The following is an 86,805-nucleotide window of genomic DNA, read 5'->3' as shown; positions in this document are numbered from 1 at the left end:
CAGCCCGTCAGCCCGTCAGCCCGTCAGCCCGTCAGCCCGTCAGCCCGTCAGCCCGTCAGCCCGTCAGCCCGTCAGCCCGTCAGCCCGTCAGCCCGTCAGCCCGCTGGCCTGTGGGCACGGGGCCGGCGAGCGAGGGCGATTGCCACCGGAGCCTGGTCTCGCCGCTGCCGGGAGGGGAGCGGCGAGACCAGGCCGGGCGGTCAGTTGTCGATCCGGGTGATGTTGCGGATCTTGTTGGACGCGTCCAACGCCGCCACCTTGTACGCCTCGGCCAGCGTCGGGTAGTTGAACACCGTGTCGACCAGGTAGTCGACCGTGCCGCCGCAGCCCATCACCGCCTGTCCGATGTGGACGATCTCGGTCGCCCCGGTGCCGAAGACGTGGACGCCCAGCAGCCGACCGTCGTCCGGTGAGACGAGCAGCTTCAGCATGCCGTACGAGTCGCCGACGATCTGGCCGCGCGCCAGCTCGCGGTAGCGGGCGACGCCCACCTCGAACGGCGTGGCGCTCTCGGTCAGCTCGTCCTCGGTCTTCCCGACGAAGCTGATCTCCGGGATGGTGTAGATGCCGATCGGCTGCAACTCGTGCATCGGGCGTTCCGGCTCGCCGCAGGCGTGCTGGGCGGCCAACCGGCCCTGCTCCATTGAGGTGGAGGCCAGCGCCGGGAAACCGATCACGTCACCGACGGCGTAGATGTTCTCCACCGTGGTCCGGTAGTTCGCGTCGACCTCGATCCGGCCGCGCCGGTCGGCGGTCAGCCCGGCCGCCTCCAGGTCCAGTCCGTCGGTCTGGCCCTGCCGTCCGGCCGAGTACATCACCGTGTCGGCGACGATCCGCTTGCCGCTCTTGAGTACGCACAGTGCTGCGTTCTGGTGCTTCTCCACCGCGGCGACCTCCTCGCCGAAGCGGAACGTCACCGACAGGTCGCGCAGGTGGTACTTGAGTGACTCGATGATCTCCTCGTCGCAGAAGTCGAGCATCCGTTCGCGGCGTTCCACCACGGTCACCTTGGTGCCCAGCGCGGCGAACATGGAGGCGTACTCCATGCCGATCACGCCCGCGCCGACCACGACCATGCTGCGCGGCACGGCCTGGAGGTTGATGACGCCGTCGGAGTCGACGATGGTCCGGTCGTCGAAGTCGACGCTGTCCGGCCGGGCCGGGCGGGTGCCGGCGGCGATGATGGCCTTGTCGAACGTGATCTTCGAGTCCCGTCCGGAGCCGCCGTCGACCCAGACCGAGTGTGGGTCGGCGAAGCGGCCGGTGCCGGTGATCAGGGTGACCCGGTTGCGGGTCAACTGGTTGCGGATGACGTCGGTCTGTCGGTTGATCACGTGTTGGGTGCGGGCCGCCAGGTCGCTGACGGTGATCTCGTCCTTGACGCGGTAGCTGCTGCCGTACAGGTCTCGTTGGCTCAGTCCGGTCAGATAGAGGACGGCTTCGCGCAGGGTCTTCGAGGGGACGGTGCCGGTGTTGATGCAGACTCCGCCGAGCATGTCGCGCCGATCCACGACGCCCACCCGCCTGCCGAGTTTGGCGGCGGCGATGGCGGCCTTCTGACCGCTCGGCCCTGAGCCCAGTACCAACAGGTCGTAGTCATACACGATCACTAGCGTCGCAAGATGTCGTGGACCGCGCCAGGCCAGCCGACCAAGCGGTACAAGGGTTTACCTTCCTGGAATGTTGACCTGGTGCCCTCTCCCCACCGGGTTGTGATCATGATAGGTTAGGCTTACCTAACAGGAGGTGTTCATGGGGTTCGCCGCACAGGTGCGCGAGTTGACCAGGGCGGACCACCGGGCCGCGCAGAACGTGACGTATTTCGACGCCCTGCTGTCGGGGCAGCTCGACCGGACCGGGTACGCGGCTCTGTTGGAGCAGCTCCACGTCGTCTACCAGACGTTGGAGGAGGCCGCCGAGGCGATGCGGGACGACCCGGTGGCCGGGCCGTTCGTCGTCGAGGAACTGCACCGCCTGCCCCGCATCGTCGACGACCTGCGGTTCCTGCACGGCCCCGACTGGGCCAGCCGGATCGCGCCGAGCCCCGCCACCCGGCAGTACCACGAACGCCTGCGCGAGGTCGCGTTCACCTGGCCGGCGGGTTTCGTCGCCCACCACTACACGCGGTACATGGGCGACCTCTCCGGCGGGCAGGTGATGGTGCGGGCGGTACGCCGCACGTTCGGGCTCGACACCGACGGCGTCCGGTTCTTCCTCTTCCCGGACCTGGACGCGAAGGACTTCAAGCAGCACTACCGCGAGTTGCTCGACACGGCACCGTGGGACGAGGTCGAGCGGCAACGCTTCCTCGACGAGGTGTCGTGGGCGTACCGGCTGAACACCGAGATGATCGCCGAGCTGGGCCGGGACGTGGTGCGGGGGAGTGCCGCGTGAGCGCGCCGAACCCGTTCCCGCCCGAGGTCGTGTCTGCCGTGATGCGGCACATGAACACCGACCACGCCGACGACTGCCGGCTGATCTGCCAGGGGCTGGGCGGTGCACCGGCCGCCACCGCGGCCACCATGTCCGGGATGGACGCCGAGGCGATGTACTTCGCGGCCACCGTGGAGGGGGCTCCGGTCGCGGTGCGGGTGCCCTTCAGCGCCCCGCTCACCGAGCGGCGGCAGATCCGGGCCGAGGCCGCCCGGATGTACCGGGAGGCGTGCGCGGCGCTGGGCGTGACCCCGCGTCCCGACGCGAGCTGATCCCGTGCGACGTACGACGGCCCGCCGGTCACCACCAGCGGGCCGTCACTCGTCGGTGCGGACCGGCACCACCAGCGGCACCCCCGTACGCGGATGCGGCAGCACCTCGATCTCGTGCTGATAGACGTCGCTGAGCCGGTCGGCGGTCAGCACCTCGACCGGTGGCCCGTCGGCGACCAACCGTCCACCGGCCAGCAAGGCGATCCGGTCCGCGTACGCGGCGGCCAGCGCCAGGTCGTGCAGGACGACCACCACCGCGCCGCCCTGGCGGGCCCGCTCGCGTGCGAGCCGGAGCACCAACTCCTGGTGGTGCAGGTCGAGCGCGGCGGTCGGCTCGTCCAGCAGGAGCATCGGGGTCCGTTGGGCGAGCACCCGGGCCAACGCCACCCGCGCCTGCTCACCGCCGGAGAGCGCGGAGAAGACCCGGTCGGTGAAGGACTCGGTGCCGGTCAGCCGCAGGGCCTCACGGACCGCGTCGTCGTCCTCGGCGGCGTACCCGGTCCCGGCCCACGGGGCACGGCCCATCGCGACCACCTCGCCGACGGTGAACGGGAACGTCATGGTGGCGCGTTGCGGCAGCATGGCGCGGAGCCGGGCCAGCTCGACCGGAGCCCACCGGTGCAGCGGCCGACCGGCGAACGCGATGTCACCGGAAGCCGGGGCCAGGTCACCGCAGATGGCGCCGAGCAGGGTGCTCTTGCCGGCGCCGTTCGGCCCGACCAGCGCCAGCAGCTCCCCGCCCCGGACGTCGAGGGTGACGTCGGTCAGGATCGGTCGGCCGCCGCGCCGGACACCCAACCGGTCCACCCGCAGACCGATCGGTTCGCGACCGACCTCCGGCACCGTCCGTCTCATCCCCATCCTCCCGCCCGGGCCCGGGTCCGGCGCAGCAGCCAGAAGAAGCACGGGCCACCCACCACGGCGGTCAGCACGCCGAGCGGCAGTTCCTGGTAGTCGACCAGGGTGCGGGCGGCTAGGTCCCCGGCGACGACCACGATGGCCCCGCCCAGCGCGCTGGCCGGCAGGAGCAGCCGGTGACCCGGCCCGGCGACCATCCGGACGAGGTGCGGCACGACCAGCCCGACGAAGGAGATCACGCCGGTGAAGGCCACCGCGGCGGCGCCGAGCAGCGCGGTCACCCCGATCATGGCGAGTCGCAACCGTTCCACGTGGACGCCCAGGTGCCGGGCCGACCGGTCACCGAGGGCGAGCAGGTCCAAGCGGCGGGCGGTGGCGACGGCGATCGCGATGCCGACGGCCGCGCACGGCAGGGTCACTCCCACGGCCGCCCAGTTGGCCTGGGCCAGGCTGCCGAGCTGCCAGAACGCGATGGCGCGTACGGCGTCGGCGTCGCCGAAGAACATCAGCAGGCCGATCAGCGCGCCGGCCACCGCGTTGACCGCGATGCCGGTCAGTACCAGCGTGACCACCTCGGTGCGTCCGCCGGTGCGGGACATCGAATAGACCAGGGCGGTGGCGGCGAGGCCGCCGAGGAAGGCCCCGACCGCGACGGTCCAGCCGCCGAGGGTGGCGACACCGGTGATGATGACCGTGGCGGCACCGACCGCAGCACCCGAGGAGACGCCGATGACGCCCGGTTCGGCCAGCGGGTTGCCGAAGACGCCCTGCATCAGCGCGCCCGCGCAGCCGAGCGCGGCACCGACGACGACGGCGAGCACGACCCGGGGGAAGCGCACCACCCAGAGTGCGCTCTCTCCGTGCGGGGCGCTCGGCAATGGCCCGACGTCGAGCCCAATGCGGTGCAGCAGCGAGCCGAGCACCTCGGCGGGCGGCACCTGGACCTGCCCGGTGCCGGCCGCGACCAGGCAGAGCAGGACCAGGGCGACGCTCAGCCCGACCAGCAGCAGGGGCCGTCTCATGTGCACGGTCGGTGGACCGCCTCGGCGAGGGCCTGGATGGTGCGGCCGGTCCGCGCCCCGAAGCTCAGCAGCATCCCGTCGTCCATGTCGACGATCCGGCGGTGCTGACCGGCCGGGGTCTGGCCGACGCCGGGCAGGGCGAGCAGGCCGTCCACGCCCTTGACCGACTCCAGCCCGTCGGTCATCACCAGGATGACGTCCGGTGCCGCGTTGATCAGGCCCTCGCTGGTCAGCGGCCGGAACCGGGACAGTCCGATCTCGGTGCCGGCGTCGGTCGCGCCGATCGCCCGGATCATCTCGTCGGAGCCGGCGCCCTTGCCGCCGATCAGGTACACCCCGGCGGTGCCCCGGACATAGAGGAACGCGATGCGCAGCGGCGGGCCGTCCGCCGGGGCGCTGCGGCGGGCCTCGGCGATCTCTCCCTCCACCCGGGACACCAGGAGTTCCCCGGCCGCCGGTACGCCGAGGGCGGCGGCGATGGACCGGATGTTGCGGGGGATCGCGGCGAGGCTCTGCTCGTCGTCGATCAGGACCACCGGGATACCGGCCCGACGGAGTTGGGTGAGCACCTCGGGCGGGCCGATGCTGGTGTCGGCGAGTACCACCGTCGGGTTCAGCCGCAGCACCGCCTCGGCGGCCAGGTCGTGGCCGGCCGGCGTGACCACCGGCAGGTGCGCGGCGGCGGCGAAGGTGGTGGAGGTGTCCCGCCCGATCACCCGACCGCCGAGGCCGAGGCTGAAGACGATCTCGGCGATGGAGCCGTACAGGTTCACCGCGAGGACGCGGCTGGCGTCGGTGACGGTGACCGTCGTCCCGTCGGCCGAGTCCACGGTGGCCGGCAGACTGCTGCCGGGATCGCCGCCGACCGGGACCACGTCTGTGTCGGTCACCACGGCGGTGGCGGGCCCGCAGCCGGTCGCCGGGGTGGCGCCCGGCGTGCCGGCGACGGCGTCGCAGGCGACGAGACCGAGCAGCGCGGGCAGTGCCAGCAGGGCGGGCAGTACGCGCCTCACCGCTGCGCCTGCCGACGTCGGCGGATCCGCAGGACCACCAGCAGGACCAGCAGTACGGCGAGTCCGGCGACGGTGACCGTGAACCAGCGCCCGGCCGGTCCACTGTCGCTGACCTGGGTGGTGAGCAGTTGCTGGTCGCCGCTGACCGGGTCGGTGCCGGTGCCGCCCGCACCGGTGGGCGTACCCGCCTCGGCCGGGGCCGAGCCCTCGACGGCGCCGGTCGAAGGAGTGGTGCCGGCGGGCGCGCCGGAGACGGCCGGTGCCGGGGCGGCGGAGGTCCGAGTGGTGCCGCCGGGGGCTGACGACGCGGGGGCGGCGGCCCGGGTGGTCGGGCTGGCCGCCGGTGCGGCGAAGGTGACCGGGACCTTGACGTCCTGCGAGCGGTCCGAGCTGCGGGTGTGGTCGTTGCGGCTGGCCACCACGCAGCGCCGGACGGTGCAGTCCACGTCGCCGATCGTCGCGGTCAGCCGGAGCCGGACGCTGAACGAGCCGCCGGAGCCGTACGGGACGGCCAGCCCCTCGCCGTACGCGGGCGGGTTCGAGGAGATCCAGTGCGAGGCGCCGCTGGCACCGCTGGTGTCGATGCCGCCGCCACAGGGCGAGGGTGGCGCACCGGCGCCGTTGTCGACGCAGAACGCGACGTAGACGCCCTTGGCCGTGTCGTAACCGGAGCCGGAGACGGTGACCGTGGCACCGGCGAGGGGGATCGCGTTCGTCCGGGTGACGGAGAGCCGCTGACCGTCGGGGCCCCTGCCGACCGTGTCCGCGTACGCGGGGCCGGCCGCGAGGGCGCCGATGACCAGCAGCACCACGCTGACCAGGGCGGCGGCGAGGCGGGCAGGCATGAGTGACCTCCGAAGATTGGTTAGGCTAACCTAAGTAGATCTTGCAGGTTCCGCAAGAGGGTGTTCGGAGGATTTCGCAAAAGATTAGGTGAGCCTAACCTAATCGGGCCCTGCCCCCTCCGAGAGGAAGACTCATGTCCGTACCCAGACCCGGCGGTATCCGCCGACGGTCGTACCGGTGGGCGTCGGCAGCCGTGCTCGGCGCCGCCGCGTCACTGGCCGTGGTGGCCCCGGCGACGGCGGCACCGGCCGACGTCACCGCGGGAAGCCTCGACTGGGGCTTCAAGAGCTCGTTCCGGGCGTACGTCTCGACCGGTAACGGCAACCCGCCGATCGGGGTCGCCGACGGTGCCACCCGCAACGCGGACGGCACCTTCAAGTTCCCGGTCACCGGCGGCACGTACGACAGCGCCACCGGCGCGACCACCGTCAACTACGGCGGCACGGTCGTGTTCTCGTACCCGTCGCACTTCTTCAAGATCACCCTGGCCAACCCCACCGTGGTGGTGGACGGCGCCGGCGGTTCGTTGCTCGCCGACGTCGACCTGGAGGTCAGCGGCGGCGGGTTCGAGCCGGTGCAGATCGAGCAGGCCGCCATCGCCACCCTCGGCACCGGCGGCACCAGCCCGACCGTCTCGGGTGACTCGGTGAGCTGGAGCAACCTGACCACCACGCTGACCGAGACCGGGGCCACCGCCTTCGCCGGCTTCTTCACCGCCGGTACGGCGCTGGACCCGACGTCGTTCACCTTCACCACCGGCACGGGCGGCGGCGGCCCCGCCACCCCGTCGGTGACCGTGGACCCGTCCGCCGCCCTCGACCCCGAGGGGACGTCGGTCACCGTCACCGGCTCCGGGTTCGACCCGGACGCCAACGGTGGCGTCGGCGTCTACGTGGCGTTCGGCCCGAAGGTCGACAACCACTGGACGAACTCCCGCCCGTACAAGCCGGTGAAGTGGGTGCACAAGAACGCCTCGTCGTCCGCGGCGCAGGTCAGGCTCGCCGCCGACGGCACCTTCTCCACCACGTTGGACCTGGTGCCGAGCTACACCGACGGCAACGGCGACACGGTCGACTGCACGGTTACCCAGTGCTACGTGCTGACGTTCGCGGCACACGCCTCCAGCGACCGCAGCCAGGACACCTTCACCCCGATCACCTTCCGGGGTGCCACCGGTGGCCCGAGCGGTGCCGAGCAGGAGATCACCGCCACGGTGCTCCAGTCCGGTCCGCTGACGCTGACCTCGTCCGGCAGTGCCGTGGCGCTGTCGGCCGTGTACCCCGGCGGGGTCGCCGACGGTGCGCTCAACGCGGTGACCGTCAGCGACCTGCGCGGCACCAACGCCGGCTGGAACGTGGTCGGTCAGGTGGAGGACTTCACCAGCGCGCTCGGTGGCACCATCGCCGCCGACAACCTCGGCTGGACGCCGAACGCGTCCGTGCTCGCCGACAAGCTGGTGGGCTCGTCCGGGGTCGTCACCCCGGGCGGGCGGGCCAACCCGGGTGACGGCACGGGTCTGGGCAGCGCCCGTACCCTGTGCGGCTCCGCCGCCGGCGCCAGCGCCGGCAGCTTCCGGTGCGGTGCCGACCTGGGCCTCGGGGTCCCGGCCGCCACCGGTCCGGGTGACTACACCGCCACCCTGACCCTCACCCTGTCCTGACGCGTGGAAGGGCATCTTGTTGTGCGCAGATCGATGACGAGGTGCCCTTCCCCGCACCTGGTCGCCGCGACCCTGGTCCTCACCGTCCTCGCCAGCGTGCTGGCCGGCGGACCGGCCGTCGCCCTCGCCGCGCCGGCTCCCGCGCCGTCACCGTCGCCGAGCGACGCCGGGTTCACCTGGGCGGTGCAGCCGTCCGGACCGTCCGGCCCCACCGGCCGCAGCTACTTCGTCCACGACGCCGAACCCGGTCAGGTGATCGAGGACCGGGTGGCGCTGACCAACCTGAGCACGACCGCGATGACCTTCGCGGTGTACGGCGCCGACGCCTTCACCACCGACGACGGCGGCTTCGCGCTGCAACCGGCCAGCCGTCCGGCGGTGGACGTGGGCGCCTGGACGCAGTTCGCCGAGCGCACCTACCGGGTGCCGGCGGGCGAGCAGGTGATCCTGCCGTTCCGGATCGGCGTACCGGCCAACGCCGGCCCCGGTGACCACGCCGGTGGTGTGGTCGCCTCGATCGCCCAGGTGGCGGAGGGCGGCGGGCAGGTCAGGCTCGACCGTCGCGTGGCCGCCCGGATCTATCTGCGGGTCGCCGGACCGGTGCGTCCCGGCCTCCAGGTGGAGGCGATGCGGATCGGCTACGACAACCCGGTCAACCCGTTCGGCACCGGGCCGGTCGTGGTCAGCTACCGGCTGCGCAACACCGGCAACACCCGGCTGACCGGCACCACCCAGGTCCGCCTGACCGCGCCGTTCGGCATCGGACTGGCCCGCACCGAGCCGGTCACCGTGCCCGAGTTGCTGCCCGGCGCGGCGATCACCGTCACCGAACAGATCAACGGCGTGGTGCCGGCCGGACGGCTGGCCGCCGACGTGGCCGTCGACCCGGCCACCCCGGACCGGATGCTGCCCACCGTGCACCGCACCGCCGCGACCTGGGCCGTGCCCTGGGTCTGGACGGCGGTGCTGCTCGCCGCCCTCGGCGCGCTGCTGGTCAGCCGGGTGCGGGCGATCCGGCGTCGCCGGTCGACGCCGGCATGAGGTGGCTCGCGTACGGTGCCGTCGCCCTGCTCGCCGGCCTCGCCCTGACCGGCGCCCCGACGCCGGACCCCCGGGTGACGCTGGACCGGGCCGAGGCGAGACCGGGGGAGCAGGTGCTGGTCCGGCTCACCGGTTGGCCTGCCGGCACCGTCGTGATCGAGCTGTGCGACGCGGGTACGCCGCCCCGCTGCGCGGTGGACACCTCCGCCCAGATCCACCTGCCCGGCACCGGTGCCGGTGGGACGCCGCTGACCGTCGCCGCGCCGCCCGACGGCTGCCCCTGCCAGGTGCGGGTGCGCACGATGGAGGGTCGGCTCGCGGCGACCGCGCCGCTGCGCGTGACCGGCGCGACCCGGCGATCCGGCGGCCCCGTCCGGCAGACCGGAACCCGCCCCCCGGTCGTCGTCGGGGCACACGTCGAACGCGACGGCGGCTGGCCCGCCCTGTTCGGTGCCGCCGCGCAGCGGACCGTGGTGCTGCGGCTGCGCAACGACGAGCCGGTGCCGGTGGCGGTGGCGCTGTCGTTCACCGTCGGTCGAGGACCGGACCCGACCGGCTTCGTCGCGTCCCCGGACACGCCGGATCTCGCCGCCGGGGAGGAACGCGTCGTGCGGGTCCCGATGACGCTGCCCGCCCCGGCCGTCGGTGACTACCGGATCCACGGCGAGCTGGTCACCTCCGGCGCGGCCCGCCGGGTCGAGGCGACCACCGACCACCAGCCGTGGGGGCTGGCCGGGCTGTTCGGCGTCGCGCTGCTCGTGCCGGTCGCGGCCGAGCTACGCCGCCGCCGCTCCTCCTGACGGTAAACCGCCCACCGCCCGCCCGCTGCCCGCCCCCCGCCCCCCGCCCACCCCCCGCTCCGGCGCGTCGATCAAGGAGTTCTGGTCACGACACCTCGGTGCGCAGGGCCAAAACCTCTTGATCAACCGGCTGTCGGCCTGGAGCCGGGGGTGGTCGGGCGTGGTGGGCGGGTGGCACGATCGGGGTGGGGCGATGCCCGGGTCGCGGTGGGGGCGATCGGGAGAGCGGGGTGCTGCACATGCGACGGCGTGACCGACTCATCCACTACTGGGACGACCGGGCCACCGGGTACGACCGGCGGACCGCCTCGGCGGAACGTCGGCTGCTCGGGACCAGTCGCCGGTGGGTGTGCCGGCGCGCCACCGGGCAGACCCTGGAGGTGGCCGTCGGCACCGGCCTCAACCTGCCGCACTACCCGGCCGACGTGCGGCTGAGCGGCGTCGACTGGAGTCCCCGGATGGTGCGCGCGGCCGGGCGGCGTGCCGCCGACCTCGGTCGTACGGTCGCGCTGGCTGCCGCCAACGCCACCGCGCTGCCCTTTCCCGACGCGCGGTTCGACACGGTGGTCTGCACCTTCGCGCTGTGCTGCGTTCCCGACGAGCGGGCCGCCCTCGCCGAAGCGGTCCGGGTGCTGCGGCCCGGCGGTGACCTGCTGCTCGCCGACCACATCGCCGCCTCCCACCCGCTGCTGCGCGCCGCGCAGCACGTGGTCAACCTGGTCAGCGTGCCGTTGCAGGGCGAGCACTACACCCGCCGCCCGCTGCACACCCTGCGACAGCTCGACGTCGAGGTCGTCGCCACCGAACGACTCATCCACGGCGCCATCGAACGCGTGCACGCCCGCCGGACCTAGCCGCGCACCGAGGGACGGGCCTCACCAGACTCATACCGTTCGCCCTGTTTTGCCGACTCCGGCCAGGGTACCGCGATGCCATCCGGTCCTAATGTTCCAGGAGGTAGTCGCCGAGATGGATGCCCGCAATCCCGCAAAGGTGGTCAAGGAAGCGGTGGAGTCCGCTGCGGAGAAGGTCACCGACGCCCGGACGCCGGAGGTGCCCGGCAAACCCGGTAGCGCCGAGCCGACGGTGCCGGAGCCGACCACGCCGCAGGACCCGCTGCCGCCCAAGCCGGAGCAGGGCAGCCCGCAGACCCGTACGCCGACCGGCGCGCGCACCGGCGCTCCGGCCACTGCGAACGGTCAGCAGGGCGCCTACCTGACCACCGCGCAGGGGGCACGGCTGCGCGACACGGACCACTCGCTCAAGGCCGGTCCCCGAGGACCGGTGCTGCTCCAGGACCACCACCTGCGCGAGAAGCTCACGCACTTCGACCACGAGCGCATCCCGGAGCGGGTCGTGCACGCCCGGGGCGCGGGCGCGCACGGCGTGTTCACCGCGTACGGCGGGGCCGAGGCGGTCACCCGGGCGGGATTCCTCCGCAAGGGCCGCACCACCGACGTGTTCGTCAGGTTCTCCACCGTCCTCGGGTCACGCGGCTCGGCCGACACCGTGCGCGACACCCGGGGTTTCGCCACGAAGTTCTACACCGACGAGGGCACCTTCGACCTCGTCGCCAACAACATGCCGGTCTTCTTCATCCAGGACGCCATCAAGTTCCCCGACATCGTGCACGCCGGCAAGCCGCACCCGGACCGCGAGATCCCGCAGGCCCAGGCCGCACACGACACGTTCTGGGACTTCGTCTCGCTGCACACCGAGGCGCAGCACCACGTCATCTGGAACATGTCCGACCGGGGCATCCCGCGCTCGTACCGGACCATGGAGGGCTTCGGCGTACACACCTTCCGCCTGGTCAACGAGGCGGGAGAGACGGTGCTGGCCAAGTTCCACTGGAAGCCGAAGCTGGGCGTGCACTCGCTGGTGTGGGAGGAGGCCCAGATGCTCGCCGGCATCGACCCGGACTTCCACCGACGCGACCTGTACGACGCGATCGAGGCGGGCGCCTTCCCGGAATGGGAACTCGGTCTCCAGATCCTCCCGGACACCCCCGAGGAGACGTTCGCCGACATCGACCTGCTCGACCCGACGAAGATCGTGCCGGAGGAACTCGCCCCGGTGCAGGTGGTCGGCAGCCTGACGCTGAACCGTACGCCGACGAACTTCTTCGCCGAGTCCGAGCAGGTCGCCTTCCACCTCGGTCACCTGCCGCCCGGCATCGACGTCACCAACGATCCGCTGTTGCAGGGCCGACTCTTCTCGTACGTCGACACCCAGCTCACCCGCCTGGGCGGCCCGAACTTCTCGCAGATCCCGATCAACCGGCCGCACGCGGCCGTCAACGACATGCTGCGCGACGGCCTCCACCAGCACGCGGTGCACGCCGGGGTGGCGCCGTACCGGCCGAACTCGCTCGACGGCGGCAACCCGTTCCCGGCCGGCGACGCCGAGAACGCCTTCGTGGACGTGCCGGTGCGGGTGGCCGAGGCGCCGAAGGTCCGGGCCAACCCGGCGTCCTTCGACGACCACTACAGCCAGACGCGACTATTCTGGCTGAGCATGTCCCCGGTGGAGCAGGAGCACATCGTCGCCGCCTACACCTTCGAGCTCGGCAGGTGCTACCACCGGGAGATCAGGGAACGGCAGCTCCAGTGCCTGGCCAACATCGACCCGGTGCTCTGTGCCCGGGTCGCCGCCGGTCTCGGGCTGCCCGCTCCGGAGCCGACCGTGCCGTTGGCCGACGTCACGCCCAGCCCCGCGCTGTCCCAGGTGGGGCGGCAGTGGCCGGCCGACGGGCGGGTGGTCGGCATCGTCGTCGACCCAGAGGCCGATCTCGACACGGTCCGCGACGTGCGCCAGGCGGTCCTCGCCGCCGACATGGTGCCGCTGCTGATCGCCCCGCACGGCGGCCTGATCGGTGACCTGCCGGCGCAGCGCAGCTTCGCCACCGGCCGGTCGGTCGAACTCGACGCGCTGCTGGTCGCCGCCGCACCGGCCCCGGCACCGGACGCGCCGCCGGCCCCCGCCGCGCCGGCCGGCGCGGCCCCGGTGGACCCCCGGGTGCTGCTGATGGTCGAGGAGTGCTGGCGGCACGCCAAGGCGATCGGTGCCTGGGGCCCCGGCGTCTCCGTGCTGGAGCAGGCGGGAGTCGCCGGCACCTCCGGCGTCGTCAGCGCCGACTCCGGCGGGGACGTCTTCACCGGAGTGCACCGGCTGATGGCCGACCACCGGGTCTGGGAACGGTTCCCCGCCTCGGCCGGCTGACCCACCGACCGGTCCGTGGGGGCGGTCCGTCGCACGGCGATGGGCCGCCCCCGCATCCGTGCACTGTCGGTCGCGCCCGTGCACTCACAGCCCTCCCCGCCCCGTCGGGCCAGCGTTAGGTTTCGATCCGACGGAGGGAGGGAGCATGCTCGTGCTGGACACCGGGAACCTGCCGGTCGGCGAGCGCGCCGAGGCGTTCCAGGCCACGGTCAGCGCCAACTGCTCGTCGAGCATGGCGTCGTTCGAGGACCCGGACGCGATCCACGCCCGGATGACCGTCTTCGACTTCGGGCCCGCGAAGGTCTTCAACATCGAGGCGTCCGGCACCACGCTGCGGCGTACCCCTCGGATGTCCCGGGCGGAGACCGAGACCTCGATCGTGCTGGCGGTGCCGCTGCGCACTGACAACCACCTGAGTTGGGCGCGCGAGGACCGCCGGTTCGGGCCGCGTGACCTGATGCTGGTCGATCTGTCGCTGCCGTACGTCTACGGCTGGCAGGGCGGCGGGGCGTCGTACGCGCTGCACGTCGACGTGGACCGGCTCGGCGTACCCCGCGACCTGATCCACGAGGCGGCCCGGACGCTACCGGGCAGCCCGATGTACGACCTGGTGCGGGACCACGTCATCCGGATGACCACGCAGGCCGACCCGCTCGCCGCCACCGCTGCCGCCGCCGAACTCGGTGCCGCGTCGGTCGAGCTGATGCGGGCGCTGGTGGTCTCCGCCGCCGCCGCCAACGCCATCTCGCTGCGCGCCCTCTACAAGCTGTACGAGGAGATGGGCCAGAGCCTGGAACAGTCGATCATCGAGCAGCGCCTCCTGGGTGCCCGCGCCGACCTGACCGCCTCGCACCGGCGGTACACCTCCATCGCCGCGCTGGCCCGCGCATGGGGTTTCTCCAGCCCGAGCTTCTTCTCCCACCGCTTCCGGGCGGCCTTCGGGCTGACCCCGCGCCAACTGGCCGCGACGCGGCCGACCACCCGTGTTCCGGAACCGGCCCGCTCGCGCTGAACCGGTGTGCCGCCAGGCGCAAGAACCGTGCGCCGACACGAAACCCGGGCCGCGCGATCGGTGCGACATTTCTCGCCCAGGCAGCGAAAGGACGGCAGGATGCCCTTCGTCACGACCGCGGACGGCGCGGAGATCTTCTACAAGGACTGGGGTACGGGACGACCGGTCGTGCTCAGCCACGGCTGGCCGCTCAACTCCGACAGTTGGGAGGCGCAGGCGCTGTTCCTCGCCTCGCACGGCTACCGGGTGATCGCGCACGACCGACGCGGGCACGGGCGCTCCACCCAGACCTGGCACGGCAACGAGATGGACACGTACGCCGACGACCTGGCCACCCTGGTCGACACGCTCGACCTGCGTGACGCGACGGTCGTCGGGTTCTCCACCGGTGGGGGAGAGATCACCCGGTACATCGGCCGGCACGGCACCTCGCGGGTGGCACAGGCGGTGCTGGTCTCCGCCGTACCCCCGCTGATGTTGCGCACCGACGACAACCCGGACGGCGTACCCGGGGAGGTCTTCGACGGCCTGCGGGCCGGGTCGCTGGCGGACCGGTCGCAGCTCTACCGGGATCTCGCCGACGGTCCGTTCTTCGGCAACAACCGGCCCGGGGTGGAGATTTCGGCCGGGATCCGGGACGCGTTCTGGCGGCAGAGCGTGCAGGCCGGGCACCGCAACGCGTACGAGAGCATCGCGGCCTTCTCGGCCACCGACTTCCGGGCCGACCTCGCCCGGTTCGACGTGCCGACGCTGGTCATCCACGGCGACGACGACCAGGTCGTGCCCTTCGACGTCGGCGGCAAGGCGTCCGCCGCGCTGATCAAGGACGCGACTCTGGTCGTTTACCCGGGCGCGCCGCACGGCATCACCGACACTCACAAGGAGCAGCTCGGCCAGGACCTGCTGGCCTTTCTGAAGGAGTACGACGCATGAGCACGATCGTCCTGGTGCACGGCCTCTGGGTCACCTCGCGCAGTTGGGAACACTGGGTGCCGTACTTCGAGGCGCAGGGGCACACGGTGCTGACGCCGACGTACCCGGGCTTCGAGGTGGAGGTGGAGGCGCTGCGCGCCGACCCGACGCCGATCGCGACGGTGACCGTCCCGGAGACCGTGGCGCATCTCGAGAAGGTCATCACCGCGCTGCCGGAGAAGCCGATCATCATGGGTCACTCCTTCGGCGGCACCCTGACCCAGCTCCTGCTCGACCGGGGACACGGCGCGGCCGGCGTAGTGATCAACTCGGCGCCGCCCGAGGGCATCCGGGTGAACCCGCCCTCGCAGATCAAGTCGCTCTTCCCGATCCTCAACAACCCGGCCAAGCGTCACCGCGCGGCCGGGTTCACCCCGGAGCAGTTCCACTACGCGTTCACCAACACCCTGCCGGAGGACGAGGCCCGGGCCGCCTACGACCGGTACGCGATCGCCGCGCCGGGAAGCTGGGTCTGGTCCTACGGCCTGCTCGCCAACTTCACCCCCGGCAAGCAGGAGACCTGGGTCGACTTCCGGAACGAGGGGCGCGCCCCGCTGCTGTTCATCGCCGGGGGCAAGGACCACATCATGCCGGCCTCGGTGAACCGCTCCAACGCCCACCACTACAAGGCGCCCGGCACCGTCACCGACTTCCACGAGTTCCCCGAGCGCTCACACTGGACGTGCGCGGAGCCCGGCTGGGAGCAGGTCGCCGACTACGCCCTCGACTGGGCCCAGCGCCACGCCGTCTGAGCCGGTGGGCTCCCGCCGGTACGCCGTCGGGAGCCCACGCCGACTCACCCGGCGACCAGCATGCCGACGTCCACCCCCAGTTCCGGTGCGCAGTGCAGCAGGAACGCGGGCCACACGCTGCCGGTACGCGCCCAGATCCACCCCAGCGCCAATCCCATCACGGTCGCGAAGAGGCCACCGGCGACGTTGAAGCCCCAGACGCCGTCGAGGTCGACGAGGATGCCGTGGCCGGCGCCGAAGACCACGCTGGTCAACACGATGCCCCAGCCGACGGGCGCGCCGAGGACGACCCAGGGCGTACCGAAGGCCCGGTCGAGCACCGCGATCATCGCGGCTCGCCAGATCAACTCCTCGGTCAGGTTCGGGATCGTGGCGTTGAAGGCCACCTGCTCGGCGCCCACCGCCGTGGCGGCCGACGGATCCAGCGCGACCGCCAGCGCGGTGAGCCCGACGAAGACCCCGAACACGACGGCGATGGTGAGCAGCGCCGGCCGGGCCGAGCCGGGCGTGATCCTCAGCCGCAGGCCCGCCTCGGCGCGTGCCCACCGGTGCAACATGCCGAACAGGACGGCCAGCCAGACCAGGTCGAGCACCTTGCCCTGCCAGTGCCGATCGAGCGCGTCGAACACCGGCAGCGGCGCCATCCGTCCGGAGACGGAGGTGAGCAGCACGAGGTAGCCGACCACGGCGACCGCGAGCCAGGTGCCGGGTGCGGCCACGATCCGCCGTACCGCTGCGGTGCCACGCCGGGCCGCCGTGACCGCGAGAAGGACCAGCAGCGTCACGAGCAGCGTGCCGACCAGGGCCGCACCCCAGGCCGTCGCCACCGCGACACTGCGGGCGGCCTCACCCAGCCCGTCGGGAACGATCCACGCGTACGCGACGAAGACCACCACGAGCGGCACCAGCACGGGTACCACCCACCGACCCGTCTCCGCAGGTCGCACCAGTCGCCCGGCGTCCTTCGTGTCCCTGCCCAAGATCCCCATGCGAGCCGACGCTACCCCGCGCCCGCCAGTCGACCCGGCCTGTGCTCAGCGCAGGGTGAGCGGCGCGCCAGTGGTGACCTCCATGACCTCGGCCCCTATCGAGCTGACAGCACAGACGGATCAGCCTGCCCCTCGCGCCAGTCGCGCCGAAACGTGGGTCGCCACCGGTCCCAGACCACACCTTCATGGATGTTGCTGCCTCCGCCGGCAGCGAGACAGCAACATCCATGAAGGTGCTCGGGACGGCGCTGGCGTTGGTCATCGGACTCCCGCTCGGCATGCGTGACGTCCACAGTGGTGTGGGGATCGAGCTATCGCCTTTGTCCGGTCTGGGCTGGTCGGACATGTCTCCAGGAGGTTCCGTGCCGCCGATGCTGAACCTCGTCGCCGGCTGGCTCTGTCTCATCTCCGGTGTGCTGTTCACGGCGCGTGCGGTGAACCTCCTGCGCACCGAGGGCCGGCAGAGTCGGCCGACGTCCCGGACGGGGCACCTGACCGTGTACGAATTGCTGTGGCAGGGCGTGGCAGTGACCCTGCTCGGGATCGGTAACCTGCTCGGCGGCCGGTGGGCGTACCTGGCCGTGGCAACGGTCCGCGTCTCATCGTGGCAGTGTGGCTGTTCGCACGTCGGCGTGTCGGCCAGCCACACTGCCACGATCAGGGAATCCTGTCGCGCTCCTGGCGCAGAGGGAACGCGGACGGGGTCCACAGGCGGGCTCGGCACCGGGCAGGATCAGGTTGTGGATGAGAAGACCGACGGGCAGTTACGCGTCATTCGCGAGGTCGTGGCGGTCCTGCGGGCAGCCGATGTCGCAGCATGGTTGTTCGGGGGCTGGGGACTCGACGCGCGGATCGGTCGTATCACCCGCGAGCACGGCGACGTGGAGTTCTGGGTGGAGCGTATCCACGCCGACCGGTCGAAGGCGCTGCTCGTGGGAGCCGGCGCCACGGCGCTGGCGACCCAGCCGCCAGTGGAGTCGTGCGAGTTCACCTGGGACGGTGTCTCCTTCAGCACCGCCTACTTCGACCGGCGTCCAGACGGGTGGTTCCACCAGCCGTTGGGACGGTTCTCGGACTGGATGTTCCCGCCAGGATCGTTCGACGACGAGCTGGTGACGCTCGACGGTACGCCGGTGCTGGCCATGAGTGTCCCGGGCATGCTGGCCATGAAGGAGCAGTACCCGCACCTGCGCAACGGTCGGCCATGGCGGCAGAAGGACGTCGCCGACATCGGGGTACTCCGGCGGCTGCTGGCTTCCTCGGAGCCGGCCGGCGGTCCTCTCTGAGCGGGTCCGAGCAGCACATCGACCGTCCTTTGAGGATGTGTGCCGGCTGTCCGTTCAGAGCACGAGCAACAGGACGGGCGGCGCCACCAGCAGAGCGATGATGCCGACCCGGACCGGTCGGAGCACACGGGGTAGGCAGGCCAGCGCGACGGCTGCGTAGCACGTGCCCCAGATCGATGCGTAGACCGCGACTGGCGGCAATCCGGACGGGTCGATGGTCTGCTGGTAGAGGCCGAGAGCGAAGCCTCCGGCGGCCAGTCCGCCGATCGTGACCGTCGGAGCCACCCAGGCCGGTCCGGTCAGCGCCAGCAGCACCCAGCTCACCACTACTATCGTCGGCAGCCCGACGACAAGGGCGAGAATAAGCAGACCGATCGTGTCCTCGGCGGGCCGGTCCTGCTCACTCAATGCTCGCCAGGTCGCGCCGATCGTGGTGCCGAACACCGCGCCGAGGAACGCTGCGATCGCGACCCGCCAGGCCGAAGAGGTGGGCATGGGAGAACCTGCCAGGGGAGAACGCCGCTGCTGAGGTCGGACCGGCTGATCCTGACGGCGGCTCGGACGTCGTTCCCGCTCATCGTAGGGTGCGGACCGGGAGGTGGGTTGTCCCCGCATGCGTCAGGATGCCGACCGCGCTGCCGACCAGCAGGCCGGCCACCGTCGCCCACTCCGCGCCGATGACCGTCTCCAGCAGGGCGTCGAGACCGAGACCGGTCGCGACGCCTGTCGACAGGCCGGCGGCAAGGGCCCACCAGCGATGGCGCACCCCCTCCGCGTGCTGGTGGAGGACGGGCGACAGCGTGGCCAGGAGGATGAGCGTCGGCGGGTGGTAGGGGATCAGCAGCACCAGGGCGACACCGACGATCGCCCCGACGGCCAGGGCCGACAGGCCGACGGCGAGCGCCTGGTGCAGGTCGACCGGCTCGGGGTCGACGTCCGGAGAGCGCCGCCAGAACCGCCGCCAGTTGTCGGCGGGAGACCGCCCGGGTGCGGCCCGGGCGGTCTGCGTCGTCGGTGGCGGTTCGTGCACGCGGTCTGTCATCGGTGGCGGTTCGTTCACGGGTTCTGTAGCGCCTGGTGCAGGCGGCGGGCCTCGGTGACCAGTCGGCTGGATCCACCTCGGGCGGCCACCTCGGCGAGGCCGGGCACGTCGAGGCGTACCCCGGTGGTGGTGGCGGTCTCGGTGGCCAGGGTCAGCATGTCGATGGTGCCGCGTGGCGCGGTCCGCGCGGTGAGCAGTGCGGGCAGCGTGGCGGCCAGCAGCCGCCACACGGTCAGCGGTGCGCCGGCCTGGGCGGCGTCGCGGAGGGGCTCGACGACCCGCGACAGTTTGACCCGTTCCCCGGTGGCCAGGGTGCCGAGCGCCGTGCCGGTGCCTCCTGCGTCGAGCTGGTCGGCGGCGGCGAGCGTGAGCAGGGCGTCCAGGGTGGCGACGCGGTCGGGGGCGTGTCGGGCCCCGAGGCCGTACGCCATCGCCAGGTCGAGTGCGATCCCGCCGGGTCCGGTGGCCTCGGCGAGCAGCGGCAGCACCGCCGTGCCGTCGCGTTGGTCCAGGTCGGCGGTGTTGGCGACGAGGGGGAGTACGGAGGCGGCGACGACGCCCCGGTGGCCGGGCAGCAGTGTGGGCCACAGATTCACCCAGCCGGTGTGCTCCACGCCGATCGAGGTCGGGTGCAGGGTGAGCAGCCCGTCGGGGTCGGCGTGGCCGTCGGGCGGGCTCAGCTCGACCAGCAGCCGCTCCGGCGGCATGTACGGGTGGTCCCAGTTGTACTGGCCCTTGCGCTTGCGGTGCAGGGTGCTCTGCCGCATCACCGGTTGCGGCAGTCCACCGTCGCGCAACCAGGCGGCGAGGCGGTCACCGGCCGGGGTGCCCAGCGCCGCCGCCTTGCCGGCGACCGCCTTGCCGGCGACCGCCTCGTCGGCGTCGGTCGGCAACCGCAGCAACGCCTGGGTCAGATCCCAGTGCCCGGGCGTACGCGCACCGAGCGCGGCGAGCCGTTCCACCAGGACCAACGGGTCGAGGGCGCCGTTGGCGGACGTGGGCAGTGCCAGCAGTCCGGTGTCGCCGCGGTCGGTGACGTGTGCGCCGATCTCGACGAGCCGGGCGCGCAGCAGCCGGTGCACCGGGGGCACCCGGGGATTCGTGCCGACCAGCTCCGGTGCTGACGGCTCGCTGCGGCGCAACGCCGCGAGCAGCGCCTGCCATCGGGAGCGGGGCTGGGCGGGCTGCTCCACTCCGGCGCTGGTGAACACGTCGACGAGCACCTGGCAGAGGCAGAGCGGATCGTACCGGTGCTCGTTCGCCCACGACCAGTGTCGACGTTCGAGCACCGGGTCGAGGGCGGCGCGTACCCGAACGGCGTCGGTGGCGGTGAGCCGGACCAGTCCGTCCAGGATCCGTTCCAGCGACGCGCCTTCGTACCGGGTGCCGAGCAGCGCGGCGACCTCCTCGGCCAGCTCGTCGACGTCGGTGATCGGCTCGGGGGCCGGGGCGGGTGGCGTTGGGGCGGGCAGGTCGTCGCCGCGCGGGCCGGTGACCGCCGGGCCGAGGTCGGGTGGGACCGGCGCGACGCCGTGGCGGGCAGCCAGGGTGGTGGCGCGGTCGCGCAGCTCGACGGCGGGATGGTCAGCGCCGAGCGCGATCACCTCGGCGATCTCGGTGGCCCGGTCGGGGTGCTGGCGGGCCAGCTTGTCGAGCCAGGTGAGCTGGGTGCGGACCAGCGCCTTGTCGGGGCGGGTGAGCACCTGACGGGAGGCGTCGAGGATCGACTCCAGCCCCAGGTCGGGCACCTGACGCAGCGCCTTCTGCGCCATGGTGGCCACCGGCGCGGGCGCGTCGGTGAGCAGCCGCAGGTGGTCGGTGGCGTGGGCGGCGATCTCGGCGGTGCTCAGCGCGAGCAGGCCGAGCAGGGTGGTGAAAGCGCGCAGCGCGGTGGGCCGGTCGCCCCGTAGCAGGCGGCCGAGCGCGCCGTCGACGAGTGCCGCCCGGTCGACCACCCCTTCGGCGGCGAGCTGGGTCAGCGCGGTCAGCAGGGCGTGCCGCTTCGGCTCGTCCCAGCTCTTCCAGTGCACGTCGAACATCATCTGGGTGCCGATGCCGTCCACCTCGAACAGCCGGGTCAGCATGGCCGGCAGGAACGGGTCGTCGCGGATCCGGTCCGCCACCGGGGTCGGGGCACCTCGGCGGCCCCGGTCCGGGAACTGCACGGCGCTCAGCCAAAGCTGCACCGAGCGGTCGTCGGTGGGCGGCGGTGACCCCTCGGCCTGCAACAACGCGGCGACGAACAGCCAGCCGTCGACCCAGGTTCGTTGGCCGAACCGCGCTGCCACCCGGTATGCCAGGTCACCGAGCCAGGTGACGCCGCGTTCCTCGGCGACGGCGAGGACGAGCCTTGCGGCCCGGGTGCCGTCCACCGGCACCGAGGCGCGCCCGATGATCGCGGCGGCCTGGGCGGCGGTCGGCAGGCAACCGACGACGGCGACCGCGAGCGCGGTGCCCGGCCCGGCGGTCCACCAGGTCTCCCGGTCCCGCTTCTTGAACCAGGCGGTCAGCTCCACACCGATCTCGCGGCGGAGCGGCTCGGGCAGCCCGACCAGCGCCTCCGCGACCTGCTCGGCGGAGCCGTTGCCGACCAGGTCGAACAGGTCACTGGTGCCGCCTTCGGCCAACTCCCGCCGCCGTCGCGGCATGCTCTTGATGATGTCGACCTGCGTAGGACGCCTCACACCCGCTCCTCGACCCGGTTGGTGACCATCATGCGGGTGGCCAGGGCGTGCCGGCACGGCCCCCGTTGTCCCCGGTGCTTGGCCCACCAGGGACAGGTGCAGGTGAGCGCGCCGTCGGGCAGCAGCCGGACCCGGTAGACCTGGTCGCCGCTGCGGATGGTGGCCGACGCGCCGTCCACCTGCACCGCCCCGGCGTCGAGCAACGCCCGCGCGCCGACCAACCGGGGGTTGTCGCGTTCGGCCCGGCCCGCGTCGTAGGGCATGACCCGGTGGAAGTACGCCGCCTCGGAGACGTCGTACCCGACGCGGCCGGCGGTGCCGAGCTGGGCCAGCGCGCCCCGGACCCGGTCGGCGTCGATGCCCGCCTCACCGGCCAACCGGTCCACGTCGACGGTCGGGTCCCAGGAGAGCAGCGCGGAGACCAGCTCGGCGTCGTCGACCACGTCGTCACCGGCCAGCGCGGTCAGCGCCGCGCCCTCGCCGGAGAAGCCACGGTAGGGCTCGGGGGAGAGGGTCAGCGAGAGCCGTAGCGCCCCGGTGTCCAGCTCCCAGACGCTGGGCAGCGGCGCGGAACCGGCCTGGACCGTCGGGCCGTACACGCGGAGGGTCTTCGCGAAGCGCAGCATCGGGTGCAGCGCGACCAACCGGCTCGGCCCGGCCAGGCAGACCGCCCCGGGGACCGGACGCGAGGTCAACCGCAGCGACCGGCCGGCGGGCACCACCCACAGCACCGAGCGGCTGCCGCCCTTCGGCAGTCGCCGCAGGAACGTGGTGGCCTCGGCCGCCGACAGCTCCGCGCGGGGCTCGAAGCGGGCGGCGAGCACCTGGACCTCGGCGAAGCCGCGCAGCCAACGCTTCGGCAGCGGGACCTTCTTCTCGACCACCTCGCCGTCCATCGTCGACACGGTCAGGTCGTCGGGGCCGACCGACAGGTGCAACGGGTCCAGCCCGCCGACCCGGGACAGTGCCTCCCGCAGCGGCGTGTTGACGTCGACGTTGGTGGTGCCGTGCTCGACCACGTCACCGTCGAGGCCCTCGGGAAGCGCGTCGAGGCGCGCGTACACGCCGCAGCAGCCGGAGAAGGACTCGAAGCGCAGCCGGTCGCGGCTGCCGGTGACCACCGGGTCGAGGCTGGCCGGGTCGACCGGCCGGTGGTAGCGGGTGCGGGCCACCTCGGCTACCGCCAGCAGGCCGACCGCCGCCGCCTGCGGCGTGGTCAGGAAACCACGGAAGAAACGGGGATTCGGGGTGGGCCCGCCGCTGGTCTGGAGGGCGAGCGCGCCGCCGCCGAGCGCGGAGGGGGCGAGATACCGGTACGTCTGCACTGCGTTCACGCCGTCGGACGGTAGAGCACGCCTGCGACACGGATCGGTGCGCGCCGGTTTCGTCACCGGTGACCGGTACCGTCCGCCCATGTACACGACCGAGATCACCGTGCACGTGCGGGCACCCCGCCCGGCGGTCTACCGGGCCCTGCTCGACCCCGACGCGGTCGCGGTGTGGCGGGCGCCGGAGGGCATGACCGGCCAGGTGCACCACTTCGAGGCCCGCGAGGGCGGTGCGTTCCGGGTGTCGTTGACCTACGACGCGCCCGACGCCACGGGCAAGACGGCGGCGCACACCGACACCTACCACGGCCACTTCCGCCGGTTGGTGCCGGACGAGCTGGTGGTGGAGGTGCTGGAGTTCGAGACCGACGATCCCGCCCTGCGCGGTGTCATGACGATGACCACCACGCTCACCGACGCCGACGGCGGCACCGACGTGCACGTCGTGCACGAGGGCGTGCCGGACGCCGTCCCCGCCGCCGACAACGAGACCGGCACCCGGATGTCGCTGGCGAACCTCGCCCGCCTCGTCGAGACGGGCGAGGCGCACCGATAGCCGCAGCCCACTCCGGGCCGCCGACGGGCACGGCCCTCGACCGGCACGGCCCTCGACCGGCACGGCCCTCGACCGGCACGGCCCTCGACCGGCACGGCCGCCGACCGGACCGGCGGTCAGTGGACCGCGACAGCCAGCGGCTTCGCGTCGGGCTCCGGAGCGTCGAGCTGTGACGGTCGCACCACGAGGTGCAGCACGACCAGCGCCGACGCCATGCCACCGGCCACCACCACGGCCATCGCCAGCGCACCGTTGCCGAGCACCCCGACCATCGGCGCGGCCACCGCACCGACGCCGAACTGCACCGCGCCGAGCAGCGCGGAGGCGGTGCCGGCGGCCTCGCCGTGCCGGGTCAACGCCACGGCCGGGGCGTTCGGCAGTGCCAGGCCGGCGGCGGCGAGCACCACCCACAGCGCCGCGAGCAGCGCCGGCAGGCCACCGAGCCCGGTCGCGGCGAGGCCGAGCAGCACCAGACCGGCGACGGTGCCGACCAGCAGGGCGCCGGCCAGGATCCGTTGCGGCGAGTAGCGCCGCAGCAGGCGTACGTTGGCCTGGGTGGCCGCGATCAGACCGATGGCGCCCGCGCCGAAGGCGAAACCGAACTGCTGCTCGTCGAGGCCGTACTGCTCCTGGAGGACGAACGAGGAGCCGCTGACGTAGGCGAAGATCGACGACATCGCCAGCCCGGCCACGAGCACCAGCCCGACGTAGGGCCGGTCGCGCAGCAGCGAGCGGTAGAGACGCGCGGTGGGGATGACGCCGCCGCGCTGACGGCGGGCCGGCGGCAGCGTCTCCCGCAGACCGAAGACGGCGACCAGCATCAGCAGGACGCCGAAGACGGCGAGCGCGGCGAACACGCCCTGCCACCGGGTCCAGCGCAGCAGTTCGCTGCCGAGCGTCGGCGCGAGCACCGGCGCGGCCCCCATCACCAGCAGCAGGCGGGACAGCACCTGCGCGAAGGCCCTACCGCTGAACAGGTCGCGGACCACGGCCATGGCGATCACGGCGGCGGCTGCGGCGCCCAGGCCCTGGACGACCCGCAGCGCGCCGAGCACGGCGACGTTCGGGGCGAGCGCGCAGAGCACCGAGGCGACGATGTGCAGCGCGGTGCCGGCGATCAGCGGCTTGCGCCGACCGACGGCGTCGGAGAGCGGGCCGATCAGCAGTTGGCCCAGGGCGAGCCCGACCAGCGTGCCGGTGAGGGTCAACTGGACCGCCGCCGAGCTGGTGGCGAGGTCCTCGGCGATGGCCGGCAGCGCCGGAAGGTACATGTCGATGGTGAGCGGCCCCACCGCGATCAGGGAGCCGAGGACGAGGATGAGCCGTACGCGTTGCCGGGGGCTCATCAGGTCGCCCGGCATCAGCGCGCCCGGCGGCGGGGCGCTCATCGGAGGATCTCCGGCCGGTCCGGACGTTGAGCAGGCAGTGGTGCGACGGTCATATCTGGCTCCAACCCGCAACCGGCGAGCTGATTCCCGGTCGACGTATTGGTAACGCAGCTCACAGCCGGTCGGGCGCGGGTGACCACCCGGTCGTCGGAGGGCGGGCGGACCGTCGGGTCGACGGCCCGCCCGACCGTCAGGACGACCCGATCAGCGACCGGTGGACCTGCTGCTGGGAACCCTGCACGAAGAGGTGCACCTGACCGCCGTACAGGGTGGTGCCGGGCGCCGAGACCAGGTCGACCGGGCCGGTCGCCGTCGACCATCCCGACCAGGTGCCGGTGGTCAGGGTGTAGGCGACGGTGCGGACCGTGCCGCTGTCGGCGTCGCTGACGTACAGGCGCAGGTCACCGCCGTACACCTGGGCGGCCGGGCCCGACGGAGCACCCGCCGAGCCGGGCACCGTGGACCAGCTCGTCCAGGTGTCGGTGGACAGGTCGTACCGGACGGTGCGGAGGTTGCCGGCCGGGCCACGGACGAACACCCACAGCCAACCCCCGTAGACCGCGGTGGCCGGCGCGGAGGTCGCGCCCTGCAGCCCCGGCGGCGTCGACCAGGCCGACCAGGTGTCGGTGGAGAGGTCGTACCGGGTGGTGCGCAGGACGCCCACCGACCCCCGGACGAACAGGTGCAGGTAGCCGCCGTACACCGCGACGGCCGGCTCCGACGTGACGGCGCCCGACCCGGGCACCGTCGACCAGGCCGACCAGCTCGCGGTCGTCAGCGAGTACCGGGAGGTCTGGACGGTGCCCGCCGGTCCCCGGACGAACAGGTGCAGGTCACCTCCGTAGAGGATGACCGCCGGTGCGGAGGCCGCCCGGGCCGGGCCCGGCACGGTCCGCCAGCCCGACCAGGCCTCGGTCTCCAGGGAGTACCGGTTGTGCACCACGCTGTCGCCGGGGCCCTCGGCGACCAGGTGCACCTCCCCGCCGTAGGCGGTGGCCGCCGGCCGGGACAGCACCGGGGTGGTGCCGGGCACGGTCGTCCAGCCCGGGGGTGACGACGGCTGTGCCGGGGCGGCGCCGGCCGGTGCGGCGGACAGCACCGTGCCGACGAGTGTGAGGGCGAGCAGGCGGCTGACCAGCCGCACGCGGCGCATCGATGACATGGCGGACTCCAAGGTGGACGGTGGCGGAAGCATACCGCCTCAGGCGGCGCGGATGAGGTCCGCGGCGCGCCACGCCAGTGCCATCACCGGCGCGTTGAGATAGCCGCTGACCAGGGTCGGCAGCACCGAGGCGTCCACCACGCGCAGACCCGTCAGGCCCCGGACCCGCAGCTGCGGGTCCACCACGAAGTCGTCGCCGGGACCCATCGCGCAGGTGCCGACCGCGTGGTACCCGCAGTACCCGAGCGCCAGCCCCGCCTGGATGATCTCGTCGTCGTCGCGGACGGCCGGGCCGGGCAGCGTCTCCACCGAGATCCGCTTGGCGATCGGGCCGGTGGCGAAGAGTTCCCGGGCCCGCCGGAAGGCGTCGACCGCCACCCGCCGGTCGTGCGCCGCGTCGAAGTAGCCGGCGACGATCCGGGGCGGTGCCTCCGGGTCGGCGGAGGTGATGGCGAGGCTGCCCTCGCTCTCCGGCCGGGTCACCGTGATCTGCGCCATCAGCCCCGACTCGGCCTCCAGCTCCAACGCGCGTCCGGGCCGCCGGGGCGCCGCCGAGAAGGGCGCGACGAGCAACTGTGCGTCCGGGTGCCGGGCGGTGGGGGTGGAGCGGAGGTACGCGCCGACGTCGTACACCGGCAGGGCCAGCGGACCTCGCCGGGTCAGCAGGTAGCGCAGCAGTTCCCGGCCCTGCCCGAGCGGCCCGCTCAGGCGGGGGTTGTAGCCGACCCGGCCGGTCAGCCGGAACTGGATCGGGGTGGTCCGGTGCTCGCGCATCCCGGCGCCGACCCGGGGCCGGTCGAGCAGCACGTCGACCCCGGCCCGGCGCAGCGTGTCGGCCGGGCCGATCCCGGAGACCTGCAACAGGTGGGGGGTGGCGATCGCCCCGGCGGCGAGGACCACCTCCGCCCGGGCCCGGAAGTCGACCGGCTGCCCGCCCCGGTGCGCGCGCACCCCGACCGCGCGACCGTTCTCCACGAGGACGCGACGGACCACCGTGTTCACCGCGACGTGCAGGTTGGGCCGGTGCCGGACCGGGTGCAGGAAGGCGTCGGCGGCACTGCTGCGGCGACCGTCGCGGATGGTGGCCATCAGGTAGCCGATCCGCTCGTCGTCACCGGCGTTCAGGTCGTCCGTCCGGCGCCAGCCGAGTTCCTCCCCGGCCGCGATGGTCTCCTCGCAGACCTCGTCGGTGCCGGTGGCGGTGGACAGTCGCAGCGGCCCGCCGACACCACGGACGTCCGAGGCGCCCAGCGGGTTGTCCTCCAGCCGCTTGAAGATCGGCAGCATGGTGTCCCAGCCCCAGCCGGGGTTGCCGAGGCGCTCCAACTCGTCGTAGTCGAGCCGGTCGCCCCGGGCGTACACCATGCCGTTGATCGAGCTGGAGCCGCCGACGAGGCGTCCGCGCTGCCAGACCTCCCGCCCGCCGGAGGGCACCTCGGCGGGGTAGTGCCACGCGGTGCGCCGGTCGTCCATCAGCTTGCTGAAGCCCTTGGGGATGCGGACCCACGGGCTGCCGTCCCAGCCGCCGGCCTCGATCACCAGCACCCGGACGCCGGGGTCCTCGGTCAGGCGGTTGGCCAGCACGCAGCCGGCCGAACCCGCGCCGACCACCACATAGTCGTACTCCGTCATGGGAATCCTCCGGTTCGGCGGCCCGGCAGCGGACTTACCGTATTGCCTCGGTCACGCAAAGGGAAGAAGTCGCCGATACGTACGCGATTTCCGTACGCAGAGTGATCACGCGTCGTGGTGAAACCACCGCCGTACGCCAGGCGTCATGAGGCTGTACGGACCGACACCCGGACCGGTCGGACGGGCTCGGGGCGGTAGCCGGAAGGTGGGAGGCCATGATGGTGACGGGTAGGTGGCTCGCCGGTACGGGCCTGGTGGCGCTGGTCGCCGCCGCAGTGGGGGTGTACGGGGTGGCGTCGGCGTCCGAGAAGGCGCCACCGGCGGTCGCGCCGTTGTCGACGGCCGCTCCGGTCGTCGCGGCGACGCCCCAGCCGACGCCGAAGCCGACGGTGGAGCCGGTACTCTCCGGCACGCGCCGGGTCACGATCGTCCGGGTCGGCGCGTTCGAGTCCGGGCTGTCGTTGCTCGACGGCGGGCGGCTGGCCGAGGTGGACGACGACCAGGGGCGGCAGGTGTTCGTGCCGACCCCGCTGGGCGGGCAGGAGTTCCTGATCAAGTCGTACTACGGCGGCGGCACCGGGCGGCCGGTCTGCTGGCAGGCGCACAACCCGGGCAACACCCGACCGTTGGTGGTGCGGGGCGCCACCTGCCGGGCCGGTGACCCGCTCCAGCGGTTCGTCGTCACCAGGGCGCAGGGCGGCGGCGCCCGCGAGTTCGTCATCAGCAACAGTTGGGCCTACCTGCGGACCACCGCGCGCAACGGGCTGATCCTGGAGGAACTGGGCGACGCGTCGCCGTTCGACAGCTTCCGGTTCAACGACACCGGGCCCGCGCCTCGGCAGGGCTGACGTTCGGCGGGGATGTGGCATGACCAGGAGCGACCGGATCGGCTGGAGACCGTGATCGATGCGCGACGCTGACGAGTTCGACGCCTTCTACGCCGCGTCGGCCCAGCGGGTGCTGGGCCACCTCTACGCCATGATCGGCCGTCGGGCCGAGGCGGAGGACGCGGTGGCGGAGGCGTACGCCCGGGCCTGGGACCGGTGGGCGACCGTCCGCGAGTGCGACAGCCCGGAGGCGTGGGTGCGCAGCGTCGCGTACCGGGTGGCGGTGAGCGCCTGGCGTAAGGCGGTCAACCGGCTCACCGCCCACCGGCGGCAGGCCGCCGAGGAACACGTCGAGGGCAGCTCGGTCGACCACGTCGCGATCGTGGCCGCGCTGCGCCGCATCCCCGCAGAGCAGCGCCGGGTGGTGGTCCTGCACCATCTGGTGGGCCTCAGCGTGGCGGAGATCGCCACCGAGGCGGGCACCAACGTGAACACCGTCAAGACGCGGCTCGCCCGGGGGCGACGCGCCCTCGCCGCCCATCTCGGCGACGACGAGCATCAGGTGACCAGCGGAGGGAGGGGACATGAGCGCTGACCGCGAGCTGGACGACGCCCTGCGCGGGTTGGCCCGGCACGGCGGGCAGGGCCGGGTCCACGCCGCCGCCGAGATCCGGCGTCGGGGGGACACCCGCCGTCGCCGTCGACACGTCGCGACCGTCACGGTCGGAGTCCTCCTGGTCGCCGCGCTCGGTGCCGGCACCGCCGCCATCCGCCTCGCCGGGCCGCCGCACACCATCCCGGTCGGGCCGGCCGGACCGACCCCGGTCCCGGCCACCGACCCGCCCGAGGTCACCCCGGGTCCCCACACCGTCGCTCCCCCCACCGGCTCGTCGAGTCCGTCCACCGCGTCGTCCCGCCCCGGCCCGGACGGCACCCGGCCGTCCGTCACGGACCCGTCCAGCCCCGCCTCGGGCACCTCCGGGTCGCCCTCGGCGGGCGCCGGTGGGGTGCTGTCCGGGCAGCGTCAGGCCACCGTCGTCCGGGTCGACGGGATCGGCGGGGTGTCGCTGCGCGACGAGGGTGGTCTCGGCGAGGTCGACGGGGACGAGGGCCACCAACTGTTCGTCTTCGTGCCGCAGGGCGGCGACACCTATCTGGTCCGGGTCGCCGGGGCGGGCGACACCTGCTGGGAGTCGCGCTCCTCGGGCAGTGCCGCGCTGCGGGTGGTGGGCGCCGCCTGTGACCCGGACGCGCCGAGGCAGCGGTTCTCGATCGTGCGGGACGGCGAGCGGGGCGGCGCGCCCGCGTACGCGATCAGCAACCTGTCCGCGTTCCTCCAGCACTCGCCGACCCGGGGGCTGATCCTCGAGGAGATCGGCGACGCGACGCTGACCACCTATTTCCGGTTGGTCGACAACGGGGCCGCGCCGAGCTGACGAGGCGACGCCCGACCGGGCGCGCCGGGTGCTGATCGGGCAAGCCGGGGCGTCAAACGGGCGATTGTTCTGCGCGGTAAAGGGCTGATGTCCGCTATGCGCTGCCCGTTCGGGCTGGCTTACGGGCAACAAACCCACCAGAATCACCCGCATGTGACCGGAGTCACCTCACCGTCCACGGTGGTACAAAAAGACACACACACCGACGGGAGGTGCACAGTGGACGCGAACCAGCGCCGCCACCACATCCTCGCCGTCGCGCGCCGGCAGGGCGACGTGGACGTCCGCCACCTCGCCGCCGAGCTGAGCGTCGCGCCGGAGACCATCCGTCGCGACCTGAGCCTGCTGGCGCAGCAGGGTCTGGTCCGCCGGACACACGGCGGCGCCTACCCGATGGAGACCGCCCGCTTCGAGACGACCCTGGAGACCCGGGCCACCCGGATGGTCGTGGAGAAGCGGCGGATCGCCACCGCAGCCGTGGAACATCTCGGCGACGCCGAGTCGATCTTCATCGACGAGGGTTACACCCCACAGCTCATCGCCGAGGCGCTGCCCACCCACCGGCAACTGACCGTGGTCACCGCCTCGCTGCACACCGCGGCGACACTGGCCGCGTACCCGTCGGTCACGGTGCTGTTGCTCGGCGGCCGGGTACGCGGACGCACGCTGGCCACCGTCGACCACTGGGCCACCCGGATGCTCGCCGGCTTCGTCATCGACCTGGCCTACGTCGGGGCCAACGGCATCTCCCGCAAGCACGGGCTGACCACACCGGACCCGGCCGTGGCCGCCGTGAAGGCCCAGGTCATGTCGGTGGCCCGGCGGGTGGTCTTCGCCGGGGTGCACACCAAGTTCGGCGGGCACAGCTTCTGCCGGTTCGCCGACGTGGCGGACCTCGACACCGTCGTCACGGACACCGCGCTGCCGGCCTCCGAGGCGCACCGCTACTCGCTGCTCGGCCCGGTGGTGCTGCGCGTCTGAGCGCCCCGGCCGATCGTCCCCTCACCCTCACCTCACCACCACTTCCGGAGGTTCGCTGTGCCCAGAACACGAACTGCGCGCCGATGGCGCGGCACGCTCGCCGTCGGCCTCGCCGTCGCGCTGGTCTCGACCGCCTGCTCCGGAGCCGGCGGCGGATCGTCCGACGACGGCACGGCCATCACCGTGCTGATGGTCGGCAACCCGCAGATGGAGGACCTGGCCAAGGTTACCGCCGAGAACTTCACCAAGGACACCGGGATCACCGTCCGGTTCACCATCCTGCCCGAGAACGAGCTGCGCGACCGGGTCACCCAGGACGTCGCCACCCAGGGCGGCCAGTACGACGTGGCCACCATCGGCGCCTACGAGGCGCCCATCTGGGCGCAGAACGACTGGCTGCACGAACTCAGCTCGTACGCCGACGGCGACACCGGCTACGACAAGGGCGACCTGCTCGAACCGATGGTCGCCTCGCTCTCCGGCCAGGACGGCAAGCTCTACGCCGCGCCGTTCTACGGCGAGTCGTCGTTCCTGATGTACAACAAGGAACTCTTCGCGGCCAAGAACATCACCATGCCGGAGCGCCCGACCTGGCAGCAGGTCGCCGGGTTCGCCGCCCAGCTCGACGACTCCGACGCCGGGATCTCCGGCATCTGCCTGCGCGGGCTGCCCGGCTGGGGTGAGCTGTTCGCGCCGCTGACCACCGTGGTGAACACGTTCGGCGGCACCTGGTTCGAGAAGGACTGGACGCCGAAGGTCAACGCGCCGGAGTTCACCGAGGCGACCAAATTCTACGTCGACCTGCTCCGCGCGCACGGCCAACCGGGCGCCCCGCAGTCCGGGTTCACCGAGTGCCTGAACACGTTCGGCCAGGGCAAGGCGGCCATGTGGTACGACGCCACCTCCGCCGCCGGCACCCTGGAGGACCCCAACTCCAGCACGGTGGCCGGCAAGGTCGGCTACGTGTACGCGCCGGTCGAGAAGACCGACTCGTCCGGCTGGCTGTGGGCGTGGGCGCTGGCCATGCCGAAGACCACCAAGAACGCCGACGCCGCCTGGAAGTTCATCTCCTGGGCGACCGGCAAGGAGTACGAGCGGCTGATCGGCGGCTCGCTCGGCTGGTCCCGGGTACCGGCCGGCAAGCGCCAGTCCACCTACGAGATCGCCGAGTACCGCGAGTCCGCGAGCGCCTTCGCCGACATCACGCTGAAGTCCATCCAGGAGGCCGACCCGGTCGACCCGGGCGTGCAGCCCCGGCCCGCGCTCGGGGTGCAGTTCGTCGGCATCCCGGAGTTCGCCGACCTCGGCACCAAGGTCTCCCAGGAGGTGTCGGCGGCGATCGCCGGCCAGAGCACCGTCGAACGGGCGCTCGCCGACGGCCAGCGGTTGGCCGAGGAAGCCGCCAGCAAACACCGGTAGCCGCGTGTCGGGGCCGGTCGACCGGCCGGCCCCGACCCTGCCCTGTGAGGCGGATCGATGACCACGACCACCACCGGCCCGGACGCGAGCGCGCGTCCCGCCGTACGTCCCACCCGGCCGGACCGTAAGCAGCGCTGGGCCCGCCGCGCCCCGCTGCTGCCCGCCCTGGTCTTCGCCATCGTGGTGACCCAGCTCCCGTTCCTGTTCACCCTCTACCTGTCCACCCAGAGCTGGAACGCGTTGCGTCCGGGCAGCCAGGAGTTCATCGGGCTGGCCAACTACGCGACCGTGCTCAGCGACGCCCGGCTGCGGGCCGCCCTGGTCAACACCGTGGTGCTCACCGCCTCGTCGGTGATCGTCTCGGTGCTGCTCGGCCTCGGCCTGGCCCTCCTGCTGGACCGGAAGTTCCCCGGCCGGGGCATCGTGCGGACGCTGCTCATCACCCCGTTCCTGGTGATGCCGATGGCGGCGGCGCTGCTCTGGAAGCACGCCATCTACAACCCGTCGTACGGCCTGATCAACGGCATCTTCGGCGGCAGCACCGACTGGGTGTCGCAGTACCCGATGGTGGCCGTGGTCGCCTCGCTGGTCTGGCAGTGGACCCCGTTCATGATGCTGATCATCCTGGCCGGGTTGCAGGGCCAGTCCCTGGAGACGTTGGAGGCCGCCCGGGTCGACGGCGCCGGCCCGTGGCAGACCTTCACCCGGATCACGCTGCCTTACCTGCGGCCCTATCTGGAACTCGGTGCCCTGCTCGGCGCGATCTATCTGGTGCAGACGTTCGACGCGGTCTTCACCATCACCCAGGGTGGCCCCGGGCGGGCCACCACCAACCTGCCGTACGAGATCTACCTGACCACCTTCCGTAAGTTCGAGTACGGCGAGGCCGCCGCGGCCGGTGTGGTGGTGGTGATCGGCACGATCGTCGTCGCCACCTTCGCGCTGCGGCTGCTCTCCAGCCTGTTCCGGATGGAGGACGCGCGATGACGCGTACCGCTGCCCCGGTCCGGCGTGGCCCGGGCTTCACCGGCGCGGTCTGGACCGTGCTGGCCTGGCTCGCCGGACTGCTGTTCTTCCTGCCGGTGGCATGGATGGTGCTGACCGGCTTCAAACGCGAGGTGGACGCCGCCAGCAACCCGCCGGCCTGGTTCTTCACCCCGGTGCTCGACGGCTACCGCCAGGTCTTCGACCGCGACCTGATGCCGTACCTGCTCAACTCGCTTATGGCCAGCGTGATGTCCACGCTGCTGGTGCTGCTGCTGGCCACCCCGGCCGCGTACGCGCTCTCCATCCGGCCGGTCGCCAGGTGGCGCGACGTGCTGTTCTTCTTCATCAGCACCAAGATGCTGCCGGTGGTCGCCGCGCTGCTGCCGATCTACCTGCTGGTGCAGAACCTCGGCATGCTGGACAACGTCTGGACCCTGGTCGTGCTCTACACGGCGATGAACCTGCCGCTGGCGGTCTGGATGATGCGGTCGTTCATGCTGGAGGTGCCGACCGCCCTGATCGAGGCGGCGGCGATGGACGGCGCCAGCCTGCTGGTCACCATCCGGCGGATCCTGTTGCCGATCGTCGCGCCCGGCCTGGCCGCCACCGCGCTGATCTGCTTCATCTTCAGCTGGAACGAGTTCTTCCTCGCGGTCAACCTCACCGCCACCAGGGCCGGCACCTCGCCGATCTTCCTGGTCGGCTTCATCACCTCCGAAGGGCTGTTCCTGGCCCGGCTCTGCGCGGCGGCGACGATCGTGTCGTTGCCGGTGGTGCTGGCCGGCTGGATCGCCCAGAAACAACTCGTCCGAGGACTCTCCATGGGGGCGGTCAAGTGAAGGCAGCAGTCATCGTCACGCCGGGTCAGATCAGCGTCGAGTCGGTACCGGACCCCACGCCCGGCCCCCGGGACGTGGTCGTCGAGGTGGCCGGCAGCGGGATCTGCGGCACCGACCTGCACATCATGGACGGCGAGTTCGCGCCCGCGTACCCGATCGTGCCGGGTCACGAGTTCGCCGGCACGGTGGTCGCGGTCGGCGGCGACGTCACCGAGGTCCGGGTCGGCGACCCGGTCGCCGTGGACCCGTCGCTGCACTGCGGCGAGTGCTACCAGTGCCGGCGTGCCCGGGGCAACCTCTGCGAACGGTGGAACGCCATCGGGGTGACCGTCGCCGGGGGTGCGGCCGAGTACGCCCTCGCCCCGGTCCGCAACTGCGTGGTGCTGCCCGAGGGCGTCGCACCGGCCGACGCGGCCCTGATCGAACCGCTGTCCTGTGCGGTACGCGGCTTCGACGTGCTGCCCCGGCAGCTCGCCGACCACTACCTGATCTATGGCGCGGGCACGATGGGCCTGATGATGCTCGAACTCGCCAAACGCTGCGGCGCGGCCACGGTCAGCGTGGTCGATCCGAATCCCGACCGCCTCGCCACCGCCGTCGCGCTGGGGTGTTCGGCGAGCGCGGCGGGCGCGGACGAGCTGGACCGGCCGCGCGGCTGGGACGTGGTGATCGACTGCACCGGCGTGCAGGCCGCCATCGAAGACGGCCTCGGTAGGGTCGCCCCCGCCGGCACGTTCCTCCAGTTCGGCGTCTCCGAGTACGCCACCCGGGTACCGGTCGAGCCCTACCGGATCTACAACAAGGAGATCACCGTCACCGGCTCGATGGCGGTGCTGCACAGCTTCGAGCGTGCCGCCGAACTCTTCGCCGTCGGGGTCCTGGACCCGGCCGTCTTCATCAGCCACCGGTTCCCGCTGGAGAAGTACGCCGACGCGATGGCGCAGTTCCGGGCCGGCGTCGGTCGCAAGATCCAGATCGCCGCCGCGTGAGGTGCGCGGCGGCGTCTCCGATCCGAGCCGGGCCCGGCGGCGCGGCCTAGCGACCCAGCGCGAACGCCAGCACGATCGTGGCGACCAGCGTCAGCGCGGCCAGCACCGCGAGGGTGATCTTCACCGCGCTGTACGGGCGGTCGCCGATCACCTCGCCGGTACGGGCGTTGACCAGGATCTGGTACGACCGCCCGGCGTGCAGGTAGGCGGCGACCCAGACCGGCAACAGCATCAGCTTGTACGTCACGTCCGAGTAGCTGGTGTCGACGGAGTCGACGCGCTGTTCGTCGCCACCGATGTCGCGGCGGCAGTCACCCTGGATGACCGGCGCCATCCGGGTCTTCGCCGTGGCCAGCCCCGCCTCGGGCTCGGTGTCGTAGCGCAGCGCGTGGTAGCCGGCCAGGTAGTCCCCGTGGTACGCGACCGCCTCGGTCAGCGGCCACGGGGCCAACCGGTCCAGTTGCTGCTCCGGCAGATACCGGGTGGCCGGGACCAGCACGTCGTCGAAGTCCCGCCGGACCGTGCCGCCGGCCGGATGCCACTGGGTGCGGCGTACCTGCCGGGTCCGCATCTCGGTCTTGCCGTCGACGATCACCGTGTAGTTCTCGGTGACCCAGTAGTGCTGGCCGCGCTGCCCCCGGTACTGCGACACGGTCCGCGCGTCGAACGTCCAGTGCGGCAGGTAGGTGCCCTTGAGCGTCTCCGCCTCGCTGACCTTCTTGAGGCTGTTCGGCGCGAACCAGCGGCTGCGGCACCAGGTGCTCAGCGCCGTCCGCACACCGGTGCGGTCCACCACGAACGGCAGCACCCCCTCGGGGGCGATCAGGCTGCCCGTCGCCTGGTCGGCCACCAGCGGCGCGGTGCAGAACTGGCAGCGTTTCGCCAGCGCGTTGCTCTCGGTCCGGGCACCGCAGCCCGGGCAGACGAAGGTGTACGCGCCGACCTGCGCCACCGGCTTGCGCGCCAACGTGGCCAACTGGGCGTACGCGTGCTCGCGTACCTCCCGGCCGGCCCCGGCGATCTCCTGCTGGCTGCCGCAGTACGGGCAGCGCAGCACCGCCGCGCCCGGCGCGTACTCCACCCGGGCGCCGCAGCCGCCGCACCCGAACGTCGGCGGCACGGTCGCGCCGCTCATCGCGGCGGCAGTGGCGGCGGAACGCTGGCCAGCACCGAGGCGAGCTCGGGAAGCTGCCCGGCGGGCTGCCACTGTGCCATGCCGGACCGCCAGGCCAGGGTGTCCGGGCCCAGCCTCCCGGCGGCCACCTGGGCGGCCAGCCCACCGAGGTCGAACGGGCCCTGTCGCTGCCCGTCGACGCCGATGAACCACTGGGTCTGGTTCGGCAGCGGCGGTGGCTCGGCGCTCGGCGGTGTCGGGGCGTGCGCCGTCGGGGCCTGCGGTGCGGGCGCGTGCTGCGTCTCGCCGGCCATCGTGCGGGCCATCTGCTGCCCCATCGCCATGCCCATGCCGAGCCCGACGCCGGCCCCCGCCTCGCCGCCCGGGTTGCGGGCCGCCTCCTCCAGCGCGGTCGCGGCCTGGAACTGGGTGAACCGGTCCAGATCGCCGACCGCGCCCATGCTGGTGCGCTTGTCCAGCGCCCGCTCCACCTCCGGCGGCACGGAGATGTTCTCGATGACGAAGGTGGGGATCGCGATGCCGACATCGGCGAGTTCCGCCGTCAGCACCCCGGCCAGCCGCCGGCCGATGGCGTCCTGGTGCGCGGCCAGGTCCAGCAGCGGTACGCCGGCCGTGGCCAGCGCCCCGCCGAGCCGTCCCACGATGAGCTGTCGCAGGTACTCCTGCACCTCCTCGGTGCGGAACTGCGGATCGGTGCCGACCAGCTCCCGCAGCAGACGCTGCGCGTCCACCACCCGGGCCGCGTACGCGCCGAACGCGCGCAGCCGGACCACGCCGAACTCGGCGTCCCGCAGGATCACCGGATTCTGGGTGCCCCACTTCATCTCGGTGAACTGCCGGGTGTTGACGAAGTACACCTCGGCCTTGAACGGCGAGTTGAAGCCGTACTTCCAGCCCTTGAGCGTGGAGAGGATGGGCAGGTTGCGGGTCTCCAGCGTGTAGGTGCCGGGCGGGAAGGCGTCGGCGATCTGCCCCTCGTTGACGAACACCGCCGTCTGCGACTCGCGCACGATCAGCTTGGCGCCCATCTTGATCTCGTTCTGGTATCGGGGGAAGCGCCAGACGATCGTGTCCCGGCTGTCGTCCAGCCACTCCACGATGTCGACGAACTCGCCCCGGAGCCGGTCCATGAGTCCCATCCCGTACCTCCCTGTCGGCCACGTGATCATCGTCGTCGCGGGCGACCGTATCAACCGGTGACCAGCAACACCGCCCGGGTGCGGGCCTCGGCCGGATGCCGCGCCGGCCGCGCCCCCGGGACGACGGTACCGATCGCCGGTCAGGCGCTCACCGCCGGTTGGCGCGGCGCGGCGACCGGACGGCGGGGCTTGACCAGGTGGACGACGCCCTGTGCGGCGTCGACCTCGGTCACCGTGTAGCCGGCCCGTTCGTACACCCCGATGTTGCGGGTGCTGCGGTGGCCGGTGCACAACGCGTGGTGCGTGGTGGTCTCCGGGGCCTGCGACTCGGCGTGGGCGAGCAGCCAGGAACCGATTCCCCGACCGGCCTGGTCGGGGGCGACCATCAGACGGCCGACCAGCCAGGCGTCCCCGTCGGCGCGGGCCCGCACCGACCCGATCAGGCGGCCGTCGCGGCGCAGGCACCAGATCCGCCAGGTCGACGTGGAGGCACCCAGGTCCGCGAACGACTCCTGCAACGGCGGCAGGTCGAGGGTGTCGTTGACGATCGCCTCCTGCACCCAGCAGCAGCGCTGGAGCACGAACAGCTCGGCCAGGTCCTCGTCCCGGACCTCGGCCAGGGTCAGTCCCTCGACCGGCCCGGCGGTGAGCGTCGGGGGCGTGGGTGCCCGCAACGGACGCAGGGAGCGGGCCACCCGGTCGAGTTCGCGCAGCACGGCGCGCGCGCCGTCGGTCAGCGTGGGGGAGTCGACCACCTGCCCGTCGCGGGTGTGCTCGGCGAGGCGCAGCGCGACGGTGGCCCCGATCGGCACCATCCGCAGCGTGGTGACGACCTGCTTGGCCATCTGCACCGCGCGGGTGCCGGCCGAGGTGTTGCCGTAGCTGACGAACGCCACCGGCTTCCACGCCCACTCCTGATAGAGGAAGTCGAGGGCGTTCTTGAGCACCGCCGGCATGCCGAAGTTGTACTCCGGGGTGACCACCACGAACGCGTCGGCGGCGGCGACCCGGCGACTCCACTCGCGGGTGTGCTCGTGGGCGTACTCGCTGCGCGAGGGGTGCTCGGGCTCGTCGAACATCGGCAGCCCGACGTCGGCCAGGTCCGCGACCTCCACCCGTGTCCCGTGCCGGGTGGCGTCGGGGGTGACGGCGGCGACGAACCAGTCGCCGACGGCCGGACCGAGTCGGCCGGGACGGGTGCTCGCGACGATGACGAGGACGCGCAGAGGTGCGGACGGAACAGTCGATGACATGTCAACGAAGGTACGCGGGCTTTCGATGACATGTCAACGACAGGTACGGTGGTGGTATGGCGACACCGTGGCTGAACGCCGACGAGGAGCGGGCCTGGCGGGCGTTCCGACGTCTGCTCGTCGCGCTGCCCGCCCGCCTGGACCGGGACCTGGTCCGTGACTCGGGGCTGTCCCCGGCGGACTACGAGGTGCTCAGCACGCTGTCGGAGAAGCCGGACCGTCGCTGGGCGCTCAAGGACCTCGCCGCCAAGATGGAGTGGTCCCGCAGTCGGCTCTCCCACCACGCCACCCGGATGCAGGCCCGGGGGCTCGTCACCCGGGAACCCGACCCGCAGGACGCCCGAGGGTGCCTGCTGCGCCTGACCGACGAGGGCTTCGACGTGCTGGAACGCGCCGCGCCGCAGCACGTGGCGTCGGTGCGCGCCCGCTTGCTCGACCACCTCGACCTCGAGGAGCTGGCGCTGCTCCGCGACCTCTCCACCCGCATCGCCGATCTGCCGGACTGAGCGGCGCGCGGTCGTCGCCGTGCGGGTATCGGTGGCGATCGTTCCACGCCGTGGGCGAGGTCTTGCCTAATGCCCTACTAAAGCTGTAGGAAAAGCAGGCTATGTGGTCGTCGAGGGGAGAGAACGCGTGAGCACCGTCGTCGCCGTGCCGACTGCGGGTGCCGATGCCGGTGCTCCGCCACCGACGCGGTCACCCCGTCCCTCGTGGCGTGCGGGTCGGACGCGCCGGATCGCCCTGCGCGCCGTCGCCCTCCTTGTCCTGCTCGGACTCTGGCAGGCGCTCGCGGTGCTCACCGACAACCCCACGTTCATCCCGTCCCCGGGCGCGGTCTGGGACCGTCTGGTGCAGACCTCCAGCACCCACGACGGGGTCCGGGGCTACAGCGGACACCTGCTGATCGAGCACCTCGGCGTGAGCCTGCGCCGCATCCTCGTCGGCTCCCTGGTGGGCGTCGGCGCCGGGCTGGTGCTCGGTCTGGTCATGGGCACCGTCCCCTGGGTACGCGTGGCGGCCGAGCCGGTGGTCACGTTCGTCCGCGCGCTACCCCCACTGGCCTACTTCAGTCTGCTCATCATCTGGTTCGGCATCGACGAGACGCCGAAGCTGTGGCTGCTGTCGATCGCCGCGCTGCCTCCGGTGGCCGTCGCCACCGCCTCGGCCGTCACCGCCGCCCCGGCCACCCTGGTGGAAGCCGCCCGCGCGCTGGGCGGTGGACGGTGGGCGGTCACCCGGGACGTGGTGTTTCCACACGCGCTCCCGGAGATCTTCACCGGCATCCGGCTCGCCGTCGGCATCGCGTACTCGTCGGTGGTCGCCGCCGAGACCATCAACGGCGTACCGGGCATCGGCGGCATGGTCCGCGACGCGCAGCGGTACTCGCAGACCGACGTCGTGGTGCTCGGCCTGTTCGCCATCGGCCTCTCCGGCCTGCTCATCGACGCGCTGCTGCGCGCCGCCGAGGACCGGCTCGTCCCCTGGCGCGGTCGAGGCTGACCGTGCCGTCCCGATTCGAGAATGGACAATCCGTGGACCGACGTTTCACCCGTGCCGTCACCGCGAGCCTGCTGCTGCTCTCCACCGTCGGGCTCGCGGCCTGCGGCGACGGCGCCGCCAGCGGCGGCGGCGACCCGCAGGACAGGACCATCCGGCTCGCCTACCAGGCGTTCCCGAGCGGTGACCTGGTGGTGAAGAACCAGGGGCTGCTGGAGAAGGCGCTGCCGGACTACGACATCACCTGGACCAAGTTCGACTCCGGAGCGAGCATCAACACCGCGTTCGCCGCCGGCAGCGTGGACATCGCCGCGATCGGCTCGTCCCCGGTCGCCCGGGGACTCTCCGCACCGCTGAACCTGCCGTACAAGGTCGCTTTCGTCCTCGACGTGGCGGGCGACAACGAGGCACTGGTGGCGCGCAACGGAAGCGGCGTCGCCGCCGTCGCCGACCTGCGTGGCAAGAAGATCGGCACCCCGTTCGCGTCGACCGCGCACTACAGTCTGCTCGCCGCGCTCGACCGGGCCGGTGTGCGGGAGTCCGAGGTGACCCTCGTCGACCTGGAGCCGCAGGACATCCAGGCCGCCTGGACCCGTGGCGACCTCGACGCCGCCTACACCTGGCTGCCGTCGCTGGACGAACTCAAGAAGACCGGACAGGTGCTGGTCACCAGCCGGGAACTGGCCACCGCGGGCAAGCCGACGCTGGACCTCGGCGTGGTCTCCACCGCGTTCGCCGAGGCCCACCCCGACGCGGTGGACGCCTGGCGCAGGGTGCAGGCACAGGCACTGGACCTGATTGCGACCGACCCGGCCGCCGCCGCCACCGCCGTCGGCGCGGAACTGAACCTCAGCGCCGAGGACGCCCGCCACCAGTTGAGCCAGGGCGTGTTCCTCAAGCCGGCGGAGCTGTCCGGCCCGGAGTGGCTCGGTACGCCGGAGAAGGTCGGCGGGCTCGCCGACAACCTGTACGCCGCCGCCGTGTTCCTCAAGGCGCAGCACAAGATCGACGCGGTGCCGGACCGGTCGGTCTTCGCCGAGGCGATCTACACCAGGGGACTGCCGGGTGTCCTCCAGCCCTGACGACGCGGTCGAGATCCGCGACGTCACCCACGTCTACGGCACCGGTCCCGACGCGGTGACCGCACTGGGCCCGGTGGATCTCCGGGTTCCGCCGGGCAGCTTCGTGGTCCTCGTCGGCGCCTCCGGATGTGGCAAGAGCACGTTGTTGCGGCTGATCGCCGGCTTCGAGCGCCCGACCAGCGGCACGGTCACCGCGGCGGGCGTGACGCCGGTGCCCGGCCGCAACGCCGGTCTGGTGTTCCAGCAGCCCCGGCTGCTGCCCTGGCGGACGGTCGGTGGCAACGTCGGTCTCGGGCTGCGGTACGCCGGCGTGCCGCGCGCCGAGCGGACCCGCCGGGTGCCCGAGCTGCTGGACCGGGTCGGGCTGCCGAACGTGGCGCACCGGCGCACCTGGCAACTCTCCGGGGGGCAGCAGCAGCGGGTCGCTATCGCCCGGGCGCTGGCCGTGGAGAACCCCCTGTTGCTGCTCGACGAACCCTTCGCGGCCCTCGACGCGTTGACCCGCGAACGGCTTCAGGAGGACCTGCGGAAGGTCAGCGCCGACACCGGCCGCACCTGCGTGTTCGTCACCCACAGCGTGGACGAGGCGGTGTTCCTCGGCAGCCGGGTGGTCGTCCTGACCAGCCGTCCGGGACGCGTCGCACTCGACCTGGACGTCGACCTGCCGCGTACCGGTGTGGAGCCGGACGAGCTGCGCGGCTCGCCGGAGTACGCCGCCCTGCGCGCCACGATCGGCCACGCCGTCCGTACCGCCGCAGTCCGAACCGAAGGGACACCACGATGACCGACACCCTCGTCGACCTGGCTCTGGATCCGCTCGGACCGCACTTCGGCGGGGAGGTACGCGGGCTGGACCTCGACCGGGCCACCGACGCCGAACTCGCCGCGGTACGCGCGGCTCTGGTGGATCGCAAGGTGCTGTTCTTCGCCGATCAGCACCTCGACGACGACGGACAGGTACGCCTCGGTCGCCGACTCGGGGAACTGACCGCCTCGCACCCGGTGGTCGGCGGGGTGGACGAGGCGCACCCGGAGGTCTACGCGCTGGACAGCGCCGACAACGGCTTCGCCGACGTCTGGCACACCGACGTCACGTTCGTCGCCCGTCCGCCCCTGGGGTCGATCCTGCGCGCGGTCACCCTTCCACCGACCGGGGGTGACACGACGTGGGCGGACAGTCAGCTCGCGTACGACTCCCTCGCAGAGCCGGTGCGGCGGCTGGTGGACGGGCTGGTCGCGGTGCACGACGGCAACCGCGAGTTCGGCTACTACCTCGCCCAGCGGCGCGGCGGCCGGGGCAGCGTCTGGGACGGCGAGGTGGTCACCCGGCTCGATCCGGTGGAGCACCCGGTGGTGCGGGTGCACCCGGAGACCGGCCGCCGGGGCATCTTCGTCAACCCGGGCTTCACCTCGCACGTCGTCGGCGTCTCCGAGGCCGAGAGCCGCGCGATCCTGGATCTGCTCTACGCGCACCTCACCAAGCCCGAGCACCTGGTGCGGCACCGCTGGCGGACCGGCGACGTGGCGATGTGGGACAACCGCAGCACCGCGCACTACGCCAACCGCGACTACGGCGACGCGCGCCGGGTGGTCCACCGGATCACCCTGCGGGGCGACCGCCCCAGCGGTCCGGTCACGCCGTGGCGGGGCCAGCCGCGCTGACCGGGAGCGGGTGCCGCGCCACCCGTGTCGCGGCCGGGTCGTACTTTCGGTCGGGCCGCCTCCTGCCGGGGACCGGTGCGGTCGCGGCCCGTGTGCCGATGAGTCGTGCCCGCCGCGAACACCACCATGGCGTCATGAAGGCGATCGTTGCGCACCGATACGGCTCACCCGACGTGTTGCGGCTCCAGGAGGTCGACCGGCCGGTCCCGGCCCCCGACGAGCTGCTGGTGCGGGTGCACGCGGCCTCGCTCAACGCGCGGGACTGGCACGTCCTGCGCGGCGACCCCTACCTGGCCCGGCTGGCCGCGCCGCAGATGATGGGGCTGCGCGGGCCCCGACGCGTGATCCGGGGCACCGACTTCGCGGGCACCGTCGAGGCGGTCGGCGCCGACGTCGACCGGTACCGCCCCGGTGACGAGGTGTACGGCGACACCGGCGACCTGCACGGGGCGTTCGCCGAGTACCTCTGCGTACCCGCCGCCCAGGTCGAGTCGAAACCGGCGAGGCTCAGCTTCGCGCAGGCCGCGGCGCTGCCGCTGGCCGGCAACACGGCCCTGCTCGGGGTACGCGACGTGGGGCGGCTGCGCGACGGGCAAACCCTGCTGGTCAACGGTGCCTCCGGCGGTGTCGGGACGTTCGCCGTCCAGATCGGCAAGGCGCTCGGAGCCACCGTGACGGCGGTCTGCCGGACCCGCAACGTCGACCTGGTCCGGTCGCTCGGCGCGGACCACGTGGTCGACTACACCACGCACGACTTCGCCCGCCTGGGCCGCCGCCACGACGTCGTGCTCGACTTGGTCGGCAACCGGTCCCTGGCCGACCTGCGACGCGCCTTGGTCCCCGGCGGCACGCTGGTGCTCTCCGGCGGCGGGACCTTCCAGGGCCGGCCCGCCCTGGTCGGGCCGATGGCACTGCTGCTCCGGGCCCGGTTGGCGACGCGCGTGGCCGGTGAGCGGAGGGAACTGCTCGCGACGCCGCAGAGCCGTGAACTGCTGGCCGGGCTGCGCGACCTGGTCGAGGCCGGCCTGGTCGACCCGGTCGTCGACCGCACGTACCCGCTCGCCGAGGTGCCCGAGGCGATGCGCTACCTGGAGGGCGAGCACGCCCGCGCCAAGGTGGTCATCACCGTCTGAGCCGGGACCGGCGCGGTCGGCGGGCTCAGTCGTGGTGGATCGGGCTGTCCAGCTCGGTCAACGGACGACCCGAGCCGCCCCACGACTCGGCGACGATCTCGGCGGCGATGGCCACCGCCGTCTCCTCCGGCGTCCGCGCACCGAGGTCCAGCCCGATCGGGGAGCGCAGGCGGGCCAGGGTGTCCTCGTCCACCCCCGCCTCGCGCAGCCGACGCATCCGGTCGTCGTGGGTGCGGCGACTGCCCATCGCGCCGATGTAGCGCGCGGGCGTCCGCAGGGCGACCTGGAGCAGCGGGACGTCGAACTTCGGGTCGTGGGTCAGCACGCAGAGCACGGTGCGCTCGTCGACGGTCGTCTCGGCGAGGTACTCGTGCGGCCAGCGCACCACGAGGTCGTCCACGTCGGGGAAGCGTTTGCGGGTGGCGAACACCGGACGGGCGTCGCAGAGCGTCACGTGGTGGCCGAGGAACCGGCCGATCCGCGCGACGGCGGCGGCGTAGTCGATCGCGCCGAACACGATCATCCGGGGCGGCGGCACGTACGACTGGACGAAGACCGACACCTCGTCGCGGCGCTGCTCGCCGTGCGTACCGAGGTGGACGGTGCCGGTGCTGCCCTGGGCCAGCATCCCGGCGGCCTGCTGCGCCACCGCGCGGTCCAGGTCGGGGTCGCCGAGGCTGCCGGCCACCCGGTCGGGCCAGACCACGAGCTGGGCGTCCCCGGTCGACGCGGTGGCCACCGGCCGACCGGCGGTGATCGCCTCCAGGACCGCGTCGGTCTCGGTCAGCGCCGCCTGCGGCTGCACCAGGATCTCGATGGTGCCGCCGCAGGTCAGACCCACCCCGAACGCGTCGTCGTCGCTGACGCCGTAGATCTCGGTCCGGGCCTTGCCGGTCTCGATCGCCTCCCGGCACAGCTCGAAGACCGCGCCCTCGACGCAGCCACCGGAGACGCTGCCCAGCACCTCACCGTCGGCGTTGACCGCCATGGTGGCCCCGGGCTGCCGGGGCGCCGAGCGCCAGGTGCGGACGACGGTGGCCACGGCGAACGCGACGCCGGCCGTACGCCAGTCCGTCAGTCCGTCCGCGATGTCCCGCATGGCTGCACCATCCGTGGACACCGGTGTCATCGTCAACCCGACCTAAGCAATTGCTTAGGTCGACGTTGACTTTGTAAACGGCCCCGACCAGATTCTGGCGGGACCGTGGAGGAGCGACATCATGCAGGTTCCGGCACCGTTCGAGTACGAGCGCGCCACCAGTGTGGACCAGGCCATAGGTTTGTTGGAACGGCTGGGCGGAACAGCTCGGCTGATCGCCGGTGGGCACAGCCTGCTGCCGATGATGAAGCTGCGGCTGGCCAATTTCGACTATCTGATCGACATCAACGATCTGCACCCGGAACTCGGTTACATCCGGCCCGGCCGGCACGAGCTGCGCATCGGCGCGCTCACCCGGCACCGCGAGTTGTTGGAGTCCGCCGAACTGGCCGCCGCGTTCCCGATCTTCGCCGACGCGGAGCGGGTGATCGCCGACCCGATCGTGCGCAACCGGGGCACCCTGGGCGGCTCGCTCTGCCAGGCGGACCCGTCGGAGGACCTGTCGGCGGTCTGCACCACGCTGGACGCGAGCTGCGTGATCCGGGGCCCCGGCGGCGTCGAGCGGATCGTGTCGATGGAGGAGTTCCACGTCGGACCGTACGAGACGGCGGTCGGCGAGGCCGAGATGCTGATCGAGGTCCGGCTGCCGGTACGCCCCGGCGGCGGCAGCGCGTACGAGAAGGTCGAACGCCGGGCCGGCGACTGGGCCGTGGTCTCGGCCGGCGCGGCGATCTGGCTGGACGGCGGCGTGATCTCCGACGCCCGGGTGGGGCTGGCCGCGGTCGGCCCGAACACCACCGGCATCCCGGAGGTCTCGGCCGCGCTGCGCGGGCAGGAGCCGACCGAGAGCGTGTTCGCGCGGGCCGGCGAGATCGCGGCGAGCCAGTGCGAACCGGTCACCGACCAACGCGGCAGTGCCGACTACAAGCGGCATCTGGCCGCCGAGCTGACCAAGCGGGCCCTGCGCCGGGCCGCCGAGCGGGCGAGGAGCTGAGCATGCAGGTCACCATGACCGTCAACGACGTCGAGGTCACCCGGGAGATCGAGGGTCGGCTGCTGCTCGTGCACTTCCTGCGGGACGTGCTGGGTCTGACCGGCACGCACTGGGGCTGCGACACCAGCAACTGCGGCACCTGCGTGGTCTGGCTGGACGGCGAGCCGGTGAAGTCGTGCACGGTGCTCGCCGCGATGGCCGGCGGCCACGAGGTGCGTACCGTCGAGGGCCTTGCCTCCGGCGCCGAGCTGGACCCGGTGCAGCAGGGCTTCATGCAGTGCCACGGCCTCCAGTGCGGTTTCTGCACGCCGGGCATGATGATGACCGCGCGGGCGCTGCTGAACCGCAACCCCGACCCGAGCGAGCCGGAGATCCGCGAGGCGATCTCGGGCCAGATCTGCCGCTGCACCGGGTATTCCACCATCGTCCGGTCCGTGCGCTGGGCCGCCGTGCACGAGCAGGCCGCCGCGGCCACGGTCGCCGAGTCCACCGAATCACCCGCCGCCGGCGAGATCTCCGACGCCGGCCAGCCTGCCGGGAGCCCCGCATGACGACCGTGCACGAGCCCGTGGACACGTTCCACGACAACGACCAGAAGCCGGTCGGGTACGGCCGGATGCTGCGCAAGGAGGACCCGCGCTTCGTCCGGGGCCGGGGCCGCTACGTCGACGACGTGCAACTGCCCGGCATGCTGCACCTGGCCATCCTGCGGTCGCCGGTGGCGCACGCCCGGATCGTCTCCATCGACACCAGCGCCGCCGAGGCGTCGCCCGGGGTCAAGGCGGTGGTGACCGGGGCGATGCTGGCCGAGCAGAACCTGGCCTGGATGCCGACGCTCTCCAACGACGTGCAGGCGGTGCTCGCCACCGACAAGGTGCGCTTCCAGGGCCAGGAGGTGGCCTTCGTGGTCGCCGAGGACCGGTACGCCGCCCGCGACGCGCTGGAGCTGATCGACGTCGAGTACGACATCCTCGACCCGGTCGTCGACGTGCGCCGCGCGCTGGAGCCGGACGCCCCGGTGATCCGCGACGACCTCGAAGGCAAGGCGAACAACCACTGCTTCGACTGGGAGACCGGCGACGAGGCGGCCACCGAGGCCGCGTTCGCCCGCGCCGATGTGGTGGTCAGCGAGGACATCGTCTATCCCCGGGTGCACCCGGCGCCGATGGAGACCTGCGGCGCGCTCGCCGACTTCGACCCGATCGAGGGCAAGCTGCGGCTCTGGTCCACCACCCAGGCGCCGCACGCGCACCGCACCCTGTACGCCATCGTGGCCGGTCTGCCCGAGCACAAGATCCAGGTGATCGCACCGGACATCGGCGGCGGGTTCGGCAACAAGGTGCCGATCTATCCCGGGTACGTCTGTGCCATCGTCGCCTCCATCGTCACCGGCAAGCCGGTGAAGTGGATGGAGGACCGCTCGGAGAACCTGATCAGCACCGGTTTCGCCCGCGACTACATCATGCGCGGCGAGATCGCGGCGACCCGGGACGGCAAGATCCTGGCCATCCGCACCAACGTGCTCGCCGACCACGGCGCCTTCAACGGCACCGCCGCGCCGGTGAAGTACCCGGCCGGGTTCTTCGGCGTCTTCACCGGCAGCTACGACATCGAGGCCGCCTACTGCAAGATGACCGCGGTCTTCACCAACAAGGCCCCCGGCGGTGTCGCGTACGCCTGCTCGTTCCGGATCACCGAGGCCGTGTACCTGGTGGAGCGGATCGTCGACTGCCTCGCCGACGAGCTGGGCATGGACCCGGCCGAGCTGCGGCTGAAGAACTTCATCCAGCCCGAGCAGTTCCCGTACACGACGAAGACCGGCTGGGTCTACGACTCGGGCGACTACGAGCCGACCATGCGGCTGGCCATGGAGATGGCCGGCTACCCCGAGCTGCGCCGCGAGCAGGAGGAGAAGCGGGCCCGGGGCGAGCTGATGGGCATCGGCATCGCCTTCTTCACCGAGGCCGTCGGCGCCGGTCCCCGCAAGAACATGGACATCCTCGGGCTGGGCATGGCCGACGGCTGCGAGCTGCGCGTGCACCCGACCGGCAAGGCCGTGGTCCGGCTCAGCGTGCAGTCCCAGGGCCAGGGCCACGAGACCACGTTCGCGCAGATCATCGCCGAGGAGATCGGCATCCCGCCGGACGACATCGACGTGGTGCACGGCGACACCGACAACACCCCGTTCGGTCTCGGCACGTACGGCAGCCGGTCCACCCCGGTCTCCGGGGCCGCCGCCGCGCTGGTCGCCCGCAAGGTCCGGGACAAGGCCAAGATCATCGCCTCGGCCATGCTGGAGGTGTCCGTCGCCGACCTGGACTGGGAGAAGGGCGTCTTCCACGTCAAGGGCGACCCGGGTAAGTCCGTCACGATCCAGGACATCGCCATGCGCGCGCACGGCGCCGGTGACCTGCCCGACGGGATCGAGGGCGGACTGGAGGCGCAGATCTGCTACAACCCGTCGAACCTGACCTACCCGCACGGGGCGTACATCTGCGTGGTGGACATCGACCCGGGCACGGCCCAGGTGACGGTGCGCCGGTTCATCGCGGTCGACGACTGCGGCACCCGGATCAATCCGATGATCATCGAGGGGCAGGTGCACGGCGGCCTGACCGACGGCGTCGGCATGGCGCTGATGGAGATGATCGCCTTCGACGAGGACGGGAACTGCCTCGGCGCGTCCATGATGGACTACCTCATCCCGACCGCGCTGGAGGTGCCCGACTGGGAGACCGGCTACACGGTCACCCCGTCGCCGCACCACCCGATCGGCGCCAAGGGTGTGGGGGAGTCGGCCACCGTCGGCTCGCCACCGGCGATCGTCAACGCGGTCGTGGACGCCCTCAAGCCGTTCGGGGTCCGGCACGCCGACATGCCGCTGACGCCGTCGCGGGTCTGGGACGCCATGCGCGGCCAGGCCCGACCGCCGATCTGAGGAGGCGACGTGTCGACGACGATCACCGAACGCGCCCGTGTGCTGAGCGCCGCCCGGGAACCCTTCGTGCACGCCACCGTGGTCCGCGCGCAGGAACCCACGTCGGCGCGGCCGGGTGACGACGCGGTGATCCTGCCGGACGGGTCGATCGAGGGCTTCGTCGGTGGGGCGTGTGCCGAGAGCTCGGTCCGCGCCGCCGCGCTGGACACCCTGCGCGACGGCAACACCCTGCTGCTGCGCGTGCTGCCGGACGGCACGGACACCTTCCCCGACACCCCGGGTGCGCGGGTGGTGGTGAACCCGTGCCACTCCGGCGGCGCGGTCGAGATCTTCCTCCGGCCGATGCTGCCCGCGGCGGTGCTGGGGGTGGCCGGCACCAGCCCGATCAGCGCCGCCGTGGCGACGCTGGCACGCTTCCTCGACTTCGAGGTCGTCGAGGGCGGTGACTACGCCGGTGCCACCGCCGTCGTGGTGGCCGGTCTCGGCAAGGGCGAACCGGAGGCGATCCGGGCCGCGCTGGACGCGGGCGTGGGCCACGTCGCGCTGGTCGCCAGCCGTACCCGGGCCGCCGCGCTGCTGGACGAGCTGACCCTGACCGACGACGAACGGACCCGCGTCCACGCGCCGGCCGGGCTGGACATCGGTGCGCGTACCCCGCCGGAGATCGCCCTGGCGATCATGGCCGACGTGGTACGCGCGGTCCGGCGCGACGACCTGCGGCCCCCGGCCGGGGCGCCCGTGGTCCGTCCGCAGCAGGCGGTGGACCCGGTGTGCGGGATGACGGTGACCGTCGGACCGGACACCCCGCACGCCCGGGTGGACGGTGCGGACCACTGGTTCTGCTGCCCCGGATGCCTCGCCCGCTTCACGGGCGGGTAGCCGTGAAGGTGACCGGTCTGGTGCTCGCCGCAGGCGCGTCGGTGCGCCTCGGCGAGGCCAAGCAACTGCTGCCGTACCGGGGGCGGACCCTGCTCGACGCCACCCTGGACCTGGCCCGCTCGTGCGGCTTCGGTCAGCTCCTGGTGACCCTCGGCGGTGCGGCGGACCAGGTCCGGGACCGGGTGGACCTGACCGGGTGCGAGGTGGTGGAGAACGCGGCCTTCAGCACCGGCTGCGGCTCGTCGATCAGCACCGCCGTGCGGGCGGTCGACCCGCGCGCCGACGCGCTCGTGCTGCTCCTCGGCGACCAGCCCGGCGTACGCGCCGACGACGTGCGGCGGCTCGCCGCCACGCCGACGCCGCTCGGGGTGTGCCGGTACGCCGACGGGCTGGGGCATCCGTTCCGGTTCGGTCGTGCGGTCTTCCCCGACCTCACCGACCTGCACGGCGACAAGGCCGTGTGGAAGCTGCTGCACTCCGGCCGCCATCCGGTGACCGAGCTGCCGGTGGACGGTCCGGTGCCGATCGACGTGGACACCCGCGCCGACTACGAGCGACTGCTGACGGAGCAGGCCCGGTGAAGGACGCACCCGACGTCGCGCGTCGCCTCGACGCCGTCGACTACCTGACCGACGACGGCCTGGCGATGGCGCTGTTCCTGGCCGTACGCCTCGGCAAGCCGCTGCTGCTCGAAGGGGAGCCCGGCGTCGGCAAGACCGCCGCCGCCAAGGCGCTGGCCCGGGCGCTGGACACCACGTTCATCCGGTTGCAGTGCTACGAGGGCCTGACCGCCGGTGAGGCGCTCTACGAGTGGAACTACCAGCGGCAACTGCTCGCCATCCGGCTCGCCGAGGCACAGGGGTCCCGGCTCACCGACGGCGACCTGTTCAGCGCCGAGTTCCTCCAGGAGCGACCGATCCTGCGGGCGGTACGCCACCCGGGGCCGGTGCCGCCGGTGCTGCTGATCGACGAGATCGACCGCGCCGACGACGAGTTCGAGGCGCTGCTGTTCGAGTTCCTCGGCGAGGCCGGCATCACCATCCCGGAACTCGGCACGTTCACCGCGCACACCCCGCCGATCGTGGTGCTCACCTCCAACCGCAGCCGGGAACTGCACGACGCGCTGCGCCGTCGCTGCCTGTACCACTGGATCGAGTTCCCGGCGCCGCAGCGGGCCGCCGAGATCGTCCGCCGGGCGGTACCGACCGCCGGTGAGCCGCTGATCCGCACCGCGACCGAGTTCGTCGGCGCCGTACGCGGCCGGGAACTGGACAAGGCGCCCGGGATGGCCGAGGCCATCGACTGGGTGGCCGCGCTGTCCGTACTCGGTGCCACCGACCTCGCCGGTGACGACGTCCTACAGACCATCGGCACCATCGCCAAGACCCCCGACGACCGAGTCACCGTGGCCGCCGCACTCGGCACACACCAGCGGTCGGCGCTCGGCACACACCAGGAGAGTCAGTCGTGAAGCTCAACAATGATTTCGTGGTCAACATCCCGATCGATCGGGCCTGGGCGGTCCTCACCGACCTGGAGGGGATCGCCCCCTGCATGCCGGGCGCCCGTCTCACCGGCGTCGAGGGTGACGTCCACAAGGGCAAGGTGAAGGTCAAGGTGGGCCCGGTCGTCTCCGAGTTCGCCGGCACCGCGCAGTTCGTCGAGAAGGACGACGCCGCGTACCGCGCGGTGATCGACGCCAAGGGCCGCGACGCCCGCTCGGCGGCGAACGCCGCCGCGGTGGTCACCGCCGCCCTGCGGCCCGACGGCGACCGGACCCTGGTGAGCGTCGACACCGACCTGCGGATCTCGGGCAAGCTGGCGCAGTTCGGCAGCGGCATGATCAAGGAGGTGTCGGGCAAGCTGCTCGCCCAGTTCGTCACCAACCTGGAGGCCAAGCTGGCGGCCGAGGAGGCCGACGCCGCCGCACCCGCCACCGCCGCACCGGCCGCCGCCGCACCGGCCGCCGCCGCGCCGTCCGCCGCCGCACCGGTCGCGGCCGACGCCGCGTCCGCCTCGGCCACGTCGCGCCCCGCGTCCGCCCCGACCGGTGCCGCAGCGGCGACCGACGCACAGGCCGCGCCGGCAGCGGGGGAGACCGGCACCGCCGGGGGGCACCCGACTCCGGTGGACCTCGCCCCCGCCGTGGAGAGCGTCTCCACCGAGGCGACCGCCGGTGGCGGGGATCCCCTGCGGGCCGCGACCGCTGCCCCCGCCGCCGCGATGACGACCACCGGGGACGCCACGACCACGCGGCAGACCGTGATCGCCGAACCGGCATCGGTACCCACCGCACCGGTGACCCGGGGTGCCGCCCCGCCGGCCCGTGCGGACGACGACGAGGCGCTGGACCTGCTCAGCATCGCCGGTGGGTCGATCACCAAGCGCGTGGTGCCGCTGGTCGTCGGTCTCGTCGTGGTCGGCGCGGTGATCGCCTGGTTGATCGCCCGCAGGTGACCTCCGGGGTGCTGCGCGGCGTCGACCGGGCCGCGTTCGCCGTGGCGCTGGCCGACCGGTTGCGTCGTGCCGGCGTCCCGGCCGGGCTCACCCAGGTCGACGACTTCGTCCGGGCGTTGGTCGCCGCGCCCCCGGCGGACCGGTCGACGCTGTACTGGAGTGCCCGGGTCAGCCTGGTGCGGCGGCACGCCGACCTGGCCACCTTCGACGCGGTCTTCGAGGCGGTCTTCGACGACGCGCCGCCGTTGCCGTTGACCCGTGCGGCGACCGGCCCGGGCCGTCGCGACGAGGTGCACGTGCCGCTGCCCGCCGACACCGACAGCGCGGGGGCGGGCGGTGGGCTGCCCTGGGCGACGCTGCCTCCGGCGGTGGCCGAGGCGGAGGAGTCCGACCCGGCGCTGCGCCTGCCCGAGCGGCGCCCGGCCGCCCTCGCCGGGCTCGCCGACCGGCCCTTCGAGGACCTCGACGACGAGCAGGTGGCGCTGCTCGGCGAGGTGCTGCGGGCCGCCGTGCGCCGCTGGCCCACCCGGCGTACCCGGCGGCACCGGGTCAACCCGGCCGGTCGGCGGATCGCGCTGCGGCCGACCGTGGCCCGGGCCCGCCGCACCGGCTGGGAGCCGGTGGAGGTGGTTCGCGAACGACAGGTCCGCCGGCCGCGCCGGGTGGTGCTGCTCTGCGACGTCAGCGAGTCGATGCGGGCCCAGGCGACGGCCTACCTGCACCTGATGCGGGCGTTCGCCACGGTCGCCGACGCCGAGGTGTTCGCGTTCGCGACGAGGCTGACCCGGCTCACCACCGTGCTGCGGCACTCCTCGCCGGTGGCGGCGGTGGACCGGGCCGGTGCGGCGGTGACCGACCGCTTCGGCGGCACCCGGATCGCGACCAACGTGCGTACGCTGCTCGCCTCCCATCACGGCGATCTCGTCCGAGGCGCGGTGGTGGTGATCGGGTCGGACGGCTGGGACAGCGACCCGCCCGACGACCTCGCTGCCGCGATGGCCCGGCTGCACCGTCGGGCGCACCGGGTCGTCTGGCTCAATCCGCGCGCCGGGGTGCCCGGCTTCGCGCCCCGGGTGGCCGGCATGGCCGCCGCGCTGCCCTACTGCGACCGGCTGCTGCCGGCCGGCACGTTCCAGGACCTGCTGGACGCCGCCGGTCAGCTCCAGAGCGTGACGTGGACCGCCGGCTTGAAATGACCCATGCTGACGCCCGCGCCCCGCATCATCGCCTGGATGGCGCGCGAGGTGGAGGCGAACCGGGACAGCTCCGCCGCGGCCGAGGGCGTGCCCGGGCTGGACAGCAGCAGCGAGTGCCAGCCGTCCTCGACGGGGGTGTGCGGCCCGGCCAGCAGCAGCAGGTCACCGCTGCGGACCTCCGGTGCGACGGTGAACGCCAGCGCGGGCGCGACGCCCTTGCCCCGTTTCGCCTCGCCGAGCGCGGCGGCGTGGCTCTGGAAGATCTGCTGCCGGTCCTCGGGTACGGCGAGTCGGCGCAGCATCGCGGGCACCGCGCCCAACTGGGTGGTGGCCGAGGGGCCGAGCAGCCAGGTCTGCTCGCGCAGTTGGGCCGCTGACGCCCGTACGCCGGCCAGCGGATGGTCCGGTCCGACGACGGTCACGAGCCGGTAGTTCATCACCGGACGGCAGGTGATCGCCGGATCGACCACCGGCGGCTGCGGCCCGATGGCGATGTCCACCGCGCGGGTCAGCAGCAGCGTGTCGAAGGAACCCGCGTCGCGCACGCTCAGTTCGACGTCGAGGTCGGCGGCGCGCCTGGTGAACAGCTTGATCAGGCCGGGCGCGGCGAGTTCGGCGAAGAGGCTGCACGCGGCGACGCGCAGCATCCGGCGTCCCCGCGCCGCAGCGGTCACCTCGACCACCGTGCGGTCCTGCAGGCCGAGCAGTTCCGAGGCGCGACTGGCCAGCCGCAGCCCGCCGGGCGTGAAGGCGAGCCCGACGGCGGTGCGGGAGAACAACTTGTCGCCGAACTCCTTGCGCAGTTGCGCGATGTGCAGCGAGACGGCCGACTCGGAGACGTCGAGTTGGGCGGCGGCCTGCTTGACCGAGCCCATCCGCACCACCGCGACGTACGCGCGTAGCTGTGCCGGCGTCATCGACGGCGTCCCTCCTCCCACCCCGATCTCACGATCCGGACGGTCTCTCGCAGCGAAACACGATCATGCCCGTTACGCCGCGTCGTCGCCAACCCTCGTGTCGGCCACCATGGTGCCCTGCCGCCGGAGCGGACGGAGGACCCGCCCGCCCCGGCCGCCCACGTCAGAGCCGATAACCCCCGGAGACCTCGATGTCCTGGGCGGTGATCCAGCGACCGGCGTCGTCCAGCAGCGCGGCGATGGCCACCCCGATGTCGTCCGGTTCGCCGACCCGACCGAGCGCGGTCCGGGCCGCCAGGTGCGGGATCACCTCCGGGTGTCGGGCGACGGCGTCGTCGGCGATGGGCATGGTCAGTCGGTCCCTTCGTGGGTGGTGCGGTCGGTGGTCAGCACTCGGGCGAGCCAGTCGGTGCGGGTCCGGCGGGCCGTGGTGGAGATGGCGGCCTGCGGCAGGATCGCGTCGAAACCGTGGCAGCCGCCCGCCCAGACGTGCAGTTCGGCCTGCCCACCGGCGGCCCAGATCCGGCTGGCGTAGTCGACGCTCTCGTCCCGGAAGACCTCGGCCGAGCCGGCGTCGACATAGGTGGTGGGCAGACCGGCCAGGTCGTCGGCGAGCGCCGGTGACACGTACGCGGGCACCGGCAGACCGGTCTCCTCGCCCAGGACGCAGCGCCAGCAGAACTCGTTCGACTCGCCGGTCCAGACATCGGGGCCGCCGGAGTACTGCCGGCTGGAGGTGGTGTCGTTGCGGTGGTCCAGCATCGGGCCGATCAGCACCTGGGCGGCGATCGGCGGGGTGCCGAGGTCACGGGCCATCAGGGTCACCCCGGCGGCCAGGCCACCGCCGGCGCTGGCACCGGCGACGACCAGGCGGGCCGGATCGATGCGCAGGTCGGCGGCGTGCGTGGCGGTCCAGAGCAGGCCCTGGTAGCAGTCCTCGACCAGCGTCGTGCCGGTCACCTCGGGCGCCAGCCGGTAGTCCACCGAGACGACCACGGCACCGAAGCGGTCCAGCCATTCGAGGGGGATGTCGAGTTGGGCGTAGCGGTCGCCCAGGACCATGCCGCCACCGTGGATCCAGTAGACGCACGGCGCCGGTGTGTCGCCGGTGCTCCCGGCGGGACGCAGCACGGACAGTGGGATCGGGGTGCCGTCGGCGGCCGGGACGGTGATCTCCTCCCGGTCCACGGACGCGCCGTCGAGCAGGGTTTCCACGGGGGTGGTGGCGTACGGCCGGATCTGCGCGAGCACGTCGTGGTCGAGCCGGGCCACCAGCGGCAGGTCGGCGAGCAGTGCCCGCAGGTCGGGGTCGAGGTCGGGGCGGGGCAACGTCATGTCGGGTCCTCGGGTCGGCGGGGTGGGTGTCGGCTCAGAGGACGGCTCGGCCGCCGACCGGCACCTCGTCGGTGTAGGTCGCCTCGGTGGCGAGCAGGGGTTCGAGTCGCGTGACGAGGTCGCGCGCCGGGGCGGTGGCGAAGAACGCGGCGTGTGCCGCCCGGTTGGTCCAGCCCTCGGTGAGGTGGACGACGTCGGGGTCGCCGGCCGAGCGCCCGACCAGGAAGACGACGCAGTCCGGGTGCGTCAGCGCGGGGGCGTCGAGCAGGAGCGCCACCACCTCGTCGCCCTTGCCGGGGTGCGCGGTCATGGTGGCGTGGAAGCCGTGGTCGACGGTCATGTCGGTGATTCCTCCAGGTGGGCCGTTGTCGTTGGGATATCGACAAACCCATATAAGCATCGTGGGCAGCGAGGACGGTAGACAGTTTCTCCCTGCCTCTTGCCTGATCCTCTCGTTGTGGCGAGGATCGGTTTCCTGCTCCAATGGTCCGGTGAGTCTCGACGAGTTACGTGACCTGCTCGACCGTCATGCCCGCCCGGACCAGCACACCGCCATCGACGACCTGCTGATCTCGCGGGTCGACCGGTCGGCGCCGCCGTCGCCGTCGATGTCGGGCACGGTGCTGGCGCTCATCGCCCAGGGCGCGAAACGACTCGCGACCGGCGACCGGGTGTACGAGTACCGCGCCGGGCAGTACCTCGTCGCCTCGGTGGACCTGCCGGTCACCGGCGAGTTTCTCGGGATCGACCCGGACCACCCGGCGCTCGGCGTCGGCCTGGTCCTGCGTCCGACAGCGGTCGCCGAGGTGCTGCTGCGGGCGGCGCCCGGAGATCTGCCGCCGGTCGGCGGCGGCGCGCCGTCCGGCCTGGCCGTCAGCGATGCGCCCCCGGAACTGCTCGACGCGGCGGTCCGACTGGTCCGCCTGCTCGACCGCCCACGTGACGCGGCGGTGCTGGCGCCACTGGTCAAACAGGAGATCCTCTGGCGACTGGTGACCGGCGAGCACGGGGCCACCGTGCGGCAGCTCGGTCTCGCCGACAGCAGCCTGAGCCACGTCGCCCGCGCGGTCCGGTGGATCCGGGAGCACTACGCCCGAGCGTTCCGGGTGGAGGATCTCGCCCGGCTCTCCGGCATGAGCGTCTCCGCCTTCTATCGCAACTTCCAGGCGGTCACCGCGATGAGCCCGATCCAGTTCCAGAAGCAGATCCGGTTGCAGGAGGCCCGACTGCTGCTCGCCACCCGCCCCGACGACGTCACCGGCGTCGGCCGTCAGGTCGGCTACGACAGCCCGTCGCAGTTCAGCCGCGAGTACCGCCGCCAGTTCGGCCTGCCGCCCCGCCTGGACGCCGCCCGCCTGCACGGCGAGCTGGGCCGACCCGCCCCGACGCCCCGTCCGGTCCCCACGCTGGCCGGTCTTCTTCCGTAGGGTGACGGCATGGCGGTGCCACGGGAGCAGCGGAACGTGTTCGGCGAGGTCGCCGAGGCGTACGAGCGGAGTCGGGCGGACTATCCGGCCGCCCTGCTGGACCTGATCACCGGGTACGCCACCGGCACACCGGCCGAGGTGGTCGAGGTGGGCGCGGGCACCGGCAAGGGCAGCGCGTTGCTGCGTCGTCTCGGCGTACCCCTGACCTGTGTCGAGCCGGACCCGGCGATGGCCGCGCTGCTGGCGCGACGCTTCACCGACGACGACCTGGTGTCGGTGGTGGTCGACCGGTTCGAGGACTGGCGTCCGCCGTCCGGCGGGGTCGACCTGCTGGCCAGCGCGCAGGCATGGCACTGGGTCGACCACACCCGACGGACCGGCCTGGCCGCCGAGGCACTGACGCCCGGCGGGGTGCTCGCCATCTTCGGGCACGAATACGGCTTCGTCGACGCGGAACTGCGCGCCGCGATGGACGCGGTCTACCAGCGTTACGCCCCGGAGATCGCCGACCTGCCCGGACGGCCGGTGCACACCCGGCACCCGGGCGCCTTCGACCCGCAGGAGCTGCGCACGGCACCCGGGTTCACCGACGTCACCCACGAGCGGGTGGTGACCGTCGTGCCGTACGACACCGCGCGCTACCTCACTCTGCTGTCCACCTTCTCGCCGCACCGGATGCTGCCCGAGCAGCAGCGGGTCCGCCTGCACGACGCCCTGGCCGACCTCGTCGACCGCCACGGTGGCGTCGTCGAGCACGAGCTGACCACCGGGCTGTGGCTGGCCCGGCGACGCGGCCCGGCGGTGCCCGGCCGTTCTTGACCCTCAAGCAGGTCGAGGGCGCAACCTGGTGCGGTGCGGGACACCGACCCGCCCGGTGCGCCACCCGCCGCTGCGGCCCGCCACCGGTCCCCGACACACCAGGAGGAACAGCCGTGCCGGAGTCCACGACGGACCTGACGGACGACGTGATGGCCGCCATCGGCGTCGCCGTCGAGACGGGCCGCGCCGGGGACCGCGCGGGCGCGCGGGACGCGTTGGAACGGCTCTGGGAGACGATCGGGGCCGACGGTGACGCGCTGCACCGGTGCACCGTCGCGCACTTCCTGGCCGACCTGCAGGACGCGGTCACCGACGAGCTGGCCTGGGACCAGCGGGCCCTGGCCGCGATCACCGACCTCAGCGACGAACGGGCCCGCCGACACCACGACTCGCTGCGGGTGCGGGCCTTCCTGCCGTCGCTGCGGCTCAACCTGGCCGACGCCCACCGGCGGACCGGCGACGCCGTCGAGGCGCGTCGCCACCTGGCGGCGGCGGTGGCGGACCTCGACGCGCTCCCCGACGACGGGTACGGCGCGATGATCCGTTCCGGTGTCGCGCGGGCCCGGCAGGCGCTCGACGCCGGGTCGACCGCACCGCTGACGCCGTGACCCGCGCCGGGCGGGCCGGCGCAGCCGCCCGCGCCACCGTGCGGGCCAGGGGAATCGTGCGGGCCAGGGGAATCGTGCGGGCCAGGGGAATCGTGCGGGCCAGGGGAGTCGTGCGGGCTAGGGCAGCAGGTGCCAGCAGAGGCCGGCCAGCCACAGCCAGCCGACGAGGATGTTCGCCCGTTGGATCAGCCCGGTCCGGGGCGAGTCCCGTTCCCAGGCCGCGCCGAACCAGAGCGTGAGCATGACGAGTACGCCCGCCGTGGCCCCGGAGAACAGCGCCCAACCGACGGAGTCCAGCGTGAGCGCGGCGGCGAGCGCGGCGACCGGCAGCGACCCGAAGACCACGGCACCGGCGTAGTCGTGCAGGTGGTGGCTGTGGCTGAGGGTCTCGGGGGTGTCCTCCGGCGTGCCCGGCGGGTACCCGCGCATCGGGTCCATCGGGAACACGCCCGATGCCACCAGGGCCAGCCCGAAGACCGCGACGACCACGGACGGCCAGCCACCGGCACTCGCCCAGAGACCGGGCGCCGCGGCGGCGACGAGCAGGCCGCAGACGACGAAGTTGGTCGTCTGCAACCACCCGCGACGGCCGAGCGCCAGGGCGCTGACCGCATGCCGCACCGGGCGGTAGCCGGGCCGGGTCAGGCCGTCGAGGACGAAGGTGACCACGAACAGCGTGGTGCCGACCATCCCGGCCGCCAGTGACGCCCGGATCGTGCCGTCGGCCAGCTCCATCCGGGTCACCGACCCGTTCCGGCGCGGAGCGCCGTCGCGCCGGACGGGGCGTTCGGCGTCCGGCGCGTCATGTCGCGATCGTACCGATCATGGTCCATCCGTGCCGGGTGACGACGGGTACGGCAACCTGGAGGCGTAACCGTAACGTCGAGTCGCGGGGTGGCGAAGTCACGTGAGGCGAGTCCTGGTCTTCTCCCGGACCACCGGATACCGGCACGAATCGATCCCGGCCGGCATCCGGGCCCTGCGCGAGCTGTGGCCCGACGTGACGGCGACCGAGGACCCGGACGTCTTCACCGTCGCCGAGTTGGCCGAGGTCGGGGCGGTCGTCTTCCTCAACACCAACGGCACGGTGCTCACCGACGCCGGTCGGGCGGCGCTGGAGGCGTACGTGCGTGGAGGAGGAGGGTTCCTCGGCGTGCACTCCGCCGCCGCCACCGAGTACGACTGGCCGTTCTACGGCGAGCTGGTGGGCGCCGCGTTCGACAGGCATCCGCCGGTGCAGCCCGCCACGGTCACGGTGACCGATCCTGATCATCCGGCCACCGCGCATCTGCCGGCCCGCTGGGACTGGGTCGACGAGTGGTACGACTTCCGGTCGTACCCGCGTGCCCGGATCCTGCTGCGGGTCGACGAGTCCACGTACGACGGTGGCCGCACCGGGGCCGACCATCCGCTGGCCTGGTGCCACGACCGGCTGGGCGGACGGGCGTTCTACACCGCCCTCGGGCACACCGTCGAGGCGTACGCCGACCGGTCGTTCCGTGACCACCTGGCCGGGGCGCTGCGGTGGGTGACCGCGGCACCCCACCCCGACGACCCCTTGCCGACACCCTCGTGACTCCTCTATAACGATGCAGCAAGGTCGATCTCTGTCCGAAGGGTGCGGCGTGAAGCTACTACGGGTGGGCGCGGTCGGTCAGGAACGTCCCGCCGTCCGCGACCGGGACGGTCGGCTGCGGGACCTCTCCGGCCTGGTGACCGAGATCGACGGGAGCTTCCTCGCCGGTGACGGCCCGGCCCGGGTCCGTGCCGCGCTCGCTGACGGGCGGCTGCCCGTGCTCGCGGACCCCGCGCCACGGATCGGGGCGCCGATCGCCCGCCCCGGCAAGATCGTGTGTGTCGGGCTCAACTACTCCGACCACGCGGCGGAGACCGGCGCGCGACTGCCGACCGAACCGATCCTGTTCATGAAGGCGCCGAACACCGTGATCGGCCCGGACGACGAGGTGCTGATCCCGCGTGGCAGCGTCAAGACCGACTGGGAGGTCGAACTCGCCGTCGTCATCGGCCGCACCGCGCGGTATCTGGACAGCGACGACGAGGCGATGGCCTGCGTCGCCGGCTACACCGTCTCCAACGACGTCTCCGAGCGCGAGTTCCAGCTCGAACGCGGCGGCCAGTGGGACAAGGGCAAGTCCTGCGAGACCTTCAACCCGCTCGGTCCGTGGCTGGTCACCGCCGACGAGGTGCCCGACCCGCAGCAGCTCGGTCTGCGGCTGAGCGTCAACGGCACGCGCCGACAGGACGGCAGCACCAAGAACATGATCTTCGGGGTCGCCGAGGTGGTCCGGTACGTCAGCCAGTTCATGGTGCTGGAACCGGGCGACGTGCTCAACACCGGCACCCCGGCCGGCGTGGCGCTGGGGATGCCCGAGCCGAAGCCTTACCTGCGTCCCGGCGACGTGATCGAGGTCGAGGTGGACGGTCTCGGCACCCAGCGCCAGACGGTCGGGCAGGCGTCGTGACCGGCGAGTTCACCGGGATGGCCGTGGTGGTCACCGGCGGCGGCTCGGGCATCGGCCTCGTCACGGCCCGGTTGCTGGCCGAGCGGGGAGCGGCCGTGGCCTGCCTCGACCTGGACCCCTCCGGCGTACCGGCGCCGCTGCTCGGGGTGCGGTGCGACGTCACCGACGCGGCCTCGGTGACCGAGGCGCTGTCCGACGCCGCGAGCCGGCTCGGCGGGCTCGACGTGCTGGTCAACAACGCCGGGATCGGCGCACGGGGCACCGTCGAGGCCAACCCGGACGAGCAGTGGCACCGGGTGTTCGACGTCAACGTGGTCGGGATCGTCCGGGTCACCCGGGCGGCCCTGCCCCATCTGCGGCGCTCCGCCCACGCCGCGATCGTCAACATCGGCTCGATCGCGGCGAGCACCGGACTGCCCGACCGGGCCCTGTACGGCGCGACGAAGGGTGCCGTGCAGGCGCTGACCCTCGCCATGGCGGCCGACCACGTCGGCGAGGGCATCCGGGTCAACTGTGTGAACCCGGGCACCGTCGACACCCCGTGGGTACGCCGGCTGATCGACGCCGCCGCCGACCCGGCCGCCGAACTGGCCGCCCTGCGCGCCCGACAACCCACCGGACGGCTGGTCGCCGCCGACGAGGTGGCCGCCGCCGTCGCGTACCTGGCCGGTCCCTCGGCCGGTGCGACCACCGGGACCGTGCTCGCCGTGGACGGCGGGATGCACTCCCTGCGGCTGCGCGCTGCCGCCGCGACCTGACCACCTGTCGCCGACGGCGACGCCCTCGTGAGGAGGCGGCGATGCGACACCCCCGACTGGGTCGCACGGCGGTGCCGGTGAGCGCGCTCGGCTTCGGCGCGGCCGGGATCGGCAACCTGTACCGCGCGGTGGACGACGAGACGGCACGACGCGCCGTGGACACCGCGTGGCAGCTGGGGGTCCGCTACTACGACACCGCGCCGCACTACGGCCTCGGACTGTCCGAGCGTCGACTGGGCGCCGCGTTGGCCGGGCGTCCCCGCGACGAGTTCACCGTGTCCACGAAGGTCGGCCGGCTGCTGGTGCCCTCGCCCACCACCGCGCACCTGCGCGACGACGCCGGCTTCGACGTGCCCGCCGACCAGGCCCGCCGCTGGGACTTCAGCGCCGACGGGGTGCTCCGGTCGCTGGCGGCCAGTCTGGACCGGCTCGGACTGGACCGGGTCGACCTCGTGCTGCTGCACGATCCGGACGCGCACTGGCGGCAGGCCGTCGCAGAGGCGTACCCGGCGCTGCACGAGTTGCGGGACCAGGGGGTGGTGGGCGCCATCGGGGTCGGCATGAACCAGACGCGGATGCTGGAACGGTTCGTCGCCGAGACCGACGTGGACACGGTGATGATCGCCGGCCGCTACACGCTGCTGGACCAGACGGCGGCCGAGCGGCTGCTGCCCCGGTGCCGGGAACGCGGCGTGTCCGTGCTGGCCGCCGCCGTCTTCAACAGCGGCGTGCTGGCCACCGCCGAGCCGGGCGACACCTACGACTACGGCCCGGTGCCGCCGCCGCTGCGCGACCGGGCGGTCCGCATCGCGCAGGTGTGCCGGCGGCACGGCACGACCCTGCCGCAGGTGGCGATGGCCTTCGTGGCCCGCCACCCGACCGTCGCGTCGGTGGTCGTCGGGATGCACACCGCCACGCAGGTCGCCGACAACGCGGCCCGCTTCGCCGCACCGGTGCCCGACGCGCTCTGGACCGAGCTGGTCAGCGAGGGGCTGATCCCGGCGGAGGAGCGGCCCCGGGAGCCGTCGGCGTGACCCACACGTCCTCGCCGTCGACCCGGACCCGGACCGCATCGCGGTGTGGTGCCCGGTCGGCCACGATCGTGAAGTCGACGACCCGGCCGTCCCGCCAGGTGCAGTCGACGCGGTAGCCGCCCCGGGCCCGTAGGCCCCGGAACGCGCCGTCGGCCCACTGCCGGGGCAGCGCCGGCAGCAGGTGGACGACGCCCTGGTGGCTCTGCAGGAGCATCTCGACGACGGCGGCGGTGACGCCGAAGTTGCCGTCGAGCTGCATCGGTGGATGGTCGCAGAGCAGGTTGTCCAGCGTGTTGTAGCGCAGCAGGCCACGGATCATGTGACGGGCCCGCTGCGCCTCGCCGAGGCGGGCGAAGACCGCGGCTCGCCACGGCCACGTCCAGGAACGGCGGCTGTCGCCCCGGACGGTGGACTCGTCGAACGGTACGCCGTCGCGCTCGCCGCAGCGGGCGGCGAGCGAGACCAGGGCCGCCGCCGCGAGGTCCGGTGTCCCCGTCGGGGTGATCTGGCGGCCGGGGAAGACCGCGAACAGGTGCGAGGTGTGCCGGTGCACGTCGTCCGGGTCGTCCCGGTCGGTCAGCCACTCCTGGAGTTGGCCCCACCGCCCGATCCGGTGCGGCGCGAGCCGGGCCCGCAGGTCGGCGACGACGGCCCGGTGCGCGGCGTCGACGTCGAGCGCCTCGGCGCAGTCCCGGTAGTTGTCGAAGAGGTCGGCGACGATCTGCTGGTCGTACGTCACGCCGTGCTCGCGCGGGCCGTGCTCCGGCGACCAGCCGTCCGGCGCGACGAGCCGGCCGTCCCGCTCGATCAGCCGGTCCTGCCAGAACTCGCAGATCTCCCTGATCATCGGGTACGCGGTGTCCCGCAGGTAGGCGTCATCCGGGGTGAAGGCCCAGTGTTCGTAGAGGTGCTGCGCGTACCAGGCGCTGGCGACGGTGTTCCACTCCCAGGCGTTGCCGCCGACGATGCTCTGGCTGGTCCGGGCCGTCCAGCCCCGGGTGTCGGCGCCGAAGGCGTGCCGGGTCGCGACGCGGCTGGGCACCGCCACCTGGCGGACGAACTCGACCAGCGCGCGGTGGCTGTCGCCGAGGTCGGTGGTCTCCGCCGCCCAGTAGGCCATCTGCACGTTGATGTTCGTGTGGTAGTCGCAGGCCCACGGCGGCCGGTCGCTGTCGTTCCAGAGTCCCTGGAGGTTGGCGGGGAGCCCGCCCGGCCGGGAGGAGCTGTACAGCAGGTAGCGGCCGAGGACGAACATGGTCTGTTCGAGCGCGGCGTCCTCGCCGCCCGCCCGGTAACGGGCCAGCCGGGCGTCCGTCGGCAGTGCGAGGAGATCCTCGTCGGGGTGTCCCCAGCGCACCGACACACGTCGCGCCACCGCCGTGCTGTCGGCGAGGTGCGTCTCGCGCAGCGCCGGGTAGGACCGGTCCGTCGCCGCGTCGAGAGTGGCCTCGACGGTCGGCTCCGGCGCGCTGCCGCGCCACCCGGCGCAGGCGTCCATCCGGTAGTCGGTGCGGGCGTCCAGCAGCAGCGTCATCCAGGTCGCCGCGCGTACCCGCAACCGCCCACCCACGGCGGTGACCACGCCGTCGGTGTCGGCCAGCCGCAGCCCGGCCGCGTACCGCAGGTCGTTGCCCAGCCGACCCCGGAAGGCTGCGGTGCGCGCGGCGGCGTCCACGGTCGTCGGCGCGCCCTGCGCACTGGTCAGGTCGATGTCGCAGTCCAGCGGGCCGAGGTGCGTGGCCTGGTAGCGCAGCACCAGGACGTCGTCGGCGCGGCTGGCGAACGCCTCCCGCCGGACCCGCTGCCCGGCGACGGTGAAGCCGGTGGTGTGGATCCCGGACTCCAGGTCGAGCGCCCGGTGGTAGTCGGTGACCCGGTCACCGTCGCGCCCCGCGACGTCGGCGGCGACCGGGCCGCTCGGGAGGGCGAAGGTGAGCAGCAGGTCGCCGAAGGGGCGGTAACAGCCGAAGCCGGTGTCGCTCAGGTCGAAGACGTCGTCGGGCCGACCGGCGAGGGCGTTGTCGTAGTCGGTCGCCCCGCCCCACAGGCTCTGCTCGTTGAACTGGACCCGATCCCGCTGCGGTCCACCGAACAGCATGGCGCCGAGCCGACCGTTGCCGATCGGCAACGCCTGGGACTGCCAGTCGGTGGCGGGACGCGAATACCAGAGGCGGTGGCGGCCCGGTGGACCCTCGGGTTCACGCGGCATGCCGCCAGTCATCCGGTCGCCGCGAGCACGTCCCGGATCATCCGGTGCCCCTGCTCCTCGAAACGTTCGTCGCCCACCCGGTACGCCCACCCCGCCGTGCCGATCGCGTCGCGGACCCGGGTCCGGTGCCAACTTCCCGGCTCGCGCGGATCGGCGCCGTACCCGTCCAGGAACGCCCGCTCCAGCGCCGGGTCGCGGCGGAAGTCCTGCACGGCCAGCCGGCCGAAGTCCGTGTACGCCGGTCGCAGCGCGGCCCGACCGAAGTCGATGATGCTGACCCGGCCCTGGTGGACCAGCCAGTTGCGGGGCTGCCAGTCGCCGTGGGTGGGGACCAGCGTGGCCGGCGGCGTCGGCCAGGCGGCGATCTCGGCGCGCAGCCGCTCCACCGTGGCCGGTGGGATCCGGTGCGGACCGGCGAGCCAGGCCAGCGACCGGGCGTTCTCGCGAGCCTCGTAGTCGTCGTCGGTGGCGGTGGTCTGTGCGTGCAGCAGGGCCAGCAACTCGCCCGCCTGTCGGTAGGCGGCCGGATCGTCGACGTGTGCGGTGTCGAGCAGCAGTTCGCCGGGGAGATACCGGGTGACGAGCAGCTTGGCGGACTCGTCGCCGTGCACCAGCACCGGCGCGCGGTCCCGACTGGTCCACGGCGTCAGCCAGTGGTGGTGGGCGCGCAGCTCCCGGGCGATGTGCTGGTCCTCGGGGCCACCGGCCTTGACGACGTACCGTGCCCCGTCGTGGGCGACCTCCAGCACGGTGGTCGGCAGCAGGTCCCACCCCAGGTCCCGGAGCACCGTCGCGCCGGGGAGCCACCGGTCCAGCAGGTCCCGTTGCGCTCCGGAGAGTCGGTCGCGTACGGAGGTCACCGCCGGATCCTACGTGCGGGCGGCACGAACGCGCGGACGCCGGCAGCCGAACCCGGCCACCGGCGTCCACGCCACGATCCGTCCTATTCGGTCGCCGCCGACCCGATCGCCGCGATGACGCGGGGGCGGAGTTCGGCGGCGCGGATCACCGCGTCCACCGAGCCCACCTCGACCGCTCTCGCGATGTTGTGCACCCGGTCGAACTCCGTGGCCACCTCACCGAGCTTCTCCGCGCGCACCGACGAGCGGACTTCGTCGAGTTCGGCGGTGAGCGTGGCACGGTCGGCGCCGGACGCGGACGCCACCCGGGCCTCCAGGTCCCGTACCCGGGGGTCGGCGGCGGTGCGGGCGTCGACGTCGCGGGAGAACACCACGGCGGCGGCCGGAGCCCCACCGAGCACCGAGGCGTACGAGCCCTCCAGCGCCAGCACCGTCATGCGAGGGTTCAACGCCTTGGAGAAGACCACGAACGCCCCGCCGTGGTACCGCGAGATAACGCAGAACACGATCGGGCCGCGGAAGTTCACGATGGCCCGGCCGATCTCGGCGCCGTACTCCAGTTGCAGCTTGCGCATCGACTCCGGCGACCCGTCGAAGCCCGACAGGTTGGCCAGCACCACCAGCGGCCGGTTGCCGCTGGCCGCGTTGATCGCCCGCGCGGCCTTCTTGGAGGAGCGGGGGAACAGCGTGCCCGCCGTGTAGGTGTCCGGGCCGTCGGTGGGCGGGAAGCCCCGGCGCGGCACCGCACGCGACTCGATGCCGAGCAGGCAGACCGGTACGCCGCCGAGGTGGACGTCCTGCACCACCGCGGTCTCCGCGTCGGCCATCCCGGCCCAGCGCTCCAGCACCGGGTGGTCCTGGTCGGACAGCGCCCGCATCACCGTACGGATGTCGAAGGGCTTCTTGCGGTCCGGGTTCGCCACCGAGGAGAAGATCTCGCCGACGGTCGTGAAGTCGCTGCCGGCCACCACGTGCGGGAAGTCGGAGACGTCCCGGTCGACCGGGTCGGTGGTGGTGCCCGGTCGCGGCCCCTGCTCGCCCGGCGCGACGTACGTGTGCTCGTAGTGCGACATCAGCACGTCCCGCGCGGCGGGCAGGTCCGGCGCCCAGTACTGCGCCTGCCCGTTCGGGCCCATCACCCGGTCGTAGCCGCCGATGCCGAAGTTGTCCTCGGCGGACACCCCGCCGGAGAAGTCCAGCGAGTGCTTGCCGGTCAGCACCATCGCCGAGTCCGGCGTCATCACCAGCACACCCTTGGTGTGCATGAGCATCGTCGCCTCGGCGTTCCAGTACGGCTGCGCGCCCACGTTGATGCCCGCGACCACGATGTTGATCTCGCCGCCGTCCTGGGTGAACTCCACGATCCGCTTGAGCGCGGCGGCCACCCAGTCCATGTTCTCGGTGCCCGACGTCATCGAGATCCGGGCGCCGGCGGAGAGCGCGTACCACTCCAGCGGGACCTGCATCCGCTCGGCCAGGTCCATGGCGGCGATCACCCGGCGGCACTCCGGCTCGGAGAGCGCGCCCAGCGACTTGGTCGGGTCGCCGAGCAGCACCACCCGGGTCACGCCCTGCGGGTGCCGGGCGGTCGGGGTGGTCACCACACCGGCCACGATCGCCGCGCGGTTGCGGCCCTTCGGCCGGTCCACCGGCACCAGCACGTGCGCGTCGTCCAGGTCGTACTCGACGAAGTCACCGAGCAGGCGGGTCAACTCGTACGGGTAGACGGTGTTGCGGCTGCTCGCCCCCAGCACCTTGAGCCGGTAGTCGTCGAGCGGCTCGACCGGCTCGACCGGCGGCTCGCCCACGGTCAGTTCGGCACCGCCGGTGGCGTCGAAGGAGATCCGTACCGCGATCTTGGTCAGCTCGCCGGTGCGGCGGTTGCGCTGCCGACCGATGAACAGGATCTCCTCCAGCCCGGCACCGGCCGTGGTCGGCCGGATCCGCGCGGCGAGGTTCTCCATCTCCTCCAGCGTGAGGCTGCTCGGCGGCCAGACGTAGATGACGATCCGGTTGGTGTGGAAGCGCTTCTTCGACGACCGGCGGGACTGGGCCCGCCGGATCGAGTCGAGGCAGGCGGCCACGGTGTCCTCGGTGGTGGGCAGGGCGACCAGCCGGCCGTCCTGCTCCCGCAGCTCGGTCAGGTCGCGGATCTGCGCGAACGCCACCAACCGCTCGTCGGAGGGGTTCTCCCGGGCCACGCACTGGAAGAGATAGACCTCCTCGTCCGCCGACGGCAGCCGGGTCAGGTCGAACTTGTGCAGCCGCTCCAACTGCATCCGCTGCGCGATGTGCGGGTGCAGGCCACGGATCAGCCGCTCCTCGGCCATCCCGGCGCTCGACGGGTGGAACGTGAAGTGGTGGTGCATCACCGCTCCGCCGCTGCCGGCGACCGTGGCGGTCAGCCGGCGGACCTGCGGCGGCAGCGGATGCGCGGTGACGACCGACAGCAGCGCCGCCGCCATCTCGTCGAAGCTCTCCGGCTGGTTCTCCCACGCCAGGTAGATGTCGGCGTCGACGGCGGAACCGTCGGCGGCCAGCTCGGCGAGCCCGCGCAGCGCGTCACCCAGCGCGTCGAAGCCGACGGCGGCCGAGACCAGCTCGGAGTCCGCGCGCCCGGCGACCACGAAGCGGCAGCCGGCCGCCTCGCGGCTGGCCACCCCGGTCAGCCCCTTGTTGCCGTAGTAGCGCCGGGTCAACACCTCCAGCATCACGGTGTTGTCCAGGTGGCCGCGCTGCAACCGCTGGCCGAGCAGCCGGACCAGCGGCTCGGTGCTGCGGACCATCGCCGCGACGCGCTCGGCGCGGTCCGGCGCGTCCGGCTGCGTGTCCAGGTGCCGCAGGTGCCGGCGCACCTCGGCGTAGACCCGGGCCCGGTTGCGGCGCAGCAGCGGCTGGGCGAACCAGGCGAAGGCCACCCCCCGGGCGAGGTCGGCGATCACCGGGTAGCGGACCTGCGTCGCCGCCAGCAGTCGTTCCAGCGCGAGGCCGGTCGGTTCGCGCAGCGCCTCGTCCGGCGGCGGCTCCCGCAGCCACGTGCGGAGCAGCGTCGCGATGACGGTGGCGTCGGCGGCGGCCCGCTGCTGGGCCAGGAAGATGCGGAAGACGGCACCCTCCAGCGCGGGGGCGCGGTCCAGCTCGGCGACGCCGTAGTGCCCGAGCGCCCGGGCCAGCTTGGCCTGGAAGGCGTCCGGCACACCGGCCCGCTCGACGTCGAGGCTCTGCAGATAGGTGTGGAAGTACTCCCGGGCGCTGTGCACGTGGGCGGCCTCGCCGTCCTCGCCGGTGGGCCGGTTGCGGCTCAGCTCGGCCAGGTCGGCGAAGACGTCGACGAGGTCGAGTTCCTCGGCCAGCGGCCGGTACCCCTCCTCGGCGGTGGTCTGCCGCGCGGCCAGGTATTCGTCGAGCACCCGCCCGCCGTCGTGCGGGTCGACGTCGAAGCCGAGCAGCAGGCCGCGCAGGTCCTCGTGACCGCGCCGGACGCGCTGGCGGGCCGGGAGCTGGGCGGGCCGGGTGGGCAGGTCCAACTCGACGGCGGCCACCGGGGCCTGCGTCGTCTCGGCAGCCCCGTCGGTCAGCGGCTCCAGCCGCAGCAGGGCCGCACCGGCCTCCACCTGGCTGCCGACCGAGACGGCGCACTCCTTCAGCCGGGCCCGGAACGGCGCCCGCAGCACCGTCTCCATCTTCATCGCTTCCAGCACCAGCACCGGCGCGCCCGCCTCGACCTCGGCGCCGACCGCCAGCGGCGTGGCGACGACGAGCGCCGGCATCGGCGAGCGGAGCACGCCGCCCTCGTCCCGGCTGACCCGGTGCGCCACCCCGTCGACCTCGACCAAATGCACCGGACCGTGGGTGCCGGTGAGCAGGCGGTGCCGGGCGCCGTTGACGACGATCTGCCCGGTGTGCCGGTCGAAGCGGTCCAGCTCGACGTCGGCGGTGTGCACCGTGTCGCCCGCCTCGATGACGACCCGGAACCGGTGCGCGCCGGTGCGGGCCACCCGCATCCGGTACGCGACGCCCCGCAGCTTGAGGTCCAACGGCCGGCCGCTGGCGTGCTGTACCTGGGGACGCCCGCCGGAGGCGGTGGCCAGCAGCCGCTGCTGCTCGACGCGCTCCTCCTCCTCGTACGCCTCGATGGCGGCGGCGGCCAGCGCGATGCCGGAGTGCCGGTGCGCCACCAGGCGGCCGGAGCCCCGGACCCGGTCGATCCAGCCGGTGTCCGCGCTGGCGTCGATCACCTCGGGCTGGTCGAGCAGGTCGAGCACGAAGCTCTTGTTCGTCGCGCCGCCCTCGATGATCACCGTGGTGTCCGCCATCGCGCGGCGCAGCCGGCCCAGGGCCTCGTCCCGGTCCCGGCCGTAGGCGATGATCTTCGCGATCATCGAGTCGAAGTCGGCGGGGATGGTGTCACCCTCGCTGACGCCGGTGTCCACCCGGATGCCCGGGCCGGCCGGCAGGTCCAGCCGCGCGATCCGGCCGGGGGAGGGCGCGAAGTCGCGGTCCGGGTCCTCGGCGTTGAGCCGGGCCTCGATGGCGTGCCCGCGCTCGACCGGCGGCCGGCCGGTGAGCCGCCCGCCCGAGGCCACGTGCAACTGGGCCTTGACCAGGTCGAACCCGGTGGTGGCCTCGGTGATCGGGTGCTCCACCTGGAGTCGGGTGTTGACCTCCAGGAAGGCGAACAGCCGGTCGCCGGGGTGATAGAGGAACTCGACCGTCGCCGCGCCCCGGTAGCCGACCGCCACGGCCAGCCGCTCGGCCGACGTCTTCAACTCGGCCGTCTGCTCGGGGCCGAGCACCGGAGACGCCGACTCCTCGATCACCTTCTGGTTGCGGCGCTGCACCGAGCAGTCCCGGACGCCGAGTGCCCAGGCGGTGCCCTGACCGTCGGCGATCACCTGGACCTCGACGTGTCGGGCGCCGGTGACCAGGCGCTCCAGGAACACCACACCGCTACCGAAGGCCCGCGCGGCCTCCTGGCTGGTGCGCTCGTACGCGTCGGCCAGCTCGGCCTCGTCGGTGATCACCCGGATGCCGCGTCCGCCGCCGCCCGCGGTCGCCTTGAGCATCAGCGGGTAGCCGATCTCGGTGGCCGCCGCGCGGGCGGCGTCCAGCGTCTCGACCGCGCCCCGGCTCCACGGCGCGACCGGCACACCGACCTGCTCGGCGAGCAGCTTCGCGCCGATCTTGTCGCCGAGCTGGCGCATCGCGTCCGGGCTGGGCCCGACGAAGGTGACGCCGATCTTCTCGCACAGCTCCGCGAAGGCCGGGTCCTCGGCGACGAAGCCCCAGCCGACCCAGGCGGCGTCCGCGCCGGTCTCCACCAGCGCCCGCTCCAGCGTGGCCAGGTTCAGGTACGGGCGCGCGGCGGCGGGCCCGAGGTCGTAGGCGACGTCCGCCTCGCGGACGAACGTGGCGGTGCGGTCGACGTCGGTGAACAGGGCCACGGTCTCGATGCGGGCGCCGGTCTCCGCTGCCAGCTCCCGGACCGCGTGGATGAGCCGCATGGCGGCCTCACCACGGTTGACGATGGCGATACGGCTGAACACCCGACGGACCCCTCCGGTAGACCTACGGCGACACGCGTCAGGGCACGGTGGCCCCCGCACAGATCACTGTTCTGCCTACGGGCAACCAGCGCCATGTCGTAACCGCCGAACCCTGGCCAGCCCGAGTTGTGGGAACCCCACAAAACCTTTTGGCGGTCGCCTACGTGGGCAGCGGGTACGGCGCGACCACGGCCGCTCGGTTCGTCATCCCGCCGGTGGCCCTTTTCAGCATGCTCTCAGCGCGACCGACTACTCTCTGCTGCTCATGGATGATCTTCCGCATCATAGTCCGAGGCCCCTCGTCGTCCCGGTCGCCCGTACGGCCGTCGACCCGCGACAGGGGCTGACTCGTGTCTGAATGGATCCTGCTCGGAATAGGCCTGTTGCTCACCGTGGGCACCGGCATGTTCGTGGCGTCCGAATTCGCCCTGGTCAATCTGGACCGGGGGGAGCTCGAGGCGCGTCAGTCCCGGGGTGAGAAGCGGCTCGGTCCGACGATCGCCGCGCTCAAGATCACGTCGACGCACCTGTCCAGCGCACAGCTCGGCATCTCGTTGACCACCCTGCTCACCGGTTACACCTTCGAACCCGCGGTCAGCTCGCTGTTGGCCGAACCGCTGGGTGCGATCGGCGTACCGGACGGGGCGGTGACCGCCGTCGGCGCGGTCGTCGGCATCCTGCTGGCGACGCTCTTCTCGATGGTGATCGGTGAGCTGGTGCCGAAGAACTTCGCGCTCGCCGTGCCGTTGCAGACGGCGAAGTTCGTGGTGCCGTTCCAGGCGCTGTTCACCACCGTGCTCAAGCCGGTGATCCTGCTGTTCAACAACACCGCCAACGCGGTGATCCGGGCCTTCGGCATCGAGCCGAAGGAGGAGCTGTCCGGAGCCCGCAGCACCGAGGAGCTCAGCTCGCTGCTGCGCCACTCGGCCCGGGCCGGCGTGCTCGACCCGGACCACGCCACGCTGCTGGACCGGACGCTGCGCTTCTCCGCGCACGACGCGTCCGACGTGATGACGCCGCGGGTCCGGATGACGGCGGTCGACGCCGCCGCCACCGCCGACGAGATCATCGAGCGGGCCACCGCCACCGGCCTGTCCCGCTTCCCGGTGATCGGCCGGGACGTCGACGACATCGTCGGGGTGCTGCACGTCAAGCGCGCCTTCGCGATCCCGCCGGCCGAACGCGCCGGGGTACGGGCGCAGGACCTCGTCGTCGAGCCGGCGCGGATTCCCGAGACCATGCACCTCGACGTGCTGCTGCCGACGCTGCGCGGCGGCGGCCTGCAGTTCGCGGTCGTCTACGACGAGCACGGCGGCACCGCCGGGATCGTCACCCTGGAGGACCTGGTCGAGGAGATCATCGGCGATCTGGAGGACGAGCACGACCGGGCCCGCACCGTCATGCGGCGCCGGGGCCGCTCGGTCTACTTCGACGCCTCGCTACGGCCGGACGAGATCTTCGAACGGGCCCGCATCGTGGTCCCCGAGGACGAGGAGTACGACACCGTCGCCGGCTTCGTCACCGCCCACCTCGGCCGGTTCCCCACGGTCGGCGACGAGGTGGCCATCGAGGGCGGTGTGCTCCGGGTGGAACACCTCAACGGCGTGCAGGCCGACCGGCTGCGCTTCGTGCCCACCGAGACCACCGGCGGCTCCGGCGCGGACCGCCGGGTCGACGACCGCCAGGAAGGGGCGATCCGATGAGCGCCTACCTGCCCGGCATCATCTGGCTGTTCATCCTGCTGGTGGTCAACGCGTTCTTCGTCGGCGCCGAGTTCGCGGTGATCTCCGCCCGGCGGTCCCAGATCGAACCCAAGGCGCAGGCCGGCAGCCGCGCGGCGCAGACCACGCTCTGGGCCATGGAGCACGCCACCCTGATGCTGGCCACCAGCCAGCTCGGTATCACGGTGTGCTCGCTGCTCATCCTGAACGTCTCCGAGCCGGCGATCCACCACCTGCTGGAGATCCCGCTGGCGAACACCCCGCTGTCGCCCGGCATGGTCTCGGTGCTCGCGTTCGTCGTGGCGCTGGTGCTGGTCACCTTCCTGCACGTGGTGTTCGGTGAGATGGTGCCGAAGAACATCTCGTTCTCGGTGCCGACCCGGGCGGCGCTGATCCTCGCCCCGCCGCTGGTGCTGGTCGCCCGGATCTTCAACCCGATCATCTGGACCCTGAACGGGATCGCCAACGGTGTCCTGCGACTGTTCCGGGTGACCCCGAAGGACGAGGCCACCAGCACGTACACGCTCGACGAGGTGGCCACCATCGTGGCGCAGTCGACCCGCGAGGGAGTGCTCGTCGACGGCAACGGCGCCCTCACCGCGGCCGTCGAGTTCACCGGCAAGACCGTCGGTGACGTGGAGGTGCCGCTGGTGGACCTGGTGATGCTGCCGGCGACGGTGACGCCCGCCGAGATCCAGCAGGCGGTGGCCGCGCACGGCTACTCCCGCTACCTGCTCACCACCGACGGGGAGCCCAGCGGGTACCTGCACATCAAGGACGTCATGGACCTGACCGGCGACGCCTGGACCAGCCCGGTCCCGGCCAAGCGGGTCCGCCGGCTCGCGTCGGTGCGGCGCGACAGCGAGTTGGAGGACGCCCTGGCCGCGCTCCGCCGCAGCGGTGCCCACGTGGCCCGGGTCCTCGACTCCGACGGCGGCTCGACCGGTGTCATCTTCCTGGAGGACATCGTCGAGGAGCTCATCGGCGAGGTCCAGGACGTGACCACCCGCTGACCTGACCGGTCTCCCCGGCGCGGAGTGACCGACTCCGCGCCGGGGGAGGACCGGCCGTCACCGTGCTCTCACCACCGGCGACCCCGGGAAAACTCAGGGTCGCCGGTGGTCGCAGATGCGTGGTGGCTGCTCACGACCGCCGGGTAGCGTCATCGAGGTGCTCGTCACGAGCACGTCCACGCGCGTCACCCGGGGGGAGCAACCACGTGGAGTCCATCGGTGCCGCCGGTCGAGGGCAGGCCACGGACGAGATGGATCCGGTCGTCACGCAGGGTCCCGACCCGGTCACCGCCGAGCGGATCCGGCTCGGGCTCTCGGTCGCCGAGGTGGCCGAACGGGTCGCCGCCGGCGGAGTCAACGACCTGCCGTCGAGCACCAGCCGCAGCCTCTGGCAGATCGTCCGGGCCAACCTGTTCACCAGGATCAACGCCATCATCGGTGTGCTGTTCGCCATCATCGTGGTGGTCGGCCCGATCCAGGACGCCCTCTTCGGCGGCGTGATCATCGCGAACACCCTGATCGGCATCGTCCAGGAGGTCCGCGCCAAGCGCACGCTGGACCGGCTGGCGATCGTCGGCGAGGCCCGCCCCCGGGTCCGCCGTGGCGGCCGGACCGTCGACCTGACCTCGTCCGAACTGGTCCTCGACGACGTGATCGAGCTGGGTCCCGGCGACAAGATCGTGGTGGACGGGCGGCTGGCCGCCGTGGACGGCCTGGAGGTCGACGAGTCGCTGCTCACCGGCGAGGCCGACCCGGTGGTCAAGGCGCCCGGCGACAACGTGCTCTCCGGCAGCTTCGTGGTGGCCGGCTCCGGCGTCTTCACCGCCACCCGGGTCGGGCGCGACGCGTACGCGGCGCAGATCGCCGAGGAGGCCAAGCGCTTCACGCTCGTCGACTCCGAGCTGCGCAGCGGCATCGACCGGATCCTGCGTTTCGTCACCTGGGCGATCGTCCCCGCCGGCATCGCGCTGATCATCAGCCAGTTGCTGGTCAACCGGGACGACCTGCCCGAGGCGGTCCGCCGGATGGTGGCCGGGCTGGTGCCGATGGTCCCCGAGGGCCTGGTGCTGCTCACCTCGGTCGCCTTCGCGGTCGGCGTGATCCGGCTCGGCAAACGGCAGTGCCTGGTGCAGGAGCTGCCGGCCATCGAGGGCCTGGCCCGGGTCGACGTGGTGTGCCTGGACAAGACCGGCACGCTCACCGAGGCGACGATGGACGTGGCGGAGATCCGGCCGCTGACGCCTGACGTACCGGTGGAGACGGTGCTCGGCGCGCTCGGCCTCGGCGACGAGCGGCCCAACGCCAGCATGCGGGCGATCGTCGAGCGGTGTCCCGCCCCGGCCGGCTGGAGCGTACGCGAGACGGCACCGTTCTCCTCGGCGCGCAAGTGGAGCGGTGCGACGCTCGTCGAGCCGTCCGGCCGCACCGGCACCTGGCTGGTCGGCGCGCCCGAGATGCTGCTCACCGAGCACCCGGCCCTGACCGAGGCGGACACCTACGGCCGGCAGGGGCTGCGGGTGCTGCTGCTCGCCCGATACTCGCGCCCGCTCACCGAGGCGCTGGCGGACCCGACGGCGGTGCCACAGGCCACCGTGCCGGTCGCGCTCGTCGTGCTCCGGCAGCGGGTCCGCCCGGAGGCGTCGGACACCCTGCGCTTCTTCGCCGACCAGGGCGTCGCCGCGAAGGTCATCTCGGGCGACAACGCGGTCTCGGTCGGCGCGGTGGCCCGCAGCGTGGACGTGCCGGGCGCCGCCGAGCCGGTGGACGCGCGGACCCTCTCCACCGACCCCCAGGTGCTGGCGAGCACCGTGGAGACCCACTCCGTGTTCGGTCGGGTCGGCCCGCAGCAGAAGCGCGCCATGGTGGGCGCCCTCCAGTCCCGGGGGCACACCGTGGCGATGACCGGCGACGGCGTCAACGACGTGCTCGCGCTCAAGGACGCCGACATCGGCATCTCGATGGGCTCCGGCAGCGCGGCGGCCCGGGGCGTCTCCCAGATCGTGCTGCTCGACAACAACTTCTCCGCGCTGCCCTCGGTGGTGGCCGAGGGCCGCCGGGTGATCGGCAACATCGAGCGGGTCGCCAACCTCTTCCTGACCAAGACGGTCTACTCGGTGCTGCTCGCGATCATCGTGGTGCTCGCGTCCGTGCCGTACCCGTTCCTGCCCCGGCACCTGACCCTGATCGGGTCGCTCACCATCGGCATCCCGGCGTTCGTGCTGGCGCTGGCGCCGAACGTGGAACGCGCCCGGCCCGACTTCGTCAGCCGGGTGCTGCGGTTCGCGGTCCCGGGCGGCGTCCTCGCCGCCGCCGCCACCATCGGCGCGTACGCGTACGCCCGCGCGCACTACGGCGGTGACCTGGCCGCGGAGACGTCGGTCGCCACGCTGACGCTGTTCGTCGTGGCGCTCTGGGCGTTGTCCATCATCGCCCGGCCGTACACCTGGTGGCGGATCCTGCTGGTGCTGTGTATGGGTCTGGCCTTCGCCACGGTGCTGGTGGTGCCCGCCCTCCAGGAGTTCTTCCAGCTCCGGCTGGTCGGCGTCCAGGCCCCGTTGACCGGGGCCGCCGTCGCCGTCGGCGCGGGCCTGCTGATGGAGGCGGTCTGGGCGGTCACCCGCCGCCGGGCGGCGACACGACCGCCCGCCCCGACCGACTGACCACCCGACCGGCCGGGCGGAGAGTCCCGACGACGCGGAGCCCGGCACCCCTGGGGGTGCCGGGCTCCGGTGTGGGTGGGCGCTACTTGAGGGTGAAGGTCTGCTTCGGGTTGAACACGCAGATCCAGCTCATCATCGGGGCACCCGCCGAGTGGCCCTCGACGTCCAGGCACCGGTCGGTGTCCCGGTTGAACAGGGAGCGGCGGCCGTTGGACTCGATCCACTCCCACTTCTGCGCGGGGTTGCCGCTGCAGAGGGCGACCTGCACCGCGGTGCCGTCCTTCCGCTCACCCCAGGCGACGTCGAGACAGAGGCCGTTGGCCCGGACGCTGCCGTCGGACCGGAAGGTCCACCACTGCGACTGCGTCTCCCGGCACCGTTCCAGCTTGGCGCGTACGCCGTCGCTGGTGCCGGCGGTGACGCAGAGCCCGGTCTCCATGCCGACGAGCTGTTTCGCCCCGGACGGGCGGGTCGGCGGCTTCGCCACCGGCGTCTCGTCCCGGGTCCGCGACGGCGAGGCGGAGGGGCGCGGCGACGGGCTGTCCGGGTCGGCGTCCGGCGACGACGAGTCGGAGGGCTCCGGGGACGGGCTGCCGCTCGCCGACGGGCTGCCGGTCGGGGAGGGGGAGAGCGACGGGGCCGGGCTCGTGGTGCGTACCTTCACCGCGAGCCGGCTGTCCAACTCGTAGTACTCGGTGTGCTCGTGGACCGTACGCAGGAACGCCTGGGTCGTGCGGTCCAGCTCGCCACCGGTCTGCCGCACCGACGCGGGCCCGGCGCGGTACGCGGCCAACGCCAGCAGGTACGGGTCGCCCTCGATGCCGGCGAGTTCGGTCCGCATCGCGCACATCGTGGCGCCCAGCGCCGGGATGGCCACCCTCGGTTCCCAGACCGAGGCGGCGGTCGGGCCGTACTCCTGCCACACCTCCGGCAGGAACTGGGCGATGCCGCGCCGGCCGTCCGCGCCGAGCAGGTTCGGGTCGAACCCGGACAACGCCATCACCTGGGCGGCGACCGCTGCGGGCGGCACCTGCGGGCAGATCGTGCCGGCGCGGACGACGAGCCGGACGAGGTCGGCCGGGACCGCCTTCGGTGGCTGCCGGTCGGGGCTCGGCCCGGACTCGTCGGACCGGCCGAACGCGGGCAGCCTGTCGTAGTACGCAGAGTAGCCGCTGACCCGGTCGACGTACTCGACCGCCGACGGCGGGATGCCGCCGCTGTCCCGGACGTCGTCGAGCCCGGTGTGGTACGCGGCCAGCGACAGCCGCCACGCGTCCCCGTCGACCCGGGACACCCTGATGTGTCCACTCAGGTCACACATGTGGTGGGCGAGTGCCATCACGTTCGCCGTGGTGTCCGAACGCCGCGCGTTCGGCCACGGCGCCCAGGACCGCCACGCCTCGGAGTCGAGCCCCGCGATGCCCTCGCCGCCGGAGGCGGTACCGGTGGCGGTGGTGCGCATCCCCGACTCGGCCATGAGCTGGCCGGCGAGCCGGGACGGGGTCAGGACGGGACAGGACCGGGCGGCGGCCTGGATCGCGGTCAGGTGCTCGTCGGAGACGGGACGGCCGGTCGGCTCGTCCCTGTCCGACGCCACACCCCAACCGACAGCGGCGGCCACCGCGCACAACGCGGCCAGGCCGGCGATGCCACCGGCGACCGCGCGACGCGAGAACGTGCCCAGCCGGGGCCGGGCGGAGGGGCGTACGGGCTCCACGGGTCTTCCCTTCCGGTGCTGACGTCACCGCCCTCGACGCGTGCGCGGCGCGCTCCGTTCAGCGTGGGCGGCACGATCCCGGTCGGTTTCTCGCCACCCGGCGGGCCCGGTACGCCCACCGCCGCAGCAGGGGGGGTGGGACGTCCCCCGACGGGGACTCCGGGACGCCCCTGTCCGGAGGGGCGGGCCGCGACCCGGCCGGGTCGGTGACCCCGAGGTGATCGGGGACTACCGATGTCCCGTACGGGCTGGCAGGCTCTGGGCACCGTGCGGCGGGGCGGGTCGGGGTCCCCGTCCCCGCGCCACGGCCGACCGGCAACCGCTGCCGGCCGGGACGGCTCGGCCGGAGGGGAACCAGGGGTGCGACGACTGCGGCGGGTCGCCGTCTCGGGTCTCGGCACGTTCGTGCTGACCGTGCTCCTGCCGGCCGGTCCGGCCCAGGCCGCCGCCCCAACGCCGTTCCAGCCGGGGGCGCCGCTGACGCAGGCCGTCGGTGTGTTCGGCGCGGTCATCCTGTTCGCCCTCGCGGTGGCGGTGCTGCGCGGTCGCTCCCGCCCGACCCCTACCCCGACCCCCGCACCCGGCCCCGACCCGGCACCCGACCCGTCGATGTCGGCCGGGTCGCCACCGACGATCACCCTGCTGACCCCGTCCGGGTCCGCTGCGGTGCCGACGCTCGCCGACCGCTTCTCGCCGCTGCGCACCGGGACGCCGCCGGCCCGCACCGCCGTCCTGTCCCGTCCGAGCGGAGCCGTCGCCGCGCCGAGGCCGGGCGTACGTTCCGGGCCGCCGGTCGAGCGGACCGCGCCGGGTCGGTCGACCCTGGTCGACCCGTACGCGCTGACCGCCGAGGTCCGGCTCGACGGCCGGACGGTCATGGTGTCCCTCGACGGTGCCCGCACCGATCGACCCGGCCCGCCGCACACCTGGTACGCCGGGTCCGGGACGTTCTCCTCGGCGACCCTTCCGCTCCTGCTCGGCGAGGCGTCCGGTCGCTGGCTCGAGGTCGACCTGACCCGCTGTCCGGACGCGCTGACCGTCGGCGGTCCGCCGCCGCAGCAGCGGTGGTACGCGCTGCGTCTGGTCCGGCAGGTCATCGACGCCGGCGGTCAGGTCACCGTGGTGGGCGACCTGACCGACGACCGTCTGCCGGCCCAGTGCCACCGGGTCGCGGACGTCTTCGACCCACGGCTGCCGTACGCCTCCGGCATCGTGCTCGCCGCCGGGCTGGACCGACGTGCCGTCCAGGTGGCCCGGCAGGTGAGCGTCTGCGGCGGACCGGTGCCGGTCCTGCTCGGTGCCGCCGCGCCGACGCGCTGGTCGATCCGGATCGGTCCGACCGGATAGGAGCGACCGGCGACAGCGGGGGACCGACCCGGGCCGGCGTGGGGATGCCGGTCCGGGACGGGTGCCGCGTCACGCCTGCGGTCGGGCGGACTCGCGCAGCGCCCAGGCGACCGCCGCCACCGCCACCGGTGACAGCCAGCCCAGCCCGGCGGCCACGGCCCGTACGGCACCGAGCAGGTCGGCCGGCTCGTGGTGCCCGTACACCAGGCAGCCCTTGAACGGCGCCCGGAGCATGGTGCTGATCGTGCGGTGCTCGGTGGCGGCGGTCAACGCGATCACCGGCGACCGCCGGGCCAACGCCCGCACCAGGTCGGTGCCCTCGGGGGCGGTTATCCGATCGTCGAGCAGCGTCACGGTGGGCCGCATCCGGTCGGCGAGTGCCACCGCCTCACCGGCGTCGCCGGTGAGGGCGACCACCCGGATCCGTTCCCCGGTGTCGAGCACGGTACGGATCACCGACCGCTCGCCCGGGTGCGGATGCGCGACCAACACCCTGATCGTCGGCGCGGTCCGACCGACCGCGCGTACCTGCGGACTAGCCATCACGCCGAAGCCGCGCCTGGGCTGATACGGCTGCCATCCGGTCCCCGCTCCCGTCGGTGTCGGGCGGTGCGACGTCACCACCGCCCACACAACGGAGCCGGAGCGCGCCGCGTTCAGCCCGTCACCGATTCGGCGTACCGTCCGGGCCGGACCAGCGCACCACCGCCTCCGTCCGGTTGGTCACGCGCAGCTTGGCGAAGATGTGGTTGAGGTGGTTCTTCACGGTCTTCTCGGTGAGCAGCAGGCGTCGGGCGATCGCCGCGTTCGAGTGTCCGGCGCAGAGCAGTTCGACCACCTCCTGTTCCCGACGGGTGAGTCCGAACTCCTGCCGCATCCGGCGGATCTGCTCGGCCCGACCCACCGTGTCGCGCTCCCGGTTGGCCTGTTCGCGCAGCACCGCGATGGTCACCGAGGCGCCCCGGGGAGAGAGCCAGCCCTGGCCGGCGGCCACCGCGTGGACGGCGCGCAGCAGCTCCGCCGGGTCGAACTCGCCGTGCACGAGGTAACCGCTGGCACCACCGCGCAGCATGCCGGCGATCAGCTCGTCGTCGGAGTCGCTCGTCAACACCAGCACCGACGTCTGCTGGGAGAGCTGGTGCACGACGCTGAGCCCGTCGGCGATCGGCATGCGGTGGTCGAGCAGGGTCACGGTCGGCCGTAGCCGGGTCGCCACGGTCACCGCGGTGCGCCCGTCCGGGGCCTCACCGACCACCCGGACGTCCTCCGCGCTGGAGAGGTAGCCACGGATGGCGGTCCGGACGATCGGGTTGTCGTCGACGATCAGCACGTCGATCATCGGGAGGCCACCTGACGGGCGCGGCCGGACTCCGGCACCGGGCCGGACAGCGGCACCCGTGCCACCACCCGGGTGCCCAGCCCGACGCGGGACTCGACGCGCAGGGTGCCACCGACGGCGTGGGCCCGTTCCGCCATGCCGACGATGCCGAAGTTGCCCGCGCCGGAGAGGTCGGTCAGATCCCCGGGCATCGGGAAACCCCTGCCGTCGTCGGTGATGGTGAGTTCCACATGTGCCTCCGAGCGGTGGAGTACTACCTGGACCAGCGTCGCCTCTGCGTGCCGGGTCACGTTCTGCAACGCCTCGCTGAGGATCTGGGCGAGTTCGTAGCGGGCTGCCACGGGAGGCTCGACCGCGTGCGCGATCACCTGGACCGGGACGTCACTGCGCGTCGACCAATCCGCGCAGATGCTCCTCACGTTATCCGGGAAGGGCCGGTCCGGCAGGTCGCGGCGCAGGCCGGCGAGCAGGTCACGGGCCTCTCGTACGGCCGCGTCGGCGCCTTCGGAGACGGTGCCGGCGAGTTGCTCGGCCAGGTCCGGTTGCCGACGGAGCAGACCGGGCAGCGCCACCGCGGCGAAGGAGACACCGCGCAGCGTCTTGGCCACCGAGTCGTGCAGCTCCCGGGCGAGCCGGGCCCGTTCCGAGGCGGCGGCGGACCGCTGGGCGGCGGTCACCGTCGTCACCGTCGCCTCGATGTAGCGGGCGAGCGCGGCGGTGGCCACCGCCGCCCCGAAGCCGCAGACGATGTTGATCATCGGGAAGGCGAGCATGAACGGCGCGGCGACCGAGGTGCCGGCCACGCCGCCGTCGGCCCGGAGCAGTTGTGTCGCGACGGCGAAGCCGAGGACCGCGTTGACGGTCCAGAGCGGCAGTCCGTGCGTACCCAGCAGCGCGCCGGTGAGGGCGGCGTGGCCGGCCGCGTAGCAGAAGAAGCCGATCCCCCCGCCGCTGACCACCAGCACGCTGATCATCAGGGCGGCGTCCAGCGCGAGGAAGCTCATCCGCCACCGGATCGCGGTCGGCCACTTGCTCAGCACGGTGACCTGCACCGCGGTGGTGGCGGCGATCAACCCGAGCGTGTGCACCGCCGCCCACGCGTCGTCCACCAACCGCAGTCCCACTCCGACGGCGGCGATGGTCACGACGAGCCGGCCGAGCAGGACTGCCCGACAGAGAGCGGCGTATGCGACGAACCGGCTCATCCGTTGCCGTCAGCTGATGGTGACTTTGTCGATGTCGGGCGCCGACTTGTCACTCCAGAGGCGCACCGCGACCCGTCCGGCCGGGACCGAGGCGTCGAACTGGACGCTGCGCGGCGAGTCCCAGGTCGTGCCGGTGACAGCGAAGGTGTGCTGGCTGGCGTCGTTGATGGAGACGCGCAGTTCCCGTGGCCCGTCCACTGTGTAGTGCACGGTGACGGTCCGGCGACCGGCCGCCGGGACCTCGAAGTAGACGGTGAGGTTGCCCAGGTACCGCACCCGGGCGCCGCCGTCGCAGGACGAACAGGTGGCGACCTGGGCGCCACCGCCGAGCGTGTTGCCCGGGGCCTCGGCCTGCACGGTGAGCGGCCGGAACCGCTCGGTCTCGGTGGTCGTGCTGGGGCTCGCGGTCGGGCCGGGGTCCCGGCTCGTCGCGCCGGTCGCGGGTGTTCGCGACGGTTCGGCCCCCGGTGGCGGTGCGGCCGTGCCGCCACCGCCCGGGCGCGGTGTCCCGCTCGGGCCCGGGTTCGGCGTCCGCTCCGACTCGGACGGGACGGCGGGTCCTTCGGGTTGCTGACCGACCACGCTGGGCGGGGCGCTCGGCGGAGCGCTCTGGCTCTGCGTCGAGTCCGACCGGCCGTCGTCCGTGGCGAGGATCAGCGGCGGGATCAGCACCGCGGCCAGCACCATGGCGCCGGCCAGGCTGCCGATCCCCGCCCAGAGGGGTACCCGCAGTGATGTCGACTCTGTCGAGGTGCCGAGGAACCGCTGGTCAGGACCGCTACTGTCCGGGGGCGGGTCAGACGGCACCGTGGAACCCCCTGAGTCGGGAGTCAGAAATCGGACGAGGGGCCCGCTTCTCCGTACACACGGCAGCGAATGTACACAACACCTATGTGTACTTGCCTCGGCAAGGGGCGCTGTTAGCTGACCGTGACTTTGTCAATATCGGGGGGTGGCGCGCTGTCGTGGTAGAGCGTTACGGCGGTGCGTCCGGCAGGTATCGACGCGGTGAACCGAAGGCTGCGCGGTGTCACCCAGCTACTGCCGGTGACGGTGAAGGTCTGTGGTGGACCGCCGTTGACGACCACCTTTAGGTCACGAGTGCCGTCGGCCGTGTAACCCACCGTCACGGTGCGCGACCCGGCGGCCGCCACGTCCAGATAGACGGTGAGCTGACCGAGGTAACGGACCCGGGCACCACCGTCGCAGGAGTCGCAGTAGGCGATCTCCGCGCCGCCGCTGCGGAGGTTGCCGGGCGCCTCGGCCTGGACGGTGACCGGTCGGAACTGCGCGGCCGGGCTCCGGCTCGGCGTGCTGCTCGGCGTGACCGCAGCGGACGTCGGCAGGATCGACGTCCCCGGCGTCGTGGTCGACGGGACGGGTCCGGCGCTGGTGCGGCTGGGCGACGGCGCGGCCGGGCCGCTGACGGCGACCGACGGGGTGCTCTCCGGGGAGGGGCTCGGGACCGGTTCGTCCTCCGTGCCCAGAGGGAACAGGGTCGGCGGGTCGGACGGCGGGTCCGCCGGTGCCAGCGACGGCGTCTGGTCCAGCGCGCGGGTGCTCCCCTCCGGCGGCTCCGGCTGCCGGAAGGTGGACCACAGCACGATCACACCGAGACAGGCCAGGGCGGCAGCGCCGATCAACCGCCAGAGTCCGGGACCGGTCGGACCGGGTTGATCATCGCTTGCCGCAGACATGGCCACGACGGTAGACGCCGGGGCGGTGCCCGTTCCTGAGCCGAAAGACCCAGTCGGGCCCAGAGAGGGTCGGGGCCGGGTGTCGGCGCCGGCCTGCTGGGCCCTGGACGGCCCTCGCCTGGGTCCTAAGCCTCATCTCCCCGGCCGCCGGGCGTGGTTAGCGTACCGCGACATTCGTCGCCGACGAACGGATCGAGACCTCGGAGGTTCCATGCCAACCCGCGACCTGCCCGCGTCCGGGCCGCGCCGCCGGCCGCGCTGGCGGTACTGGATGGTGGCGGTGACCCTCGCCGTCACCGCCGCGCTCACCTCCTGGACCGCGATGGGGCCGCTGCGGCTGACCGCCGGTGAGGAGGCCCCGCTGTCCCAGGGCAAGCCCGCCACTGCCTCGTCCAGTGAGGGCGACCGTTGGTCCGCCGAGCGCGCGGTCGACGGTGACACCAAGTCCCGCTGGTCCAGCACGTTCACCGACCCGCAGTGGCTGGGGGTGAACCTGGGGGCACCGGCCCGGATCGACACCGTGGTCCTGAACTGGGAGTCCGCGTACGCCACCGAGTTCGAGATCCAGGTGTCGCCGGACGGGCTGGCCTGGACCTCGATCTACCGCACCAGCAGCGGCACCGGCGGCACCCAGCGCCTCGACGTGTCCGGCGAGGGCCAGTACGTGCGGATGTACGGCACGAAGCGGGCCACCGGGTACGGCTACTCGCTGTGGGAGTTCCAGGTGTTCGGGGCGTTGACCGGCGCGGGCGCGACACCCGCCGCCCCGCAGACGTCGGGCGCCGCCTCCGGCACGCCCAGCGCGTCGGGCACCCCGGGATCGAGCAGCCCGAGCCAGTCCCACCCGGCTGGCCACGGCAACGGGGCGACCGGCGCGCCGACCCCCGGCGACTACGTGCTCGCCGAGCGGCCGGTCACCGGTGTGACGCCGTCGACCGCTAACCCGCCCCGTCGCGACCACCGCGAGTTCCAGGCCAACTGCGCGGTCAGCCACCGGCTGGAGGACGACCCGATCGTCTTCTTCAACCGGCCCGGGGCGTCGCACGACCACACCTTCATGGGCAACACCACGACCAACGCGGCGAGCACCATGCAGTCGCTGCCGAGGGGCGCGACCACCTGCCGGGTGCCGGGCGACAAGTCGGGCTACTGGATGCCGACGCTGCTCAACGGCAACACGCCGATCGTGCCGCAGGGCCCGCAGGTCATCTACTACAAGAGCGGCGTACGCGACTACACCAGCGTCCGTCCGTTCCCGCCCGGCCTGCGGTTCCTCGTCGGCAGCCCGATGACCACCGCCGCGCAGTTCGAGTCCTCGCCGGCCTACCAGAAGGGCTGGGAGTGCGGGAACAGCTACGACAACGTGGACTTCCCGGCGAACTGCCCCGCAGGTACCCAGCTCAACGTCCGGATGCAGGCGCCGAGCTGCTGGGACGGGCGGCACCTGGACACCCCCGACCACGTCAGCCACATCGTGTACCCGGTCAACGGTGTCTGCCCGACCAGCCACCCGGTCGCGGTGCCGATGATCGAGTTCAAGATGGCCTGGCCGGTCAGCGGTGACATGTCGCAGGTGCGCCTCTCCAGCGGACGGGGCTACTCGTTCCACTACGACTTCTACAACGTGTGGGACACGCCCACCCTGTCCGCGCTGGTGAAGCACTGCATCAACGCCGGTCGCCAGTGCGACAGCCGGGGCTTCGACCAGTTCGAGCCCGGTGCCGGCGCGGCTCTCGACGAGCAGTACCAGGTGCCCGGCAGCCGTACCGTCCTGAGCCGGTCCGGCTGGACCGCCACCGCCTCGGGCGGCGGCGCGGACACCCCGGCGCGGATGCTCGACGGTGACACCAACACCCGGTGGACCTCCGGTGCGCCGATGACCAACGGACAGTCGTTCACCGTCGACATGCGGTCGGTCCGTACGATCAGTGGGATCTCACTGCTCTCCACCGGTGCCGACCACGCCCGGGGCTACCAGGTGTTCCTCTCCACCGACGGGAGGAACTGGACCGGTCCGGTCGCCAGCGGCAAGGGCTTCACGAACCAGACCCTGGTCGACTTCGAGGCCCGGGACGCCCGCCACGTGCGGGTGGTGCAGACCGGCTCGGCCAGCAACTGGTGGTCGGTGGCGGAGTTCACCGTCTTCTCCGGCTGACCTCTCACCCCGCACGACGAGGCGGCGTGGCCCGGACCGGGCC

Annotated in this window: 77 protein-coding genes; 46 read left to right on the top strand and 31 right to left on the bottom strand. The window is 72.7% G+C overall.

Translation table 11 applies throughout. The annotated features are described in order from the left end of the window. Positions 1-200: 200 nt before the first annotated feature. Positions 201-1,604 carry a Si-specific NAD(P)(+) transhydrogenase gene (gene sthA, locus ACWDVW_RS19345; protein ID WP_449950646.1) on the bottom strand — a complete coding sequence of 468 codons (1,404 nt, stop codon included), beginning with the start codon at positions 1,602-1,604 and terminating at the stop codon, positions 201-203. Positions 1,605-1,752: 148 nt separating this feature from the next. Here sthA and ACWDVW_RS19340 point away from each other — a divergent pair, with 148 nt between their 5' ends. Both ACWDVW_RS19340 and ACWDVW_RS19335 read left to right on the top strand, forming a co-directional pair. Continuing rightward, on the top strand, positions 1,753-2,394 hold the full coding sequence (locus ACWDVW_RS19340) for a biliverdin-producing heme oxygenase (RefSeq protein ID WP_449950643.1): 642 nt from the start codon (positions 1,753-1,755) through the stop codon (positions 2,392-2,394). After that, a complete protein-coding gene (locus ACWDVW_RS19335; RefSeq protein ID WP_449950640.1) occupies positions 2,391-2,705 on the top strand; it encodes a DUF2470 domain-containing protein in 315 nt (104 codons plus the stop codon). The genes ACWDVW_RS19340 and ACWDVW_RS19335 overlap by 4 nt, the downstream gene beginning before the upstream one ends. Positions 2,706-2,750: 45 nt before the next feature. Here the strand turns inward: ACWDVW_RS19335 and ACWDVW_RS19330 are convergent, their stop codons facing one another. Genes ACWDVW_RS19330 through ACWDVW_RS19315 form a run of 4 tightly spaced genes read right to left on the bottom strand, consistent with a single transcriptional unit; the run spans position 2,751 to position 6,443 of the window. Beyond that, positions 2,751-3,560 (bottom strand): heme ABC transporter ATP-binding protein, encoded by an 810-nt coding sequence (locus tag ACWDVW_RS19330; RefSeq protein ID WP_449950637.1) that lies wholly within the window; start codon positions 3,558-3,560, stop codon positions 2,751-2,753. Further along, positions 3,557-4,585 carry a FecCD family ABC transporter permease gene (locus ACWDVW_RS19325; protein ID WP_396748508.1) on the bottom strand — a complete coding sequence of 343 codons (1,029 nt, stop codon included), beginning with the start codon at positions 4,583-4,585 and terminating at the stop codon, positions 3,557-3,559. The genes ACWDVW_RS19330 and ACWDVW_RS19325 overlap by 4 nt, the downstream gene beginning before the upstream one ends. Beyond that, positions 4,582-5,598, bottom strand: a complete 1,017-nt coding sequence (locus ACWDVW_RS19320) for a heme/hemin ABC transporter substrate-binding protein (protein WP_449950633.1) — start codon at positions 5,596-5,598, stop codon at positions 4,582-4,584. The genes ACWDVW_RS19325 and ACWDVW_RS19320 overlap by 4 nt, the downstream gene beginning before the upstream one ends. Continuing rightward, positions 5,595-6,443 (bottom strand): hypothetical protein, encoded by an 849-nt coding sequence (locus ACWDVW_RS19315; protein WP_449950631.1) that lies wholly within the window; start codon positions 6,441-6,443, stop codon positions 5,595-5,597. The genes ACWDVW_RS19320 and ACWDVW_RS19315 overlap by 4 nt, the downstream gene beginning before the upstream one ends. Before the next feature lie 134 nt (positions 6,444-6,577). Between ACWDVW_RS19315 and ACWDVW_RS19310 the strand changes: the two genes are divergently transcribed. The 8 genes from ACWDVW_RS19310 to ACWDVW_RS19275 all read left to right on the top strand — a co-directional run bounded on the left by ACWDVW_RS19310 (position 6,578) and on the right by ACWDVW_RS19275 (position 15,903). After that, a complete protein-coding gene (locus tag ACWDVW_RS19310; RefSeq protein ID WP_449950629.1) occupies positions 6,578-8,104 on the top strand; it encodes an HtaA domain-containing protein in 1,527 nt (508 codons plus the stop codon). 33 nt (positions 8,105-8,137) lie between these two features. Further along, positions 8,138-9,145 (top strand): WxL protein peptidoglycan domain-containing protein, encoded by a 1,008-nt coding sequence (locus ACWDVW_RS19305; protein ID WP_449950626.1) that lies wholly within the window; start codon positions 8,138-8,140, stop codon positions 9,143-9,145. Next, positions 9,142-9,945, top strand: a complete 804-nt coding sequence (locus ACWDVW_RS19300; protein WP_449950623.1) for a hypothetical protein — start codon at positions 9,142-9,144, stop codon at positions 9,943-9,945. Before ACWDVW_RS19305 ends, ACWDVW_RS19300 begins: the two co-directional genes overlap by 4 nt. A 239-nt stretch (positions 9,946-10,184) precedes the next feature. Beyond that, the gene (locus tag ACWDVW_RS19295; RefSeq protein ID WP_449950620.1) at positions 10,185-10,799 is read left to right on the top strand and encodes a class I SAM-dependent methyltransferase; all 615 of its coding nucleotides are present in this window, start codon (positions 10,185-10,187) and stop codon (positions 10,797-10,799) included. Between the two features lie 115 nt (positions 10,800-10,914). Further along, entirely contained in the window at positions 10,915-13,167 is a 2,253-nt protein-coding gene (locus tag ACWDVW_RS19290) for a catalase (RefSeq protein WP_449950674.1), read from the top strand. A gap of 145 nt (positions 13,168-13,312) precedes the next feature. Continuing rightward, positions 13,313-14,179: an AraC-like ligand-binding domain-containing protein gene (locus tag ACWDVW_RS19285; RefSeq protein WP_449950617.1), complete on the top strand. Its 867-nt coding sequence runs from the start codon at positions 13,313-13,315 to the stop codon at positions 14,177-14,179. Between the two features lie 99 nt (positions 14,180-14,278). Next, the gene (locus ACWDVW_RS19280; protein ID WP_449950614.1) at positions 14,279-15,112 is read left to right on the top strand and encodes an alpha/beta fold hydrolase; all 834 of its coding nucleotides are present in this window, start codon (positions 14,279-14,281) and stop codon (positions 15,110-15,112) included. After that, the gene (locus ACWDVW_RS19275) at positions 15,109-15,903 is read left to right on the top strand and encodes an alpha/beta hydrolase (protein ID WP_449950611.1); all 795 of its coding nucleotides are present in this window, start codon (positions 15,109-15,111) and stop codon (positions 15,901-15,903) included. The genes ACWDVW_RS19280 and ACWDVW_RS19275 overlap by 4 nt, the downstream gene beginning before the upstream one ends. 44 nt (positions 15,904-15,947) lie before the next feature. Here the strand turns inward: ACWDVW_RS19275 and ACWDVW_RS19270 are convergent, their stop codons facing one another. After that, on the bottom strand, positions 15,948-16,892 hold the full coding sequence (locus ACWDVW_RS19270) for a CPBP family intramembrane glutamic endopeptidase (protein WP_449950608.1): 945 nt from the start codon (positions 16,890-16,892) through the stop codon (positions 15,948-15,950). 185 nt (positions 16,893-17,077) lie between these two features. Between ACWDVW_RS19270 and ACWDVW_RS19265 the strand changes: the two genes are divergently transcribed. After that, the gene (locus tag ACWDVW_RS19265; RefSeq protein WP_449950605.1) at positions 17,078-18,178 is read left to right on the top strand and encodes a nucleotidyltransferase domain-containing protein; all 1,101 of its coding nucleotides are present in this window, start codon (positions 17,078-17,080) and stop codon (positions 18,176-18,178) included. Positions 18,179-18,232: 54 nt separating this feature from the next. Here the strand turns inward: ACWDVW_RS19265 and ACWDVW_RS19260 are convergent, their stop codons facing one another. The 4 genes from ACWDVW_RS19260 to ACWDVW_RS19245 all read right to left on the bottom strand — a co-directional run bounded on the left by ACWDVW_RS19260 (position 18,233) and on the right by ACWDVW_RS19245 (position 23,238). Next, positions 18,233-18,673 carry a hypothetical protein gene (locus tag ACWDVW_RS19260; RefSeq protein ID WP_449950602.1) on the bottom strand — a complete coding sequence of 147 codons (441 nt, stop codon included), beginning with the start codon at positions 18,671-18,673 and terminating at the stop codon, positions 18,233-18,235. Positions 18,674-18,752: 79 nt separating this feature from the next. Then, complete coding sequence (locus tag ACWDVW_RS19255; protein WP_449950599.1) at positions 18,753-19,220, bottom strand: hypothetical protein; 468 nt, start codon at positions 19,218-19,220, stop codon at positions 18,753-18,755. 14 nt (positions 19,221-19,234) lie between these two features. Beyond that, complete coding sequence (locus ACWDVW_RS19250) at positions 19,235-21,904, bottom strand: hypothetical protein (RefSeq protein WP_449950596.1); 2,670 nt, start codon at positions 21,902-21,904, stop codon at positions 19,235-19,237. Next, on the bottom strand, positions 21,901-23,238 hold the full coding sequence (locus ACWDVW_RS19245; RefSeq protein WP_449950593.1) for an SWIM zinc finger family protein: 1,338 nt from the start codon (positions 23,236-23,238) through the stop codon (positions 21,901-21,903). Before ACWDVW_RS19245 ends, ACWDVW_RS19250 begins: the two co-directional genes overlap by 4 nt. A 79-nt stretch (positions 23,239-23,317) precedes the next feature. Here ACWDVW_RS19245 and ACWDVW_RS19240 point away from each other — a divergent pair, with 79 nt between their 5' ends. Continuing rightward, positions 23,318-23,788, top strand: coding sequence for an SRPBCC family protein (locus ACWDVW_RS19240; protein WP_449950590.1), 471 nt, complete (start codon positions 23,318-23,320; stop codon positions 23,786-23,788). A gap of 116 nt (positions 23,789-23,904) precedes the next feature. Here ACWDVW_RS19240 and ACWDVW_RS19235 read toward each other — a convergent pair whose 3' ends face one another. From ACWDVW_RS19235 to ACWDVW_RS19225, 3 genes are all read right to left on the bottom strand, one after another. Then, on the bottom strand, positions 23,905-25,176 hold the full coding sequence (locus ACWDVW_RS19235) for a multidrug effflux MFS transporter (protein ID WP_449950587.1): 1,272 nt from the start codon (positions 25,174-25,176) through the stop codon (positions 23,905-23,907). Positions 25,177-25,366: 190 nt separating this feature from the next. Then, positions 25,367-26,338: a hypothetical protein gene (locus ACWDVW_RS19230; RefSeq protein WP_449950585.1), complete on the bottom strand. Its 972-nt coding sequence runs from the start codon at positions 26,336-26,338 to the stop codon at positions 25,367-25,369. A gap of 39 nt (positions 26,339-26,377) precedes the next feature. Then, the gene (locus tag ACWDVW_RS19225; protein ID WP_449950582.1) at positions 26,378-27,970 is read right to left on the bottom strand and encodes a GMC family oxidoreductase; all 1,593 of its coding nucleotides are present in this window, start codon (positions 27,968-27,970) and stop codon (positions 26,378-26,380) included. Between the two features lie 215 nt (positions 27,971-28,185). Here ACWDVW_RS19225 and ACWDVW_RS19220 point away from each other — a divergent pair, with 215 nt between their 5' ends. The 8 genes from ACWDVW_RS19220 to ACWDVW_RS19185 all read left to right on the top strand — a co-directional run bounded on the left by ACWDVW_RS19220 (position 28,186) and on the right by ACWDVW_RS19185 (position 35,448). Continuing rightward, positions 28,186-28,818 carry a hypothetical protein gene (locus ACWDVW_RS19220; protein WP_449950579.1) on the top strand — a complete coding sequence of 211 codons (633 nt, stop codon included), beginning with the start codon at positions 28,186-28,188 and terminating at the stop codon, positions 28,816-28,818. A 58-nt stretch (positions 28,819-28,876) separates the two neighbouring features. Next, entirely contained in the window at positions 28,877-29,392 is a 516-nt protein-coding gene (locus tag ACWDVW_RS19215; RefSeq protein ID WP_449950576.1) for a sigma-70 family RNA polymerase sigma factor, read from the top strand. Next, complete coding sequence (locus tag ACWDVW_RS19210; RefSeq protein WP_449950573.1) at positions 29,382-30,233, top strand: RICIN domain-containing protein; 852 nt, start codon at positions 29,382-29,384, stop codon at positions 30,231-30,233. Before ACWDVW_RS19215 ends, ACWDVW_RS19210 begins: the two co-directional genes overlap by 11 nt. Positions 30,234-30,452: 219 nt before the next feature. Further along, on the top strand, positions 30,453-31,214 hold the full coding sequence (locus tag ACWDVW_RS19205) for a DeoR/GlpR family DNA-binding transcription regulator (protein WP_350697838.1): 762 nt from the start codon (positions 30,453-30,455) through the stop codon (positions 31,212-31,214). 57 nt (positions 31,215-31,271) lie between these two features. Beyond that, positions 31,272-32,633 (top strand): ABC transporter substrate-binding protein, encoded by a 1,362-nt coding sequence (locus ACWDVW_RS19200; RefSeq protein WP_449950570.1) that lies wholly within the window; start codon positions 31,272-31,274, stop codon positions 32,631-32,633. A gap of 57 nt (positions 32,634-32,690) precedes the next feature. Continuing rightward, the gene (locus ACWDVW_RS19195; RefSeq protein WP_449950568.1) at positions 32,691-33,620 is read left to right on the top strand and encodes a carbohydrate ABC transporter permease; all 930 of its coding nucleotides are present in this window, start codon (positions 32,691-32,693) and stop codon (positions 33,618-33,620) included. Next, a complete protein-coding gene (locus tag ACWDVW_RS19190; protein ID WP_449950566.1) occupies positions 33,617-34,459 on the top strand; it encodes a carbohydrate ABC transporter permease in 843 nt (280 codons plus the stop codon). Before ACWDVW_RS19195 ends, ACWDVW_RS19190 begins: the two co-directional genes overlap by 4 nt. Beyond that, positions 34,456-35,448 (top strand): zinc-dependent alcohol dehydrogenase family protein, encoded by a 993-nt coding sequence (locus ACWDVW_RS19185; RefSeq protein WP_449950563.1) that lies wholly within the window; start codon positions 34,456-34,458, stop codon positions 35,446-35,448. The genes ACWDVW_RS19190 and ACWDVW_RS19185 overlap by 4 nt, the downstream gene beginning before the upstream one ends. A gap of 46 nt (positions 35,449-35,494) precedes the next feature. Here the strand turns inward: ACWDVW_RS19185 and ACWDVW_RS19180 are convergent, their stop codons facing one another. The 3 genes from ACWDVW_RS19180 to ACWDVW_RS19170 form a co-directional block, all read right to left on the bottom strand. Then, the gene (locus ACWDVW_RS19180) at positions 35,495-36,583 is read right to left on the bottom strand and encodes a hypothetical protein (RefSeq protein WP_449950561.1); all 1,089 of its coding nucleotides are present in this window, start codon (positions 36,581-36,583) and stop codon (positions 35,495-35,497) included. Beyond that, on the bottom strand, positions 36,580-37,722 hold the full coding sequence (locus tag ACWDVW_RS19175) for an SPFH domain-containing protein (RefSeq protein ID WP_449950560.1): 1,143 nt from the start codon (positions 37,720-37,722) through the stop codon (positions 36,580-36,582). The genes ACWDVW_RS19180 and ACWDVW_RS19175 overlap by 4 nt, the downstream gene beginning before the upstream one ends. A 140-nt stretch (positions 37,723-37,862) precedes the next feature. Next, complete coding sequence (locus ACWDVW_RS19170; RefSeq protein ID WP_449950559.1) at positions 37,863-38,975, bottom strand: GNAT family N-acetyltransferase; 1,113 nt, start codon at positions 38,973-38,975, stop codon at positions 37,863-37,865. A 56-nt stretch (positions 38,976-39,031) separates the two neighbouring features. Between ACWDVW_RS19170 and ACWDVW_RS19165 the strand changes: the two genes are divergently transcribed. From ACWDVW_RS19165 to ACWDVW_RS19140, 6 genes are all read left to right on the top strand, one after another. Then, a complete protein-coding gene (locus ACWDVW_RS19165) occupies positions 39,032-39,481 on the top strand; it encodes a MarR family winged helix-turn-helix transcriptional regulator (RefSeq protein ID WP_449950556.1) in 450 nt (149 codons plus the stop codon). Between the two features lie 127 nt (positions 39,482-39,608). Beyond that, the gene (locus ACWDVW_RS19160) at positions 39,609-40,475 is read left to right on the top strand and encodes an ABC transporter permease (RefSeq protein ID WP_449950553.1); all 867 of its coding nucleotides are present in this window, start codon (positions 39,609-39,611) and stop codon (positions 40,473-40,475) included. A gap of 32 nt (positions 40,476-40,507) precedes the next feature. Further along, positions 40,508-41,554: a taurine ABC transporter substrate-binding protein gene (locus ACWDVW_RS19155; RefSeq protein WP_449950551.1), complete on the top strand. Its 1,047-nt coding sequence runs from the start codon at positions 40,508-40,510 to the stop codon at positions 41,552-41,554. Further along, positions 41,538-42,338 carry an ABC transporter ATP-binding protein gene (locus ACWDVW_RS19150; RefSeq protein ID WP_449950549.1) on the top strand — a complete coding sequence of 267 codons (801 nt, stop codon included), beginning with the start codon at positions 41,538-41,540 and terminating at the stop codon, positions 42,336-42,338. The genes ACWDVW_RS19155 and ACWDVW_RS19150 overlap by 17 nt, the downstream gene beginning before the upstream one ends. After that, the gene (locus ACWDVW_RS19145) at positions 42,335-43,216 is read left to right on the top strand and encodes a TauD/TfdA dioxygenase family protein (protein WP_449950546.1); all 882 of its coding nucleotides are present in this window, start codon (positions 42,335-42,337) and stop codon (positions 43,214-43,216) included. Before ACWDVW_RS19150 ends, ACWDVW_RS19145 begins: the two co-directional genes overlap by 4 nt. 134 nt (positions 43,217-43,350) lie before the next feature. Beyond that, entirely contained in the window at positions 43,351-44,349 is a 999-nt protein-coding gene (locus ACWDVW_RS19140; protein WP_449950544.1) for an NAD(P)-dependent alcohol dehydrogenase, read from the top strand. Between the two features lie 25 nt (positions 44,350-44,374). On the opposite strand, the gene ACWDVW_RS19135 is transcribed toward ACWDVW_RS19140, so the two are convergent. Then, positions 44,375-45,448: an XdhC family protein gene (locus tag ACWDVW_RS19135; protein WP_449950541.1), complete on the bottom strand. Its 1,074-nt coding sequence runs from the start codon at positions 45,446-45,448 to the stop codon at positions 44,375-44,377. A 121-nt stretch (positions 45,449-45,569) separates the two neighbouring features. Between ACWDVW_RS19135 and ACWDVW_RS19130 the strand changes: the two genes are divergently transcribed. The 8 genes from ACWDVW_RS19130 to ACWDVW_RS19095 are packed head-to-tail and all read left to right on the top strand — an operon-like array spanning position 45,570 to position 53,912. Next, the gene (locus tag ACWDVW_RS19130) at positions 45,570-46,442 is read left to right on the top strand and encodes an FAD binding domain-containing protein (protein WP_131053981.1); all 873 of its coding nucleotides are present in this window, start codon (positions 45,570-45,572) and stop codon (positions 46,440-46,442) included. A gap of 2 nt (positions 46,443-46,444) precedes the next feature. Beyond that, the gene (locus ACWDVW_RS19125) at positions 46,445-46,993 is read left to right on the top strand and encodes a (2Fe-2S)-binding protein (protein WP_449950537.1); all 549 of its coding nucleotides are present in this window, start codon (positions 46,445-46,447) and stop codon (positions 46,991-46,993) included. Then, the gene (locus ACWDVW_RS19120) at positions 46,990-49,380 is read left to right on the top strand and encodes an aerobic carbon-monoxide dehydrogenase large subunit (protein ID WP_449950535.1); all 2,391 of its coding nucleotides are present in this window, start codon (positions 46,990-46,992) and stop codon (positions 49,378-49,380) included. The genes ACWDVW_RS19125 and ACWDVW_RS19120 overlap by 4 nt, the downstream gene beginning before the upstream one ends. Positions 49,381-49,389: 9 nt before the next feature. Further along, a complete protein-coding gene (locus tag ACWDVW_RS19115; RefSeq protein ID WP_449950532.1) occupies positions 49,390-50,259 on the top strand; it encodes an XdhC family protein in 870 nt (289 codons plus the stop codon). Continuing rightward, on the top strand, positions 50,232-50,840 hold the full coding sequence (locus ACWDVW_RS19110; RefSeq protein ID WP_449950529.1) for a nucleotidyltransferase family protein: 609 nt from the start codon (positions 50,232-50,234) through the stop codon (positions 50,838-50,840). Before ACWDVW_RS19115 ends, ACWDVW_RS19110 begins: the two co-directional genes overlap by 28 nt. Continuing rightward, positions 50,837-51,730, top strand: a complete 894-nt coding sequence (locus tag ACWDVW_RS19105; RefSeq protein WP_449950526.1) for an AAA family ATPase — start codon at positions 50,837-50,839, stop codon at positions 51,728-51,730. The genes ACWDVW_RS19110 and ACWDVW_RS19105 overlap by 4 nt, the downstream gene beginning before the upstream one ends. Continuing rightward, positions 51,727-52,716, top strand: coding sequence for an SRPBCC family protein (locus ACWDVW_RS19100; RefSeq protein ID WP_449950523.1), 990 nt, complete (start codon positions 51,727-51,729; stop codon positions 52,714-52,716). Before ACWDVW_RS19105 ends, ACWDVW_RS19100 begins: the two co-directional genes overlap by 4 nt. Beyond that, positions 52,713-53,912, top strand: coding sequence for a vWA domain-containing protein (locus ACWDVW_RS19095; RefSeq protein WP_449950520.1), 1,200 nt, complete (start codon positions 52,713-52,715; stop codon positions 53,910-53,912). The genes ACWDVW_RS19100 and ACWDVW_RS19095 overlap by 4 nt, the downstream gene beginning before the upstream one ends. Here the strand turns inward: ACWDVW_RS19095 and ACWDVW_RS19090 are convergent. From ACWDVW_RS19090 to ACWDVW_RS19075, 4 genes are all read right to left on the bottom strand, one after another. Continuing rightward, positions 53,873-54,829: a LysR family transcriptional regulator gene (locus ACWDVW_RS19090; protein ID WP_449950517.1), complete on the bottom strand. Its 957-nt coding sequence runs from the start codon at positions 54,827-54,829 to the stop codon at positions 53,873-53,875. The genes ACWDVW_RS19095 and ACWDVW_RS19090 overlap by 40 nt on opposite strands. A gap of 163 nt (positions 54,830-54,992) precedes the next feature. After that, positions 54,993-55,178 carry an SDR family oxidoreductase gene (locus tag ACWDVW_RS19085; RefSeq protein WP_449950514.1) on the bottom strand — a complete coding sequence of 62 codons (186 nt, stop codon included), beginning with the start codon at positions 55,176-55,178 and terminating at the stop codon, positions 54,993-54,995. 2 nt (positions 55,179-55,180) lie between these two features. Continuing rightward, the gene (locus ACWDVW_RS19080; protein ID WP_449950511.1) at positions 55,181-56,164 is read right to left on the bottom strand and encodes an alpha/beta hydrolase; all 984 of its coding nucleotides are present in this window, start codon (positions 56,162-56,164) and stop codon (positions 55,181-55,183) included. A gap of 34 nt (positions 56,165-56,198) precedes the next feature. Next, positions 56,199-56,504: a putative quinol monooxygenase gene (locus ACWDVW_RS19075; RefSeq protein WP_449950509.1), complete on the bottom strand. Its 306-nt coding sequence runs from the start codon at positions 56,502-56,504 to the stop codon at positions 56,199-56,201. A gap of 151 nt (positions 56,505-56,655) precedes the next feature. Between ACWDVW_RS19075 and ACWDVW_RS19070 the strand changes: the two genes are divergently transcribed. The 3 genes from ACWDVW_RS19070 to ACWDVW_RS19060 all read left to right on the top strand — a co-directional run bounded on the left by ACWDVW_RS19070 (position 56,656) and on the right by ACWDVW_RS19060 (position 59,018). Then, on the top strand, positions 56,656-57,591 hold the full coding sequence (locus tag ACWDVW_RS19070) for an AraC family transcriptional regulator (RefSeq protein ID WP_449950506.1): 936 nt from the start codon (positions 56,656-56,658) through the stop codon (positions 57,589-57,591). Between the two features lie 9 nt (positions 57,592-57,600). Beyond that, positions 57,601-58,410, top strand: a complete 810-nt coding sequence (locus tag ACWDVW_RS19065) for a class I SAM-dependent methyltransferase (protein WP_449950503.1) — start codon at positions 57,601-57,603, stop codon at positions 58,408-58,410. Positions 58,411-58,523: 113 nt separating this feature from the next. Further along, a complete protein-coding gene (locus ACWDVW_RS19060) occupies positions 58,524-59,018 on the top strand; it encodes a hypothetical protein (protein ID WP_449950500.1) in 495 nt (164 codons plus the stop codon). Between the two features lie 117 nt (positions 59,019-59,135). On the opposite strand, the gene ACWDVW_RS19055 is transcribed toward ACWDVW_RS19060, so the two are convergent. Beyond that, entirely contained in the window at positions 59,136-59,753 is a 618-nt protein-coding gene (locus ACWDVW_RS19055; protein ID WP_449950671.1) for a DUF998 domain-containing protein, read from the bottom strand. A 172-nt stretch (positions 59,754-59,925) separates the two neighbouring features. On the opposite strand from ACWDVW_RS19055, the gene ACWDVW_RS19050 reads away from it, so the two are divergent. The 4 genes from ACWDVW_RS19050 to ACWDVW_RS19035 are packed head-to-tail and all read left to right on the top strand — an operon-like array spanning position 59,926 to position 63,293. Further along, a complete protein-coding gene (locus ACWDVW_RS19050; protein ID WP_449950497.1) occupies positions 59,926-60,594 on the top strand; it encodes a ThuA domain-containing protein in 669 nt (222 codons plus the stop codon). Positions 60,595-60,643: 49 nt separating this feature from the next. Then, a complete protein-coding gene (locus tag ACWDVW_RS19045; RefSeq protein WP_449950494.1) occupies positions 60,644-61,501 on the top strand; it encodes a fumarylacetoacetate hydrolase family protein in 858 nt (285 codons plus the stop codon). Next, the gene (locus ACWDVW_RS19040; RefSeq protein ID WP_449950491.1) at positions 61,498-62,259 is read left to right on the top strand and encodes an SDR family NAD(P)-dependent oxidoreductase; all 762 of its coding nucleotides are present in this window, start codon (positions 61,498-61,500) and stop codon (positions 62,257-62,259) included. Before ACWDVW_RS19045 ends, ACWDVW_RS19040 begins: the two co-directional genes overlap by 4 nt. Before the next feature lie 41 nt (positions 62,260-62,300). Continuing rightward, a complete protein-coding gene (locus ACWDVW_RS19035; RefSeq protein WP_449950489.1) occupies positions 62,301-63,293 on the top strand; it encodes an aldo/keto reductase in 993 nt (330 codons plus the stop codon). Here the strand turns inward: ACWDVW_RS19035 and ACWDVW_RS19030 are convergent. The 3 genes from ACWDVW_RS19030 to ACWDVW_RS19020 all read right to left on the bottom strand — a co-directional run bounded on the left by ACWDVW_RS19030 (position 63,241) and on the right by ACWDVW_RS19020 (position 71,908). After that, positions 63,241-65,502 carry a glycosyl hydrolase family 95 catalytic domain-containing protein gene (locus tag ACWDVW_RS19030; protein WP_449950486.1) on the bottom strand — a complete coding sequence of 754 codons (2,262 nt, stop codon included), beginning with the start codon at positions 65,500-65,502 and terminating at the stop codon, positions 63,241-63,243. The genes ACWDVW_RS19035 and ACWDVW_RS19030 overlap by 53 nt on opposite strands. Before the next feature lie 8 nt (positions 65,503-65,510). Then, positions 65,511-66,362 (bottom strand): phosphotransferase, encoded by an 852-nt coding sequence (locus ACWDVW_RS19025; protein ID WP_449950483.1) that lies wholly within the window; start codon positions 66,360-66,362, stop codon positions 65,511-65,513. Between the two features lie 83 nt (positions 66,363-66,445). Then, the gene (locus ACWDVW_RS19020) at positions 66,446-71,908 is read right to left on the bottom strand and encodes an ATP-binding protein (RefSeq protein ID WP_449950480.1); all 5,463 of its coding nucleotides are present in this window, start codon (positions 71,906-71,908) and stop codon (positions 66,446-66,448) included. 350 nt (positions 71,909-72,258) lie between these two features. Here ACWDVW_RS19020 and ACWDVW_RS19015 point away from each other — a divergent pair, with 350 nt between their 5' ends. The 3 genes from ACWDVW_RS19015 to ACWDVW_RS19005 all read left to right on the top strand — a co-directional run bounded on the left by ACWDVW_RS19015 (position 72,259) and on the right by ACWDVW_RS19005 (position 77,302). Then, entirely contained in the window at positions 72,259-73,611 is a 1,353-nt protein-coding gene (locus ACWDVW_RS19015; protein ID WP_449950477.1) for a hemolysin family protein, read from the top strand. After that, entirely contained in the window at positions 73,608-74,642 is a 1,035-nt protein-coding gene (locus ACWDVW_RS19010) for a hemolysin family protein (protein WP_449950475.1), read from the top strand. Before ACWDVW_RS19015 ends, ACWDVW_RS19010 begins: the two co-directional genes overlap by 4 nt. A 206-nt stretch (positions 74,643-74,848) precedes the next feature. Continuing rightward, positions 74,849-77,302 (top strand): HAD-IC family P-type ATPase, encoded by a 2,454-nt coding sequence (locus ACWDVW_RS19005; protein WP_449950472.1) that lies wholly within the window; start codon positions 74,849-74,851, stop codon positions 77,300-77,302. An 82-nt stretch (positions 77,303-77,384) separates the two neighbouring features. On the opposite strand, the gene ACWDVW_RS19000 is transcribed toward ACWDVW_RS19005, so the two are convergent. Beyond that, a complete protein-coding gene (locus ACWDVW_RS19000) occupies positions 77,385-79,019 on the bottom strand; it encodes a ricin-type beta-trefoil lectin domain protein (RefSeq protein WP_449950470.1) in 1,635 nt (544 codons plus the stop codon). A 360-nt stretch (positions 79,020-79,379) separates the two neighbouring features. Here ACWDVW_RS19000 and ACWDVW_RS18995 point away from each other — a divergent pair, with 360 nt between their 5' ends. Then, positions 79,380-80,366, top strand: a complete 987-nt coding sequence (locus tag ACWDVW_RS18995) for a hypothetical protein (protein ID WP_449950468.1) — start codon at positions 79,380-79,382, stop codon at positions 80,364-80,366. A gap of 69 nt (positions 80,367-80,435) precedes the next feature. On the opposite strand, the gene ACWDVW_RS18990 is transcribed toward ACWDVW_RS18995, so the two are convergent. From ACWDVW_RS18990 to ACWDVW_RS18970, 5 genes are all read right to left on the bottom strand, one after another. Then, positions 80,436-80,909, bottom strand: coding sequence for a response regulator (locus tag ACWDVW_RS18990; protein WP_449950466.1), 474 nt, complete (start codon positions 80,907-80,909; stop codon positions 80,436-80,438). Positions 80,910-81,030: 121 nt separating this feature from the next. Further along, positions 81,031-81,705: a response regulator gene (locus ACWDVW_RS18985; protein WP_449950464.1), complete on the bottom strand. Its 675-nt coding sequence runs from the start codon at positions 81,703-81,705 to the stop codon at positions 81,031-81,033. After that, complete coding sequence (locus tag ACWDVW_RS18980) at positions 81,702-82,910, bottom strand: sensor histidine kinase (RefSeq protein ID WP_449950461.1); 1,209 nt, start codon at positions 82,908-82,910, stop codon at positions 81,702-81,704. The genes ACWDVW_RS18985 and ACWDVW_RS18980 overlap by 4 nt, the downstream gene beginning before the upstream one ends. A gap of 9 nt (positions 82,911-82,919) precedes the next feature. Further along, positions 82,920-83,717 carry a hypothetical protein gene (locus ACWDVW_RS18975; RefSeq protein WP_449950458.1) on the bottom strand — a complete coding sequence of 266 codons (798 nt, stop codon included), beginning with the start codon at positions 83,715-83,717 and terminating at the stop codon, positions 82,920-82,922. A 113-nt stretch (positions 83,718-83,830) separates the two neighbouring features. Continuing rightward, positions 83,831-84,607 carry a hypothetical protein gene (locus ACWDVW_RS18970; RefSeq protein WP_449950455.1) on the bottom strand — a complete coding sequence of 259 codons (777 nt, stop codon included), beginning with the start codon at positions 84,605-84,607 and terminating at the stop codon, positions 83,831-83,833. A gap of 211 nt (positions 84,608-84,818) precedes the next feature. Here ACWDVW_RS18970 and ACWDVW_RS18965 point away from each other — a divergent pair, with 211 nt between their 5' ends. Further along, entirely contained in the window at positions 84,819-86,762 is a 1,944-nt protein-coding gene (locus ACWDVW_RS18965; RefSeq protein ID WP_449950453.1) for a DUF1996 domain-containing protein, read from the top strand. The last annotated feature ends 43 nt before the right edge of the window (positions 86,763-86,805 follow it).

Source organism: Micromonospora sp. NPDC003241 (assembly GCF_053589795.1).
The sequence above is the reverse complement of the archived record's forward strand: the minus strand, read 5'-3'. Positions and strand labels throughout refer to the sequence as shown.

What these genes read in the sequence shown, in the direction of transcription:
- ACWDVW_RS19340 (WP_449950643.1), top strand. Translation starts at nt 1,753, where the DNA reads ATGGGGTTCGCCGCACAGGTGCGCGAGTTGACCAGGGCGGACCACCGG.
- ACWDVW_RS19330 (WP_449950637.1), bottom strand. Translation starts at nt 3,560, where the DNA reads ATGAGACGGACGGTGCCGGAGGTCGGTCGCGAACCGATCGGTCTGCGG.
- ACWDVW_RS19325 (WP_396748508.1), bottom strand. Translation starts at nt 4,585, where the DNA reads ATGAGACGGCCCCTGCTGCTGGTCGGGCTGAGCGTCGCCCTGGTCCTG.
- ACWDVW_RS19315 (WP_449950631.1), bottom strand. Translation starts at nt 6,443, where the DNA reads ATGCCTGCCCGCCTCGCCGCCGCCCTGGTCAGCGTGGTGCTGCTGGTC.
- ACWDVW_RS19310 (WP_449950629.1), top strand. Translation starts at nt 6,578, where the DNA reads ATGTCCGTACCCAGACCCGGCGGTATCCGCCGACGGTCGTACCGGTGG.
- ACWDVW_RS19305 (WP_449950626.1), top strand. Translation starts at nt 8,138, where the DNA reads ATGACGAGGTGCCCTTCCCCGCACCTGGTCGCCGCGACCCTGGTCCTC.
- ACWDVW_RS19300 (WP_449950623.1), top strand. Translation starts at nt 9,142, where the DNA reads ATGAGGTGGCTCGCGTACGGTGCCGTCGCCCTGCTCGCCGGCCTCGCC.
- ACWDVW_RS19295 (WP_449950620.1), top strand. Translation starts at nt 10,185, where the DNA reads ATGCGACGGCGTGACCGACTCATCCACTACTGGGACGACCGGGCCACC.
- ACWDVW_RS19290 (WP_449950674.1), top strand. Translation starts at nt 10,915, where the DNA reads ATGGATGCCCGCAATCCCGCAAAGGTGGTCAAGGAAGCGGTGGAGTCC.
- ACWDVW_RS19285 (WP_449950617.1), top strand. Translation starts at nt 13,313, where the DNA reads ATGCTCGTGCTGGACACCGGGAACCTGCCGGTCGGCGAGCGCGCCGAG.
- ACWDVW_RS19280 (WP_449950614.1), top strand. Translation starts at nt 14,279, where the DNA reads ATGCCCTTCGTCACGACCGCGGACGGCGCGGAGATCTTCTACAAGGAC.
- ACWDVW_RS19275 (WP_449950611.1), top strand. Translation starts at nt 15,109, where the DNA reads ATGAGCACGATCGTCCTGGTGCACGGCCTCTGGGTCACCTCGCGCAGT.
- ACWDVW_RS19270 (WP_449950608.1), bottom strand. Translation starts at nt 16,892, where the DNA reads ATGGGGATCTTGGGCAGGGACACGAAGGACGCCGGGCGACTGGTGCGA.
- ACWDVW_RS19265 (WP_449950605.1), top strand. Translation starts at nt 17,078, where the DNA reads ATGGATGTTGCTGCCTCCGCCGGCAGCGAGACAGCAACATCCATGAAG.
- ACWDVW_RS19260 (WP_449950602.1), bottom strand. Translation starts at nt 18,673, where the DNA reads ATGCCCACCTCTTCGGCCTGGCGGGTCGCGATCGCAGCGTTCCTCGGC.
- ACWDVW_RS19255 (WP_449950599.1), bottom strand. Translation starts at nt 19,220, where the DNA reads ATGACAGACCGCGTGCACGAACCGCCACCGACGACGCAGACCGCCCGG.
- ACWDVW_RS19240 (WP_449950590.1), top strand. Translation starts at nt 23,318, where the DNA reads ATGTACACGACCGAGATCACCGTGCACGTGCGGGCACCCCGCCCGGCG.
- ACWDVW_RS19235 (WP_449950587.1), bottom strand. Translation starts at nt 25,176, where the DNA reads ATGAGCGCCCCGCCGCCGGGCGCGCTGATGCCGGGCGACCTGATGAGC.
- ACWDVW_RS19230 (WP_449950585.1), bottom strand. Translation starts at nt 26,338, where the DNA reads ATGTCATCGATGCGCCGCGTGCGGCTGGTCAGCCGCCTGCTCGCCCTC.
- ACWDVW_RS19225 (WP_449950582.1), bottom strand. Translation starts at nt 27,970, where the DNA reads ATGACGGAGTACGACTATGTGGTGGTCGGCGCGGGTTCGGCCGGCTGC.
- ACWDVW_RS19220 (WP_449950579.1), top strand. Translation starts at nt 28,186, where the DNA reads ATGATGGTGACGGGTAGGTGGCTCGCCGGTACGGGCCTGGTGGCGCTG.
- ACWDVW_RS19215 (WP_449950576.1), top strand. Translation starts at nt 28,877, where the DNA reads ATGCGCGACGCTGACGAGTTCGACGCCTTCTACGCCGCGTCGGCCCAG.
- ACWDVW_RS19210 (WP_449950573.1), top strand. Translation starts at nt 29,382, where the DNA reads ATGAGCGCTGACCGCGAGCTGGACGACGCCCTGCGCGGGTTGGCCCGG.
- ACWDVW_RS19195 (WP_449950568.1), top strand. Translation starts at nt 32,691, where the DNA reads ATGACCACGACCACCACCGGCCCGGACGCGAGCGCGCGTCCCGCCGTA.
- ACWDVW_RS19190 (WP_449950566.1), top strand. Translation starts at nt 33,617, where the DNA reads ATGACGCGTACCGCTGCCCCGGTCCGGCGTGGCCCGGGCTTCACCGGC.
- ACWDVW_RS19180 (WP_449950561.1), bottom strand. Translation starts at nt 36,583, where the DNA reads ATGAGCGGCGCGACCGTGCCGCCGACGTTCGGGTGCGGCGGCTGCGGC.
- ACWDVW_RS19175 (WP_449950560.1), bottom strand. Translation starts at nt 37,722, where the DNA reads ATGGGACTCATGGACCGGCTCCGGGGCGAGTTCGTCGACATCGTGGAG.
- ACWDVW_RS19170 (WP_449950559.1), bottom strand. Translation starts at nt 38,975, where the DNA reads ATGTCATCGACTGTTCCGTCCGCACCTCTGCGCGTCCTCGTCATCGTC.
- ACWDVW_RS19165 (WP_449950556.1), top strand. Translation starts at nt 39,032, where the DNA reads ATGGCGACACCGTGGCTGAACGCCGACGAGGAGCGGGCCTGGCGGGCG.
- ACWDVW_RS19145 (WP_449950546.1), top strand. Translation starts at nt 42,335, where the DNA reads ATGACCGACACCCTCGTCGACCTGGCTCTGGATCCGCTCGGACCGCAC.
- ACWDVW_RS19140 (WP_449950544.1), top strand. Translation starts at nt 43,351, where the DNA reads ATGAAGGCGATCGTTGCGCACCGATACGGCTCACCCGACGTGTTGCGG.
- ACWDVW_RS19135 (WP_449950541.1), bottom strand. Translation starts at nt 45,448, where the DNA reads ATGCGGGACATCGCGGACGGACTGACGGACTGGCGTACGGCCGGCGTC.
- ACWDVW_RS19130 (WP_131053981.1), top strand. Translation starts at nt 45,570, where the DNA reads ATGCAGGTTCCGGCACCGTTCGAGTACGAGCGCGCCACCAGTGTGGAC.
- ACWDVW_RS19125 (WP_449950537.1), top strand. Translation starts at nt 46,445, where the DNA reads ATGCAGGTCACCATGACCGTCAACGACGTCGAGGTCACCCGGGAGATC.
- ACWDVW_RS19120 (WP_449950535.1), top strand. Translation starts at nt 46,990, where the DNA reads ATGACGACCGTGCACGAGCCCGTGGACACGTTCCACGACAACGACCAG.
- ACWDVW_RS19110 (WP_449950529.1), top strand. Translation starts at nt 50,232, where the DNA reads ATGCCTCGCCCGCTTCACGGGCGGGTAGCCGTGAAGGTGACCGGTCTG.
- ACWDVW_RS19090 (WP_449950517.1), bottom strand. Translation starts at nt 54,829, where the DNA reads ATGACGCCGGCACAGCTACGCGCGTACGTCGCGGTGGTGCGGATGGGC.
- ACWDVW_RS19085 (WP_449950514.1), bottom strand. Translation starts at nt 55,178, where the DNA reads ATGCCCATCGCCGACGACGCCGTCGCCCGACACCCGGAGGTGATCCCG.
- ACWDVW_RS19080 (WP_449950511.1), bottom strand. Translation starts at nt 56,164, where the DNA reads ATGACGTTGCCCCGCCCCGACCTCGACCCCGACCTGCGGGCACTGCTC.
- ACWDVW_RS19075 (WP_449950509.1), bottom strand. Translation starts at nt 56,504, where the DNA reads ATGACCGTCGACCACGGCTTCCACGCCACCATGACCGCGCACCCCGGC.
- ACWDVW_RS19065 (WP_449950503.1), top strand. Translation starts at nt 57,601, where the DNA reads ATGGCGGTGCCACGGGAGCAGCGGAACGTGTTCGGCGAGGTCGCCGAG.
- ACWDVW_RS19055 (WP_449950671.1), bottom strand. Translation starts at nt 59,753, where the DNA reads ATGGAGCTGGCCGACGGCACGATCCGGGCGTCACTGGCGGCCGGGATG.
- ACWDVW_RS19035 (WP_449950489.1), top strand. Translation starts at nt 62,301, where the DNA reads ATGCGACACCCCCGACTGGGTCGCACGGCGGTGCCGGTGAGCGCGCTC.
- ACWDVW_RS19030 (WP_449950486.1), bottom strand. Translation starts at nt 65,502, where the DNA reads ATGCCGCGTGAACCCGAGGGTCCACCGGGCCGCCACCGCCTCTGGTAT.
- ACWDVW_RS19010 (WP_449950475.1), top strand. Translation starts at nt 73,608, where the DNA reads ATGAGCGCCTACCTGCCCGGCATCATCTGGCTGTTCATCCTGCTGGTG.
- ACWDVW_RS18990 (WP_449950466.1), bottom strand. Translation starts at nt 80,909, where the DNA reads ATGGCTAGTCCGCAGGTACGCGCGGTCGGTCGGACCGCGCCGACGATC.
- ACWDVW_RS18985 (WP_449950464.1), bottom strand. Translation starts at nt 81,705, where the DNA reads ATGATCGACGTGCTGATCGTCGACGACAACCCGATCGTCCGGACCGCC.
- ACWDVW_RS18980 (WP_449950461.1), bottom strand. Translation starts at nt 82,910, where the DNA reads ATGAGCCGGTTCGTCGCATACGCCGCTCTCTGTCGGGCAGTCCTGCTC.
- ACWDVW_RS18970 (WP_449950455.1), bottom strand. Translation starts at nt 84,607, where the DNA reads ATGTCTGCGGCAAGCGATGATCAACCCGGTCCGACCGGTCCCGGACTC.
- ACWDVW_RS18965 (WP_449950453.1), top strand. Translation starts at nt 84,819, where the DNA reads ATGCCAACCCGCGACCTGCCCGCGTCCGGGCCGCGCCGCCGGCCGCGC.